We start from the raw sequence: 111,814 nt of genomic DNA, 5'->3' as shown, positions 1-111,814 counted from the left end.
TTCGCGGGGCCGCCGTCGTCGAGCAGGTCTCGGGCTGCAGCCACGATCTCGTCGAGGGTGGTCCGTTCCGGCGTCGGCATCGATCATCTCCTCATAGCTACGGATATAAGCTATCATGGCTACATCCAATAGCCATCCACGATCGGATCCACTCATGCGACTCGGACCGCACCTCTCACGCGTCGGCAACGACATCGTGGCCGTGCACCTCATCGACACCCCCGACGGCATCACCCTCATCGACGCCGGCCTCCCCGGGCACTGGTCGGACCTTCGCGCCGAGCTGCGCGCGATGGGTCGCGACATCCGCGACATCCGCGGCGTCGTCCTCACCCACGGTGACAGCGACCACATCGGATTCGCCGAACGACTGCGCCTTGAGACCGGCGCTCCCGTGTTCGTGCACGCCGCGGACGCCGACCGCGCGCGCGGCGGCGACAAGCCGAAGCTCTCGATGGGCCCCGCCCGCCTCGGGCCCACGCTCGGCTTCTTCGCCTACGGCCTCCGCAAGGGCGGCCTGCGCACGACCTACCTGACCGAGGTCGTCGAGGTGGCCGACGGCGACGTGCTCGACCTGCCCGGAGCTCCCCGGATCGTGAGCCTTCCGGGCCACTCGCCGGGCAGCATCGCGGTGCACTCGGCGCTCGCGAAGGCCGTCTTCGTGGGCGACGCGCTCACGACGCGTCACGTGCTCACGGGGCGCGAGGGCCCGCAGCCCGCACCGTTCACCGACGAGCCCGAGCAGGCCCTGTCATCGCTCGACCGCCTCGCAGCCCTCGACGCGACGTGGGTCATCCCGGGGCACGGCGCCCCGTTCCGGGGTTCACCGGCGGATGCCGCGTCTGCCGTCCGCGCCGCCGCCGCGTAGCCCGCGCGACACGATCGGGCCGGTGACACGGTCCGGCGACCGGCGGGGCCGGGCCAGCCCGGACGCTGACCACCCTGGGTTTGGGGCAAACCTCACGACGGAGGAGGAACCACCCGCCGGGACGGCCGCGCGAGCACGTCGCGCACGGCCGACGCGAGCGACTCGACGACATGCTCCGAGTCGATGCGCCGCCCGGCGCAGACCGCCTCGCGCGCGAGCTGCGCGTGCAGCTCGGGATCGCTCAGCAAACGCACGATCGCGTCGGCGAGGGCCTCTTCGTCGGCATCCGGCACGAGCAGTCCCCCGCCCTCGGCGAGCAGCTCGCGCGGGCCGTACCGCACGTCGTACGACACGACCGGGCACCCCTCGACGAGCGCCTCGGCGAGTGCGAGGCCCTGTCCCTCGTACGCCGACGTCGACACGAAGACGAGCGCCTCGCGCAGCACGCGGGCGGGGTCATCCGTCCGCCCTCGCAGCGCGATGTGGGCGCCCATCCCGAGCTCGTCGATGAGGTCCTGCAGCCTCTCGCCCTCGGGCCCGTCGCCGTAGATGTCGAGCGTCGCGCCGGGCACGCGCTCGACGACCTCGCGGAACGCGCGGATGGCGTGGTCGACGCGCTTGCCGGGCGCGAGCCTGTTGAGCATGACCGTGCGGCCGGGCACACGATCCGATGACGGGACGACGGATGCCGCGGCGTGCACACCGTGCGGCACGACGACGTGCACGCCCGACGCCCCGAAGCGCTCCTCGACGTCGGCGCGCTGCGCCGCGGTCGGCCACAGCACGGCGTCGAATCGCTCCGCGAGCGAGAACCACCGCGACCACAGCGTGTTCATCGGGCCGGACGGCTCGTACGGCGGCTCGAGGTGGATCGTGTGGATCGCATGGAGGAGGCGCACGTCCGGGTCGTCCCACCCCGCGAGCAGCTCGCCGAGCTGACGCGACTCGCAGATGACGACGACCGGCCGGTCGGGCCGCTCGCCGCGCACTTCGCGCACGACGTGGTCGAGCCACACGCGGTAGAGCTCGCCGAATCCGTCGAGCACGCCGGCGACACCGCCGTCGGGGCCGTGTACGACGACCGGGGCGGCGCTGACGTGCCAGTCCGGGTCGCCCGCGATGATGGGCACAGACACGGCCGGCTTCTCGGCGGGCACGGGCCGGTACTCCAGTGCGGCATCCGGCGAGCCGGGGTGGGCTGCGTCGAGCAGCCATTGCGCGGCTCCGCCGTGCGGCCCGGATGCCTCGTCGAACAGGTTCCGCATGCGCGATGGATCGAGCACGAGGTCGCGCCCCGCGAACGTCGCGCGATGGCGAGCGTGCTCGGCGGGCGTGCCGGGATCGACCGTCAGCAGCAGCGGTCCGCGGCCGCCGTGGACGCCGGCGACCGCCATCTGGCGCGCTCGTGCGAGCGTCGCGAGGGTGTACCCGCCGTCCATGTCGGGGATGAGGCGGCTCGAGAGCACGAGGTACTCGGCGTCGGGGAACTCCGTCACATTCCCATCAAACACCGCGGGGCGCCGCCCGCGCAGGCGGGTCAGTCCTGCGTCACTCCCACTCGATGGTCCCCGGGGGCTTCGACGTGACGTCGAGCACGACCCGGTTGATCTCGCGGACCTCGTTCGTGATGCGGTTCGAGATGCGCGCGAGCACGTCGTACGGCAGGCGCGTCCAGTCGGCGGTCATCGCGTCTTCGCTCGAGACGGGACGAAGGACGATCGGATGCCCGTACGTGCGCCCGTCGCCCTGGACGCCCACCGACCGCACGTCGGCCAGCAGCACCACCGGGCACTGCCAGATCTCGCCGTCGAGGCCCGCGCGCGTGAGCTCCTCGCGCGCGATGGCGTCGGCGTCGCGCAGGATCTCGAGGCGATCGGCCGTGACCTCGCCGACGATGCGGATGCCGAGCCCCGGGCCCGGGAACGGCTGGCGCGACACGATGACCTCGGGAAGACCGAGCTCGCGGCCGATCGCTCGCACCTCGTCCTTGAACAGCGTCCGCAGCGGCTCGACGAGCTCGAACTGCAGGTCCTCAGGGAGGCCGCCCACGTTGTGGTGAGACTTGATGTTCGCGGTGCCGGAGCCCCCGCCCGACTCGACGACGTCGGGGTACAGCGTGCCCTGCACGAGGAAGCGGATCGGCTCACCCTCTTCGGCCGCCTCGGCGACGAGCTCGCGCTCGGCCTGCTCGAACGTGCGGATGAACTCGCGCCCGATGATCTTGCGCTTCTGCTCGGGGTCGCTCACCCCCGCAAGAGCCGAAAGGAAGCGCTCGCGCGCGTCGACCGTGACGAGCCGCACCCCGGTCGCGGCGACGTAGTCCTTCTCGACCTGCTCGCGCTCGCCCTTGCGCAGAAGGCCGTGGTCGACGAACACGCACACGAGCTGGTCGCCGACGGCCTTGTGGACGAGGGCCGCCGCTACGGCGGAGTCGACGCCGCCCGACAGCGCGCACAGCACGCGGCCGGAGCCGACCTGCTCGCGGATCCGCTCGACCTGCTCGGCGATGACGTTGCCGCTGTTCCAGTCCGATGGGAGACCCGCCGCGCGGTGCAGGAAGTTCTCGATGACGCGCTGTCCGTAGTCGGTGTGCTTGACCTCGGGGTGCCACTGCACGCCGTACAGCTTGCGCTCGTCGTCGCCGAATGCTGCCACGGGCGTCGCCGTGGTCGACGCGAGCACCTGGAACCCCTCGGGGGCGCGGGCGACCTGGTCGCCGTGGCTCATCCACACGTTCTGCTCGGCCGGCTGCTCGGCCAGCAGCACGCCGCCGTCGCCCGTCAGCGAGGCATCCGTCGCCCCGTATTCGCGCAGGCCGGTATTGGCGACCTCGCCGCCGAGCGCCTGCGCCATGACCTGGAATCCGTAGCAGATGCCGAGCGTCGGCACGCCGAGCTCGAAGACGCCCGCGTCGAGCGACGGCGCACCCGGTTCGTACACCGACGAGGGACCGCCGGACAGGATGATGCCGACCGGGTCCTTCGCGGCGATCGCGGCGGCGGATGCCGTGTGCGGCACGATCTCGCTGTAGACGCCCGCCTCGCGCACGCGGCGCGCGATGAGCTGCGCGTACTGTGCGCCGAAGTCGACGACGAGGACGGGGCGCTGGGAGGTCTCGGTCTGCTCGGTCACTGGCCGCCTTCGGTGGGGATCTTCGCCGTGAGCGTGGAGTGCCCGGCGAGGTGGTGGGTCTGGTCGGCTCCGGATGCCGCGGCCGCCTCGCGCTCCGCGAGGTAGGCCCTCACGTCACGCGCGACGCGCACCTCGAGGAAGAACGACAGGAGCGGCACGATGCCGCCCGACGCGAGGAGCAGGAAGCGCCAGAACGGCCAGCGCATGAGGCTCCACACGCGGAAGCACGAGAAGAGGTACACGACGTAGAACCAGCCGTGCGCGACGAGGATGCCGAGGGACAGGTTGAAGCCGTCGCCCGTCGACTCGAGGCCGTTGGGGCCCTCGACGACGGGGGCGAACCACAGGAACCCGCCCGACCCGCCGAGGAACAGCTCGTACCCGAGCGCGGGCACGTACTTGAGGATCATCTCGGCGACCAGGAGCAGCAGCATCGTGCCGGTGATGACCGAGCAGATCTGGTAGAACTTCAGGGCTCCGCGGATCGCCGGGAAGGAGGCGAGCTTGGGGGCGGCGGGCATGATCCCAGTCTAGTCGCGGGTCGACTGGGCATCCGCCGGGCCGCATCCCCCTCAGCTGAGGCCGCTGTAGACGTGCAGCCCCTTGAAGAACATGTTCACGATCGTGAAGTTGAAGATCACGGCGACGAAGCCGATGATCGACAGCCATGCCGACCGCGCGCCGCGCCAGCCGCGTGTCGCGCGAGCGTGGATGTAGCCCGCGTAGAGGACCCAGATCACGAAGGTCCACACTTCCTTCGTGTCGAAGCCCCAGTAGCGGCCCCACGCGTCGTTCGCCCAGATGGACCCCGCGATGAGGGTGAACGTCCAGAAGATGAAGCCGATGATCGCGAAGCGGTACGCGAGCGACTCGAGTGCGTCGGCGCTCGGCAGCGTGCGCAGGAACCCGGGGCCGCTGCCCTTGACGACGGCGCCGGACGACTCGGATGCCGCGGCCTTCGCCTCGCGGCGGGCCTGCATGAGCTGCAGCACCGAGAGGCCGAACGCGAGCGCGAACAGCGCCGTCGCGAGCGACGCGACGAAGACGTGGATGACGAGCCACACGCTCTTGAGCGGATCGGCGAGCGGGACGATCTCGACGTAGAACGCGAGCGTCGCACCGCCGAGGAGCAGCACCGTGAGCCCCGTGATGAGCACGCCGAGGAAGCGCAGGTCGTACTTGAACAGCGTCACGAGGTAGACCGCGACGATGAGGAGCGTGCCGGTGAGGGCGAACTCGTACATGTTCGACCAGGGCACGCGACCCGCGGCGATGCCCCGCGTGACGTCGCCCGCGAGGTGGAAGAGGAAGGCGAGCACCGTCAGCGACGTGCCGATGCGCGCCCACATCATGCGCGGGCGCTGGGAGGGAGACGCTTCGAGCGCGGCCTTGGCGGCCGCCTCCTGCGCCCGCACGGCGCCGATCTTCTCACGAGCGGACGACGAGACGGATGCCCCGGCCGCCGTGGCTCCGACGCCGACGAGCTCGCGCTCGCGCGTCGCGGCGTCCTTCGCCTCGACCGCGAGAGCCGAGCGCCGGGCGAGGTCGATCGCGTAGGCGGCGAACGCCAGCACGTAGATCGCGATCGCGGTCCAGACCAGGAGCACCGACACGGAGTCGAGCGACAGCGTTTCGGTTGCGGGCATGGGTGCCATTCTACGTCGCCCCTTCCGGCGGGCTTGTGGCGGATGCGGGCTCGCGGAGCGCCGCCTCGAGGGCGTCGCCGTGCCGCTGGGCGACCTGGTCGACGGCATCCGCGAGTGTCGGGTCCTCGCCGCGCGCGAGACCCGCGTATTCGACGCGCAGCGTGTGGCCGTCGGGCGTCACCTTCACCCACATGCGGCGGCGCGCGACGAACAGGGCCGCGAGGAGGCCGAGGACCGCGAGCGTCGCGAACGCGAGCACCCACGGCGCGCCGACGTCGCGGTGGATCGACAGCGAGACGAAGCGCTTGACGGACTCGCCGAGGTCGCTCGAGCCCGCCGGAGACTCGTTCTCGAACGTGATCGTGCCGAGGCCGTTCGGCAGGTCGGCCGTCTGGCCTGGCATGAGCACGATCGAGTCGACGCCCACGGCTCGGCCGGTGAGCTGCTCCATCCCCGTGGGGTCGAGCGTGTAGACCGATCGCGGCGTGCCGTCGTCGATGCCGAGGTCGCCCGCGTACACGTCGAGCGTGAGCGTCGGGTACACGAGGTCGGGGTAGGTCGAGGTGAACGCGCCCGTCGTGAGCTCCTGCGCGGTCGGGTAGAAGAAGCCGACGAGTCCGAGCTGCTCGGGCATGCCGTCCGGCACCTTGATGACGCCGAGCGACGTCATGTTCGCGTCCTGCGGGAGGAACGGCACCGGCTCGGAGTACACGACCTCGCCGTCCGCGTCGCGGATCGTGATCGTCGGGGCGTAGCCGTTGCCCATGAGGTAGACGCGGTCGCCCTCGATGTCGAGCGGGTGGTTGACGCGCACCTCGCCCTCACGCGCCTCTCGGCCGGCGATCTGGGTCGTGAGGTGGGCGACGAAGTCACCCGCCTGACCCGAGCCCTGCAGGCCCGGCGCGACGTACTCGACCGAGAACTCGTCGAGCGTGAGCGCGTACGGCACGAGGCGCTCCTCGTCAACGAACCGGCCAGGATTGAACGACGAGTAGTCGAGCATCGTGTTGACGAACGTGCGCCCCTCGATGATGACGCTCTGCCCCGTGTAGGTAAAGCCGCCGCCGACCGCCACCGAGATGAGCACGCCCACGAGTGCCGCGTGGAACACGAGGTTGCCCGTCTCTCGCGCGTAGCCGCGCTCGGCCGACACCGAGTACGAGCCTCGGCCGTCGTACCGCTCGACGCGGTAGCCGGCCTTGCGGAGCTGCTCACCGGCGAGGGCGACGGCGGTCTCGCCGGATGCCGCGGAGTCGGCGCCCGGTGCGAGCTCGACGATCGTCGAGCGGTGGTCGTCGAGGCGCTCGAGGCGCGCGGGCGTGCGCGGCGGCCGCGCGCGCAGCGCCTTCCAGTGGTGCCTCGTGCGCGGGATGACGCAGCCGATGAGCGAGACGAACAGCAGGATGTAGATCGCCGAGAACCACGGCGACGTGTACACATCGAACAGGCTCAGGTTGTCGAGGACCGGGGCGAGGTCGGGGTTGTCGGCGTAGTACTGGGTGACGCCGTTCGGGTCGGCGCTGCGTTGCGGCACGATCGACCCGGGGATCGCGGCGATCGCGAGCAGGAGCAGCAGCACGAGCGCCGTGCGCATCGACGTGAGCTGCCGCCAGCCCCAGCGGAGCCACCCGACGAAGCCGAGCGCGGGCTGCGTGACGTCGGCCGCGGCATCCGCGTGATCGGACGGACGCAGCGGGTCCGCGTCCACGCGACCAGTCGTGGCGCCGGTCGAGGCCTCGTCGTCAGAGCGGGAGCGGGACACTCAGGAACACCCCCTGCAGAGACGCCATGAGCATCGTCCAGACGCCCGTGAGCATGAGCACGCCGAGCAGCACCAGCAGCGCGCCCCCGATCAGGTTGACAGCGCGGATGTGCCGTCGCAGGAACGCGACCGAGCGCGTCGCCCACCCGAACCCGAGCGCGAGGAGCACGAACGGGATGCCGAGCCCGAGCGAGTAGGCGAGGCCGAGGAGCGCGGCGCGCCACGGGTCGCCGAGGTTCCACGACACGGAGAAGATCGCGGTGAGTGTCGGGCCGATGCATGGGGTCCACCCGACGCCGAGTGCGACGCCGAGGAGTGGTGCGCCGACGAGGCCGAGGTTGCCGCGCAGCTGCGGGCGCATCGTGCGCTGGGCGAGCCCGAACACGCCGATGAAGACGAGGCCCATCACGACTACGACGGCGCCCATGACGCGCGTGATGATGTCGGCGTACTCGATGAAGAAGCGCCCGGCGGCGCCGCCCAGGACGTTGACCGCCATGAAGACGAGCGTGAACCCGGCGATGAAGAGGACGACGCCCAGCAACAGGCGGCCGCGGGTCGGGGCATCCGTCATCGTCGTCGTCTGCGCTTCGTCTCGCGGCGCGCGCTCAGCGACCGACTTCGACCGCGACGTGGCGGGGGTCACCGCTCCCCCGATGAAGCCGAGGTAGCCCGGAACGAGCGGCAGCACGCACGGCGAGAGGAACGACACGAGTCCGGCGAGCATCGCGACCGGCAGGGCGAGCCACAGCACGCCGTCCGAGACGAGGGCTCCGACGCTCACGACTCCTCCAGCGCGGTGCGCACGAGCGCGGTGAGGATCGAGTCGTCGGGAAGCTGCCCGATCACGCGAGCGGCGACGCGACCCTCCTTGTCGAGCACGAGGGTCGTCGGCGTCGCCTGGATCGGCGTCTTGTCGGCGAACGCGAGCTTGACGGCGCCATCGTCCGCCGCGATCACGCTCGGGTAGGTGACGCCCCACGTCTCGGCGAAGGCCGCCGCCGCTTCGGGCGAGTCGCTCGTGTTGATGCCGAGGAACGCCACGTCGTCGCCCTCGAACGCATTGTGCGCCTTCTCGAGGTCGCCCGCCTCGGCGCGGCACGGCCCGCACGCGGCGTACCAGAAGTTCACGACGAGCACCTTGCCCGCGAAGTCGTCGCTCGACACGCGGTCGCCGGTCTCGAGCGTGCCCTCGAACTCGACCGGCTCGGTGCGCTGGTCGGCGGGGATCTCCTGCACGCGGAAGTCACCCGCGATGTAGCCCTTGTTGTCTCCCGCGCGGTACTGCTCGGCGAGCGGGTCGTTCGCGCACGCGGCGAGGCCTCCCACGAGCGCAAGGGAGAGAACAGCGGTGGCCACGACCCGCAAGCGACGGCCCATCACACGGCCCCCACATCCACCGCACCGGCGGTCGCCGCCGGCTCGGCGTACGCGACCTCGGTCCACTTGTTGTCGACCATCTCGAAGCTCGTGACGCTCGACAGCGCGCAGCGCCGTCGCCGCGGGTCGTGCTGCGTCGGCAGCCCCGCCACGGCGAGGTGCGTGATCCAGATCGGAAGCTGGTGCGACACCATGACGACATCGCCGGAGTCGGCGGACTCCCACGCCTCGGTCATCGCGGCGTTCATGCGCGCGACGACGTCGGCGTACGGCTCGCCCCAGCTCGGGAGCGCGGGCTTGCGCAAGTGGCGCCAGTTCCACGGATTGAGGAGGGCGCGCACCATGCGGCGGCCTTCGAAGACGTTGGTGGGCTCGATGATGCGGTCGTCGATGCGCGGCTCGAGGCCGAAGATCTCGGTGAACGGCTCGGCCGACTCGCGCGTGCGCTGCAGCGGCGACGACCACAGCGCGGCGACCGGGCGGTCCATGCTCTGCACCCACTCGGCGGCCTGACGCGCCATGCGGCGGCCCGCTTCGCTCAGCCCGTACCCCGGGAGTCGTCCGTAGAGCACACGGCGAGGGTTGTGAACCTCCCCGTGGCGCACGAGATGGAGGCGGTCGGCGGGCACCCGTCAAGTCTACGTGGGCGCGTTCTGTGGACGCGCTGAGCGCCGGTCACTCCCGATCACCCTGTGGGAACGCCCGCCGCAGCGATGAACGCTCCGACGAACCACGACCCGATGACGAACGGCACCGCGACGAGCGGGACCCAGAACGCGTGACGCCGCCTGACCAGCAGCACGATCGCGAGGACGACCGCCGCGAGCAGGACCGCCCACGGCAGGGCCACCGCCGTCAGCATGCCGAGGCCGATGAGCTCGGTGCTGCAGTCGCGAACGCCGCACGGGTCGCTCGCCATCGCGAGGAAGAACCCGAAGAACGACACGATGAGCGCCAGGACGCCCAGCCCCACGAGGAGCACCACCGTGAGCACGACGTCCCACACGCGCGCGGGCGGCTTCGCGGCCGGCGCGGGCTGGTACGGCGCGATGGGCGAGGCGGGCGGGCCGTACGGCGGCGGCTGCGTCATGGCCGCATCGTAGCGGGCGACCTCCGTCGGAGCGCGCGATCCACCCACGTAGACTTGTCGCTCGTGACTGAACGCGTCCTCGTCAACCAGCTGCAGGCCCGCGCAGACGGCCCGGTGTCCGTCTCGGGATGGGTCGAGACCGTCCGCGACCAGAAGAAGGTGCAGTTCGTCATCCTTCGCGACGAGACCGGCGCGGTGCAGCTCGTCAATCCGGCCACCCGTGAGCTGGAAGAGGGGGCGGATGCCGCGGCCCAGGCCGCGCACGCGCTCACGACGACCATCTCCGAACTGACCCACGGCACGTTCCTCACGGTGCACGGCGAGCTCAAGCACGACGAGCGCGTCAAGCTCGGAGGCGTCGAGATCAAGATCGGCACCCTCGACATCGCGGCGGCAGCCCTCCCCGAGACGCCGATCGCCGCCGACAGCGGCCTCGACAAGCGCATGGACTGGCGCTTCCTCGACCTCCGCCAGCGCCGCAACAACCTCCTCTTCCGCGTGCAGACGACTCTCGAGCACGCGATGCGCACGTTTTGGATCGAGCGCGACTACATCGAGGTGCACTCGCCGAAGCTCATGGCCTCGGCATCCGAGTCCAACGCCGAGCTGTTCTCGCTCGAGTACTTCGGCGACCAGACCGCGTACCTCGCGCAGAGCCCGCAGTTCTACAAGCAGATGGCGCAGGCCGCCGGCTTCGGCAAGATCTTCGAGATCGCCCCGGCGTTCCGCGCCGACCCCTCCTTCACGAGCCGCCACGCGACAGAGTTCACGTCGATCGACGCCGAGATCAGCTGGATCGACTCGCACGAGGACGTCGCACGCATGCAGGAAGAGCTGCTGCAGGTCGCGTTCCAGGCGGTCAAGGACAAGCACGGCGACGAGATCGAGGAGCTCTTCGGCATCGAGGTGCAGGTTCCGCAGATCCCATTCCCGCGCATCCCGCTCGCCGAGGCGCGGCGCATCGTCGCCGAGCGCGGCTACGAGATCCCGCGCACCGACGGCGACCTCGACCCCGAGGGCGAGCGCCAGATCTCGGCGCACGTCGAAGAGACGTACGGACACCAGTTCGTCTTCATCACCGACTACCACCCCGAGATCCGCGCGTTCTACCACATGCGCGACCCCGAGACGGGGCTCACGAAGTCGTACGACCTGCTCTTCAAGGGCGTCGAGATCACGACGGGCGCGCAGCGCGAGCACCGGGTCGACGTCCTCGTCGAGCAGGCGAAGGAGAAGGGCCTCGACCTCGAGCACCTCGAGTTCTACTTCGACTTCTTCCGCTACGGCGCCCCGCCGCACGGCGGCTTCGGCATGGGCCTCGCGCGCGTGCTCATGCTGCTGCTCGGCGAGTCGTCGATCCGCGAGGTCACGTACCTCTTCAGAGGCCCCACGCGCCTCGCCCCGTAGCCCCGGCCGGGAGACCCCTCGCCCCTAGACTGGCGCGGTGCGCATCGAGGGATTCGTCAACTTCCGCGACACCGGAGGGATCCCGCTGACCGCGGGCGAAGCGACCCGCCCCGGCGTCCTGTTCCGCTCCGACGCGCCATCCGCACTCACCGCGCAGGGCTTGAGCGAGCTCGCGGCGACGCCGATCGGCGTCGTCGTCGACTTCCGCACCGAGCTCGAGCGGCGGAGCGCACCGGACGTCCTCCCGGCCACGAGGCCCGTGCGGCTCGTGCAGCTCGAGGTGCTCGAGGGGGCGCTGCCCGGGCTGGCATCCGTGTCTCGCGACGCCGTGCCGGACGCCCGGCAGCTCGCCCGGATCTTCGCGGCCCTGCCGACGCTCGGCGATCTCTACGTCGCGATGCTCGTACACGGCGCCGGAGCATTCGCCGAAGTCGCGCGGCTCGTCGCCGGCTACGTGCCCGACGAGCCGTCCGCCGTGCTCGTGCACTGCACCGCGGGGAAGGATCGCACGGGTGTCGCGGTCGCGCTCCTGCTCGACGCGGTCGGCGCGCGCCGTGACGCGATCGTGGCGGACTACGCTTCCAGCGCCGACAACCTCGCGGGCCCGTGGACCGAGCGCGTGCAGCAGGGCATTGCGGCTCTCGGCGTGCCGCTCACGCCGGCTGTCGTGGAGCTCACGACCGGGACGCCGCCCGAGGCGATCGAACGCGCGCTCGCGTGGGTCGATGCCAAGCACGGCGGGTCCGCGCAGTACCTGCGCAGCGGCGGCCTCACCGAGGCAGACCTCGAGGGCCTTCGCCGGGCGCTCGTCGGCTGACGAGGCATCCGTCTCTACCCCTGGAGGGCGGAACGCCGATAGGTTTCGATCGACGGCGCCGTCACACAGCGGCGTCGCAGCCGACGATCGAAGGGGATCAACGATGGCGGGCAAGTTCGAGCTGTGGACCGACAAGGGCGGTCAGTACCGGTTCAACCTCAAGGCGTCGAACGGGCAGGTGATCGCGACGAGTGAGGGGTACTCGTCGAAGGCGAGCGCGCTCAACGGCATCGAGTCGGTCAGGAAGAACGCACCCGACGCGCCCGTGGTCGAGAGAGAGGACTAGGCTCAGCGACCGGCGAGCGCAGCGCGCAGCCGGTCGGGCGACACGCGCCAGTGCGCGTGCAGCTCACCGTCGACGAGCACGACGGGGATCTTCTCCCACCACAGCTCGTAGAGCGCGGGGTCGTCGAGGATAGACCGCTCCTCGACGAGGACCGAGTCATCCGGAAGGTCGGCGACCACGGTCTCGACGACCTCGCGTGCGACGTCGCACAGGTGGCAGTCGGGCTTGCCGATGAGCGTGAGCGTCGTCACGTCGTTCAGCGCTCGACGGGGAAGCCCAGGGCGATCCACTCGCCCGTGCCGCCGTCGACGTTCGTCGCGTCGTGGCCGCGCGCCTCGAGTGCCTGGACGACACGAGCCGAACGGCCGCCCGCCTGGCAGATGACGTCGAACGCGGCATCCGGCAGTTCATGCAGCCGTTCGCCGAGCGTCGACATCGGCAGATTCACGGCTCCGGGCACGTGGCCGAGGGCGTACTCGTCGGGCTCGCGCACGTCGATGAGCGGAACGCCCTGGCGCTCGCGCAGTTGCTGGACGGTGATCGACTTCACGCTGGAACCTCCCGCGGCGTACACGAAGCGCCCGTCCGGCCGGACAGGCGCTTGTGTCTGTGCCGCTTACTTCTTGTTGCGGCGCTGGTGGCGAGTCTTGCGAAGCAGCTTGCGGTGCTTCTTCTTCGCCATGCGCTTGCGGCGCTTCTTGATGACAGAACCCACGGAGAACCTCACAATTCGGGGTCTGGACGCGATCGGACCGCGCCCGGGAATGGGCAGATGCGAAAAATGCCTCGGAACAGTTTAGCCGACGTCGGACACCGGCCGTTGCAGAGCTTCGCTCACCGCCGACTCCGGCACGCGATAGCTGCGCCCGAACCGCACCGCCGGCAGCTCGCCCGAATGCACGAGTCGGTAGACGGTCATCTTCGACACGCGCATGATCTCGGCCACCTCAGCGACCGTCAGGAATCGCACATCCGGCAACTCCGCCATCTCAGTTCCCCTCAGAAAGCCCCAGTCTTCTGCCGACCACTCTAAGGGGCCGGCGAGACTCCTGTAAACCGGTGTGACGACTGTGAAATCTGTGACGGCTCCCCGTCACTCCGCCCTGCGTGCGGCCGTCGCCGCACGTTCGCGCGCCTCGCGTGCGACCTGGCGCTCCACGCGCCGCGCGGCGCGCAGCGCCTTCTCGGCTTCGCGCACCGCCTTGCGCGCCTCACGGTAGCGCTTGTCGGGCGCGATGTCGGCGTCGTCGAGCCCCATCCACGGCACGCGCTCGGGCCGGCGTCCGTCGGCGACGCGGTCCATGTACGCCTGCACGCCGTCGAGGCTGCGCTCGAGCCCGAACATGAACGGATCCGACTCGTCGAGGAACACTCCGGCGTCGATCGCCGCCCGAAGGTGCGGATACGCGTCCTCCGTGACGAGCGCCCGGTACAGCGCGTCCTCGTGCAGGGTGATGTCGTCGGGCGCCTCGCCGCTCGACCTCTGGCGCCGCGCATAACCGGCGAGGACGAGCCCCGTCCAACGCGACGCGCCCGTCACGAGAAGCAGCACCGAGAGCCGTTCGTCGTGGGTCAGCGCAGTCCCGTCGAGGGCCGCGAGCCCCGCGTCCATCCAGGCGGCGCTGTTGGGCGTCACGGGTGAGCCGCTGATGGGCACCTCGAGCACCCACGGATGCTGCAGATACAGCGTCACCTGCTCGCGGTATAGGGCGGTGAGCGTCTCCCGCCAGTCCCCCGCGGTGCGCGCCTCTTCGGAGGGAAGCCCCGTGGCCTCCTCCTGCATGAGCAGGATGAGGTCGTCCTTGGCCGTGACATAGCGGTAGAGCGACATCGGCGTATACCCGAGCCGGGAGGCGACGGCCGCCATCGAGACGGCGCCGAGCCCCTCGGCATCCGCGATCTGGACCGCCGCCTCGACGATCTGCTCGACGCTCATCTCACGCTTCGGCCCGCGCTGCGGGTTCGCCGCGACGCCCCACGCGAGCGCGATGCCCCGCGGCAGCTCCAGGTCTTCGCGTTCGGCCATGGTCCAACCCTAGTCTTGTGTATCTCGTAAACAGTCTGTTAGCGTCATACACAGTTTCTGCCATACACAGAAAGGTTCCTCATGCCGAACACGACGGCAGCGATCGAAGTGCGCGGGCTCCGCAAGTCCTTCGGCCGCCAGACGGTGCTCGACGGCATCGACCTCGCCGTGGCGACGGGCGAGGTCTTCGCCCTCCTCGGACCGAACGGCGCGGGCAAGACCACCGCGATCACGATCCTCACCACACTCGCTCGTCCAGACGCCGGAACCGCCCTCGTCGCCGGCCGCGACGTCACGGCCGATCCGCTCGGCGTCAAGCAGCGCATCGCCCTCACCGGCCAGAGCGCGGCGGTCGACGACATGCTCTCCGGCTACGAGAACCTCGTGATGCTGGGCCGCCTGTCGGGGCTCGGCGGGCGGGGCGCGCGTCGCCGTGCGACCGAGCTTCTCGAACGCTTCGATCTGACGGATGCCGCGGCGAAGCGCGTCAGCGCGTACTCGGGCGGCATGCGACGGCGCCTCGACCTCGCGCTGAGCTTCGTCGTGACGCCCGAGATCCTGTTCCTCGACGAGCCGACGACAGGCCTCGACACGCGCAGCCGCCGCGAGCTGTGGGACGTCATCCGGTCGCTCGCCGACGCCGGCACGACGGTGTTCCTCACCACGCAGTACCTCGAAGAGGCCGACCAGCTCGCCGACCGGATCGCGGTACTCGACGGCGGACGCATCGTCGCGGTCGGCACGCCCGCCGAGCTGAAGGCGCGCATCGGCGGCGACACCGTCGAGCTGCACGACGAGCACGGTGCGCTTCTCGCCGAGCTGCCGACCGACGGCACGGTCGCCGGCCTGCGCCGCGCGCTCGACGAGCTCGACGAGTCGGGCGCCGAAGGCGTCGTGACCCTCCGTCGTCCCACGATGGACGACGTCTTCCTCTCCCTCACGTCCTCGGGCCGGTCCGCCCGCGCCGCCGACGACGACGACACGACGATCAAGGAGTACGCATGACCGCCATCGCACCCTCCGCCCCTTCGCTGCGCCCCCGCATCTCCGGCCTCACCGCCGAGACGACGTTCGTCGGCCGCAGCCTCCGGCACTCGCTGCGCGACGGCGAGTCGCTGCTCATGGCGATCCTGCTGCCGGTCATGCTCATGCTGCTGTTCACGTTCGTGTTCGGCGGAGCCATCGATCCGTCGGGGGGCTACGTCGATTACGTCGTGCCGGGCATCATCCTGCTGTGCGCCGGGTTCGGCGCCTCATCCACCGCGGTGTACGTCGCGGGCGACATGAAGACGGGCATCATCGACCGGTTCCGCACGATGCCGCTGCGCGCGAGCGCCGTGCTGACGGGCCATGTCGTCGCGAGCCTGCTGCGCAACCTGCTCGCGACCGCCGTCGTGATCGTCGTCGCGGTGGCGGTCGGCTTCCGCCCGACGGCCGGCCCCCTGGAGTGGATCGGCGCGATCGCGATGGTGGCGCTCTACATCCTCGCGATCACGTATCTGTTCGCCGCGATCGGCCTCGCCGCCTCGAGCCCGGAGGGTGCGAACGGCTACGGGTTCATCATCCTGTTCGTCCCCTACCTGTCCAGCGCGTTCGTGCCCGTCGACTCCATGCCGACGTGGCTGCAGTGGATCGCCGAGAACCAGCCCGTCACCCCCATCATCGAGACGATCCGCGGGCTCCTCATGGGCACGCCCGTCGGCGCCGAGCCGTGGTGGGCGATCGGATGGTGCGCCCTGATCCTCGTGGTCGCGTTCGTGTGGGGCTCGTGGCTCTTCCGCCGCAAGGCAGGGCGGCGGTAGGCAGGTCGCCGTCGGGCCCCGTCTACGACGAAGCGGCTTCCCGGTCGCTCAGCGGCCGGGAAGCTTCTTCAGCGCGTTCTCGAGGACGTGCTTGGCGGATGCCGCGGCACGGCCCACGACCTCGGCGGCGTGCGCCGCGGAGTCGGGCAGCGCCGCGGTCGCGGGGTCCGAGGCATCCGGCTGTCCTGTGTCGAGGAACGGCACGAGCCAGTCGTCGACCTCGTCGAGCGGCGCGGGCGACAGACTGTAATACCGGTGCTGGCCCACTTCGCGCACCGACACGAGGCGCGCTTCGCGCAGCACCTTGAGGTGCTTGGAGACGGTCGGCTGGCTGACCCCGAGCGTGTGCACGATGTGCGACACGCTCGTCCCGTTCTCCCCGGCGAACGATCGGTCCAGCAGCAGCTTCAGAATGTCTCGTCGCGTCCCGTCCGCGATGACGTCGAAGATGTCCGCCATGTCCTCAGACTAGCCGCGCGCTGGGCGGAGTACCATGACATACCGTCCAAGCGAGGGCGGTGCCCTGAGGGAGCCGAGCGAGTCGAAAGGGGCATCGACGATGGCGACAGGCCCGGTGGCTCCGCGGGTCGGTCGGATCCTCGTCAAAGGCGCCGTCACGATCCGCGATGAGCTCCGATCGCTGACGACGTCTTCACCCGCCCGCTTCGCGGTGCTCGTCTTCGTCACCCTCATCGGACTGTTCACGGTCCTGTACTCGCTGCCGATCGCCGCAGCCGACGGCCGGCGCACCCCGTTCGCGGACGCACTCTTCACCGCGGTGTCGACGATCTGCGTCACGGGCCTGGCGACGGTCGACATGAACGCGCACTGGTCTGCGTTCGGCCACGTCGTCACGTATGTCGGCGTCAACGTCGGCGCGCTCGGCGTGCTGACCCTCGCGTCGATCCTGGGCCTGGTCATCTCGAAGCGCCTGGGCCTGCGAGCGAAGCTCATCGCCGCGGGTGAGAGCAACCCGCTCCGCATCCACGGCGGACCGGTCAACGAGGGCCAGACCGTGCGACTCGGCGAGGTCGGCCAGCTGCTCGCGACCGTCGCGCTGTCGACCCTCATCATCGAGGCGGGGCTCACCATCCTGCTGTACCCGTCGCTCATCTGGGCGGGGGTCGATCCGCTCGTCGCGCTGTGGGAGGCCCCCTACTACGCGGCGATGTCGTTCACGAACACCGGATTCGTCCCCAATGACGGTGGGCTCGTCCCGTTCGCGGACGATTACTTCCTGCTCTCGGTGCTCATGGCGGGCGTGTTCCTCGGGTCGATCGGCTTCCCGGTCATCTTCACGCTGTGGCGCCAGCGCTGGCACGTGAAGCAGTGGTCGCTGCACGCGAAGCTCACGATCATCACGACCGTCATCCTCTTCTTCGCGGGCGCCGGCGTCTTCGTCCTCCTCGAGTTCAACAACCCCGCCACGTTCGGGAGCATGGACGCGTGGGACACGACGTTCCAGTCGTTCTTCGTGTCGGCGAACACCCGTTCGGGCGGCTTCGCCGTCGTCGACATGGGCGACTTCCATGGCTCGTCCCTCGTCGTGGGCTCGATGCTCATGTTCGTCGGCGGCGGCTCGGCCTCGACCGCGGGCGGCATCAAGGTGACGACGCTCGCCGTGCTCGCCCTCGCGGTGTGGTCGGAGGCGAAGGGCAAGGGCTCGGTCGAGGCTTTCGGGCGCCGGATCCCGAGCGACGTGCAGCGCGTCGCCCTCTCGGTCGTCGCGTGGGGCGCCACGATCGTCGCGATCTCGACGATCCTCATCGCCCAGATCTCGCAGGCGCCCGTCGAGGACGTGCTGTTCGACGTGATCTCGGGCTTCGCGACCGTCGGGCTCTCGACGGGCATCACTGCCGAGCTGCCCGACCCCGCCATCTACGTGCTGGCGGCGACCATGTTCATGGGTCGCGTTGGTACAGTGACTCTCGCCGCGGCGGTGGCCGCGACATCACGTTCGCAGCTGTACTCGCTGCCGGTGGAAAGGCCGATCGTTGGTTGAGCAGATCCGCGGCGACGCACCCGTCCTCGTGATCGGACTCGGGCGGTTCGGAGCGGCATGCGCGGGCGAGCTCGATCGCCTGGACCGCGAGGTGCTCGCGATCGACGAGAGCCTCGAGCTCGTGCAGAAGTGGTCGGAGCGCGTGACGCACACCGTGCAGGCCGACGCCCGCAACATCGACGCGCTCAAGCAGATCGGCGCGCAGGACTTCCAAGTCGCCGTCGTCGCCGTCGGCTCCATCATCGAGGCATCCGTGCTCATCACCGCCAACCTCGTCGACCTCAAGGTCCCGCAGATCTGGGCGAAGGCGGTGTCGCAGTCGCACGGCAAGATCCTCGCGCGCGTCGGCGCGAACCACGTCATCTACCCCGAGCGCGAGGCCGGCGAGCGCGTGGCCCACCTCGTGAGCGGGCGGATGCTGGACTTCATCCGCTTCGACGACGACTTCGTGCTCGCCAAGATGTACCCGCCGAAGTTCATCCGCGGCGTCGGCCTCAACGAGTCGGGAGTGCGCACGAAGTACAACGTCACGGTCGTCGGCGTGAAGAGCCCCGGAAAGCCGTTCCGCTACGCCGAGGCGAACACGGTCGTCACGAACCACGACCTGATCATCGTGTCTGGCACCAACGTCGACGTGGAGCGCTTCGCCGCCCTCGACCGGTGACAGCGTCCGAGGCCGGGAGCAGACTGGCCGGATGGACGACAGAGAGAAGACGGATGCCGCGGCCCGCGCCTGGGTCGAGAAGTACGTCACCGCGTGGCGCACGAACGACCCGGCCGACATCGGGGCGCTGTTCACGCCCGACGTCGAGTACCGCTTCGAGCCGTGGGAGGAGCCGATCCGCGGATCCGAGGCGATCACCGCGGAATGGATCAAACGCGCCGACGACCCCGGCACATACGAGTTCACGTGGGACGTCGCCGGCGTCGACGGCTCGCGCGCGTTCATCGAGGCCGAGACGCGCTACGACGACGGCAACCACTATCGCAACATGTGGGTCGTCGACCTCGCAGACGACGGGCGCGCCCGGCGGTTCACGGAGTGGTGGATGAAGCAGCGCGAGTGACGCCTACGCGCCGCCCGCGGCGAGCTCCCTCGCGCGTGCGAGCGCGGCATCCGTCGCCTCGGCGAAGACCTCGTCGAGGCGAGCCGCCTGCAGGACCGCGATCGCGCGTTCGGTCGTGCCCTTGGGGCTCGTCACCTGACGGCGCAGTTCGGCCGGGTCTTCACCGGATGCCTCGAGCAGTGCCGCCGCGCCGATGAAGGTCTGCTCGGCGAGCAGTCGCGCCTCCGCGTCGGCGAAGCCCTTGCCGCGCGCGGCCTTCGTGAACTCCTCGATGAGGAGGAACACGTAGGCGGGCCCCGACCCCGAGATCGTCGAGAGGGCGTCGATCTGCGACTCCGGCACCTCGACCACAGCGCCGCACGTCTCGAAGAGCCGCCGCACGACGGCGACGACCTCCGGCCCCGCCGTCGATCCGGCGGCGATGCCCGTCACGGCCTTGCCGACGACCGCCGGCGTGTTCGGCATCGACCGGATGACGGCGACGTCCGGACCGAGGATCTGCTCGAAGGTCTCGATCGTCACGCCGGCGGCGAGGCTCACAACGATCGTGCCCGCTCGCAACACGGGCGCGATCTCGCGCAGCAGATCGGGGACCATCGCGGGCTTCACGCCGACGAGCACGATGTCGGCACTGGCCGCCGCGGCGGTGTTGCCGTCGTGCCGCGCCTCGAGCGCGATGCTCTCGACCCCCGACAGCTCGCCGAGCGCCGATGCCTTCGCGGCGGTGCGGTTGGTGACCGTCACTCCCCCGCCGGCGAGCCCCGATCGCACGAGACCCCGCAGGATCGCGCCTCCCATGGAGCCGGCTCCGAGGATCGCGACGGGCGGAAGCGCTTCGGACTCACGTGCCATCCCGCCATCCTACGGAGGCGGGTGGCGAGCCTGCCCTCACGCGGGCAAGTCGTCGAGGAACGTCGGGGCCGACCGCTGCCGCACCTCCTCCGCGAGGGCGAACGCGTCGTCCCACTCGCGCAGGAACCGGTCGAGGCTGTAGTGCTCGAGGGCGTGCGCCCGCGCGCGGGCGCCCTTCTCCTGAGCGAGGATCGGGTCCTCGACGAGCGCGCGGATCGCGGTCGCGAGCACGTCGAGGTCGGTCGAGACCGCGCCGCCGTCAGGGGGGACGGCTCGCGCGGCATCCGTCGCCCCGATCGCCACGACCGGCATGCCCACGAGCATCGCCTCGATGAGCGACCTGCCCAGCGACGTCCAACGGCCCGTGTGGAGGTAGAGGCGGCGGCGCGCGATCTCCGTGCGCAGTTCGGCGGCCGCGAGCTCTCCGCCGTGGTGGATGCCCGTCGGCGGGAGGGTGCGTCGCAGCGCCTCGCCGCCCGGGCCGTACACGTCGATCGGAGCCGTCTTCGCGAACTGCGGGAGCAGATCGGTGCCCGCGAGGCGCCAGCGACGCATCGGCTCGGTGATGACGGCGGCCGCACGCGGAAGCTCGCCGGTGTACTGCGCCCCCGGATCGGGGACGCCGTGCTCGATGACCGCCGTCGGGGCCCGGCCGTTGTCCCAGAAGAGCCGGTTGAAGTGCGTCAGGTGGACGAGGAGGATGTCGTCGCGGTCCGCGATCGGGTGCTCGCTCGTCGTGGGTCCCTCGCGCGGCGGGTCGTGCTCGACATAGGCGGCGGCCACCTCCTGTCCGGGGCGCCGCCCCGTGAACCGGTGGACGACGTCGACCTCATCGGGACGCTGGAGCACGACGACGTCCAGTTCCTCGTCCATGAGCTCGTCGGCGGTGACCTCCCGGACTCGCGGCCAGTCACGGCCCGCCTTCCCGAGGCCCCAGTCGCTGCGCGTCTCGTCGACCGGCAGCAGGTACTCGTGCTCACCGCGGACGAGGGCATCCGTGTAGCCCCCGTGCAGATGCCACATGAGGATCTTCATGGCGCCTCCTCGCCGACCGCGCCGGTCGGCCTACCCGCCGGTCGCGGACTGCGGGGCGCCCGCCCACGCGATGACGAGGATGACGATCAGCAGCACGAGCGCCGAGGCGGCCAACGCGATCGTCAGCCACGCGAACGTGAAGCTGCGGTAGCGGCCGGGGCCGACGACCCCCGCCGTCACGCACATAGCGACGAACAGGCCCACCTGCAGGGCGATGCCGATCCAGGCGACTGCCGGCGCGATGGGGATCGCAAGGGCGAACAGCACGACAGCGACGACGCCCATGATGCCCGAGGGGATGAGCCACCGCGCCGCGCCGGCGTTCGCGCCGAGCGCGGGCTGGTTGCGCACGCGCGTCGGGTCCTGATTCGGGTCGTCCGGATCCTGCGTCACTCGTCGTCACCGACCAATCTGCTCGAGCCGGACGACCCCGGATCGACCCCCGGTTCATAGTCCTGCACCGCCAGGTCGTCGGCGGTCGCGGCATCCGTCACCCGCTTGTCGTCCGCGACCCCGCGGGTCGGCCCGTCCTGCCGATCGACGCCATCGGGCTGTCGGTCGGCCTCGGTGTCGTCGAGGTCGGTCTCCATCGACCCGTCGGCCGCGCGCGTCCCGACGCCCGAGATGTCGTTCTGACTCGAGATGTTCTGGATGTCCGCGCGATCAGCGGGATCGATCGAGGCGCTGTCGACCGCCCCGGTGTCGGCGCCGGCGCCTCCCGCGGGCACGTGGGGCTTTTCGTCGCTCATGCTCACTCCGAGATCTCTGCCACCGTCTCACCCGTCTCCTGCGACGATAGTGCGAGGGCGACGTCGGCCTGGCTGATGATGCCGACGAGATCGTGGCCGTCGATGACGGGGAGGCGGCGGACCTGGTGGGTCCTCATCATCTCGAGCGCCTCGCGCACGTCGTCGTCCGCGCCGACCGTGACCAGCTTGCCCTCGCCGAGGGATCCGGCGGTCGTCGACGCGGGGTCGCCTCCCTGCGCGATGACCTTCACGACGATGTCGCGGTCGGTCACCATGCCCTTCAGGCGCTGGTCCTCGCCGCAGATCGGCAGCGCGCCCACGTCGAGCGAGGCCATGAGGCGAGCGGCCTCGACCAGGGTCTCGTTCTCTCCGACGCACCGCGGGTTGGGGGTCATGATTTCTCTTGCGACGGTCATGGTCCGCTCCTTTGTGAGTGTGCCTGTCACTTCGCGACGCTACGTAGGGGTGCGCGGACGGCGAGAGGGCCTTGACAGACGGGACTCGGAGTGTCAACCCCCTCGGTCATCGAGCACCTGGGTGGACATGCTCGGTCGAGGAGGTTGAGAGCGCATGAAAAGCCCGATCAAGCCGATGTCGACGCACGTCACCGAGCACCCCGTGACTGAGCCCCGTCCGGCAGCGCCGGGGCTGGGGACGGATGCGGGGGCCCACCCCCTGCCCCGCACGCGACCCGTGCGCGTGTGGGAGCTGCGGAACGGTCCCGCACCGGCCGCGCGGCACGAATAGCGTGCGCGCCGTCACGTGGCAGGGGCGGCGCGACATCGCCGTCCTCGATGTGCCCGATCCGCGGATCCTCGAGCCCACAGACGCGATCGTCCGGATCACGTCGACCGCGATCTGCGGCTCGGACCTGCACCTCTACGAGCTCTTCGGCCCGTTCATGGACCCGGGCGACATCCTCGGGCACGAGTCGATGGGGATCGTCGAGGAGGTCGGTTCGGCCGTGAAGCGGCTGCGGCCCGGGCAGCGGGTCGTCGTTCCGTTCAACATCGCGTGCGGCGAGTGCTTCATGTGCGTCCGCGGCCTTCAGTCGCAATGCGAGAGCACGCAGAACGACGAGTACGGGACGGGCGCGACGCTCTTCGGCTACACCAAGCTGTACGGCCACGTGCCGGGCGGGCAGGCCGAGCTCCTACGCGTGCCGATCGCGGACTACAACACGATCCCCGTGGGCGACGAGCTGCCCGACGAGCGCTACCTCTTCCTCAGCGACATCCTTCCGACCGCGTGGCAGGCGGTCCAGTACGCGGGGCTTTCCGAGCCCGGCACGGTGGTCGTGCTGGGCCTCGGGCCGGTGGGCCAGTTGGCGTCGCGCATCGCGCATCGGCGCGGCCATCGCGTGATCGGGATCGACCCCGTTCCCGAGCGGCGCGAGATGGCCTCACGGCACGGCATCGAGGCGTGGGAGCCCGATGACGACGCGGATCGGATCGTCGCGACGACGTACGGACGAGGAGCGGATGCCGTCATCGACGCCGTGGGGCTCGAGGCGCACGGCAGCCCGTTCGCGCACGCGGCGCACCGCGTGGCATCCGTCATGCCCGACGCGCTCGCGCGACCGATCATGGAGCACGGCGGAGTCGACCGGCTCGCGGCGCTCTACGCGGCGGTCGACATGGTCCGCCGCGGCGGGACGATCTCGATCAGCGGCGTCTACGCCGGCGACGCCGACTTGCTGCCCCTCAAGACGATGTTCGACAAGCAGCTCACGCTGCGGATGGGGCAGTGCAACGTCAAGCGGTGGATCGACGACCTCATGCCGCTCGTCGAGGACCCGAGCGACCCCCTCGCGATCGGCGACCTCGTGACCCACCACGGCGGGCTCGACGATGCGCCGGCCCTCTACGAGAAGTTCCAGACGAAGCGCGACGGATGCGTCAAGGTCGTGCTGCACCCCGATCGGCCGGCGGCGACCTCCGCGTGACGCGCGCGGGTCAGTCCTCGGGACCCTTGCCCGCCTCGAACCGCTCTTCGTAGCGCGCGGCCGCTTCGTCGAGCAGCCGTTCGTCGAGCCGCGCGATCGGCACGACTCCGCGCAGCAGAGGCTCGCAGTCGGGCCCGCGTCCGACTTCGATCCCCCGCAGCACCCACGCGAAGCGGTCGGGGTTCTTCTCCTGAAGCTCCTGGTACTGGCAGACCTGGCGCGCGAGCCAGTCCTCGATCGGACGCGTCCACCACTCCTCGGGGTGCAGGGGGTTGACCGACAGCCCGGGGAGGGTGAGCCCGCTCTCGGTGTCGACGCTCTCCTCGACGTCGCGCTCCGGCCCTTCGCTGTACCGGACGTACGCCCTGCCGAGCTCCTGCACGCGCGCCGCGAGCTCCTCGAGGCTGCCGAGCGACTCGTCGAGGGAGGTCGTGCACATGAGGGGTTCTCTCGTCATTCCTTCTCCAGGCTCCCGCCGGTCGTGGCTCCGGTCGAGAAGCTAAGCGGCCTGCCGGTGCGCGACGAGGGGGTTGAATCCGGATGCGCCGACCGCTAACCATGTGAGTGAGGGTCGGAGCGGCCGTGTCAACCCCCCTGCGGATGCTCGACGGTTGGCCCACGCTCTAAACGAGCCTTTCCCCGCCGGCGACGTCCGGCGCGACCCCTCGGAGGAGATGAGGATGTCCCTCGGTGAGTCAGAAGGCGCGCGAAGCGCCGGTGGCCTCGAACTGAAGTGGATCGGCGACGGCGCGTGGTGCGCGGTCGACGGCTCGTTCCCCGAAGGCGACGCACGGCGCCTCATCGCCTACGTCGAGTGCCGCCGTGCAGACGTCGAGGTCGTGTGGGTCCACCGCGCCGCCCGGCCCGGGCGGTTCGCGACGCTGCGCGAGGCGTGGCACGCCCTCGAGGACGACGTCGCCCGGCGGCGATCCGTCGAGCCCGACATCGCGCCGCCCGAGCTCGCGCCGACCGACCTGCGGGATGCGGAGCCCGCGGTGGCATGAGCGGGGCTGGCATAATTAAGCGTTGACTTAATTAAGTCCGGATGCAAATATGGACTCATGCACGCCCTCGATGTCCTCGGCGATCCGGTCCGCCGGCGCCTGCTCGAGCTCCTCGCCGACGGCGAGCGCCCGTCCGGCGAGCTCGCCGAGGTCGTGACGCGCGAGTTCGGCATCTCGCATCCCGCGGTGTCGCAGCACCTCCGCGTGCTGCGACAGGCGGGATTCGCGGTCGTGCGCCCCGAGGGCACGCGCCGGCTCTACGCGATCGACCCCGGCCCGCTCGAAGCGGCGGCCGCGTGGTTCGACCCCTTCCGCCGGTTCTGGCAGCCCAAGCTCGACGCGCTCGGAACCGAGCTCGCCCGCGGGCGGCGGCAGCGCCGTCTGGCCGAGGAGCGGGCTTCGCACGGCGAGCCGGAGGACGAGGCATCCGATGATCCGACCCCCTGAGGAAGACGAGGAGAACTGACATGGTGGACGTGAACGCACAGGTCGCCGCGGTGGACCGCGGCGTGCGAGACGACGAGCTCGACGGTGCGCCGACGCGCGTGCAGTCGCTCGCGCAGACCTACCCTTCGCCGATCGACGACGTGTGGGACGCGGTGACGTCGGGCGAGCGCATCCCGCGCTGGTTCCTCCCCGTGTCAGGCGACCTGCGGCTCGGCGGCCGATACCAGCTCGAGGGCAACGCCGGCGGCGAGGTGCTCGAATGCCGGCCCCCGGCCGACGGGACCGCCGGCTATCGCGTGACGTGGGAGTACGGCGGCGGCGTCTCGTGGCTCGACGTGGTACTGCAGAGCGTCGACGACGGCTCGACGCGCGTCGAGCTCATCCACACCGCGCGCACCGCCGACGTGCCGCCCGGCTTCTGGGAGACGTACGGCCCCGGCGCCACCGGCGTCGGCTGGGACGGCGGGCTCCTCGGCCTCGCGCTGCACCTCGCCGGGAGCACCGACGTCACGCCCGAGACGGCCGAGGCGTGGGCGTTCACCGACGAAGGAAAGGCGTTCTACCGCGCGGCCGCGACGGCCTGGGGCGAAGCCCACATCCGCGGCGGGGGCGATCCCGAGGCGGCGCACTCCGCGGCCGATGCGACCTATCGCTTCTACACCGGCGAGCCCGAGCCGGCCGAGCGCTGACCGCGTGAGACGACGGTTCGGCGGATGCCGCGGGCGTGGCATCCGCCGAACCTGAAAGGTGATTCACATCCGCCGCAGGCCCGGTCTATAGTCATGATATGGGGGCGACGGCGCCTCCCCGTTTCAGCGAAGGACCCGGCCATGACCCTGTTCGACGGCATCACTCAAAGACTGGTCGAGACGCCCCGACTCACCGTCGGGATCCTCGAGCGCGCGGGCGACGACCCCGCGACGCCGCCCGAGCGCACGGTGGTGCTGATCCACGGCAACGGCTCGTCGTCGCTGTTCTGGCAGGAGACGATGCTCCACCTGCCGTCCGACCTCCGGGTGATCGCGATCGACCTGCGCGGCTACGGGTTCACCGAGCACGCGCCGATCGACGCGACCCGCGGCGTGCGCGACTTCAGCGACGACGTCAAGGCGACGCTCGACGTGCTCGAGATCCGGACGGCGCACCTCGTTGGCTGGTCGATGGGCGCCGGCGTCGTCATGCAGTACGCGCTCGACCACCCCACGCTCAGCCTCACCCTCGAATCGCCGGTCTCCCCGTACGGCTTCGGCGGCACGCGTCGAGACGGCACGCGGCTGACGGACGACGACGCCGGATGCGGCGGCGGCGCCGGCAATCCCGACTTCGTCGCCCGGCTCGAGGCCCACGACACGAGCGACGAGGCGCCGACCTCGCCGCGCAGCGTCTTCCGCGCGCACTACGTCGCGTCCGATTACACGACCGAGCACGAGGACGTGTGGGTCGAGTCCATCCTGTCGACGTCGACCGCGACCGGGAACTACCCCGGCGACTCGGTGCCGTCCGAGAACTGGCCCGGGTTCGCCGCGGGCACCGTCGGGGTGCTCAACACGATGGCGCCGAAGTACTTCAACGTGTCGGGCATCGTCGACCTGCCGCAGAAGCCCCCCGTGCTGTGGGTGCACGGCACAGCGGACGCCATCGTGTCGGATGCCTCGTTCTACGACCTCAACCACCTCGGCGCGCTCGGCATCGTGCCGGGCTGGCCCGGCCAGGAGGCGGCCCCGGCGCAGGAGATGGTGTCGCAGATGCGCGATGTGCTCGGCCTGTACGCGGAGCGCGGGGGCACCGTGCGGGAGCTGAGCCTCGAGGGCGTCGGGCACTCGCCGCACCTCGAGCGCCCGATCCAGTTCCGGCAGGCGCTGCTCGAGGTGATCGGCTACGTCGGTCGCCCCGCCGACCCCTCTCCCCCGACCGAGCAGATCGTGATCCGCTCGTCCGACTGACGGCGCGGCGCGTCAGGTCGGCGAACATGAGCCGCGCGGCCGATCCGTAGACTCGGAGCCATGAGTGCATCCGGCGGCGGCAAGGCCATCATCGCGGCGTTCCTGGCGAACATGGGCATCGCGATCGCGAAGTTCATCGCCTGGTTCCTCTCGGGATCCGCCTCGATGCTCGCCGAGGCCATCCACTCCGTCGCCGACTCCGGCAACCAGCTGCTGCTCCTGCTCGGCGGGCGCCAGGCGAAGAAGCGCGCCGACCGCGAGCATCCGTTCGGCTACGGCCGCGAGCGCTACGTGTACGCGTTCGTCGTGTCGATCATCCTGTTCTCGGTCGGTGGCCTGTTCGCGATCTACGAGGGCGTCGACAAGCTCACGCATCCGCACGCGCTCGACGAGCAGTGGTGGTGGCTGCCGATCGTCGTCCTGCTCGTCGCGATCGGCCTGGAGTCGTTCTCGCTGCGCACTGCGATCGTCGAGAGCAATCTGGTGCGAGCGAAGGGTCAGTCGTGGGTGTCGTTCGTGCGCCACGCGAAGGCGCCCGAGCTGCCGGTCGTGCTGCTCGAAGACATCGGGGCCCTCACGGGTCTCGTGTTCGCGCTCTTCGGCGTGGGGCTCACCGTCATCACGGGCAACCCGGTGTTCGACGCGATCGGCACCCTGATGATCGGAACGCTGCTCATCCTCATCGCGATCGTGCTGGGCATCGAGACGAAGAGCCTGCTCGTCGGCGAGGGGGCAACCGAATCCGATCACCGGCTCATCGTCGACGCGATCAGTGAAGGCGGCGAGATCGAGCGACTCATCCACATCAAGACGCTCTACCTCGGCCCCGACGAGCTGCTCGTCGCCGCGAAGCTCGGGTTCGCCACCGACCGCGCGCTGGCAGACATCGCACACGACATCGACGCCATCGAGAAGCGCGTGCGCAAGACCGTCCCCGCGGCGCGCGTCATCTACCTCGAGCCCGACGTCTTCCGCGGCGACCACCCGCACCCGGCGACCGATCAGATCGTACTGAAGTCGACCGACTGATTCCACGCACCGGATGCGTGTGCGATCCGGTGTGCACGCGCTGAAAGACTGACTCCATGGAGTACTGCGTCTTCACCGAACCCCAGCTCGGCGCGACCTACGGCGATCAGCTCGCGTTCGCACAGTCCGCCGAACGCCACGGCTTCACGGGCTTCTTCCGCTCGGACCACTACCTCTCGATGGGGTTGCGTGATGGGCTGCCCGGCCCCACCGACGCCTGGACGACGCTCGCCGCGCTCGCGCGCGAGACGCGCAGCATCCGCCTCGGCACGCTCGTCTCGCCGATCACGTTCCGCCACCCGGGCATCCTCGCGATCCAGGTCGCGCAGGTCGACGAGATGTCGGGAGGCCGCGTCGAGCTCGGCCTCGGCGCGGGGTGGATGGCGCGCGAGCACGAGGCGTACGGCATCCCCTTCCCCGCGAAGCGCTTCGGTCCGTTCGAGGAGCAGCTCGAGATCGTGACGGGCCTGTGGTCGACGCCCCTCGGTGAGACATACTCGTTCTCGGGGCGCCACTACACGCTCGTCGACGCCCCGGCGCTGCCGAAGCCCGTGCAGCAGCCGATCCCGCTCATCGCCGGCGGCGGCGGCACGCGGCGCACGCCCGACCTCGTCGCCCGCTTCGCGACCGAGTACAACCTCGGGTTCCCGAAGGACGAAGGGATCCAAGAGCGCCTCGACCACGTACGCGCCGCGTGCGAGCGCATCGGCCGCGATCCCGGATCGCTCAAAGTCTCGATCGCGATGTCGACGTTCGCGGGTGCGTCGGATGCCGAGATCGCGCGTCGCGCGGAGCGCATCAACCGCACGCTCGAAGAGGTGCGCGACGGCACGAACATCGTCGGCGGCCCGGACGAGATCGCCGAGCGGGTCGACCGCTACCGCTCGTTCGGGATCGACCGCGTGTACTTCCAGCTCCTCGACCTGCAGGACGTCGACCACGTCGAGTACCTGGGCGGCGAGGTGCTGCCTCACCTGCCGTAGCGCCGCCCCGGCCGCGCGGGGAGAGTCAGCGCCGGGACTCGAAGAACTCCCGCAGCAGCGCGGTCGCGGCATCCGCTTCGACCCCCGCGACGACCTCGGCGCGATACGGCAGGCGACGGTCGCGCACGACGTCGTACACAGAGCCGGCCGCGCCGGCCTTCTCGTCCCACGCGCCGAACACGAGCCGCGACACGCGGGCCTGCAGCACGGCCCCCGCGCACATGACGCACGGCTCGAGCGTCACGACGAGCGTGCAGCCCTCGAGGTTCCATGAACCGACGGATGCCGCGGCCTCCCGCAGCGCGACGACCTCGGCGTGCGCCGTGGGGTCGTTCGTGACCTCGCGGAGGTTCAGGCCTTCGCCGATGATCGTGCCCGAGGCATCCGTCACCACTGCGCCGACCGGAACGTCGCCGCGTGATCCCGCCTCGGCCGCGAGAGCGAGCGCGCGCCGCATCGCGGTCAGGTCGGTCGGCGAGTCCACATCCCAGAGCGTACGCGGATGCCGCATCCGCTGCCCCTGCGGCCTCTCGTCGACGCGCCGCGCCCGATAACCTGAGTGCATGCGCCTGCACGTCGCCGACCACCCGCTCATCACGCACAAGCTCACCGTGCTGCGCGACGAGCGCACGCCCTCGCCGGTGTTCCGCCAGCTCACCGAGGAACTCGTGACGCTTCTCGCATACGAGGCCACGCGCAACGTGCGCGTCGCGCCGATCGAGATCAAGACACCTGTCTCGAAGACGAACGGGGTGAAGATCGACGAGCCTCGACCGATCGTCGTGCCGATCCTGCGCGCGGGACTCGGGATGCTCGACGGCATGGTCAAGCTGCTGCCGACCGCCGAGGTCGGATTCCTCGGGATGGTGCGCAACGAGGAGACCCTCGAGCCCACGACGTACGCCGAGCGCCTTCCGCTCGATCTCAGCGACCGTCAGTGTTTCGTGCTCGACCCGATGCTCGCGACGGGCGGCTCGCTCGGCATGGCGATCGACTTCCTGTTCCGCCGCGGCGCACAGGACGTCACGGCGATCTGCCTCCTCGGCGCACCCGAGGGCGTCGCCGCGATCGAGCGCCAGGTCGGCGATCGCGACGTCACCCTCGTGCTCGGCGCGCTCGACGAGCGCCTGAACGACAAGGGCTACATCGTGCCCGGGCTCGGCGACGCCGGCGACCGTCTCTACGGCACGGTCTGACGGTCGCGCGCGGCGCGGACTCCGCGTGCGCCGCCGGTGCTGTGCGACTTCGCGACAGCCGCGTAGAACAGGACGTCGGCCGCGAGCTTGCCTGCGAGCAGACCCCAGGTCGGATCGGGCGCCATCCACACGCCGAGCATGAGCGCGGCCGGACGGATGAGCAGCGTGTCGACGAACTCGACCGGCCCGAACTCCGCCAGGAGCAGCGCGAAGGTCCCGCGGCGAGACCGGCCGTGTGCAGCGATCGAATGCTCCGAGTAGATCGTGACCGCGAGCACCCCGTAGAAGCCGATCACCGCGCCGACCAGCCCCGCGAGTGCGATGGCGATGGGCGCGTCGGTCCAGACCGTGACGCCGAGACCCGCGAGCACCAGCGCCGCGGTCCCGGCGATCTCACCGGGCAGGTAGCGGCACACCCAGAACATCGGACCGCGTCGTACGACCCGTGCGTCGGCGATCTCGATCGTGGTCATCGCGCGCTCCTCTCGCGCAGGAAGGAGTGCGCGCGGAAGCGGATGATACACCAGTTGCGGCACCCACCCCTCGCCGAGCGGATGCCGCAACCTGCGCGTAAGCGCTCCGCAAGGCTACGGGGGCCGCCGATGAGCCCCCAACAGGGTTGACATCACGGCTCGGGCGTCCTAGGCAGAACGGCTCCCCAGGTCGGTGACAGCCGGCCGTCGGCGCGTGAGGGTCGCGAGTCACTCCTCCATGAGCGGTGCATTCGGCGGCGGACGCCGCCCCGTTTCCTGCTCCCAGAACTCGAGCTGCTGCGTGAGCGCCTTCGCGAGCTCGAAGACCTGCTCGGGAGGAATCCGGATGCGGCTCACCACGCGCGCCGGAACGACCGTGCGCCGGTCGCCCGTCTCGGGGTCGACCTCTTCGCGCGGCGGCTGCGCGAGGGTGACGAAGTCCATGACGAACACCGTCTGCGTGTGCCAGACGTTCGCGAAGTCGGCGTACGAGCCGCCGATGAGGTCGGGCGGCAGATCGATCTCGAACTGACGGGGGATGTCGGCCATGGATGCCTCCTGCGTCGGTTCGCCGAGTCTACGCGGGTGCCGTGACGGCGACTCCCGGGTTCCCCGGCGCGAACACCTCGCCCTTCAGCGGGTCGGCCACGCCGACCAGTCGCGCGAACCCGCTGAGCCGCGAGACCCCGTCGGGCGTGCGTGGCAGGTCGTCGAGCAGCCCGGGCGAGTACACGAGGTACGCGGTGTGCATGGCCCTCGAGATCGCGACGTTGAGGCGGTTGCGCAGCAGCAGGAACTCGAGGCCGCGCGGCGCATCGCGCCCCGACGAGGCGGCGAGCGACACGATCGCGACGGCCGCCTCCTGCCCCTGGAAGCGGTCGACAGTGCCCACCGGAATCTCGCCGAAGCCGGCCGCCGAGAGTGCCTCCTCGACCGCGACCTGCTGCGCGTTGTAGGGCGTCACCACGATGAGGTCGCTCTGGGCGAGCGGCCGCTCGTCGCACCGGAGCGTCTCGCCGTTCTCGCCGAACCGCACGTCGCGCCACGGACGGCCGATGAGGTCCCGCACGATCGACACGACCACCGCGGCCTCCTCGGGCGATTGCGTCGCGTTGGCCTTGTGCCGAACGGGCACCGGATGCAGCCCGGGCTCGACGCCCGCGAGTTCGCGCAGCGCCGTCGACGGATGGGAGGCCAGTTCGCCGCGATACGACAGCCGCGACACGGGCGCCGCGACCGCGGGGTGCATGCGCCACGTGCGCGCGAGGAAGTAGCCGTACTCGGGCGGGATCACATCCGCCCCGTCCATCACCCAGCCGAGCGCGGACGTGTCGACGGGCTCGGGGTGCGTGCCCTGGCTCACCTGGGGCAGCTGCTGCGGGTCGCCCAGCAGCAGGAGCCGCGAGGACGCGAGCGATACGGCGATCGTCGACGCGAGCGAGAACTGCCCCGCCTCATCGATCACGAGAAGGTCGAGGCTGCCGCGCGGGATGCGGCCCTCGTGGCTGAAGTCCCACGCGGTGCCGCCGATGACGTAGCCACCGGTCTGCTCGGCGGTGAAGGCCGCGACGCCGTTCTTCGGGATCGCGGTGTACAGAGGCTCCGACGCGGCATCCTTCGGCGCCTTGGCGACCTGCTCTCCCGGCACCCCCACCGCGACGACCCGGTCGAGCATGTTCTCGACGACCTTGTGCGACTGGGCGACGACACCCACCCTGTAGCCGTGGTCGCGCACGAGTCGCGCGATGACCTGCGAGCCGACGTAGGTCTTGCCCGTGCCAGGAGGCCCCTGCACGGCGAGGTAGCTGTGATCGAGGTCGATGATCGCGCGCGAGATCGCCGCGACGTCATCGGCTCCGGCCGGAGGGAGCGCACCCGACAACGTGCGCGGCGGACGACGCAGCAGGATGTCGGTCGCCGGGTCCTGCGGCAGCGCGGGCGACTGCGCGATCACGGCATCCGCCCACGCGTCGATCGCGAGCTGCTGATTGCCGGCCCTCGGCGGCGCCTCGGGCGTCAGCGCGACGGGCAGCTCCGCCCAGGTGACGTCGCCCACCGCATACTCCTCGACGATCGCCCCGTCGTCGAGCGCGTCGATCACCGTCACGCGATGATCGGCATGGATCCACCGCGGACTCGCGTCGAACGGGAAGTCCACCGGCAGCTCGTACAGCGCGAACGGGCTTCCGCCCTCGCTGAGGCGCGTGCCGGGCGCGAGCTCGCCGCGCAGCTCGAGGAGGCGCCGTTCGGAGCGTGCGCCCTCCGGGCGGTGCCAGTCCTCGACGACGCGGCAGCGCACCCGATCGAGCGCGACGACATCGCGTGTCTCCTCCCACACCGACACGGGTTCGCGGAGCCGCAGGAAGTGCGTCGCCCAGAACGACTTCGACTCGCGCGGGTAGTAGTCGATCGCCGCCGCACCGAGACGCAGCGCCACCGCTTCGGGCGAGTCCTCGACGTGCGCCTTCGCGAGCTCGCCGAGCGCGATCGCGCGCGCCGACGGCTCGTACACGCGCTCGTCGGGTTCGGGCTCCGGCGACGGGCGAAGCCCCGCCTCGCGTGCGCGGTCGACGAGCCAGTCCCGCAGACGACGCGTCGACACGCAGTCGTAGCGGTTGTAGTCGGCCAGGTCGTCGAAGATCGTCGTCGCCGCGACGACGTCGCCGTCCTCGCGCAGCGCGCGCGCTTGGACGTACCGGACGATCGAGTCGTCGCCCTTCTGCACATCGCTCGTGCGCACCTCGTCGCCCATGTAGAGGGGCTCGAGCTTCTTGATCGAGTACGACCGCGAGCCGACGCGCAGGGCGCGCCGGACGATCGGGTACAGATCGACGAACACCCCGTCGCGCAGCAGCCGATCGACGTCGGCCTCGCGCACGCCGTGTCGCGCCGCCATGGCCAGCAGGTGCGTCGGCTCGTACGGCGCGTAGTGATAGATGTTCATGCCCGGGTACTGCTTGCGTCGCAGGGCCACGATGTCGAGGAACGTCTCGAGCGCGCGGCGCTCCTCGGCGAACGAGTGCGCCCACAGCGCCGTGTACTGCTCGCGGTCGTCGACCCACCCGAAGAGGTAGTCGATCCCCCACTCGACAGCCTCGCCTTCGGTGTAGAGCGGGTCGCCCTCGAAGTCGAAGAAGAGATCCCCGTGGTCGGGTCGCGGCAGCGCGCCGAGCGCCTTCGGCGCGACGACCTCGTAGGTCGGCACGGCGGGTTCCAGGGCCGCCGCGGGAGCGGCCTCCTCTGCCTCGATCGGCGGTGCGACCTTCGTCACGACTCCCGCAGGGCTCGCGAGCTGCAGCCGGGCCTGTGTGCGCAGCGATGCGAACGTGTCGGGGCTCATGCGGGCAGGCGGGGCGGATGCCTCGGCCAGCCGATCGATCGTGTCGATGCCGGCCGCCCGCAGCCGCTCGCGCTGCACGGGTCGCATGCCGGCCACGAGGAGCAGATCGCGCGATGCCTCGACCTCGAGCTCGCACGTCGCGCACCGTCCGCACGCCATGACGGCGAGCTCGCCGCGCGGGTCGCCCCACGGGATCGCGGGGCCGGCGGCCCCGAGGTCGAGTCGGCGGTCGTCGACGAGCGCGCGCAAGCGGTCGCGCCGCAGCGCGAACACCGGAAGCAGATCGTCGACTTCGTGGACGCTCACAGTGCCGTCGCCGAGCAGCAGCTCGACGCGGGGCGACCGCGGAGCCCCGAGACGGTCGAGCTGCGCGACGTATGCCGCCAGCTGCATCAGCGCGGTGACTCGCGCGTGGCGGGCGAGCTTGGTGTCTTGCACGACCCACGGACCCGTACCGCGCGAGCCCTCGGGGACATCGCGCACGAGGAAGTCGGCGAACCCCACGAAGTCATCCGTCGCGAACGTCGCCTGGTAGATGACGTCGGCATCCGACGCGAGGGCCTTCTCGGTCTCGGCGACGGCAGCATTCAGCGCGTCGGCATCGTAGGTCTTCGCCTCGGGGATCTCGACGACCCCCGCGCCGTACCGCTCGCGATAGGCGGCGAGCACGCGCCGCTCGTGCTCGTGACCGAGGTGCCCCGCGCGCTCGAGCGTCAGATCCTCGGGCTCCTCGACCTCGGGCACGCGTCCGAGCTTCGCGTCGATCGCGCGCAGCCACGCGAACTCGCACTCGGCGGCAGCCTTGAGATCGCTTGCGCTCCAGACGAACCGGCCTTCGCTCTCGATGTAACGCATGCTCCCCTTCCCTCCTTCGACGATAGCCGCGGCATCCGACACGACGTCGTTCGCACCTGCAAGACTGGGGGCGTGATCACCGCCCTGCCGTTCGAGAGCGCATACCGTCACGGCTACGCGCGCGTCGCCGCGTGCACGATCCCCGTATCGCTCGCCGACCCGGTCGCGAATGCACGGGCGGTTCTCGAGACCGCGCGCGAGTGCCACGACGAGGCCGTCGCCGTCGCGATCTTCCCCGAGCTGTGCCTGTCGGGTTACTCGATCGAGGACCTCGTGATGCAGGACGCCCTGCTCGACGGCGTAGTCGCTGCGATCGAGCAGCTGGTCGAGGCATCCGTCGATCTCCTGCCGATGCTCATCGTGGGCGCGCCGCTGCGCCACCGGAACCGCATCTACAACTGCGCCCTCGTCATCCACCGCGGCGAGCTGCTCGGCGTCGCGCCCAAGTCGTACCTGCCGACGTATCGCGAGTTCTACGAGCGGCGCTGGTTCGCGCCGGGCGACGACCAGGTCGGCGAAGACATCCGAGTGGGTGAGCTCGAGGCGCCGTTCGGGCCCGACCTGCTCTTCGAGGCCCTCGACGTGCCGGGTCTGGTCGTCCACGCCGAGGTGTGCGAAGACGTGTGGGTGCCGATCCCGCCGTCGTCGCGCGCGTCGCTCGCGGGCGCGACGGTGCTCGCGAACCTCTCGGGCAGCCCCATCACGATCGCGCGGGCCGACGACCGCAAGACGCTGTGCCAGTCGCAGTCGTTCCGCTGCCTGGCCGCGTACGCGTATTCCGCCGCGGGCATGGGCGAGTCCACGAACGACGTGTCGTGGGATGGCCAGACGATGATCTACGAGTCGGGCAACCTGCTGGCCGAGACCGAGCGGTTCCCCGACGGGCCTCGACGCAGCGTCGCCGACGTCGACCTCGACCGGCTGCGTCAGGACCGGATCCGACAGGGCACCTTCGACGACAACAGACGGACGGATGCCACGCTCTTCCGCACCGTCCATTTCGAGCTCGACCCGCCCGCCCACGACATCGGGCTGAAGCGCACGCTCGACCGGTACCCGTTCGTGCCCGACGACCCCGAGCGACTCGCGCAGGACTGCTACGAGGCCTTCAACATCCAGGTGTCGGGGCTCGTGCGCCGCATGGAGGCGATCGGGGCGCCGAAGCCCGTCATCGGGGTGAGCGGCGGCCTCGACTCGACGCACGCGCTGCTCGTCGTCGCGCGCGCGATGGACCGCATGGGCCGGCCGCGCAGCGACATCCTCGCCTACACGATGCCCGGCTTCGCGACGAGCGACCACACGAAGTCCAATGCGATCGCACTCGCGGAGGCGGTCGGCGCGTCGATCGAGACGATCGACATCCGCCCGCTCGCGACCGAGATGCTCGAGCGCATCGGCCACCCGTTCGCGGAGGGTGAGGCGGTGCACGACATCACATTCGAGAACGTGCAGGCCGGCATCCGCACCGACTACCTCTTCCGCCTCGCGAACCATCACGGGGGAATGGTCATCGGCACGTCCGACCTGTCCGAGCTCGCGCTCGGCTGGGCGACGTACGGCGTCGGCGACCACATGAGCCACTACGCGGTGAACGCGGGGGTGCCGAAGACCCTCATCCAGCACCTCATCCGCTGGGTCATCTCGCACGGCGAGGGCGTCGACGGCTCGACGAAGCTCACGCCCGAAGCGGCGCGCGTGCTGCAGTCCGTCCTCGACACCGAGATCAGCCCCGAGCTCGTGCCGATGACGCAGGACGGCGAGATGCAGTCCACCGAGGACCGCATCGGGCCTTACGCGCTGCACGACTTCGCGCTGTTCCACGTGCTGCGATACGGGTTCCGCCCGTCGAAGATCGCGTTCCTCGCGTCGCACGCGTGGGGAGATGCGGATGCCGGGGCCTGGCCTCCCGGATTCCCCGACGACGACCGCTACGCGTACGACCTCGCGACCGTGGTGAAGTGGCTGCGCGTGTTCCTGCAGCGGTACTTCGCCTTCGCCCAGTTCAAGCGCTCGGCGATTCCCAACGGACCGAAGGTGTCGCCCGCCGGGGCGCTCTCGCCGCGCGGCGACTGGCGCGCGCCGTCCGACGGAACGGCCACCACCTGGCTCGCCGAGCTCGATGCGGCGCTTCCGGACGAGTTGCGCGCGTAGGTGCTCAGTCGTCCCGCTTCGCCCACGCGAGCGTGATGATCCACCCGTCGCGCGACAGGTCCACGAGCTCGTACTGGGTCTTCCGGTCGGGCACCCAGCCCTTCGTGCGCGTCGAGTTGAGCCGCACGTTGTCGCCGCGGATGAGGTTCTTGCGCCCGTCGGCCTCGCGGATCGCGACGACCCGCGTCCAGTGCTCGAGGAGGGACGGCACGTCGTTCTCGTCGAACAGGTGCGAGTGGCGGCGCATCTCGCGGAGCGTCGGCTCGTCGGGATGCGCGTCGCGCAGGTCGAGACCGAACGCGATGTCGGGGTCCGCGACCGCCACAACGGTCGCGGCGCGGAAGCTCGTGTTGCGGATCACCAGCGGCACCTGTTCACCGTCGACCTCGCAGTAGAGCTCCGTGCGGTGGCCGAAACGGGTCGGCTGTTCGCGGATCACCGCGACGTCGTCCGCCTCGATGCGGAGGCGTGCCGAGATGAGCTCCTTCGCGAGCACGCGCTTGCGATCGTGCTCCGTCATCTTCGGATCCCAACCCAGACGCGCAGTGATGCCGGCCGGAGTATCGAGCTGTACCGATTCCATCGCCGCCCCTTTCCGATCCCGATGCCACGTGCCTTCATCATGGCCAAGCCGCGGCACGTGCGGAATGACCCCCGCCGCGCGCCGCGAACCCGACCCCCTCGACTCGTGCGACGCGGGCGGCGCGGTGCGAAGATGTCGTTACGGCCCGAGGTGGGCGCCGGCGGGCCGCGTGAGTCATGGACGGGTTCGCAGCAGTCGACTTCGAGTTCGCGCGGCAGGTGCTGCAGCGCGGCACCGCCGCGCTGTTCCTGGTCGCGTTCATCTCGTCGCTCAACCAGTTCCGTCCGCTCCTCGGCGAGTGCGGACTGCAGCCCGCGACGCGCCTGCTGCAATGGGCCGCCTCCGCGAAGTCCCGCGGCCGCCTCCTGCGCCCGACGCTCTTCCGATACGTCGCCTACACCGACCGGCGGCTCGTCATCCTGTGCTGGACGGGGATCGCGATCGCCGCGGTGCTCGTGGCGGGCCTCCCCCAGCTCGGACCGCCGTGGGTGCCCATGCTGTGCTTCCTCGCGCTGTGGCTCGGCTACATGTCGATCACGAGCATCGGCCAGACCTTCTACTCCTTCGGCTGGGAGATGCTGCTGCTGGAGATGGGCTTCCTCGCGGCGTTTCTGGGTTCGGACGACCAGCCTCCGGCCACCGGGATCATCGTTCTCTTCTGGTGGCTGCTGTTCCGGCTCGAGTTCGGCGCCGGCATGATCAAGATCCGCGGCGGACGCGAGTGGCGCGACCTCACCGCGCTCACGTACCACCACGAGACGCAGCCCATGCCCGGTCCGCTCAGCCGGCAGGCGCACCTGCTGCCGCGGTGGTTCCACAAGTTCGAGGTGCTGGGCAACCACTTCGCGCAGCTCGTGGCGCCGTGGTTCCTCTTCGCGCCGATCCTCGGGCTCTGGGTCCCGGGCCCCGTTCCCGCGATGATCGGCGCAATCGCCGCCGTGGTCGTGATCGGCACGCAGGCGTGGCTCGTCATCACAGGCAACTTCGCGTGGTTGAACTGGGCGACGATCGTGCTCGGGTTCTCGGCGGTCGGGCTGCCCGGCATCCGCTCTGAATCGGCTCCGCCACCAAGCGACCCGCCGTGGCTGGTCGACGGCCTGCCCCTCTGGTGGGTGATCGTGACCTCGGCGATCACGCTGCTGTTCATCGTGCTGAGCTGGTGGCCGGCGCAGAACCTCATGGCGCGCAGGCAGCTCATGAACGCGAGCTTCAACCGCTGGCAGCTCGCGAACGCGTACGGCGCGTTCGGGACGGTCACGAAGGAGCGGATCGAATACATCGTCGAGGGGACGATGGATGATGACCCGGATGCCGCGACCTGGCACGCGTACGAGTTCAAGGGCAAGCCCGGTGACGTGTTCCGCATGCCCCGGCAGTTCGCGCCGTACCATCTCCGCCTCGACTGGCTCATGTGGTTCCTGCCGCTCGGGCGGCCGATCGAGGAGTGGTTCACGACCTTCCTCGTCCGCCTCCTCGAGGCGGATCGCCCGACGCTGCGGCTGCTCGCGCACGATCCGTTCGACGGCGAACGGCCGAACTGGGTGCGGGTCGTGACCTACCGGTACCGCTTCGCGACGCGTGAGGAGTACGGGCGCACGCGGCACCGGTGGATGCGCGACCGCCGGCGGCTCCTCGTGCGGCCTGTCGGCGGCGGGCGGTGAGGCCGCGGCGCGATAGCCTTGATCGCTTGCGCCTTCGCAGCGTCCCTCACACCAAGGAACAGCATGTCCACACCCACCGAACCGGCTCTCGACCAGCCGACCCAGCCGTACCCGCCCGAACAGCAGACGGCGGCCTATCCCTCCCCGAACGATCAGGCGACCGCCGTCTACGGAGCGGCTCCGATCACACCCGCTGCGGATGCCCGCCCGAAGGTCCTCGGCATCGTGGCGCTCGCCGTCGCCGTGGCCGGGATCGTCCTCGTGGCCCTCGGGTTCCTACCGCTGGTCGGGGTCTCATTCCTGTTCGCGCTGCTCGGCGGTCTGGTCCTGCTCGCTTCGCTCGTTCTCGGCATCGTCGTGCTCGCCAACAAGCGTCAGGGCGGCAAGGGCCTGGGCATCGCCGCACTCGTGATCTCGGTCCTCGGCGGCTTCGCCGCTGTCGCGGCGCTCATCTTCTCGGTCGTGCTCGTGGGCGTGAGCGCGGCCGCCACCGCTGTCGAGGAATCCGTCACCTCATCGGATGTCACGACCGACGACCAGGCTGCCGACGAGGGCACGACGACCGGCGAAGAGGTCGTCGACGACGAGGCGCCCGCAGCCGGCACCTACGACCAGGCGGCATACCTCGCGATCGTCCGTCCCGAGATCCTGGCGATCGTGCAGGACGCGGTGCCCGGGATCACCGAAGAGGAAGTCGCCGGCGTCTACAGCGACGAGACCCTGGTGATGCTCGGCACGCCGTTCGTCGGTCTCGACGACGCCGAGATCGCCGCGAACCGCGGGCCTTTCGTCTCGTCGATGGTCGGCATGTCCGACGGCATCTTCACCGAGGAGCACGCCAACCGGCTCTACGACGCGATCGTGAACGCGGCGCGCCAGCACCTCGCGGAGTAGTTCTCGAACGCGAAACGCCCGCCGGGCGCCGATCGCGTATGCGGTTCGGCGCCCGGCGGGCGTTTGATCACTCGGAGTCTTCGTCGACGACGGCGGCGGCGGCGGCCGATCCGGTCGAACCTGTTGATCCTGATGCCCCGCCCTGCGCGTCGTCGTCGGCGGCTTCGACCTCTGCCGGCTCGTCGTCAGTCGGCTCGACAGATTCCTCGGCGTCCGGCTCTTCGGCCACTTCCTCGATGAGGATCGTCTCGCTGTCGGCGACGCCGGATGCGTCGTCAATCGCCTCTGCGGCGACGACGGCCCGATGCTGCCATTCCTGCGCCTCGTCCGTGCGACCGAGCTCCTCGAGCACGGCGGCCCGAGCCGAGAACAGCGCGGGGCTCCACTCGAACGCGCGGTCCGGGTCGAGCTCCGGGATGTCGAGTTCGAGCAGCGCCCGCTCGGTCTGGCCGAGGTCCAGGCGCGCACCCGACATCGCAATCGCCAGCTCGACGCGAACCGCGGGCGCAAGCGCGGAGCGGTCCACGCTGCGCCCGAGCTCGAGCGCGCGGTCGGGACGACCGACACCGCGCTCGGAGTCGACCATCAGCGCGATCTGATCGTCGCGGCCCGAGATCCGGCGGAAGGTGCGCAGCTCCCGCAGCGCCAATGCGTAGTCGCCGATCGCGTACGCGGTGATCGCCGCCGTCTCGCGCACGACGGCGATGCGCCCCGCGCTGCGGACGGCGGCCAGCGCGTGCTCGTGGGCGAGCGAGGGGTCGTCGTCGATTAGGGCTGCCGCCATCGCGAGGTGGCGGGCGACGTTCTCGGCGTTCTCCTTGCTGAGGGTCTTGAGCTCGTTGCGCGCGGCCGGGTTGAGGTCTCGCGGCGTCACATCCTCCGGAATCGGAGGGGCCGGATGCCGCGGCACCCGCTCCTCCGTGTCGCGAACGTGCTCGCGCGAGCGGTCGTCGCGGGAACCCGCGCGGGGCGGACGACCCGTGGGCCCGCCGTAGCGGTCGTCGCGGCGCTGGCCAGAGCGGGGCGTGCCGGGTCGGCTGTCGCGGCTCGCACCCGACTCGCGGCGGTCGCCATACGGTCGGTCACCGCGGTACTCGCCCTTGCGCGCCCCGCCCGCGTCCCGCTTGGCGCCATGCGGCGGTCGACCGGCTTCGCGCTTGTCGCCGTAGGGCGGTCGGCCCGATGCGCGCTTGTCCCCATAGGGTCGGTCGCCGGCGCGCTTCTCCCCGTACGGCTTGTCGGATGCCGCGCGCCGGTCGTCGCTCGGACGATCGTCGAAGCGCTTGCCGCCGTAGGGCTTCTTCGCCCCGTACGGCTTCTGGCCGTACGGCTTCTGCCCGTCCGGGCGGCCGGCGCCGGTGTGCTTGTCGCCGGTGCGCTGGTCGCCGTAGCGCTTGTCGCCATACGGCTTGTCGCCAGTGCGCTTATCGCCGTAGCGCTTGTCGCCGTACGACTTGTCGCCGTACGACTTGCCTCCGGCTGGCCGGCCCGAGGACGTGCGGTCAGCGCCGCGCGCACCGCCGCCGGATGGCCGACGGTCTGTGCCGCCGCCGTCGCCACCGGAACGCTCACGGCGGGACGAGTCGGTTCGATCAGCACTGTGCTCGCGGCCGGAGTTCTCACGGCCGCGGCCGGAAGGACGATCGGAGCGCTGTCGGTTTCCGTCGTCTGCCGCGGCGTACCGCGGACGCGGTCGCTTCTCACGGGACTCTCTTTCGTCCGACATGCTTCTCCTTATCGCCTTGCGGGCTGCGCTGTTCGTTTGTGTTGTTAACGCCGAATGGCCACCGGTGTGGTGGCCATTCGGGGTGGTGGGTGTCCGGCGGTGTCCTACTCTCCCACAGGGTCTCCCCTGCAGTACCATCGGCGCTGAAAGGCTTAGCTTCCGGGTTCGGAATGGGACCGGGCGTTTCCCTTTCGCTATGGCCGCCGGAACAACTGTCGATGTGTGTTGTTCGGTGTCACAACTTGTTGGGTTGTGGTGGGTTCCGTCCGTACATCGGGAACCACTCAGTGGACGCGAGTCATCTTCCCCACCCGGTGGGGTGGGGCCGAGAAGAATGTGTTGTCAAGTCGTCGGCTTATTAGTACCAGTCAGCTGCACACGTTGCCGTGCTTCCACATCTGGCCTATCAACCCAGTCGTCTGGCTGGGAGCCTCTCACCCCGTAGGGTATGGAAGTCTCATCTTGAGGCCGGCTTCCCGCTTAGATGCTTTCAGCGGTTATCCATCCCGAACGTAGCTAACCAGCGGTGCTCCTGGCGGAACAACTGGCACACCAGAGGTTCGTCCAACCCGGTCCTCTCGTACTAGGGTCAGATCCTCTCAAACTTCCTACGCGCGCAGCGGATAGGGACCGAACTGTCTCACGACGTTCTAAACCCAGCTCGCGTACCGCTTTAATGGGCGAACAGCCCAACCCTTGGGACCTACTCCAGCCCCAGGATGCGACGAGCCGACATCGAGGTGCCAAACCATGCCGTCGATATGGACTCTTGGGCAAGATCAGCCTGTTATCCCCGAGGTACCTTTTATCCGTTGAGCGACAGCGCTTCCACAAGCCACTGCCGGATCACTAGTCCCGACTTTCGTCCCTGCTCGACCTGTCAGTCTCACAGTCAAGCTCCCTTGTGCACTTACACTCGACACCTGATTGCCAACCAGGTTGAGGGAACCTTTGGGCGCCTCCGTTACTTTTTGGGAGGCAACCGCCCCAGTTAAACTACCCACCAGGCACTGTCCCTGAACCGGATCACGGTTCGAAGTTAGACATCCAGAGTGACCAGAGTGGTATTTCAACAACGACTCCACGAATACTGGCGTATCCGCTTCAAAGTCTCCCACCTATCCTACACAAGCCACACCGAACACCAATACCAAGCTGTAGTAAAGGTCACGGGGTCTTTCCGTCCTGCTGCGCGTAACGAGCATCTTTACTCGTAATGCAATTTCGCCGAGTTCGTGGTTGAGACAGTTGGGAAGTCGTTACGCCATTCGTGCAGGTCGGAACTTACCCGACAAGGAATTTCGCTACCTTAGGATGGTTATAGTTACCACCGCCGTTTACTGGGGCTTAAATTCTGAGCTTCGCCTTGCGGCTGACCCGTCCTCTTAACCTTCCAGCACCGGGCAGGCGTCAGTCCGTATACATCGTCTTGCGACTTGGCACGGACCTGTGTTTTTAGTAAACAGTCGCTACCCACTGGTCTCTGCGGCCACCACACCCTTTCGGAGCAAGTCCTAATAGGTGGATGGCCCCCCTTCTCCCGAAGTTACGGGGGCATTTTGCCGAGTTCCTTAACCACGATTCTCTCGATCTCCTTGGTATTCTCTACCTGACCACCTGAGTCGGTTTGGGGTACGGGCGGCTGGAACCTCGCGTCGATGCTTTTCTTGGCAGCATAGGATCACCCACTTTTCATCCGCATCGTGTCTCGGCCTGGATGAGTCACGGATTTGCCTATGACTCGGCCTACGCACTTGCCCCGGGACAACCATCGCCCGGGTTGGGCTACCTTCCTGCGTCACACCTGTTAATACGCTAACCGCACCAGCATGGGGTCGAGCGTTCACCGGGCACCGCGTCACCCCGAAGGGATCAGCCGCATGCCGGCTAGGACTCTTAGCACCACTGGATTGGTTGGGGCGGTTCTTCGCCGGTACGGGAATATCAACCCGTTGTCCATCGACTACGCCTGTCGGCCTCGCCTTAGGTCCCGACTTACCCAGGGAAGATTAGCTTGACCCTGGAACCCTTGGTCTTCCGGAGGACGTGTTTCTCACACGTCTTTCGCTACTCATGCCTGCATTCTCACTCGTGTGCCGTCCACGGCTGGGTCACCCCGCCGCTTCACCCGGCACACGACGCTCTCCTACCCATCAACACGGCTGGACCACGAAGGCCTACCAATAATGTCAATGCCACAACTTCGGTGGCGTGCTTGAGCCCCGTTACATTGTCGGCGCGGAATCACTTGACCAGTGAGCTATTACGCACTCTTTCAAGGGTGGCTGCTTCTAAGCCAACCTCCTGGTTGTCTAAGCAACTCCACATCCTTTCCCACTTAGCACGCGCTTAGGGACCTTAGATGGTGGTCTGGGTTGTTTCCCTCTCGACTATGAAGCTTATCCCCCACAGTCTCACTGCTGCGCTCTCACTTACCGGCATTCGGAGTTTGGCTGACGTCAGTAACCTGGTGGGGCCCATCGGCCATCCAGTAGCTCTACCTCCGGCAAGAAACACGCAACGCTGCACCTAAATGCATTTCGGAGAGAACCAGCTATCACGAAGTTTGATTGGCCTTTCACCCCTATCCACAGCTCATCCCCTCAGTTTTCAACCTAAGTGGGTTCGGCCCTCCACGACGTCTTACCGTCGCTTCAGCCTGGCCATGGATAGATCACTTCGCTTCGGGTCTAGGACACGCGACTGAATCGCCCTATTCAGACTCGCTTTCGCTACGGCTACCCCACACGGGTTAACCTCGCCACGTATCGCTAACTCGCAGGCTCATTCTTCAAAAGGCACGCTGTCACCCCTGCTAAGGAGGCTCCAACGGTTTGTAAGCAAACGGTTTCAGGTACTATTTCACTCCCCTCCCGGGGTACTTTTCACCTTTCCCTCACGGTACTTGTCCGCTATCGGTCATCTGGGAGTATTTAGGCTTATCAGGTGGTCCTGACAGATTCACACGGGATTTCTCGGGCCCCGTGCTACTTGGGATCCTCTCCACGCTGCGTCCGACATTTCAGTTACGGGGCTCACACCCTCTCCGGCCGGCCTTTCAAGACCGTTCACCTATATCGACGCATCACGTTCGCCACCCGGCAGGATGACACGGAAAGTCCCACAACCCCGAACACGCAACGCCTGCCGGCTATCACACGTGCCCGGTTTAGCCTCATCCGATTTCGCTCGCCACTACTCACGGAATCACTGTTGTTTTCTCTTCCTGTGGGTACTGAGATGTTTCACTTCCCCACGTTCCCTCTACCCGCCCTATATATTCAGGCGGGAGTCACCAGGTCACATCACTGCGCCTGGCGGGGTTTCCCCATTCGGACACCCTCGGATCAAAACTTGCTTATCAGTTCCCCGAGGCTTATCGCAGATTGCTACGTCCTTCTTCGGCTCCAGATGCCAAGGCATCCACCGTTTGCTCTTAAAGACTTGAAATCACATGAGCCAATTCCAAAAGGAATCGTCTATCGTTTCGAACCCACCCCGAAGGGTGAGCTCTTCAAGATGCTCGCGTCCACTGTGTAGTTCTCAAAGTACGGGCGGGATCCTCCCCCAGCCACCACAACCGCAGCGACCAGAAAAGGCCCAGAGGCCCCAAGCCACACACCAACCGGTGTGCGCCCGGTCCCTCAGGACCCAACAGCGTGCACGCCCCCACCCGGGACACCCCAACCCGTTCCCACCACCCGAAAGCAGCGTACTAAAGCCAGAACCCCCCGACAGGAGCCTCGTCAAACGTTCCACCCATGAGCTCCGGCCGGAAACATTCGTCCCGAAACCGGCTCTGACACCCCAAAGGGTGCAGTGCTCCTTAGAAAGGAGGTGATCCAGCCGCACCTTCCGGTACGGCTACCTTGTTACGACTTAGTCCTAATTACCGATCCCACCTTCGACGGCTCCCTCCACAAGGGTTAGGCCACCGGCTTCAGGTGTTACCGACTTTCATGACTTGACGGGCGGTGTGTACAAGACCCGGGAACGTATTCACCGCAGCGTTGCTGATCTGCGATTACTAGCGACTCCGACTTCATGAGGTCGAGTTGCAGACCTCAATCCGAACTGGGACCGGCTTTTTGGGATTCGCTCCACCTCACGGTATTGCAGCCCTTTGTACCGGCCATTGTAGCATGCGTGAAGCCCAAGACATAAGGGGCATGATGATTTGACGTCATCCCCACCTTCCTCCGAGTTGACCCCGGCAGTATCCCATGAGTTCCCACCATAACGTGCTGGCAACATAGAACGAGGGTTGCGCTCGTTGCGGGACTTAACCCAACATCTCACGACACGAGCTGACGACAACCATGCACCACCTGTACACCGACCTTGCGGGGCGACCATCTCTGGCCGTTTCCAGTGTATGTCAAGCCTTGGTAAGGTTCTTCGCGTTGCATCGAATTAATCCGCATGCTCCGCCGCTTGTGCGGGTCCCCGTCAATTCCTTTGAGTTTTAGCCTTGCGGCCGTACTCCCCAGGCGGGGAACTTAATGCGTTAGCTGCGTCACGGAATCCGTGGAAAGGACCCCACAACTAGTTCCCAACGTTTACGGGGTGGACTACCAGGGTATCTAAGCCTGTTTGCTCCCCACCCTTTCGCTCCTCAGCGTCAGTTACGGCCCAGAGATCTGCCTTCGCCATCGGTGTTCCTCCTGATATCTGCGCATTCCACCGCTACACCAGGAATTCCAATCTCCCCTACCGCACTCTAGTCTGCCCGTACCCACTGCAGGCCCGAGGTTGAGCCTCGGGATTTCACAGCAGACGCGACAAACCGCCTACGAGCTCTTTACGCCCAATAATTCCGGATAACGCTTGCACCCTACGTATTACCGCGGCTGCTGGCACGTAGTTAGCCGGTGCTTTTTCTGCAGGTACCGTCACCCGAAGGCTTCTTCCCTGCCAAAAGAGGTTTACAACCCGAAGGCCGTCATCCCTCACGCGGCGTTGCTGCATCAGGCTTGCGCCCATTGTGCAATATTCCCCACTGCTGCCTCCCGTAGGAGTCTGGGCCGTGTCTCAGTCCCAGTGTGGCCGGTCACCCTCTCAGGCCGGCTACCCGTCGACGCCTTGGTGAGCCATTACCTCACCAACAAGCTGATAGGCCGCGAGCCCATCCCAGACCGATAAATCTTTCCAACCCCCACCATGCGGCAGGAGCACATATCCAGTATTAGACGCCGTTTCCAGCGCTTATCCCAGAGTCTGGGGCAGGTTGCTCACGTGTTACTCACCCGTTCGCCACTGATCCCACAGAGCAAGCTCCATGTTCACCGTTCGACTTGCATGTGTTAAGCACGCCGCCAGCGTTCATCCTGAGCCAGGATCAAACTCTCCGTAAAAAACGAAAACCAAACCCAATCAACAGACCAGGCTCGGCGAGTTCAATCATGACCAAAACAGAATGCCATCACTGACAATCCATGAATTGATCCAAAAACCCCCACCAACCAAAAAATGGCCAGCGGAAATAAATTGGCATTTGACAAGTGCACGCTGTTGAGTTCTCAAGGATCGGACGCTCCCACGGTCGGGTCTCGCGACCGTGCCCGAGGGGCGACTTCCTGTTCGTCCGCCCCGTTCCGTCTGTCGAACCGGTCTGCTCGAGATCTTCAGATCTCGTCGGCAGCCGATGACCGCGGTCCACGGAGTGGACTCCTCATCCTAGACCCGGAGGTCACGTCTCACAAGGAGAACTGATCGGATGGGGGGTGGTTCTCCACTTGAGGGGGCGGGGCTCTCAGCCTCAGCGCTCTTCCCTTTGGGGCGAACACGTATTACTGTACGTGGCTCGCGGAGGCGCGGCAAATCGAGGCTGAATCCCGGGCGTGTCGCTCGCGTCCGGGCGCTCGAAGACCGACCACCCCGCCTCGCGGACTCTCCGCCGCGTCAGACCGTCGCCGAGACCGTCTCGTGCCTGACGAGGCTCGGGCCCTGGGCCGTCGCCTCGACGACGAGTTGCGCCGGCAGCTGCTCCTTCATCGCCGCCACATGACTGATGAGCCCGACGGTGCGCCCGCCCTGGCGGAGCTCGTCGAGGGTTCGCATCGCGAGGTCGAGGGTCGCTTCGTCGAGCGAGCCGAATCCCTCATCGATGAAGAGCGTGTCAAGGCGGACCCCTCCCGCACGTGCCGTCACGACTTCGGCGAGGCCGAGCGCGAGGGCGAGCGACGCGAGGAACGTCTCGCCACCAGACAGCGACTGTGCCGGCCGCGCCTGCCCCGTGTGGGCGTCGATGATCTCGAGCCCGAGTCCGGATGCGACGTTCCGCGCGGCCCGTGCGTCGCTGTGCTGAAGGCGGTAGCGCCCGCTCGACATCTCGCCGAGCCGAAGGTTGGCCGCCTCCACGATCTCCTCGAGCTCGGCGGCGAGCACGAACGACTCGAGAGTCATCCGTCGCGTGTTGGGGGGTCGACCGGCCACCGTGTTCGCAAGTCGCGAGACAGCCTCGCACTCGGCCGCGAGCTCCGCGACCCCGTCCTGCGCTTCGACGGCACGATGGACGAGGTCATCGAGGCGCCTGGCCGTCTGCGCGGCGCGGGCGGCGGCCTCGACTGCGGCCCTCTCCTCCGCGAGCGCGCGATCACGCGCCGACCCCGCCCCGTCGAGGTCGGGCGCGGCGTCCGCCTCATCGCCCAGCTCGGCTTCGAGGTCGCGTACGCGCTCCGTCTCGGTCATCAGCGCGATATCGTGCGAGCGCACGCGCTCGGACAGCGCGGTGCGCGTGGCCGAATCGAGGAGCGCCGCCTCGGCCTCGGCCTCGTCGGCGAACTCGCTCGCGGCGACGCGAGTTTCGAGGTCGGAGCGTGCGCGGGCGAGCGCCGCCTCGGCTCCGGCGTGCTCGACGAGGGCGTCCATGAGCGCGAGCGCGAGCCCGCGGCGCTTCGTCGTCGCGGCGATGCGTGCGGCCACGGAGCCGAAGTCGCCACGCGCCCCGGTCACGGCGGCTCGGAGCGTCTTCGCGTCGGCGGTCGCTCCGGCGATCTCCATCCGCAGCTCGGCGAGCGCGGCCGTCGCCTGGTCCATCTCCCGTCCCGCAGCGGCATCGAGTTCCACAAGACTCGCGCGCTCCGCGGTAAGCCTCTCGCAGCGGCTCTGCGCCTCTGTGGCCGCCGCGACCGCGAGCTGCGCGGTCGCCTTCGCCTCGGCGAGCGACGCCGCCGACTCGCCACCCGCCCGTGCCAGCGCGCTGCTGTGGGCGTCGCGCGCGGACTTCGCTGCTTCGGCGGCCGCTGCCTCGTCTTTGGCCGCGCGGTCGCGCCTCGCCTCGACGTCAGCCACCTCGTCGTCGGTGACGGGCGCGTCGGAAGACATGGCGGGCGACGGATGCTCCGTCGAACCGCACACCGCGCAGGGCTCGCCATCGACGAGCGCCATCGCGAGCTCCGCGGCGTGACTGGCGAGGCGCCGGCGCAGCAGCGCGGTCACCGCGGACTGCGCCGACTCGTGGCGGCCGGCTGCCGCGAGATGCTCCTCGTCGGCGGTCCGCAGCTGCTTCTCGAGGCGCTGCGCCTCGTGCGCCGCGGCCAGACGCTCGCCGATCGAGGCGAGTCGCGTGCGCAGGTCGTCCACGCGTCCGGCGTCGGCGAGCGCGTCGCGAAGCTCGTTGTCGATCGCCTTGAGCCGTTCCGGCACGGGTTTGCGGCGTTGCTCGATCTCGGCGACATCGCGCTCCAGAGCGACGACCCGCTCCTGGTCGGACGCGAGTCGCTCCTCGAGGTGCGCGAGCTCACTCTCCTGCTCGGCGACGGCCGCCCACACCGCGAGCTGCCCGGTCAGTTCGTCGACGAGCGTGCGCAGCCGCGCGACATCGTCCTCGGCCCGGCCGCCCGCGCGCTCCCAGGCGTCGTGGTGAGTCGCGAGCGCGTGCTCCGCGCCCTGCGCCGCCGCATCCGCCGCGGCGACGGCCTCGAGCGGCGCTCGAAGCGCCTCGGCGGCGATCGCGCGCGCGGCTCGCGAACGGTCGGCGGCGACACTCGCGGACCGCTGCTCGAGGGCCGCGAGCCGGGCCCGCGACGCGGCGAGCTGCTGCTGCTTCGCGTGGAGCGTCTTGACCGCGGCGAAGGCAGCCTCGGCGTCACGCCCCGCCCCTGCGGCGACCGCCTGCTGGGCGCCGAGCACCTCGGCCCGCGAATGCGCCGCGCGCACCGAGCGCTCCGCGTCGACGAGCCGGTCGGCGAGCGAGGCGGCCGGCCCCGGGTCAGGCGACAGTGCACCCTCCGCCGCGGAGGCGGGGGGCGGGGCATCCGTCGATTCAGCGCCTGCGGCGAGCCTCTCCAGCACCTCGCCCGCGGCTCCGAATCCCTCCCACGTGCCTTCGGCCGCAACGAGTCGCTCGGCCTCACCGAGGAGCAGTTCCACCCCGTCGCCTGCGGCCGCCAGCGCGGCCTCGGCGTCGCGTCGTCGCTGCTCGAGCCCCTCTTGGTACTGCTCGTACGTGCGCGTGCCGAACAGGCGCCGCAGCAGCTTCTGCCGTTCGTCGCTGCGGGCGAGGAGGAACTCGGCGAACCGGTTCTGCGCGAGCAGGATCACCTGCAGGAACTGCTGCTGGCTGAGTCCGAGCACGTCGTCGAGTGCGAGGGCGACATGGCGCGAGCCGGATGCTCGTCCGATCCACGCGCCGCCCACGAGCTCGTCGAGCTGCGCGTCCGCGCTCACCAGCGTGGTGCCCGTGCCGCGCCGCTTCGCCCGTTCGTACTCGGGCGAACGCGTGACCCGCCACCTGCGCCCGCCGGTGCTGAACTCGACGGAGACCTCGGTCGGGTCATCCGGGCCGCAGTAATCGCTGCGCAGCCGCTTCTCGGCACCGTCGTACCTCGGCACTCCGCCGTACAGCGCGAAGCACACGCCGTCGAGCACACTCGACTTGCCTGCGCCCGTGCGACCGGCGATGAGGAAGATGCCGTCGTCGGCGAATGCGTCGAAGTCGACGACCTGCCGATCACGGAACGGCCCGAAGCCCTCGAGCTCGAGTCGATGAAGCCTCACGCCCGGGCCTCCGCGGCGATGCGGTCGCCCACGATCTCGCGGATGAGCTCCCCCTCGCGGGCGCTCGCCCCCTCGCCCTCGCGCACGTGGGCGAGGAAGGCGTCGAACAGCTCGGCATCGCTGCGGGCGGCGCGCACGCGGCCCGCGTAGCTCGATCGGTCGGCGGAGGCGGCCGCGCCGGGCAGGTGCACGACGGCGGCGCAGTGGGCGAAGCGCTCCTGCAGGCGGCGCATCGGGTCGAGCTGCGGGGTCGGGTCTGTGTAGCGCGCGCACACCCACGCGTCGCCGAACTCGTCGAAGCGCTCGTCGGTGAGCAGCTCGTCGAACGAGGCCGTGAGGGTGACGAGGCGGCGCGGCACGGGAAGGGGAAGCCACTCGACCGAGGCGAGTCCGGATGAGTCGAGCTCGACGAGCCAGGACCCGCGGGGCTTGTCGCCCTCGCCGAAGCTGTAGTGCAGCGGCGCACCCGCGTAGCGGACGCGCTCGGACAGCCGCTGACGCCCGTGGATATGACCGAGCGCGACGTAATCGGGCCCGTCGAAGTACGCGAGCGGCACGACGTCGAGCGTCCCCTGCCGGATCTCGCGCTCGACGCCACGCGTCGCCTCGACGCCGGCCGCGAAGCAGTGCGAGATCGCCACCGATCGGCCGCCGCGCGAGGCGAGGTCTTCGCGCACGAGCGACATCGCGTGCGCGATCGTCTCGGCCTGAGTGCGCAGCTCGACGCCGGGCCACAGGTGCCGCACGAGCGCGGGCTCGAGGAACGGGATGCCGTAGAAGTGCACCGGACCCGACTCGTCGTCGATCGTGATGGGCGTGCCGACCGACGTCGGATCGGTGAGCACGTGGACGCCGTCGCGCAGCAGCGCGGACTGGAACCCGAGCCGGGCGGCCGAGTCGTGGTTGCCGCTCGTCACGACGACGTGCGCTCCCGTGTCGCGGAGCGCCCGCAGCGTGTCGCTCAGCAGCGGGAAGCACGCCGCCGACGGCGCGGCGGAGTCGAACACGTCTCCGGCGACCACGACGACGTCGACCGCGTGCTCGCGCACCTGCACCGCGAGCGCCTCGAGCACACCGCGGAGTGCCTCGAGCGTGGAATGCCCGTGGAACGACCGGCCGATGTGCCAGTCCGAGGTGTGCAGGATCCGCATGCCACACACCGTATGTTCCGGCTCCGACATCGTCCGGGAGCCTCGCGGCGCTTCGCTTCGATGCCCGGATGACGTTCAGATGACCGGGTCCGTCGAGCGTTCGTCGCGCCTGCGGGCGGTCATGTCGGCGACGCCCGCGACGAGAGCCAGGCCGAGGAAGATGCCGACGGCGATGAGCCCGATGACGTACGCGTCGTGGAACACGGTCATGCGCGGCGCATCCGACCCGCGCTCGTTGTAGATCGTCGCGTAGAAGAGCGACAGGGCCACCGCCGTGCCGACCGAGGATCCGATGCGCTGGCCGAGCTGCCCGACCGATCCCGCGACGCCGCCGCGCCGCACCGGCACGTCCGCGAGCGTGAGCGTCTGGTTGGGCGAGACCACGAGGCCGCCGGCGAAGCCCGAGAGGAAGAGCACGACCGCCATGATGTACGGCTGCGCAGGCGTCGGAGCGAAGTAGGCCGTCACCGCCATTCCTCCCACGCCGAGGAGCACGCCGACGACTGACTCGCCCCGGCATGTCCGGAGAGTTGTTTGCTGGTGTCAGCCGGCTCTCTCGACCGGTTCGATGCGAGCGTAGTCGAGCTGCTCGACCTCGAGCGGTGTGAGGTCGTCGATCGAGCCGTGGGTGCGTTCGGTGTTGAACCACAGCACCCAGGACGCGGTCGCCGCCTCGACTTGATCGACGTCCCGCCATGGGCCCTCGTGGTGGATGAGCTCGGACTTGTAGAGCCCGATCTGCGACTCCGCGAGCGAGTTGTCGTACGCGTCGCCGACAGACCCGACCGACGCGTCGATGCCTTCATCGATGAGACGGTCGGTGAAGGCGATTGACGTGTAGACGCTGCCCGCGTCGGTGTGGTGCGTGAGCCCGGCGAACCCGGCGACGCCTTCGCGTCGGCGGGTCCACAGCGCCATGTCGAGGCAGTCGAGAACGAGCGGGGTAGTCATCGAGGTGGCGGCGCGCCAGCCGAGGATGCGGCGGGAGTGCGCGTCGAACACGAACGCGACGTACACCCATCCGGACCACGTCCAGACGTAGGTGAAGTCGGCGACCCAGAGCTGGTTCGTGCGGAGCCGGGCGAAGTGCCGATCGACGAGGTCCGCGGGCCTGGTCTCACGCAGTTCGCGATCGACGGGTCGCTTGCGGCGTCCACGAGTAACGCCAGCGATGCCCAGGTCTCGCATGAGCCGCTCGACGGTGCAACGGGCGATGTCATGCCCATCGCGCCGCAACCTCAGCCAGAGCTTGCGGGCGCCGAGCACCTTCCGCTGCTTCTGCCACGTCGCGAGGATGATCGGCTTCCACCGCTCGTCCGACACCTCCCGCGCCGAGGGGCCACGGTCTCTCGCGTCGTAGTAGGTCGATGGGGCGATCTTCACGCCGTGCTGGGTGAGCACGTCGCAGATCGACTCGACACCCCACCGCAGACCACCATCACGGCGGTCCTTGTGCTCCTCGATGAACGCGACTATCGCTTCTGTGGCCGGTCGAGCTCGGCCGCGAAGAAAGCCGAAGCCGCCTTCAAGATCTCGTTCGCGCGACGCAGCTCGGCGTTCTCGCGCTTGAGCCGCTTGATCTCCTCCGCCGCTTCGGTCGTGACACCGGGCCGGTCGCCGGCGTCGATCTGGTTCCGGCGGATCCAGGTGCGGATCGTCTCCGGCGACCCGATGCCGAGCATCTGCGCGACCGCGATCATCGCGGCGTACTCGCTCGGATAGTCGGGCCGCACCTCGGCGACCATACGGACGGCGCGCTCACGAAGCTCGCGCGAATACTTGCTGGGACGTCCCATGAGACAGATCCTTCCAAGGAATCATGTCTCCGGACATGCCGGGGCGAGTCAGACCCCCCACACGACGAGGGGACGGCCGATGCGCCCCACGAGGTTCCCGCCGATCCACGACGCGAACGCGCTGCTCAGCGCGAAGCCGACCGTGACGAGTCCCGCGAACACCGGCGCCAGCCCCAGCCCGAGCTGCAGATACAGCGTCGTGAGCAGGAAAAGGGCGGGCAGCGCAGCGAACTGCGCGGTCGCGAGCAAGGTTCCGTTGCGATACGACGACAGCCGGAACAGGCTGAACGGGATCAGCGGACTCTTGCCGCTGCGGTCGTAGCGACGTTCCCACCACACGAACGCGGCCGCGAGCAGCACGAACACGACGAGCAGCCACCACCGCTGCGGATTGTCGTCCGGCGAACCCGTCGTGAACAGGAACGGCCACAGCAGCGCCAGCACCGAGCCGCCGAAGAGCAGCACGCCGGTCGGGTCGAGCTCGAGCCGGCGCCGCGACCGCTCGCGCGTCGACGGCAGCACCCAGACCGCCAGGCCGATGGCGATGAGGCACAGCGGCACGTTCATCCAGAAGATGCCCCGCCACCCGTCGGTCGGGCCGCCGATCGCGATGAGCAGGCCGCCGAGCGTCGGCCCGAACGCCGTCGCGATCCCCACCGCGGCGCCGAACAGCCCGAACGCGCGGCCGCGCTCCTTGCCGTGGAACAGCTGCTGGATCATGCCGAGCACCTGCGGCATCTGTATCCCCGCGCCGATGCCCTGCGCGAGACGCCCGATCATCAGCACGGTGGTCGTGGGGGCGAGGGCGCACACGAGGCTCGTGACGGTGAACACCGAGAGTCCGGTGATGAACAGCGCGCGGCGCGAGCGCTGGTCGCCGATGCGACCGGCCGGCACGAGCGCGAGCCCGAACGTGAGCACATAGCCCGAGACGATGAGCTGCAGCTCGGTCGAGCTCGATCCGAGCGCCGCCTCGATCGACGGCAGGGCGACGTTGACCTTGCTCAGGTCGAGGATCGTGATCGCCGCGACGGCGACGCACACCCAGTACGCCCGCCAGCGCTGGCTCGGACTGAGCGGTATGTCGCGCGTCGGCGGATGCGCGTCGGGGGTCGCCACCCTCGACAGGCTATCGGCGCCGAGGTTGTGGAGGGGAGACGCATTCGGATGCCGCCACCGAAGCGCCGAAAACTGCCAACCCGCGCGGGGGGCGAAATGTCGGAACCCCTCCCTAGGTTCGTGCCATCGGAACCCTTGGAGGAATCATGCTCTCGACGATCTACGCGAGCGAAGTGCTGTTCCGACACGACACTGAGCTCCGCGCGCAGGAGGCTCGCATCGACGAGCTTCGACAGGAGCGCCTGGCCGCGCTCGCCGCCGAGGCGGCGCAGCGCTCGCCGCAGCCGCCGCGCAACGCCTGGCCCCGGCCGATCGGCGTCGCGCACGGTGACGCGCTGGCCGCGTGCGCGTGAACGCGCTGCGGTCGCGCGCTGAGGTGAGGTGACAGAGAAGATCCGCCGTGCCCGACGTGGGAGGGAAGAGGGCGCGGCGGATCTCACCTTCCCGAGCGCATCAGGTCGTGCCGGTCGCGATCTGCTTGGCCAACTCCCGCACCTCCGAGTCGGGAAGCTCGATCGAGGAGTCGTTCAGCCGCTGGTGCAGCACGTGGGCGATCTCGTCGATCGACTTGTCTCCGACATCTGAGCGCGTCTGCACCACGATGCCCGCGACCTTGTCGACCTCGGATGCCTCGTTCTGAGCGAGCAGCGGAACCTCCTGCGCCTGTTCCGGCTCGAGCGGACTGTCGTTGCCCGGCATCTCCGCGGCTCGGTCGTCGACGTTCTCGTGCTCCATGTCGGCTCCTCTCGACGCTCCCAGCATCACCGTGCGGTCGGGGAAAGGGCGAGGGGTTGACGAGATCGGCGGATGGGGTTAGTCCCCGGAACGTCAGAGGGCGCGGCTTCGGAGGATGCCGTTGCGCTCGGGGTGTGCGGCGAACCAGTCGGCGACGTACCAGCAGACCGGGATGACCTCGCGGTCGCCCTGCGCCTCGAGCTCGGCGACGGCCCGATCGACCAGCTCGCCCGCGTAACCGTGGCCGCGGAAGGTGGGCACGGTGTACGCCCGCGTCATCGCGACGGTGCGGCCGTCGTCTCGATAGTCGAGCACGCTGACGAGGTCGTCGCCGCGGTGCAGCGTGTAGCGCGACGCGTCGGCTTCGTGGGTGAACCGGAACTCCTTCACCCCGACAGGCTACGTCTCCCCCGCGACGTCCGGGTCGCGCCGCGCGTGCTCTCGGCGAACGCTCGGGTCATTCCGGATGCTTCTCCCATTCATAACGTGACGTGATTTGACGCATAAGGACACCTTCGGTCATAATCGCCGTCATGACTCACAACGCACGCTCTCTGTCCGCCTGGGAGGCGAACGGGACTGCCGGCACGATGGCCGGCCGCGTTGTGATGTGCTGTCGAATGTGCATGTGATCCGGTGACCCCGCCGGACTCGACCGGTTCCGCTCCTTCTGCGAGCACCGCGCCTCGAGTCCCCGAGCACCCAGACGGCGACTGAGGTCGCTTGTCGCGCGCTCCGCACCCGGCCCGCCATCGGCCGGCCCGACAACACACTCGAACCCGTCGAGGCGAACCGCCCGGGTTCCCATCGCAAGGACTCCACTCCCATGTCGAACACCGCTCTTCTCGATCGCCCCACGACCACCACCCGTCACCTGCGCGCCGTCACCGCTCCGGTTCCCACCATCCGCCGCGCGACCGTCCCCGCGCAGCCCGCCAGCCCCGCATCGGTGCCGACCGCCGCCCTTCCGGTGAGCACCGCCCCCCGAGGCTTCGCCCTGTACGTCGGCATCGACGAGGCGAAGGCCGCCGCATCCGGTGTCTCGCTCGGCGTCCTCGTCGACGCGCTGCGCCGCACCCTCGCCGAGCTCGCTCCCGGCGCTGAGACGTACGCGACCGTCGCCCTCGCGCCCGTCGGCTCGGGCGGGCGCGACGTCGACGTCGTGCGCCTCGCACTGCACGAGCCGTCGGCCGTCGCCCGCGCGAAGCAGCAGGAGCCCGACGAGGACGAGCACACGCCCTCCGGCGTCGTCGTCGACATCTCGCGCAAGCGGGTGCTCATCGACGGCGAGTCGGCCGCGTTCACCTTCAAGGAGTTCGAGCTGCTGCAGTACCTCGTGCTCCGCGAGGGCCGCACGATCGAACGCGCCGAGCTCGTGAGCTCGCTGTGGCAGGGCGCCGGCGAGGAGGACGTCCCCGGCGAGCGCACGATCGATGTGCACGTGCGGCGCCTCCGCGCGAAGCTCGGCCGCTATGAGGACATCGTGCGCACGGTGCGCGGGATCGGTTACCGCTTCGACCGGCACGCCGACGTCGTGATCCGGTACGGCCACGGCTCACCGTCGCCCGACCGCTTCTGAGCGCCCGCGCTCGAGCGCGCGCTGGATCAGCGGATGTCGCGGCGACGACGTATCGTGAGCGCATGAGGTCGTCGGGGGTGTTCCCCGTGCGCGATGCGCGCGGAGCCGCGTCACGCGACCGCCGTACCGCCCGCGACCCGCGCCCCGCGCACGGACGGCCGCTCGAGACGGAGTACCGTCCGCGGCATCCGCTCGATCTCGCCCGCACAGTGCTCATGCACCGGCGCGGTCACGGCGACCCCACGATGTGCGTCGACGGATCCGTCATCTGGCGCGCGAGCCGCACGCCCGAGGGCGTCGCGACGCTCGCGCTGCGGGAGGTGTCGCGGGGAGTCATCCGCGGCGCGGCATGGGGTCCGGGTCGCGAGTGGGCGCTCGCTCAGCTCCCGGCGCTGTGCGGTGCGCAGGACGATCCGGACGAGTTCGAAGGGTCGCGGCATCCGATCATCGCCGAAGCCCACCGCCGCAATCCCGGTCTGCGCCTCAGCCGGACCGACCTGGTGTTCGACGCGCTCGCGGCGTCGATCATCGAGCAGAAGGTCACGAACATGCAGGCGTTCGCCGCGTGGCGGCGCATCGTCACCTGGTACGGCGAGCGTGCACCGGGCCCGACGCCGCGGCCGATGTTCGCGCCGCCCGGGATCGAGTCGTGGCGCCGCGTCCCGTCGTGGGCGTGGCACCGTGCGGGGCTCGAGCCGCTCCAGGCGCGCACGATCGTCGAGACGGCGCGCCGCGGCGACTCGGTCGTGCGTGCCGTGGCGGCGGCGCCCGACGGCGATGCGCGCGACCTCGTGCTCACGAGCCTGCGCGGCGTGGGAGTGTGGACGTCGGCCGAGACCCGCATCCGCGCCCTCGGCGATCCCGACGCCGTGAGCGTGGGCGACTATCACCTCGCACACGAGGTGGGGTACGCGCTCATCGGCGAGCGCGTCGACGATGATCGGATGCTGGAACTCCTCGCGCCGTGGAGCGGTCAGCGTCAGCGCGCGATCCGCCTCATCGGCCTCAGCGACGTGCGAGAGCCGCGCAAGGCTCCCCGTCTGCATCCCGAGGACCATCGCGACCACTGACGCGCCCTGCGTGGTGCCAGAATGTGCGGATGGTCGCGTCGCGAGTGCGTTGGGAGAACGTGCCCGCGCACGTCCGAGACGCGGTCGCCGCTCTCCTCGGCTCACCCGTCGTCCACGCCGTGTCGCAGCCGGGCGGCTTCTCACCCGGGTCCGCCGACATCGTGACGTGCGCCGACGGACGCCGCGTGTTCGTCAAGACCGCGACGTCGGACGTCAATCCTGAGGTCGTGCCGATCCACCGCAGCGAGGCCGTCAAGGCCGCGGTGATCCCGGCGGCCGTCCCCGCCCCGAGATTCATCGGCTCGGCCGACGGCGACGACTGGACGGTGCTCGCGTTCGAGCTCGTCGAGGGGCGCCATCCGGCCGTGCCGTGGCGCAAGGCGGAACTGCACGCCGTGCTCGACACGCTCTCCTCGACGGCACGAGCGCCGCTCGACGCCGAGGCTCGCGCGGTGATCCCGCCGATCCGGACCGGACTGCAGCCGCTCGCCGACTCGTGGAGGCAGCTGCTCGCCGAACCCGAGCCGGCCGTCGTGCCGCTGACCGAGGCCGACGGCGTGACGCTCGCCGACGAGGAGGACGTCGAGTGGGCGGTGCAGCACGCCGCGCGGTGGGCGGACATCGCGGATCGGGGCGTGGAGCTCGCATCCGGCGATGCACTCGTGCACTTCGATGTGCGCGACGACAACGTGCTGCTGACGCCGGCCGGCGACGCGGTGCTCATCGACTGGCCGTGGGCGCTGCGCACCCTGGGTGGACGCCGTCATGCTGCTCGCCCACGTGCGATACGGCGACCCCGGGTTCGATGTGCACGCCGCGATGGCCTCGCACGAGGCGTTCGATGGCGTGGATTCCGAGACGACCGCCGCGATCGTGGCGATCATGGCGGGGTTCCTTCTCGAGAAGGGACGCCGGCCGGATCCGCCGGGGCTCCCGACGCTCCGGCGCTTCCAGCGACTGCAGGGCGCGGCCGCGTCACGGCTTCTGCGCGAGCTCGTCGGCTGAGCCGAAGCGCCTCGGCGATGTCGGAGGCCCGCGTCACACTGGAGTCCTCCGCGGCGCGGCCGGGCGCGGCATCCGTCATCCCCCACTCATCATCAGGAGCGAACATGCCCAGCCTCAATCCGTACCTCTCGTTCCAGCGGGAGGCCCGGTCGGCCATGCAGTTCTACAAAGGCGTCTTCGGCGGCGACCTCGACATCTCGACGTTCGGCGAGTACGAGGGCATGGTGCAGGACCCGAGCGAAACCGACCTCGTCATGCACGCGCAGCTCACGACTCCCGACGGGTTCGTGCTCATGGCGTCCGACACCCCCACGGGCGTCGAGTACCGCAAGCCCGCGGGCATCTCGGTGTCGGTCAGCGGCGACGACGAGCCCAAGCTCGAGCGGTTCTGGTCGGCCCTCGCCGAGGGCGGCGCGGTCACCATGCCGTTCGACGTCCCGCCGTGGGGCGGGCGCTTCGGCATGCTGACCGACCGCTTCGGCATCGACTGGATGGTCGCCTACACGCCTCCACAGCAGTGACGACGCGGATGCGCCCGCCCGCGCCCGCGTAGGCTGAGCACATGAGCGAGCGACGCACAGGCTGGCCGAAGGGGCGCATCGGATGGGTCATCGGCACCGTCGTGCTGCTGGCGCTCGGCGCGCTCGTCGGAGCTGTGCTGGGCAATCTGGTGCTGGGCCTTGCGATCGGCGTCGTGATCTCGATCGGGTGGCTCATCGCCTACGAGTCGTGGCGGGGAAAGACGCCCGGGCTCAACGACCCGTGGGATGACGGCGCGCAGCTGTAGACCTTGCTGAAGGGGGCTGGCCTCTCCTTCGCGCGCATCGTATGGTGAGGCCAGGAGGTGAGCGACATGCAGGCGAAGGTCGGTGACCGCGTCATCATCCACGGGCGCACCGTCGGCTCTCCGGACCACTCCGGTGAGGTGGTCGAGGTCCGCGGACACGACGACGACCCGCTGCTGGTGGTGCGGTACGACGACGGGCACGAGGCGATCCTCTCCCCCGGATGCGACTGCGAGATCCGGCACGCGGGCTGATCGAACGGGGGGCCTGCCATGGCCGTCATCACGAGTCGCGAGTTCCACGAGGCATCTGGAGTAACTGACTGGCGCGCCACCCGCGCAGGCGCCGCCGCATACTTCGACACGCGCGATTTCAACGCGGGTGCGGCGTTCGTCGCCGAGATCGCGAAGCTCGCGGATGCCGCGAACCACCACCCCGACGTCGACCTGCGCTACCGCGGGGTCACCGTCCGCGTCGTGACGCACTCGGCGGGCGGACTCACGCACAAGGACGTCGAGCTCGCGCGGCAGATCTCCGAGGCGGCGAACCGGCTCGGCATCAGCGCCGACCCCTCCCGGCTCCCTCCGCCGACGGATCCGACGCACGGAGGAAGCCCGGACTGAACGGCGTCAGCCGACGGGCACGGTGACAGGGTCACGTCACATCTGCGGCGTGCGCGTTGTCTCACTGACAGGCGCGCCGAGCGCCGACCGCAGAGAGAGGAATGGCACATGAAGCTGGCCGTCGCAGGCGGAACAGGGGTGGTCGGCACCCACGTGGTGGATGCGGCGACGAGGCGCGGTCACGACGTCGTCGTGCTGTCGCGCCGCACGGGCATCGACGTGCGAACTGGCGCGGGCCTCGCCGAGGCCATTGCGGAGGCGGATGCCGTCATCGACGTCCTGAGCACGCAGACGCTCTCGGCCGACGTCGCCACGGAGTTCTTCACCGAGACCACGCGAGTCCTTCTGGACGCGGAGAAGCGGATCGGCGTTCCCCACCACGTCGCCCTTTCGATCGTGGGCATCGACCGCGCGCCGTACGGGTACTACGCCGGCAAGCTCGCCCAGGAACGGCTCGTCGAGACCGGCAGCGTCCCGTGGACGATCCTGCGGGCGACGCAGTTCCACGAGTTCGCCGGGCAGACCTATGAGCGCGCCACGCTCGGCCCTCTCCACCTCGCGGTGCGCATGCGCACGCAGCCGATCGCCGCGCGCGAGGTCGCCGAGCGACTCGTCGCGCTCGCCGAGGCGGCCCCGTCCGGCCGGGCGCGCGATCTCGGCGGCCCTCGCGAGGAGAACCTCGCCGACATGATTCGCGCGTACGCGCGGGCGAGAGGTTCGCGCGCGTGGATCCCCGCCATCTCGTTGCCGGGTGAGGGTGGCCGACGCCAGCGCGACGGATCGCTGCTCCCCGGCCCCGACGCGCAGCTCGGGACTCAGACGTTCGACAAGTGGCTCGCGGCCCAGCACCTCTGAGCCGGTCGACGAGACGACGGATGCCGCGACCCCCGCTCGCGAGGCGGGAGGTCGCGGCATCCGCTGTGTCAGCCGTCAGCCGAGGTTCGCAGGCCGGGCCCACTCCTCGCCGAGCACGTGCTGCGCGAGGAACGCGAACACCGTCTCGTACCAGACGACAGCGTGCTGCGGCTTCAGCACCCAGTGATTCTCGTCGGGGAAGTACAGGAAGCGGTGCTCGGTCGAGCCGTCCTCGGCGGCGAAGTGACGGTTCAGCTCGGACCACAGGCGCAGGCCCTCCCCGACCGGCACGCGATAGTCGCGATCGCCATGGACGACCAGCAGCGGGGTGCGGATGTCCTCGACGAACCGGTGCGGCGAGTTCTCCATCATCGCCTCGGGCGTGAAGATCGACTCCCAGTACGGCGAGAAGTCCGTCGTCGGGCCGAACTGGTCGAGCGCCCACAGGCTCGCGTGCGTCACGATCGCGCGGAAGCGATCGGTGTGACCGGCGACCCAGTTCGCCATGTAGCCGCCGAACGAGCCGCCCATCGCAGCCGTGCGCGTCTCGTCGACGTCGTCGCGAGCGACGGTCGCATCGGTGATCGCCATGAGGTCGGTGTAGGGCGCCTTGCCCCACGCGTTCCACCCGCGGGCGATGAAGTCGAGTCCGTAGCCAGTCGACAGCGCCGGGTCGGGCAGCAGCACGGCGTATCCGCGCGCGACGGCGAGCTGCGGGTTCCAGCGCCAGCTCCACGCGTTCCAGCTGTTGAGCGGTCCGCCGTGGATCCACAGCAGCAGCGGCGCGGGCTTGCCGGCCGACGCATCCGGAGGAAGCAGCAGCCAGCCGCGCACGCGGGCGCCGTCTTCGGCGGTCGTCTCCACCTCGGCCATCGTCGCGGGAACGTCGGGCAGCTCGAACGGCGCCGCGAGCGGGGTCACGGCGCGGTCGCGCGTGATGCGCACGGGGTGGGACGGCGCCATCCACGACGAGCGAAGTGCGACGAGGTCGCCCGTCATGCGGTCGACGTGGACGTCGGTGTACGTGAAGTCGTCATGCGTGAGCTGCTCGGGTGCGCCGCCGTCGAGCGGAGCGAGGAACACGGGGCCGCGGCCGTCCTGGTCGGCCGTCACCACGAGCGACGCGTCGTCCGCGGCGAAGGTGAGGCTCGACGGCCACCGGTCCCACTCGTTCGCGATGCGGCGAGCATCCGAGCCGTCGATGGCTGACACCCACAGCTCGTACTGCGTCGGGCCGTCGGGGGTCGCCTTGTCGGTGCGGACGAAGGCGAGCCGCGATCCGTCGTGGCTGATCGCCGGGAACTCGAAGTCGACGCGCGACTCATCGAACAGCGTCGTGTGCTCGCCAGTCTCGATGTCGATCGCGACAAGCCTGTAGCGCGCGTCCTGACCCTCGGGCACGCGCAGCGCCGCGACGACCGTCGAGCCATCCGGTGAGACCGCCACACCGGCGGCATCGGCCGAACGGCCGGGCTTCGGCGTCAGGTCGCGCGGGCGCGGGAGGGATGCCGGGTAGGGCGTGGGTGCGTCCTTCTCGTCCTTCTCATCGGATGCCGCATCCGACTCTGCCGACTCGTCGCGCACCGCGCCGACCGTGTCACGCAGGTCGGCGAGGTCGAGTGCGAGCAGGTGGGGCTCGGCGGGGCCGAGGTCGTGGTCCCAGAAGCGGATCGGGTAGGACTCGTGCAGGATCGCCGAGATCTTCTTCTTCTTGCGCTCCGCGCGCAGCTTCGCCTCCGCCTCGATCGAGTCCGCGCTCGGCAGCAGCTCCGCCGAGGCGACGACACGACCTGCGGCCTCTGCGACAGCGGCGATCGACGACACACCGCCGGCGAGTCTCGTCACCGCTCGAGCCTCGCCGCCGCCCGCGGGCAGCAGCCACAGCTGGCCGGACTCGTCGTCCTCGTCGGCGTCGGAGTCGGGCCGCGCCGACACGAACAGCACGTCGCCCGTCGAGGTGAAGGCGGGAGCCGCCTCGCCCTTCGCCGACCGCGTGAGGCGGCGGGGCGGGGCATCCGTGGCGTCAGCGGGAATCTCCCACAGCGACCGGTCGAAGCCGGTCCCGTCCGTCTTGACGGTCGCGACCGTCAAGACGGCGCGTCGGCCGTCGGGTGAGAGCGCGAGCCCCTCGATGCGAGGAAGGGCGATGTACGAATCGAGCGAGTCGAAAGGCGTTGGCATCCGACAACGCTAACCCGGGCAGCCGGCCCACTGCGCAGGTCGCTCACATCTCTTCGTGGGTGTTCGGGTCGCCGTTCCACAGCCGGCCCCCCTCGAGTGCCGAGATCGCGGCCACCTCGTCGTCGGTCAGCTCGAAGCCGAACACGTCGGCGTTCTCGCGCTGCCGGTCGTGGTCGCCCGACTTGGGGATCGGCGTGCTGCCCAGCTGCACATGCCAGCGCAGCACGATCTGCGTGGGCGTCACGCCGTGGATGTGCGCGAGTTCGACGAGCACCTGCTCGGTGAGCAGCTCGGTGCGGCGTGCGAGCGGGCTCCAGCTCTCGGTGCGGATTCCGAGTTCGGCATGGACGGCACGCAGCTCGGCCTGCGGGAAATACGGATGCAGCTCGATCTGGTTCACCGACGGCACGACGCCCGTCTCGTCGATGACCCGCCGGAGCATCTGCTCGGTGAAGTTCGAGACCCCGATCGAGCGGATCTTGCCCGCCGCACGCAGATCGATCATCGAGCGCCACGTCTCGAGATACAGATCGCGGCTCGGATTCGGCCAGTGGATGAGCGAGAGGTCGAGGTAGTCCACCCCGAGGGTCGCGAGCGAGCCGTTCGTGCTCTCGATCGCGAGGTCGTACCCCTGGTGGCGGCCCGGGATCTTCGTCGTGACGAGCAGCGCCTCGCGCGGCAGGCCGCTCCGGCGCATCGCCTCGCCGACCTCGCGCTCGTTCTCGTAGTTGACGGCGGTGTCGAGCAGCCGGTACCCCATCTCGATGGCGGCGACCATGGATGCCACGCCCTCCGCTCCCCGCAGGTTGTAGGTGCCGAGACCGAGCTCGGGGAAGGGCGTGCCGTCGTTGAGAGTCACCGTGGGGATCTGCATGCGTCCATCTTGGCGACCGGGGCGACGCGGTGGGAAGTGTCGATGCCGTTGGGCGCATCCGTCGGACGGCATTCCACTCAGGCGCCTCTCGAGCCCCCGATATCCTCGGTCCATGCCGCCGCTTCTCTGGATCGCTCTGGGGCTGGCGGCGCTCGTCCTCGGAGCGGAGCTCGTCGTGCGGTACGGCGCGCGCCTCGCACGGCAGCTCGGGCTGCCGCCGATCCTCATCGGTCTGACGGTCGTCTCGATCGGGACGAGCCTTCCCGAGCTCGCGGTCGGAATCGATGCGGCCAACAACGACGCCGGCTCACTCGCGGTCGGGAACATCGCGGGGACCAACATGGTCAACCTGCTGCTCATCCTCGGCCTGTCGGCGGCGATCCGCTCGGTTCCTCTCACGCTCCAGACGGTTCGCCTCGACCTTCCGATGATGGGCGGTGCGGCGTACCTGCTGCTGATCTTCTCGGTCGACGGAGCCCTCGAGGTGTGGGAGGGAATCCCCCTCGTCGCGTTCGCGCTCATCTACACTGCGCTGCTCGTGCGGTGGACGCGTCGCGAGAGCGCGCTCGTGCTCGCCGAGTTCGCGGCGGAGTACCCCGCTCCTCCGCGGCGCGAGCACAAGATCGGGGCGATCGCCATCCAGGCGCTGCTGCTGATCGTCGGGCTCGCGGTGATCGTGTTCGGCGCGGACTGGCTTGTCGACGGCGCCGTCGAGCTCGCGCAGACGCTCGGCGTCTCGGACGCGCTCATCGGCTTGACGATCGTCGCGATCGGCACAAGCGCACCCGAGCTCGCGACGACGATCGTGTCGACGATCCGCGGCGATCGCGACATCGCGATCGGCAACCTCATCGGGTCGAGCATCTTCAACCTGACGATGATCCTCGGCGTGACGCTCCTGTTCTCGCCGGGCGCGATCCTCATCGGCCCGGAGCTCGTCTACATCGACCTGCCGCTCATGGTCGCGGTGTCGTTCATCTGCGGACCGCTCATGACTTCCGGGCGCATGCTGTCCCGCCGCGAGGGCACGGGATTCGTCATCGCGTACATCGCGTACCTCACGTACCTCATCGTGACCCGCACCTGACGTGGTCGCTCACTCGTCGGAGAAGTCCGTCCACGCCGCGATGTCGACCCCGTGGTTGTCGGGCGACGCGAGCGTCCACCACTCCGGCGCGTGCGAATCGTCGGCCATCCGCCCGCCCGCCGCGAGCGCCGCCTCGATGCGGGCGCGCGCCACATCGGGCGGCACCGCGATGTCGATGTGCATGCGGCCTCGCCCGGACTTCGCCGGCTCCAACGGCTGGAACCACAGATGGGGTCCGCGACGGTTCGCGTCGATCGCGTCCTCCATGCCGAGCTCTTCGTAGCCGAACACCGCCGCGAAGAACGGTCGCACGTCGACCTCGGGGTCGTGTGCGACGGCGAGGCCGACCTGCTGCAGGTTCGTCGGGTCGGATTCCATCCCGAGCTCGCTCGCCATCGCCGAGACGCGCTGCGCGAGCTCGATGTCGCTCCCCGTGAGCCCGCCGTTGCGTCGCGAGAAAGTGCGCACCGTGACGCCCTCGCGACGCAGGTCGATGTCGGGATAGTGCTCGAGCTCGTCGGCGATCCGCCCGACCTCGACCGCGAGGCGCACGCCCTGGTCGTACGACTGAGAACGATAGAAGGCGTACGCGCCGAAGTAGAGCACGCGCCATTCGTCGACACCGGATGCCTCGTGAAACTCCTTCGCCGACACGGCCGTGCGAACCCGCCCGCTTCCGATCGGCGGCTGGGCGAGGATCGCCTCCGTGAGCTCGTCGGGCCGGGTCAGCATCGGCCAGTGCCCCGTCGGGATGTCGACGTACGTCACATCCTTGATGCGCGTGAACTCCTGCACGGGCGGCGCGCCCTCCGCGATCCACGACAGGAGGTCTTCAGACGAGAACTCGGTTGCGATGACCGTCACGGGCACATCGTGTCGCCGCTCGTCGCCCGCGTAGTGCGCCGGATCGCCCACGACCCGCGCCGGCGTCGGCACGGCGTACGCCCCGAGGGCCTCCTGGCCCGCCTCACCGAGGTCGCGGAGGTCGGCCTCGTCGAACTCCGGCCACTGGGGCAGCGGGATGAGCCCGTCCTGCACGTCGTAACCCTCGACGAGCGGCCGCCCCTCGACCGCGGGGAACCCCGCGACGTAGATCGCGCGCGCCACCCTGTCGGCACATGCCGCGACGGCGAGCGACGCGATGCCGCATCCGGCCGAATGCCCGACCACGACCACCGGCCCCTCGCACGCGTCGATCTCGGCGATGACGGCGTCGACCGCGTCCTGCATCGTCACGCTCGACCGGTCGTCGTCGTCGCGGCCCATGCCCGGCAGCGTCACCGCGCGCGGACGATGACCGGATGCCTCGAGCTTCGGCGCGACGGCGTACCACGCCCACCCGCCGAGCCACATTCCGGGTACGAGGATGATGTCCATTCACCGGCCTCCTCAGGCGTCGCCGTGCTCGTTCGCACGCGCTCCGGCGAGTATCGCGTGACCCACCGACATCGGTCCGGAGAAGCGCTCACGCACGGCGAAGGGGCAGGCATCGGATGTCCCGACCGCCCGCCCCTCGCCGTCATCGCGTCAGCGCTTGGTGATCGCCCAGGTGCCGTCCGCGAGATCCTTCGCGGGGTGCTGCACGTTGAGGAACAGCGTCTTGGGGTCCTTGCCGAAGTAGATGCCCGAGATCTCCGCGCCGGTGTCGCGGATCGACGCGAACTGCTCGACCGCGTCGGCGGCGCCGTCCTGGTTGTTGTCGACGCCCGCGACCCACACGTCGGAGAGGTAGTTGTCCTCGACGATCCAGAGGAGGCCGTCGGGGCCCTGCGCGAGGTTGTCGGGGTTGTTGAACCCGGTCACGCCCGCACCCGAGTTCTCGACCGGCACGTTGAGGCCCCGCTCCACGAACGAGGTCAGCTCCCGCTTCGCGAGGTCGATCGCGACGACGCGGTCCTCCGACGTGTTGGCCACGTAGAGCGTGTTGCCGATGACCTCGACGTCCTCGGGGCGGCCGAACTCCGTCGCGGCGACGGCGTTCGCCGCAGCATCCGCGTCGACGACGACCTGGTCCATGTCGAGCGCCACCCACTCGAACGCGCCGACTTTCTGCTTGTAGGTGTCCGAGTTCCACCGCTGCTCGGCGTCGGTGAGGCCGGTGAGCTTCAGTGCGTACAGCTGGCCGTCGGAAAGGTCGCCGCGCCTGGCGGGCTCGAACTTGAAGATCGAACCACCGTCGAGCTCGTCGATGACGAACACGGTGCCGTCGGCGCGTGCCTCGATGCCCTCGTGGCGGAGGATGCCGACCTCGCGACGCTCCTCGACGCGGGCGACGACCGTGGGATCCTTCGGGTCGAGGAACGCCTCGAAGAGACGACCGCCCGAGGTCTCCTCGGCAAAGAGAACCGTGCCCCACGGGGTCCACCGGATGCCGTCGAGGCGACGCCAGCCGACATCCTGCGCGATGACCTTCGCCTCGCGCGTCTTCAGGTCGACGACCGAGACCGCGCCATTCGAGCCCACCTCGTGCGTGCGGTAGAGGTAGCGACCGGCCTGCCGGCCGGTCTCGTTGACGGTGTTCATGTCTGTGAGGTCGTCAGCACCTGCGTAGATGTCGAGGACCGTCTCGTCGGCCACCAGCCGCTGCGTGAACCCGCTCGGGATGACGAAAGGCTCGGTCCAGGCGTCCGTGGCCGTGGCGTACGGCGTACCGTCGATCGGCTCGAAGCCCATCGGGCCGTTTGCCGCGGTGGCCGCCCCGGCGGGGATCAGGGCGATGGCGGTCGCGCAGAGTGCGGCGCCGGCGATTGTGCGAATGCGCATGCTGGGTGCTTTCTGTTCTGTTGGGGGTGAACGCGCTCAGGCTAGGGAGCCGCGGGTGCCCGGATTGCGCCGGCGGGTGAGCGGCTGCTGAAGACTCGGTGAACAGGACGTGATGCGCCGCGGTGACGGGCGCGCGGCGACGCTGGCCTTCACGGTTCTTGCAGGAAAGGCAACGGATTCGTCCAGACCGGTCACGCAGACTCGGTGACTTGTGTCCGACCCGAGGACACGCCCGCCGCCCGCGCCGGCGACGGGGAAGCCACCCGAAAGACGCGTTCCCGCATGCTCTCTCAGCCCACGTCCGCCCTGCCCGCCGCTCCCGCCGCACCCGAACCCGCCGCCACCCCGAAGCGTCGTCGTGCGACGGCGCTGACCGCCGGCGCGGTGCTCGGCACCACGATGGGCCTGGTCGCCCTGACCGGATTCACCGCCGCTTCGATGCCGCTCGCCTCGGGCGCCTCGGCCGCGGTCGCGGGCCCCGTGCAGGTGGCCGGAACGGCCCTCGCGGCGCTCACCGACACGAGCGAGCCGGCGCTGTTCGAGAAGATCGGGGACGACGCCGACGCGGCGCTCCGCGCGACGGACGCGGCGGTGGCGCGCGCGAAGCAGGTCGAGGCGGATGCCGTGGCATCCGGTCTCGATCTCGGTGAGGGTCCCACCACTGTCGACACGACCGACCTCCGCAAGGCCGCCCACCGCGTCGAGACGTTCGTCGGGCTGCCGCCGATGCTCCCCTCGCTCACCAGCACCGTGATCGAGCACCTCGAGGACGTCGTCACCGAGACCAACGCGCTCAAGGCGCGGCACGACGCCGCCGTGCAGCGCAAGGCCGAGGCGGATGCCGCGGCCGCGGCCGCCGCCGAGGCGCAGCGCCAGGCCGAGGCAGCGGCGGCGGCGCTCGCCGCCGCGAACACCGTCGAGGGCGCGCAGGCGTTCGCCCGCGACGTCGCCGCGTCGCAGTACGGCTGGGGCGGCGACCAGTTCTCGTGCCTCGTCAACCTCTGGAATCGCGAGTCGGGCTGGAACTACCAGGCCTACAACGCCGGAAGCGGCGCGACCGGCATTCCGCAGGCGCTGCCCGGCAGCAAGATGGCGAGCGCCGGTGCCGACTGGCAGACGAGCGCGCGCACGCAGATCGTATGGGGCCTGGACTACATCGCTCGCGCGTACGGCTCGCCGTGCGGTGCGTGGGGCCACTCGAACGCGTTCAACTGGTACTGAGCCGCCCGGCCGAGCCGGCGACCGCGCGCGCGTAGCGCTCCGAGATCTCCTCGAGCAGCGGCACGAGCTCGCGCGGCGACTCCACGGTGAAGTCCATCATCAGCATGCCGATGTACGCCGCGACGGTGTCGAGGCTGTCGGCGCCCGTCACGAGAACGCACGTGCTCTCGTCGATCGGCTCGACGACCCCGACCGTCGGGTTGATGCGGGCGAGCACCCGCTCGGCGGATGCCGCGATGCGCAGTTGCGCGTGCACGTTCCAGCCCTCGATCGCGATCGAGCGCAGGGCGAACGCCGTATAGTCCCCTCCGGGGAGCGGCTGCGGCTCGAAGCGGCGGCGGGTCGGCATCCGCAAGCTCATGCGGTCGACGCGGAAGGTCGTCCACGTGCCCGTCTGCGGGTCGCGACCGACGAGGTGCCAGCGGCGCTTCCAGCTCAGCAGGCGGTACGGCTCGACGAGGCGCGGCTCGTCGTCGTAGTCGAAGCGCAGCCACTCGACGTCCTGGATCGCCGAGGCGATCGCACGCAGCACTTTCGCGTCGACCTCGGGGTCGGGGGCGTCCGTGTCGACGTTCTCGGGTGCGCGCTCGATCGAGCGCAGCGCTTCGACGGTGGGTCGCAGGTGGGTCGGCAGCACCTGCTCGAGTTTGTCGAGCGCACGGCTGCCCGCCTCCTCCACTCCGCTGATGCCCGCGGCGACGCGCAGCCCGACGGTCACCGCCACGGCTTCCTCGTCGTCGAGGAGCAGCGGAGGGAGCGTGCCACCCGCGCCGAGCCGGTAGCCCCCCACCGGTCCGCGGGTCGCATCGACCGGGTAGCCCAGGCTTCGCAGCCGGTCGATGTCGTGGCGGACCGTGCGGGTCGAGACGCCGAGCCGCTCGGCGAGCTCGCGTCCGGTGCGCTCACGCGCGGACTGGAGCAGGGCGAGGAGGCTCAGCAGGCGCGCGGTCGGATCTGCCATTCGAGGACTTCTCGATTCGCCGGATTATTAGGAACGGATAGAACCTAATAGCACCGTACCGTCGGAGACATGAACACCACCACCGCCCCTCTCTCCCTCCAGCCCTTCACCGTCTCGGTCTCCGACGCCGAGCTCGCCGACCTGCACGATCGCCTCGCCCGCACGCGCTTCCCGCAGCCGGCGCCGACCGACGACTGGGACGCCGGCACCCCGAACTCGTACCTGCGCGAGGCCGTCGACGCGTGGAAGGCGTTCGACTGGCGCGCCGCCGAAGCGCGGATCAACTCCTACCCGCACTTCATCGCCGAGATCGACGGCCAGCCGATCCACTTCATCCACGTGCGCTCCGAGCACCCCGGTGCGACGCCGCTGCTGCTCGCGCACACCTACCCCGGGTCATCCGTCGACTACCTCGACCTCATCGACCAGCTCGTCGACCCCGTCGCGCACGGCGGCAAGGCCGAGGACGCGTTCGACGTCGTGATCCCGGATGCCCCGGGCTTCGGCTTCTCGCAGCCGCTCGCAGCCACGGGATGGACGACCGCCCGCGTCGCCGCCGCATACGACACCCTCATGCGCGGACTCGGGTACGAGCGGTACGGGATCCACGGCTCCGACAACGGTGCCATGGTCGCCCGCGAGCTCGGACTCACCAACCCCGAGGGCTTCCTCGGGCTGCACGTGCTGCAGCTCTTCTCGTTCCCGTCGGGCGACCCCGCCGAGTTCGAGCACCTGACTCCGCAGGACTACGCCGGCCTCCAGCACATGCAGTGGTTCCAGTCCGTCGGCGGCTACAACACAATGAACGCGTCGCGGCCGCAGACGATCGCCGCGGGGCTGAGCGACTCGCCGGTCGGGCTTCTCGCCTACAGCGAGCTGTTCAACAGCTTCGGCAACGGCACCTCGCTCGTGCCGCTCGAGAAGATCCTGCTCGAGGTGAGCGTCAACTGGTTCGCGAACGCGGCTTCGGGAATGAGCCGCGTCTACCTCGAGGACGCCCGTCGTCAGGCCGAGCCGCAGGTCAACGATGCTCCCACCGGTGTCGCCGTCTTCGCGGACGACTTCCAGACGATCCGGGTCTTCGCCGAGCGCGACAACTCGAACATCGTGCACTGGAGCCGCTTCGAAGAGGGCGGTCACTTCGCGTCGCTGGAGCGTCCCGAGCTCGTCGCGGGCGACATCCGGGCCTTCTTCGCGGGCCTGCGCTGAAGCGTGATCGGTGTCAACGGGCACGGATCCCGAGGCTTCGCAGGTGCGCGTTGCTGAACACCGCACCGGGATCGAGGCGATCGAAGAGCGTCTGCGCTTCCGGCAGCCGGGGGAACACCTCGCGAAGGGTGTCGCGACCGAGGTTGTGAAGCTTTCCCCAGTGCGGCCGGACGGAGAACTCGGACAGGGCGGCTTCGACCTCCCTGATGACGGGCATGACGGCCGGAGTGCTGCCAGGTGAAGTGGATCGAGAGCGCACTCCTCTCGTACGCCCCGCTGAGCCAGAGCCGGTCCGGGGCGACGGTGCGCAACTCGCTGACCAGCAGCACGGGCGCGATCCGATCGCTGAGGTGGCGGATCGCGCGCAGCGCCGCTGGGGCATCCGCCTGATCCACGAAGTACTCCGATTGAAGCTCGTCGCCGTGCGACGGTGTCGCGTCGAGGCGGAAGTGCGGCAGCCGTTCGTGCCACGGTCCGGGGATGCCGCCCTGCACGGTCAGGTTGCTGGACGGATCGGCGGGGCCGACCGCCCGAGGGGCGCCGAGCAGTCGATCCGGGACGGGTTCGTCGTCATCGGTGAGCCGCGTCTTCACCCACACGGCCCCAACGTCTGTCCCGGTCCAGGTCGTGAAGATGCTGACGCTGTACCCCGCCCCTGTGATCGACGGGAGATGCTCGAGCGCCATCTCCCACGTCGGTCCCGGATACACGTCTTGGCGCACTCGGTATGCGGGCTCGACCGCCAGCGTCACGCGAACGACGATCCCGTACGCTCCCAGTCCGACGACCATGCCGTCGAAATCCGGATCGGCATCCGACGTGCGGCGGAGCTGTCCTGCCGCATCCACGTAGTCGATCCGACGCACGGCGGTGGCGAGATTCCCGTTGCCGTCGCCAGAGCCGTGCGTGCCGGTCGCGATGGCGCCGGCGACGGAGATGTGCGGCAGCGACCCGAGGTTGTGGAGCGCCCATCCCCGCGGATGCAGCCATGCCGCGAGATCCCCGTACCGCATCCCCGCCGGCATGTCGACGGTGCCCTCGTCCTCGTCCATGACCGGATTGCCCGGGATGCCGGTCACGGTCACCAGCGTGCCGGTGGTATCGGGGAGGTCGTTGAACGAGTGGCGGGTTCCGAGCGCACGTACCCGCCCGCCCGCGCGGACCAGGTCCTGCACGTCGCCGACGGACCGGGCCTCGACGATCGGTGCGCGGTACGTGTGGTTCCCCGCCCAGTTCCGGTTCGTGCTCAATCCCGGTCGCGTGCGGGGCGGGTCGACTGACCGACCACCAATTCCGTGGGCAGCGTGATCTTCCGCACCGCGTGCGGGTCGCGGATGAGTTCCAGGACGAGGTCGACGGCGGCGGCACCCATGCCTTCCTGGTCCTGCCTGATGTGGGTGAAGCGGTATTGGGCGCTGTCGTAGAACGCGTCGGGGTGATCGAAGCAGACGACCGACAGGTCGTGCGGGATGCCGCGGCCAAGGCGCGCAGCCGCGTCGCGGAGCAGGGCGGCGATGTTGTACTCGGTCGCCACGACGGCCGTGAGCTCGGGGTGCGCACGAAGGTAGGCCGTGAGGTGGTCGACGTCCTCGGCGGGGGTCGCCGTGCTTCCCGGTGTCGTCGAGTGGACCAGGTCGAACACCTTGGCCTCGTCGTGCGGGATGTGGTGCATTGCGTGGGCCTTGATGTAGCCGTCGCGGCGATCGCGCAAGGTCGACACGGTGCTGTCGGAACTCACGAGACCGATCTGCTCGTGACCGAGCGAAAAGAGGTACTCGGTCGCCTGCTGCCCCGCCGCGACATTGTCGGAGCAGACGGTGGAGATGGGCACGGCGTCGAAGACGCGGTCGAGGATGACCACGGGAAAGTCCTTGGGCAGCAGCTCCAGCACAGCCGGCGGCACATAGATCGAGGAGCTGGGTTGCAGGATGAGTGCGCGTACGCCGCCTTCGACCAGAGACCGGATCAGCTTGTCCTCGGCGGATGCGTCGCCCAGGCTGCGCTTGACCAGGAGGTTGGCGCTGGCGTTCGCGCGATCCAGGAGCCCGCCGAGAATCCGGGTGCCGAACGTGTCATCGAAGTTCGTCACGACCAAGCCCACCAGCGGGTGGGTGAGGGTGTGCGGCGCTGCCGTCGCGACATCGCTGATCACCGTCGTCCCCACCCGTGGCCGGCGGGTGATGAAGCCGTCGTTTCGGAGGAGGTCGAGCGCCTTCTTCACGGTGATCGTGCTCACCCCGTGGATCTCGGTGAGCTCGGCGTCGGAGGGGAGCCGGTGATCGACCGGATAGTCTCCGCGTTCGATGGCAGCGCGAATCTCGTCGTAGACCCGCTGGTACAGCGCCACCATTCCCGTCGTGCCCCCTTCTGCAATGAACATATTTAATCTAGCACGGGGTCGTATCCGGCCGAGGTGAATGCGAGGGCGGCGGCTTCGACGAGCGGTGCGTCGCCAGGACGGGTTGCGGGCTTCACCGCGGTCCGGTGACCCACCGGGCGCGTGAGCCCGGGATGATGCCGCCCCCTCGAGTGACGATCGCGGACTCCGCCTTGGTGCCGCCGATCTCGAGGGCCAACGCCACAGGAGGCGACGGCGGGGTCATCGGCGCTCGCGGCGGGCGCGCAGCTCGAGCGCCATGATCGCGCTGAGCTGGGTGGAGAAGTCCACCTTCACCGGGGCCGGCTGCGACCAATCGTCTCCGGCGAGCAGCCAATCCCCGACGCGGGAATGCGCCCACAGGGCGTCGGTGCTCGCTCGGACGAACTGCTCGAGCGTGACGGCCGCCTCGGCTGCGGGGTCGAGCTCGTCGAGCAGAGTGCCGATGTAGCGGTAGTAGATGCCCTTGAAGAGTCCCTCGTCGCCGCCCGCGCCTTCTTCGCGGAAGAGCTCGCCGTCGGACAGTTCTCGCAGCGCCGTCAGTGCGGTGCGGGTGGCGTCGGCAACGTAGCGGCGATCGCCGGTGGCCTGGGCGAGAGCGACCCCTGCGCCGACATACAGGCCCTGGTTGTAGGTGAATCGCCAGTGCAGGTCCACTTCGCCGTTCTGCTCCCGGTTGATGCCGTCCTCGACGAAGCCGTCGGGCCCGACGAGCGTGTCTGTCAGCCACCGGTAGGCGGAGACACCGTAGTCCAAGTAGCGGCTGTCGGCGTCACCGGTGGAGAGCCTCGCGGAGAGGATCACGAACGGGCCGTTTGCGGGGGTGTTCTTGTAGTAGGGCTGCTGCTTGCGCCAGGCCACGCTGGCGCCGCCCTGATCGTTCCAGCCGTAGTCGACGACGTGGGTCCAGATGCTCTTGGCGTCGGAGAGGTAGCGTGCCTCGCCGGTCGCGTCGTGCAGCCGCAGGATGGCGAGGGCGTACCAGAGCATGTCGTCGAAGTAGTCGTTGAACAGCGACCCCTGGTTGCGCTCCAGGATGTTGGCGTAGACCGCCTCCGCCTTGCGCAGCCACGCCGGATCTCCTGTGCGTTCGAAGGCGTCGACCCGCGCGTCGATGAGGTGCGCGAGCCACCAGTAGTTGAACGTGGTGTTGTCGCCGGCGGGGTGGCTGTTGTTGAGCAGCTGCGGTCCCTCCACGCCGAAGAAGTGGTCGAGGCTGAGCTGCGCGATCGTGGCGCGCTCGTCCCACGTGAACTGCTGGACGGTGGTCATACGGGCTCCTGGAAGGATCGGGAGATCGCGGTGCGGCGGGCGGGCTTCACCCACCCGCCGCACCGACGGCATCAGCGGTTGTCGGCGAGGATCTGGTCGCCCAACGATTGCGCCTCGGCGAGAGCCTGCTCGGCGGTGATCTCGCCGGCGAGGAAGCGCTCGAGCTGCGGGATCAGGGCCTTGCCCTCGACGTCGGATGCGCCGGGGATGCGGGAGCGCACCTTCGCGAATTCCAGCGTCTCGATGAACGCGGCGTACTTCGGGTTGTCGGTGAAGTACGGGTCGTTGGCCGCTTCGATATTCGCGGGGATCCAGCCCGAGATCTCGCCGAAGGAGACGCCGTTCTCCGGCTCGGTGGTCCACCACTTGATGAACTCCCACGCCCCGTCGGCGTTCTTCGCTCCCTGCGGGATCACGAGGCCGAACCCGCCCATGCCGGCACCCTTGTCGCCGTTCGGACCCGTCGGCGGCGGCACGATGCCGTATTCGGTGCCGGCCACATCCAGCCCCGAGAGCGCCCACGGACCGTCGAGCTTGAGCGCCACGTTGCCTTCGGCGAACGCGTCGACGCCTTCGCCGAACCCGAGCTCGTAGACGCCGGCGTCGAGCAGGCTCTGCCAGAAGTCGAGGACGGCGAGCCCCTCGGGGCTGTTGAACGCCGTCGTCTGCTCGTCGTCGCCGTACATCTGGCCACCGGCCTGCGTCAGCCACATGTTGAACAGCCCCGGGTCGTTGAGCTGGAACCCGGCGCGGGTGAGCGTGCCGCCCTCGTCCACGGTGGTCGCCTCCGCGACCGCCTTCAGCTCGTCCCACGTCGTGGGCGGCTCGACACCGGCCTCCTCGAGGGCGGCCGTGTTGTAGAAGAGCGACCGGTTGTCGACCAGCAGCGGGATGCCGTACGTGACGTCGTCGATGACGAGCTCGCTGAGGGCCTGCTCGTAGAACTGGCCGAGGTCGACGCCATCCGCCTCGATGTACTCGTCGAGCGGGGCCAGCGCGTTCTTGGGAACGTACACCGGGGTGTTGTAGCGGTCCCAGAGGACCACGTCGGGGACGTCGCCGGAAGCGAGGCCGGTCAGCAGCTGCTCTTCGACGAGCTCCTGCGCGACGTAGGTGACCTCGTACTCGTCCTGCGCCTCGTTGAACGCGTCGGCCTGCGCCTCGAGCTGGGCGACCTGATCGCCCGACCACGAGCCCCAGAAGACGACCTTCTCGGGACCGCCGGAGTCGCCGGTCGGCGTTCCACCGCCCGAGCAGGCGGCGAGTCCGGCCGCGAGGACGGCGACGGCGCCGACCCCGATGATCTGACGGGATGTCCTTCTCATGTGCAGTTCTCCCTTGGTGGTGGGTGTTGGGTGTTGGGGATGCCGGAGCGCCCGGGCGGCGACTCCGAACGCTTCACTTCGTGCCGGAGCTTGCGAAGTTCTGGACGATGTACTTCTGGGCGAGGATGAAGACGATGAGCACCGGGATGCTGGTGACGATGGTCCCCGCCATGAGCGGCCCGTAGTCGGTGTCGTACTCGTTGACGTAGGCGGCCAGTCCCACCTGCACGGTGAGCATCGCGGGATCCTTCAGCACGATGAGCGGCCACAGGAAGCTGTTCCACCCGGCCTGGAAGGTGAGCACACCGAGGACGGCCGCCCCCGCGGTGGAGAGCGGGAAGTAGACGCTGCGGAAGATGCGGAACTCGCTCGCCCCGTCGATGCGGGCGGCGTCACCGAGCTCGTCGGGGAGCGCTTCGAAGACCTGCTTCATGAAGAACACTGCGAACGCCCCAGCCGCGAAAGGGATGAGCACCGCGGCGTAGCTGTTGATGAAGCCGCGCCCGCCTTGGCCGAAGATGTCGTTGCCGCCCGCGAGGGGGAAGTAGCGCAGCACGAGGAAGGTCGGGATCATCGTGACGATCGCCGGGATCATCATCGAGGCGAGGAAGGAGCCGAACACGGCCACGCGTCCCCGGAACTTCAGCTTGGCCAGGGCGTAGCCGCCGAGGCTGCCGAAGAACACGTTCGTGATGGTGCCGCCGACGGCGAGGATGAACGAGTTGGTGAGGTACTGCGCGAACGGCCCGTCGACGAACAGCGCGAGGTAGTTCTCGAGAGTAGGCGTGCGCGGGATGATCTCGAGGTGGCTTGAGAGGATCTCGGCCTCGGGCTTGAGCGACGTCGACAGCGTCCAGATCAGGGGCAGCACCGTCGAGATGCTCACGGCGATGACGGCGATGTACCAGACACCCGTGCCGATGAATCGCCGCCGCTGCGCGGTCCGGCGCGCGGGGCTCGCGAGCGAGGTCGCGGTGAGGGCAGTGGTCGTCATCGTCAGACCGCCTTGCTTCGGGTGATGCGTGCGTTCGCGAGCGAGAACACGAGGATGATCAGGAAGAGGATGAACGAGAGCGCGGAGGCGTACCCCATCTCGAGGCGCCCAAACCCGCGGTCGTAGATGTAGTAGACGAGCGTGAGCGTCGAGTTGCCCGGACCGCCCTTCGTCAGCACGTAGGCCTGGTCGAAGACCTGGAACGCGGCGATCAGCAGGAGCGTCGTGATGAGGAACGTCGTCCGCGAGATCGCGGGGAGCGTCACGTGCCAGAACACGCGCCAGCTGCTCGCGCCATCTAGGCGCGCCGCCTCGACGAGCTCGCGCGGCACGCCCTGCAGGGCCGCCAGGAAGATGATCATGTTCGCGCCGAACCCGGCCCACACGCTCATGAGCACGATCGCGATCATCGCCCACTGCGAGTCGTACAGCCACGCGGGCCCCTTGATGCCGAACCAGCCCAGCACGACATTGAAGAGGCCGTACTGGGGGTTCAGCAGCCAGAACCAGATCGACGCGGTCGCGACCGTCGATGAGATGACCGGGATGTAGAACAGCGTGCGGAAGACACGCACCGCCTTGGCGCTGCGGTTCAGCAGCAGCGCGGTTCCGAGCGCGACGACGAGCCCGAGCGGCACGAACAGCGCCGTGTAGTAGGCCGTGTTGCGCAGCGCGATCCAGAAGATGGGGTCTTCGAACACGCGGATGTAATTGCTGACGCCGACCCATTCGAAGTCGCCGATCACGGCATAGTCGGTGAAACTCGCGACGAGCGCGATCGCGATCGGGATCAGCAGGAAGAGGACGAACAACACGATCGGCACGGCCAGGAACAGCCAGGCGTTGATGGTCTGCTGACGTCGCGTGGCGCTGACGCCGGCGGTGTCGTCCCTCACCGTCCGTCGACCACGACCACGCCACCTGCGCAGGGGCGTCTCCTCTTCCGCGAGCACGGTCTGGTTGACCTCGACGAGCGCGCTCATCGCGTCACCGCCTCCGCCGGGATCCGCCGGTGGGTGCGCAGGCCCGCGACCTCCAGCACGAGCTCGCAGAACATCGCGTTCGCCCACGAGAACCACTCGCGAGTGAAGGCGTCGGGGTCGTCCTTATGGAACGACTCGTGCATGAAGCCGGTCCCGGCATGGGTGCGCATCAGCACGGCGAGGATGTCGCGGCTCTCCTCGTCGTCGCGCGCTGTCAGACCCTGTACGGCCAGCGCGATCGGCCAGATCATGCCGGGCGGGGTGTGCGGGCTTCCGACGCCGGCCGCGGCGGTGCCGGTGAAGTAGAACGGGTTGTCGGGGCTGAGCACGAACCGCCGGGTGTGCAGGTAGGCGGGGTCGTCCACCGCGCACCAGCCGAGCAGCGGCAGCGACAGCAGGCTCGGGGTGTTGGCGTCGTCGGCGAGCAGCACCCCGCCGAGACCGTCGACCTCGTACGCGTAGATCGTGTCGCCGCTGGGTGAGGTGGCGGTGCCGTGTGCGGCGATGGCCCGACCGATCTCGTCACGGAGTGCGCGGGCGCTGCCGGCGAGGCCGTCGTCGTCGAACACCGCCGTGGCGATCTCGGCGATGTGCCCGAGCTCGACGAACGCGAACATGTTCGCCGGCACGTTGTTGTGGAACGCGCACACGTCATCGCTGGGCCGGAAGCCGGACCACGTCAGCCCGGTGACGGCGACCGGTCCGCCCAGGCCCTCGCGTGCCAAGGTGTCGGTCGGTGCGCCATCGAACCGCTGGAACCGGTAAGGCGACCTCTGCTCGTGGTGCTGCTCGGTCGCCCACAGGTCGACGACGAGACGAGCCGCGTCGAGGAAGGAGGTGAGGTGGTCGGTGCGGCCGGTGAGCTTCCACAGATCGTGCGCGAGCTGGATCGGATAGGCGAGCGAATCGATCTCGTACTTGCGCTCCCACACCCACGATGACATCTCGGTCTGGTCGGTGTGGTGGCCGGCCCCACTGGCGGTGGCGTTGAACGCGTTCGCGTACGGGTCGAGCCGGATGAACTCGAGCTGGCGGCGCGACACGGCCAGCGCGGTCTCGGCCAGCTGCGGATCATCGGCTATGAAGTGCAGGTACGGGGTGAGCTGCGCGGTGGAGTCGCGAAGCCACATCGCCGGGATGTCACCGGTGACCACGAAAACGGACCCGTCCGGGAGCATCCGGATCGTCCTGTCCAGAGTGTCCAGGTAGCACCGCCGGAAGACGGCGGCGACCTCATCTCCAAGGCGTTCGCCGATCTGGGCGAAGAGGCGCTCAGCGACGGCCGGTGAGTAGAGATCCACGGGACTCCTTGCTGCTGTGAGAACGGGGTTCAGGGAGAGACGGTGACGTTGACGGGCTGGCTGAGCGTCGTGCCGGCCGCGTTCGTGAACTCCACCGTGTAGGTGTGCTGACCCGGAGTGGATCCGGTCACCTCGTGGCTCACAGCCTGCGCTGCCGGCGTCGAGGCCGCGAGAGTGCCCTCGGCGAGCACGGTGCTTCCCTCGAGGAACCGATAGGAGGTGGCGTTGGTGCCCCACCACAGGTTCGCGGTCAAGGCGTAGGTGCCGTCGCCATCCCAGTTGTCGTGGCTGAGCGCGGGCGTGCCGGGCTTCGCGTCTCGGACCGTGACGGTCACCGGCTGCGCCCAGGTCGTGCCCTTCGAGTTCACCAGTTCCGCGGTGTAGACGTACTCGCCGTCCGTCCGTCCGGCGATCGCTTCGACGACCTGCTGGGCGTCGGGCGACGCGGGGGTCAGTGCCCGCTCGGCGATGAGCTGCCCGTTCTCGTACAGCCGATACGTGCGGGCGTTGCTGCCCCACCACAGGTTCATGGTGATGTTGTAGGCGCCGTCGTGCAGGCCGGTGTCCCAGCCGTTGTCGGAGCTGAGCACGCCCTGCCCTGGCGCCTCGGTCGCACCATCCGAGGGTTCACCGCACGTGCCGGGCGGAAGCGCGGGGGGCGAGGGGACCTCCACGGGTGCCGGCGCGTCGTGAACGTATCGGAGGGTGAGGTGGTCGAGGTTCAGCCAGTTGCGGCTGCCGTTGCCTGGCTCGAAGATCACCGAGATGGTGTTCTCGCCCGCCTCCAGCGGCACGTTCGGGACGGTGACCGTCCGCCACGCGTCCCACGAAGCGGTTCCGGGGAACGCCTGGTCGGCGACGACTCCCACCCCGTTCACAAAGAGGTAGCGGGATGCGTCACCCGCGCCCGCGGAGTACCGGAACGCGACGTCGTACCGGCCGGCCTTCTCGACAGAGGTGGTCAGGTCGACCCACTGCCCGGCGCCGTTCCATCCGGCGATGTAGCCGTCTCCGGTGTGGCCGTTCGGGTTGGACTCGACGCCGACGTCGTGGAGGGTCCCGTTCTCGGCCTCCAACTGGCGCGACACGATGAGCCGATCGAGGTTCAGGTACTGGCTGCTGCCCGAAGCGCTGGCGTACTCGATGCGGATGGTGTTGTGCCCGGCGAGAAGGTCCACGTTGTCGAGGTCGGTCTCGGCCCACGTCGACCACGAACCCGTTCCGGGGAACCGGTGGTTGCCGCCCACCTCGACGCCGTTGACCACGATGCGGCGCGTCGCCTCACCTGCGGCAGCGGCGTACCTCAGGCGCAGTTCGTGCGCACCGGCGGCGGCGGTGTTGACGTGGAACGTCACGGCCTGCCCATCGCTGTTCCATCCGGCCAGGTAGCCGCGGCCCAGGAAGCCCTCGCTCGAGCTCTCGGCACCGAGCTGAGTAGTGACGGCGTTCTCGGCGTCGTGGATGCCGGTGCCCGGCTGCGGCCCGCTGTACCCGTTGAAGGGTACGACCTGCAGCGCGCTGGCTGCCGCAGCGGCCGTCAGGCTCTGGATGCGACCCTCCGGGGTGGGCGCCGACCAGTTCGCGCCGACCAATTCGTCGCTGGCCCGCCGGTGGTCCCACGCCTGTGTCACATTGGCCTGCAGCAGCGGCAGATACTGCGTCTGGCCGTGGACGGTCGCGAGGTTCGTCAGGTGACGAATGAGGATCGTCTTGAAGCCGGCGCCGTCGTCGATGCCTTCGTTGTTCCAGGTGCCGCCGTTGGTGAGGTGGGTCGTCGTCCAATCCGCGGCGGCGATCGCCTTGTCCATGTACGTGCTGTCGCCGGTCGCCTCGTACAGGGCGACGGCGGCTCCGATGTAGTTGCCGGAGTTGTAGGTGAAGTCCCACTTCACGAGTGTTCCATCGCCGGGACCTTCGAGGTGGTCGTAGACGTGCCCGCCCGCCTGCAGATGGGTGTCGACCCACGCGAAGAGCTCCTCGGCCCTGTCGAGGTAGCTCTCGTCTCCGGTGGCCTGGTAAAGGCGGGTCGCGGTGATGGAGGCGGGAGCGTTGGTGGCGACGTTCTTCTGGTCTCGGGGATCCTTGCGCCACCAGATCCCGCCTCCGTAGGTGGCATCCCGTTCCGCCCAGATGCCGTCGAAGAGCTCCTGCGAGCGCTCGAGGTACCGGCAGTCACCGGTGAGGCCGTAGGCGCGGATCGCTGCCTGCGCCCACCAGCCGATGTCGTCGTTGAAGTCGTTCTCGAAGTCGGGGTGGTAGGCGACGAAGCCGTCGTAGACGTCGTCGATCATCTGCCGCTGGTCCGGGTCACCGGTGCGCTGGTACGCGTCCATCACGGTCTCCCACAGCTGCGCCTCCCACCAGAAGTCGGTGTAGAGCCCGTCTTCGGGGCCGTAGGCGTGGGCGGGGTCGATGACGTGGTCGCTGTTGGTGAAGAAGTACTTCTTCGTCGGGTCCCAGAACGCATCCACGAACGCGTCGAACGCCACGTCCGCGTCCTCGGTGGTCGACGCTGCCGCGGGCACCGCGATGCCCACCGACAGACACAGTCCGGCCGCGATCATCACAGCAAGCTGTCCACGCTTCGTCATCCGTATCTCCGTTGATGGTGAGCCCGAGCCTCCGGCTACGACGCCGGGACGAGCCAAACGATAACTGATTATATTGAATGACGTCAAGATCCAACAGATATACATATTGACGGCACGACGCAGAATCACAGAAAGATAACGGGAAACGCTTGCCGTCGTTACCTTGCCGTTATAGAGTGCAAGCACGGTAGTTGTTTTGCTGTGGCAGCTGCCGGCATGTGATTGCAGGACACTCTTGGTGCAAGGGACAAGGGCCGGTCGGTAGCCTCTCCGACCGGCCCTTACTCTTGCCCGGGTGTGCGGCGCGATCCCGACCCATCGACCTGAAACGGATGCCCCGCCCGGCCCTCAGCACTCGATGACGTTCACCGCGAGCCCGCCCTCGCTCGTCTCCTTGTACTTGTGCGACATGTCGATGCCGGTCTGGCGCATCGTCTCGACGACCGCGTCGAGTGACACGTAGTGCGAGCCGTCGCCGCGCAGCGCGAGGCGCGCCGCCGTGACCGCCGTCGACGCGGCGATCGCGTTGCGCTCGATGCACGGGATCTGCACGAGCCCGCCCACCGGATCGCACGTGAGGCCGAGGTGGTGCTCCATCGCGATCTCGGCCGCGTTCTCGATCTGCCGGTTGGTGCCGCCCATGACGGCGGTGAGCCCGCCGGCGGCCATCGCGCACGCCGATCCGACCTCGGCCTGGCAGCCGCCCTCGGCACCCGAGATCGACGCGTTCGCTTTGAAGAGCGAGCCCAGCGCGGTCGCCGTGAGCAGGAATCGACGGATGCCCCGCCGCCGGTTCGCCTCGACGTAGAGGTCCTCGGCGTGGTCGTCCGCTGGCTCATCTCCGGACGGCTGCGAGCCTCCGAACCCGAAGAGGGCGCTGCCCGCGAGCGGGCCGTGCGGCGTGACCGCGTTGTCGGCGCCGATGCCGGAGTCGGCGAGGAACCGCCACCAGTACATCGCCACCGCGGGGAGGATGCCCGCTGCGCCGTTCGTCGGGGCGGTCACGACCCGCCCGCCCGAGGCGTTCTCCTCGTTGACCGCGAGCGCGAAGGCGCCGAGCCACTCCCCCGGGAGCTCCCGGTGGCCGGAGGCCTCCGCCTCTTCGAGCTGCGCGCGGATCGCGGCCGCGCGACGCTTTACCCGCATGACCCCGGGGAGCTCGCCCTCGGCGTGGAGGCCGGCGTCGATGCATCCGGCCATCGCGTCCCAGATGGCGTCGAGACCCGCGGCGACCTCCTCTTCGGAGCGCAGCGCCTGCTCGTTGACGCGCGCGGCCTCGGCGATCGTCAGTCCGCGCTCGTCGCACAGCGCGAGGAGCTCCTCGGCGCTGTCGAACGCGAGCGGGAAGGGTCGCGCCGACACGCGGGACGGCTCGCCGTCACGGCGGATGAAGCCGCCGCCGATCGAGTAGTACGTCTCCTCCGCGAGGGTGCCGCCAGTGACGTCGAGCGCGACGAGGGTCATGGCGTTCGGATGCCCCGGCAGCCGCATCCGGGGCGCGAACTCGATGTCGTGCTTCTCGAACGGCACGGCCCGCGCGCCTGCGAGCGTGAGCACGCCGCCGTCGGGCCAGTCGCTCCACGCGCGGCGGACGGCGTCCGGATCCACTGTCGCGGGATCGTCGCCTCGCAGCCCGGCGACGACCGCGTCGGGCGTCCCATGGCCGATGCCGGTGGCGCCGAGCGAGCCGTAGAGCGTGCAGCGGATTCGGGCCGTGCGGTCGACGGCGCCCGATTCGCGCAGGCGCACGGCGAAGTCACGGGCCGCCCGCATCGGACCGACCGTGTGGGAGCTCGAGGGTCCTACGCCGACGGAGAACAGCTCGAACGCCGAAACGTACGCGCTCACCCCTCCAGGCTAAGCGAGGCCGGCGGTATCAGACCCCGCCGCCACCTCCGCCACCGCCGCCACCGCCGGCCGAGCCGCCGCCGCCCGAGCCGCCCGACGTCGACGACGACGCCGATGCACTCGCCGAGAGGCTCCCGATGCCGGCCGAGAACGCGGCGGCGTTGAAGCCGCTCGTCCCCGAGTACCAGCCGGGGTTCCCCTCCGATCCGTACAGCACCGCGAGGTGCTCCGCCCACTGGCGCTCCTGCCCGAAGACGACCGCATACGGCAGCAGCGTCTCGTACAGCTTGAGCATCTCGCGCGGGTCGTTCGGGTCGATCCGCACGCGCTCCGCGCCTTGGGGCGACTGGAGCATGCGGATGCGGTCGGCCTCCGCCCACTCGATGAACTCCTTGAGCCCCTTCAGGTGGTCGCGCACCTCGGCGCCCTCGGCGGTGAGCGGCTTGTGCGACACGAGCCCGATCGTCGCGACGACCGCGAGACCGGCCGCGATGATGACGAGGATCGGCCCCCAGGCGGCGACGAACGAGTCGAGGGCTGCGAAGCCGAACAGCGCCACGAGGCCAGCCGCCACGAGGACGACGACCACCGGCAGCGCGCGCGCCGTCCACGGCACGCGGCGCCGGAGTCCGCGGCGGTCGAGCTCGCTGTTCGCAGCCTTGATGATCGCCTGCGCGGCCTTCGAGAAGCGAGTGTCGGTGCGCCCGAACTCGAACTCCTCGCCGGGCACTCCCATTGGGAAGAGGCCGTCCAGGAGCATCCGCCCATCGCCGTCTGCCCGGGACGGATCCACGAGCACGGCCCGCAGCTTCGCCTTGCCCGTCCACGAGCGCTTGCCCTCGACGATTCGGATGCTGCCGACCACCGCTTGCTCGAGCACCTCCGCCGGGATCGCCTTCGACGATCGACCGAGCAGCACCGCGCTCTCGAGGGCGTCGACGGGCCGCGGAGGGGTGTACTCCGCGATGATCGTCGGCCGACCGGGCGCGTCGCGCAGCTTGCGCGACCTCGTCACTGCGGCGAAGACGACCCCGCCCCCCGCGAAGAGCGCCGCGATGCCCTGCGCCCAGCCCCACGGCGACGCGAGGTACGTGGAGTCGAACGTCGTGAAGGTCCCCTGCTCGAAGCCGACCGCGATCGTCATCGTCTGGAACGCGGCGAGCTGGTCGGCGGAGGCCACGACCGTCGCGCCGCCGTCGGCGGACGGCGCCGCCGTGACCGCACACTGCTGCGACGAGCCCTGGTACCCCTGGTAGCACGCCTGCTGCCCGGTGAGCGCTTCGGACAGCTCGGGCGGGACGATGAGCGTCGCCGAGACACGGCCGAACGGCTGCCTCCAATCGACGCCGTTGACGTCCCAGTAGAACTCGTCCGCGCCGACATCGTCGAAGTATCGAGTGACGTTCTCGAGCGTGTACGTGAACACGAACGTCTGCCGGCCGCGGAGATAGTCGTTCGCACGGGACGTCATCATGTAGACGCCGTCCTCGGAGTCGACCTCGGACGGCCGCTCCTGACCGTTCTCGTCGGTGATCGAGATGAGACGCGGATGCAGCGGCGCGCCCTGGTACGAGTCGGGGATCGCCCTCCGCATGCCCCGGTTCTGGTCGAAGTCGGGGAAGACCGCGACGAAGGTCTCCACCACCTCGAGCGTGCTCGTGCCGTCCTCGGCTCGCCCGAGCGTGTACACGACGTCCAGGCTCTCGAACGTGAACGCCTCGACGTCGGTGCTCGCGCTCGCGGCGGTCGGCGCATCCGTCGCTGTCGCGACCGCGGCGGATGCGCCGCCCAGGACGCCCGCGAACGAGACCGCCGCAGCGATCGCACCCACCACGACCCTCTGCCAGACAGACATGTCCCTCAGCCTAGAGGCGGGTTCCGCGCGGGCTCTCTCCCGGCGTCGCACTCGGGCCCTACTCTGGTGTGCATGACCGACCGTCGCCTCGCGATCGACGCCTGGGAGAGCCTGTTCCGTGCGCAGCACGAGATCTTCGAGCTCATCAGCCGCGACTTCGACGAAGGAGTGCTCAGCCAGGGAGAGTACGACGTGCTCCTCACCGTCACGCGCGGCGACGACCAGACCGCCCGCTTGCGCGACGTGACCGCCAACATGCTCATCAGCCAGCCGAGCGTCTCGCGGCTCGTCGACCGCATGGCCGCGCGAGGCCTCATCACGAAGTGCCCCGACCCCGACGACGGGCGCGGGGCACTGGTGAAGGCGACGCCCGAGGGTGCGGCGCTGTTCCGCAAGATCGCGCACGTGCACGGCCGCCAGATCGCGGAGCGGATGTCGGTGCTCTCCGACGACGAGCTGGCGCAGCTGCGCGATCTGACGTCGAAGCTGCGAGACCGGCATCCGTGATCACGGCGTCCGCCTCCGCAGTGTCAGCGAGGCGAGCACGATCGCGCCGACGACGAACGCGACGACGATCAGGAGCGGTCCGTAGATCTCCCACTCCTCATCACCGGCGGTGACGGCGTTCACGGCGTCGACCGCGTGACTGAGCGGGAGCCAGTCCGAGATCGCGTAGAGCACATCGGGCATCTGGTCGCGCGGCATGATGATCCCGCCGAGCAGGATCTGCGGGAACACGATGATCGGCATGAACTGCACGGCCTGGAATTCGGTGCGCGCGAACGCGCTCGCGAGCAGGCCGAGCGCCGACCCGAGCACCGCGTCGACGACCGCGACGAGGCCGAGCTGCCACAGCGGTCCGTCGACCTCGAGCCCGCACACGTACACGGCGAACGCGACGGTGATGAGAGCCTGCACGACGGCCGCCGCGGCGAAGGCGAGCGCGTAGCCGGCGATGAAGTCGCCCTTGCCGAGGGGGGTCGTCATGAGGCGTTCGAGCGTTCCCGACCGGCGCTCCCGCAGCGTCGTGATCGAGGTGATGAGGAACATCACGACGAACGGGAAGAGTGCGAGGATCGCCGGCCCGACCAGCTGGAACACCTGCTCCTGGTCGACGAACAGCCACGCGAACAGCCCCACGAGCAGACTCGGCGCGATGAGCATGAGCGCGACCGAACGGTGGTCGTGGCTGAGCTGCCGAAGCACTCGCCCCGCCGTCGCGAAGGTGCGTGAGAACCTCATCACCGCACCGCCGTCCCGGTGTCGTCGCCGTGGCGGTGCTCGGACCGCGGATGCGCGGCCGCGGCCCGCTCGACGAGGGCGAGGAACGCGTTGTCGGGGTCCTCCTCCCCCGTCGCCTCGAGGAACGCGCGCGGCGTCGTGTCGGCGATCACGCGACCGGAGCGCATCAGCAGCAGGCGGTCGCAGCGCAGCGCCTCGTCCATGACGTGGCTCGACACGATGAGCGTGGCGCCCTCCTCGGCGAGCGTGCGGAAGACCGCCCACAGCTCGGCACGAAGCAGTGGATCGAGGCCGACGGTCGGCTCGTCGAGGACGAGCAGCTCGGGCGACCCGAGCATCGCGACCGCGAGCGAGACGCGACTCTCCTGTCCGCCGCTGAGGGAGTCGACCGTCTGCTTCGCCTGGTCCGCGAGGCCCACGCTCTCGATGACGCGGTCGACGTGCTCGCGCGGAGCGTCGATGAGCCGCGCGAAGTAGCGCAGGTTCTGCTCGATCGTGAGGTCGCCGTAGACCGAGGCGGCCTGCGTGTCGTACGCGACCCGGTGGCGGAGCGTCGGCGAGCCGGCGGGGTGCCCGAGCACCGTCACCGTGCCTGAGGCGACCTTCTGGACACCGACGATCGCGCGCATGAGCGTCGTCTTGCCGCACCCCGACGGGCCGAGCATGCCCGTGATGCGGCCGCGCGGAATCTCCACGTCGAGTCCCTCGAACACCCGCGTCTTGCCCCGCCGCACGTGCAGGTCGCGCACGGAGACGGCGGGCGAGGCATCCGGCACCGTGGATTTATTCATCACGCGGTGAATTATGCTCCCGCGGAATCCACCGGTCAAGCGATCTGCGGAGCGGCGTTGAGGAGCTCCCACTGGCCCTCGGAGATCACGTCCACCGCGCCGTCGACGACACGGATCGCGGTCTGCTCGTCGATGGCATACGCGGGGCCGGAGAGGTTCGCAGCCCACCGCCGGGCGCTCTCGGTCGAGTTCTCCGTCCAGCCCGGGTAGTCGAGGTGCGGGAAGATCGAGAAGTCGACGACCCCGAGCGTCTCGTCGGTGCCGTCGGGCTGCCAGTCGACGAACTCGCGGCCGATGCGCGGCGTCATGACCATGCTCCCCGCACTCACCCCGACCCACACCGTGTCGTGCAACTCGGGCAGCAGGTCGGCGAGGCCCGACTTGCGCATCCAGGTGGCGAGGAAGACCGCCTCGCCGCCGTCGACGAGCAGCGCGTCGGCGGCGCGCACCCACGGCTCCCACCGCTCGCGCCCGACGCTCGGCAGCGCGGTGAGCTCGAGCAGGCCGACGGACTTCCATCCGAGCTCGACCATGCTCTGGACGCCGTTCCTCCACCGGCCCGCCGTCGAGTTCCACACGGACTGGGGCGAGCACATCGGCTGTCCCCACTGCGCGGTCGGCACGAAGAGGGCGCTCGCCTCCTCGATGGGCTTGCCGAGGAGGTCGACGAGGGCCGAGCGGATGCTGTCGTTCGTGACTCCGCCCGACGTGAGCAGCAGCTTCATCGAGTGCCTTCCTGGGTGAGAGCGGGCGTTGGGGCATCCGCGAAGCGATAGATCGTCTGGCCGAACGGCTCGCCCTTGGCGTGCCCGCGCGCCTTCGTGGGCGTGACCTCGTAGACCACGATGTCGACGTCGGGCGCACCGAGCGACTCGAGCCCGCCGTCGGCCGACTCGAGGATCCAGCGGCCGTCCCACCGCGTGCGGAACTCGTCGGCGACGGGGCGGAGCGCCACGGGGTCGGTGAGAGGCCTCGCGATGCCCTCGAACATCACGTCGAGCCCGTGGTCCCACTCGCTGTCGCCCACGAGCACGAGGATGTTCGGGTTCGCCCGCAGATTGGCGTGCTTCACCTCGTGGCGACCGGTGTGGAAGTACATCTTGCCGTCGTAGAAGACCGGGACGGCGGGCGTCGAATGCGGGCGCCCGTCGGGGCGCACGGTCACGATCCAGGCGAGCTCGGCTCGCGCGAGGCGCTCGGTCGCCGCGGACCACGGCGTGGCCGTCGCCACGGGGTCGCTGAACCGCTTCTCGATCCTCTCTGTCGGCGTCGGCATCGTCTCTCCCAAACTGATTGCAAAGTGGAACCGGTGTGCGACAACCTAGCAGTACCGATTGCAAACTACAATCAGATTCATGACGGATGCTCGGGGGACAGGCCACCGCTCGGGATGCCCCATCAACCTCTCGGTCGAGGTGCTCGGCGATCGCTGGTCGCTCGTCGTGCTGCGCGACGTCATGTTCGGCAACCGCCACTACTTCCGCGAGCTGCTCACGGGGTCGCAGGAGGGCATCGCGTCGAACATCCTCGCCGACCGCCTGCACCGGCTCGTCGCACAGGGGCTGCTGTGGCGCTCCGACGACGAGTCGCATCGCCAGAAGATCCGCTACAGCCTGACCGAGGCCGGCGTGCAGCTCGTGCCGGTCATGGCCGCCCTCGGGTCGTGGGGGCGACGGCACCTGCCCGCGAGCCACGAGCTGTCCGTCCGCGCCGAGCTGCTCGAGCGCGGCGGGCCCGAGTTGTGGGACCGGTTCATGGACGAGCTGCGCGAGCAGCACCTCGGCGTCCCGCGTCCGCCCGGCACGCCCTCGGTCTTCGCAGAGCTGCAGGCCGCGTACGAGGCGGCGGTCGCCCGATCCGCTCCCGCGGTCACTCCGTGAGATACCGCTGGACGGTCGGACCCATCCACTCGACGAGCTCATCGACGGATGCCCCGGCCAGCGGCTTCAGCTTGAGCACGTAGCGCCCGAGCAGGAGCCCCGCGATCTGCGTCGCGACGAGCGACGCGCGCAGCTCGGCATCCGGAGCGTCGAGCCCCTCGGCGATGCGGCCGATCAGCTCCCGCGAGAGGAACCCCGCGAGCAGCGGTGTCGTGAGGCGATTGCCGAGGGTCGCGCGCAGGAGCGCGACCCCGCGCTTCTGCACGTCGGGGCGCTCCCACATCTCGAGCACGTACCGCACGATGCGCTCGCCGATGTCGTCGCGCGGCCCGTCGAGAAGGCGGGGCACGTCGACATCCGGCCGGACCGGCGCGTCGACGATCTCGGTGAGCAGGTCCGCCTTCGTGCCGAAGTAGTGGTGCACGAGCGCGGCGTCGACGCCCGCGCGCGCCGCGATCCCGCGCATCGTCGCACCGTCGTAGCCGAGGTCGCCGAACTCCTCCGCCGCGGCGGCGAGGATGCGGTCGCGCGCGTCGGACGACCCTCCGCGCGGTCGCCCGCGACGGCGCTTCGCGGTCGGCACGACATACTCCGGCATGGCGTCAGCATAGGCCGGGACCGTCACCAGCGGTTGTGCACGTCCTCCGCCCAGCCTGCGATTCCGTCGAAGTGGACGACCTCTCCCCCGTCGACGCGGAACATGCCCGACCAGTGCCCGAAGCACTGGTCGGTGCGCGCCGAGATCACGCCGAGGTTCGTCCTCGACTGCTTGTTGTAGAACGGCGTGAACGTCGCGTCGAGGCCGCCGCCGGTGATGCGCCACGGGCGGTGCCAGTCGCCGAGGTCGTACTCCCACGCGAGCTCGTGGTGGATCTTGTGCAGGCGCCCGTCGACAAGCATCGAGTTCTCCGTCGACCCCGTGCCGTCGGTCCACCTCCCACCGACCTGCACGCCGATCACGCGCCCGTTCGAGACGCCCGAACCGGCGCCCCAGTTCCACCTCACGTCGTAGGGCCAGCGGCCGCGGCCGTGGTCGAGCACTGCCCAGGACTGCCCCGCCGGCACCTCGCGCGTCACGCCGTCGAGCGTGAGCGTCCCGCGCGCCGGGCGCGCGACGTCCTTCACCGTGTACTGGAACCGCGTCGCGCTCCACGGCACGACGACCGCGAGCCGCTCGTGCCCGTCCGGCTGCTCCGCGACGACGTCGAACTCCGCCCCCGGGATGCGAGCGCGTAGGCGCGTGCCGCCGTCCACTTCGTCGATGTCGATCTCGAGATCCTTGGCGCGTGCCCTGGCCGGCCCCGCCTCGAGGCGCGGCGCGAGATCGACGCCCCGCGCGGGCAGCAGCGTCGCGTTGCGGGACCATGTGCGCTCGCGCACCCTGTCGAGCACCCACACCTCGTGCACCGCGGCGTAGTCGATCGACGAGACGGTGAGGGCGAGGATGTGCGTCGGGGTGATGACGTTCCAGTACTCCCAGCGCTTGTTCCGGCCGAGTCCGCGGCCGATCCCGGAGGTGTCGACCAGCGGATGCCGCGCCCACCCGATCGCGTCGGTGTTGAGCCGCCCGTTGGGGCGCGTGAGCGACACCGGCGCGGTGAGCTCTCGCTCACGACGGGAGGCCGCGGTCGTGGGCGAGGTGCGCGCGGGCGCGGTGGAATCGGCGGTCATCGGCTTCCTTGCTGACGTTCCGGTTCGGGCTCCGTCGATCCTAGGCGACCCCGCTCCGCCAGGCACAAGCGCGCCGGTGGTGAAAGCGCCGGGCTGAATCGGCCTCCGCGACGTCTCCCAGACGCCCGATCCCCGTTTCCGCCCGGCGCTTTCACGCTTCGCCCGGGTACGCGCGCCCGAACACACGAAACGCCCCGGGCGGGGCCCGGGGCGTGTGGTGATGCGAGGCTACTGCTCGATCGGCTGTGGGGTCTCGCTGCTCTCGTGAGCTTCGATCGTGTGCGGGGCATCTTCGGTCGAGACCGGGATCTTGCGCGGCTTCGCCTGCTCGCTCACCGGAATCGTGACGCTCAGCACGCCGTTGCTGTAGCCGGCCGAGATGCGATCGGTGTCGATGCCCTGGCCGAGGTTGAGCTGGCGCACGAAGCTCGCCGCCTCACGCTCGCGCGTGATCCACTTGACGCCCTCGCCGGAGGGGAGTGTGCGCTCGGCGCGGATCGTCAGCAGCTGACCGTCGACGTCGATGTCGACCGAACCGGGGTCGATCCCCGGCAGATCGGCGGTCAGCACATAGTGATCCCCGTCGCGGTAGAGGTCCATGGGCATGCGCCTCGGCCCGCGTGCGGTCTCGAAGAGGCTCGACGCCAGCCGGTCGAGGTCGCGGAACGGATCGTATGTCGCCATCGGGGTCTCCTTCTCTTCTCTGAGGGTCCGAGTTGAGTCGACTCGACTCAACTGACACCAGGTTAGCACTCGGCCCCAGAGAGTGCTAACGAGATGATCGTTCGCCCACAGCGAACAAGCGGGATGGGGCCGCCGCTCAGCGTCGCTGGAAGGCGACGAGCCCCACGAGGTTCCCCTCGGAATCGCGCACGAACGCCTGCCACTCCTCGTGCCCCGCCGGGCCGAGCGTGTCGTCCTCGTGCGTGAAGATGACGTGCGGCTTCTCGACGACCTCGGCCAGCCCGTCGAGGCGCTCGATCGCCTCGTGCACGTTCTCGACGTGCAGGTAGATGAGCGACGACGGCGCGCTTCGGTCGAGCAGCAGCCGCACGCCGTCGAGGTCGAAGAAGAGGAGTCCGGGCGGGTCGAACCTCGCCGTCGGAGTGCGGTCGAGCAGCACGGTGTAGAACTCGGCCGCCCGATCGAGGTCGTCGGCGTGCTGGGCGATCTGAACGAGTCTCACGAGGTCAGTGTGACACGGGCCCCGCCTGTCAGAGGCGTGCCCGAGCGCGATCGCCACTCCTCACGGGTTGAGCTCACGATGAGCACGGGGGATGCGGCCCTGAACGATCGGTAGCGTTGACGCCATCTGCAACGGAGGAGGCACATGAGAATCGACGGCACGACTGCCCTCGTCACCGGCGGCGCCTCGGGCCTCGGAGCCGCGACCGCCGCGAGCCTGGCCGAGCGCGGGGCATCCGTCATCGCCCTCGACCTGCCGCAGGGCGTCGAGAAGGCCGAGCCGCACGACGGCGTGCGGCTGGTGGCAGGCGACGTCACGAGCGAAGACGACGTCCAGGCGGCGCTCGACGGGATCGATCCGGATGCCGCGCTGACGCGCGATGCGGGTGGTCGGCTGGCACGAGCGTAGGAGATGATGCGGAGGTAGGACGGATGCCGCGTCGGCCGTCCTCCCTCGGGCGCGTTTCCTACCCCGATGCACCCACGTCGCGACCCCGCCGTAGGGTGGCGCCATGCACACTCGCACCGATCCCAGGCTGCAGGTCGTGACCGGTCCGATGTTCGCCGGCAAGTCCGAGGAGCTGCTGCGGAGGGTCCGACGGGCGCAGATCGCGGGACTCGCGGTCGAGGTCATCAGCCACGCCCTCGACGATCGCCGAGGCGCCGGCCAGGTCAGCTCGCACTCGGGCCTCAGCGTGCCGTCGCGCGCGGTGTCGACTGTGGAAGAACTGTCTTCGTATGCGCGCGAGGGCGACCTCGACCTGGTGGCGATCGACGAGGCGCAGTTCTTCGGCGCCGACCTCGTGCCCGCGGTCGACGCGCTCGTCGCCGACGGGCTCACGGTGGTCGTCGCCGGCCTGTGCGTGACGTTCGACGGACGCCCGTTCGAGCCGCTGCCGTCGCTCATGGCGATCGCCGAGGACGTCGTCAAGCTCACCGCGGTGTGCACGGTGTGCGGGGCGGATGCCGCGTTCCACCAGCGCCTCGCTCCGGACGACGCCGGCGACCCGAACGTCCCCACTCGTGAGCAGGTCGGCGGCATCGAGTCGTACCAGGCGCGCTGCCGGCGCCACTTCACCGGGCGCAGGGCCCGGGGCTGACGCGAACGGTCAGCTCGCGCGGACACCGCCGTCCCGCAGCGCGGCGCCGACCTCCACGAGGTGCGGGATCGCCGCCTCGACCATGCCCATCGTGCCCGTGAGCGAGATGCGGAAGTGGCGCGGCTGGTCGAAGAGGGTCCCGGGCATGATGTAGACGCCGCGGGCGGCGAGCGCATCGCAGTACGCGACCGCGTCACCGCCGGGTGCCCGGCCCCACAGATAGAAGGTGCCCTCGGGCCGTGTGACCTCGAACGAGGCATCCGTCAATGCCGCGTAGAGGCGGTCGCGCTTGCGCGTGTACTCGGCGAGGTCGATCGAGACGGTCTCGAGCGCGGGCACGGAGTACTGCATGATCGCGTCGGGGAAGCCCCACCCGATCGCGAGCCCGATGGGCATGAGCGCTTCGCGCAGCTCGTCGCGCTCAGCGGCCGGGATGAGTGGCGACAGGGCGAGGTATCCGAGCCGCTGGCCCGGGGCGAGGAGGACTTTGCCGTAGCTGTAGTCGATGACGGTCCACGGGTACGAGCCGGCGGGGCTCGCGAAGTCGATGCCGTCGAACCGGATGCGCCGGTAGGGCTCGTCCGACATGAGCCAGATACGGCGGCCGTGCTTCGCGGAAGCTTCTTCGAGCACGGCCGCGAGCGCGTCCCATGACGACTTCGGATAGACGCGCCCTGTCGGGTTGGCGGGCGAGTTCACGATGACGACCCGCGTGCGCGGCGTGATCGCGCGGGCGATCGCTTCGACGTCGAGGTCGAACGTCTCGGGGTCGAGCGGCGCCCGCACAGGAGTGAGGTCGCCCACGCGCAGCATCGGCTCGTAGCAGAACCACCCGGGCAACGGGATGATCACCTCGTCGCCGGCGTCGGCGAGCAACGCGAGCGCGAGCGACATCGCCCCGAACGCACCCTGCGTCATCGCGATGTCGGCCGGTTCGAAGTCGAGTCCGAGTTCAGCGGAGAGACCGGATGCCACGACCTCCTGCGCTTCGGGCTCGCTCGTCTTGTACGCGAACCAGTCGTCGGACTGCGGCTCGACCTGCTCGCGCATGGCGGAGACGAGCCCCGGCAGCGCGAGCTCGTGCGGATTGCCGAACGTCAGGTCGATGGCATCCGCATCGTCGATCGCCTCGATGCGGCCGAAGAAGGCCGTCACCACGTCGACCGCGAACTTCGCTTCACTCGCGCGTGCGGAGATCGTCACGAGAACCACCTCGTTCCCCAGTGCCGGATGTGCTGGTTCAGCATTGCGTCGCACGGGGTGCGCGTCAATGACCCGATCGGTCAGGGAAGCAGCGCGTCGAGTCCGAAGTACACGAGGTACACAGGCCACACCATGGCCTGCAGCAGCCCGAGGATCACGCCCCAGAACGAGCCGTCCGAGTTCGAGATGAAGTAGATGGCGGCGCCTATATAAGCCAGCAGGAAGAAGACGACCCACGGGCCGCTCGACTCCACGACCCTGACGCTGCGACTGTCTGCGGCCATGACCCCTCCTGAGGCTCGATCTCCCTCATCGTGCGGCGCGGCGAGGTGCGAGGAGGGGCCGAACGTCCCGTGGTCGGTTCTCTGTGAATCGACCTGCCGCCGGCTCGGGCGAGAATGGGATGGCTGTCGACGGTGTGGTGTCGGCGGGCCCGTGGGCGTGGGGTGAGAGTGCGAGTCCGACAGATCCTGGTGTCGTTCGTCGTGGCCGTTTCGACGGCCGTGGCGCTGTCGGCGTGTGTGCCGCAGGCGCACGTCGATGCCGGCGGGCCCTCGAAGGACTCGGATGCCACACAGTCCGCCACCTTCGTCGCGGTGGTCGACGGCGACACGATCGAGACGAGTGCGGGAACCGCTCGGCTCATCGGGATCGATACACCGGAGCGCGGTGAGTGCGGGCACGACCAGGCATCCGCTGCCATCTCGGGCGTGCTCGCACCCGGCGATCTCGTGACGCTCGAACTGCCGGTCGGGCAGAACGACCAGGACAAGCACGGGCGCCTCATCCGCTACGTCACCACTCCGGGCGGGGTCGACCTCGGACTGCTCCAGCTGGAGGCGGGCAACGCAGTGGCGCGCTACGACTCCCGCGACGGGTACCCGGCGCACCCACGGGAGCCGGACTACCACTCGTCGCAACTGGCGACGGCCGGTCCGGACGGCTCGGTCATCACGGCCGGATGCCAGGCGGCAGCGATTGCACCGCCGGCGGTCGCGGATCGCTGGTGGGAGCAGTACTCGTCGTGCACGAAGCTCAAGCGGAACGACGTGGGCGATCCGATCGGCCCGTTCGACCGGAACGACCCCGCGCAGGCGGAGATCTACGACTGGTTCGCGCACCGCACCGGGAACGGAGGCGACGGGGACGGTGACGGACTCGCGTGCGAGTGACCTTCGCGTTCGGGCGGCGGGGTGCCGAGCATCCGTCGCCGTCAATAGGCCAGGATGAGGCCCGTGCCCTTCCTCGATCCGAACAAGCCCGTGCCGGAAGGCTTCCGCACCGCCGACTTCGTCCTGCGCCCGATTCTCGCCTCGGACGTTGAGCGAGACCATGCCGCGGTCATGGAGACGCGCGACGAGCTGCGCCTGTGGGAGCAGACGTCGTGGCCTGAGGATGACTTCACCGTCGACGCGAACCGCGCTGATCTCGAAGACCTGGAGCGGCGCCACCTCGAGCGACGCGCGTTCACCTACACGGTCCTCGACCCCGAGGGAGATGAGTCGCTGGGATGCGTGTACATCTTCCCGATCGACGCGACGTTCCTGACGAAGGCGGAGGTTGCTCGGGTCGGCGACGACCGTTGGGAGGATCTCGACGCGGTGGTGTACTTCTGGGTGCGCACGTCGAGGTCGGCGTCGGGGATGGACGCCGACCTCGTCGCGGCACTTCGAGGTTGGCTCGCCCGTGAGTGGGGTTTCGAACGCACCGGATACGTCACGAACGAGCAGTACGTCCGGCAGGTCGAGCTGCTCGAGAGCGCCGGGCTGACGGTGCAGTTCGAGCTTCGTGAGCCGGGCAAGGCCGGCGCCTACATGGTCTTCGCCTGACCGCGACGTTCGGCGAACCGTGATGACGCGGCAGCGGTGAACGTCGGACTTCGTCGATCGTTCAGATCGCGAGTGCCATCTCGCCGTAGCCCATCGCGATGAGGAACGACAGCACCGCGAGCACGATCGACACGGGAACCATCGTGTACCGCTCGGGCTTGCTGCGAGAGATCGCGTTCATGACGATGCCGAGCGCGAAGTAGGCGAAGATCACCCACATCGCGACCTGCGAGAAGGCCGTAGGGAACACGTCAATGGCTCCCACGCGATCCCAGGCGATCACCGCGATCACCGCGTAGATGAGGATCGAGACCGCGCTGCCGACGCGAAGACGCGCGGGAAGAACCCGATGCTGGCCACCCCACGCGAGACGTCCGAGCGGCGCTCCGAACACGAGCAGGAGCTGGAATATGGCGAGCAGGGCGAGGACGACCGTCAGTGCGAACGCGAAGGGCACGGGAAGACCGTAGCGCGAGACGCGGACACGCCTCCGCGTCAGCGCGTGAACGTCAGCTCGTCGGCACCGGGCGGCTCGAACACCGCGATCCACTCCCTGAGCTTCGGTTCGGGAATATGAAACGCACCGGCGGGCCGGGCAGCGTTCCGGGCGCGGGTTCGTTCGAGGAGCTGCTCGGGCGAGGCATCCGCGAAATGAACCCGGAGGCCGACGCCGAGGTCGCGAGCGCGCGCTCGGAAGTCGTCGCGCTCGCCACGAGTCCAGAACCCGAAGTCGAGGATCGCATCCATCCCGAGTGCGAGCGCTCGGGCGGCCGTCTCCCACAGCAGCGCCTCGATCGCGTCGTGGCGATCGTTGTGAACTGCCCAGTCCGCGTCATCGCTGTCGTCGTGGACGTCGTTGCCGAACAGCCGGATGTGCCATTCGTCGGGGGTGAGGCGCAGAGCGGCGTGCGCGATCTCGAGCTCCCTCGCGAGGGTGGTCTTGCCGCTGCCCGGGAGCCCGACCATGAGGTGAAGCGTTGCCATGAGTGCGACGACTCTATCCGGATGCTGTCACCCCAGGTCCGCGAAGAAGCCCTGCAGGTCGGCCGCGAGCACCTCGGGCAGTTCCATCGCCGGGAAGTGACCGCCCTCGGCGTACTCGGTCCAGCGCGTGTCGTCTGAGGGGCGCATGACCTTGCGCACGGTCTCGTCCGCTCCGAACACGGCGACCGCCTGCGGCACGGTGACCTGGCCACCCCACTCGTGCGAGTGCGCTTGGTCGTAGAGGACGTGGGCCTCGGATGCCCCGGCCCGCCCGAACCACGCCGCGCTCACGATCCCGAGAACGACGTCCCGGTCGACGTCGGCCGCGGTCCAGTCCTGGATCTTCTCCACGATCCACGCGAGCTGGAACACCGGCGCGTCGACGAGTCCGTAGCCGATGGTCTGCGGGCGCGTGTTCTGGATCGCGAGGTAGCCCGAGCCGTCCGACTGGAACTGCTCCATCCGCTCGAGGATCAGTCGATCGACAGGGTCGTCGCGGTCGAGGGCGTCCGCCATGCCCGGGATGAAGGTGGCCGTGCTCGCCGCGGTCTGCGGATCCGTCGCGACGTGCAGTCCGGTCACATGCTCGGCGTCGATGCTCGCGACGAAGCCCGAGACGCCCGCGCCGATGTCGCCGGCGTGGAGACCGTAGCGCTCGTACCCGAGCCGGCGCATGAGCTCGACCCACGCGCGCGCGATGCGCGCCATCGTCCAGCCGGCGCCCGCGAGCGGGGTCGAGAACCCGTAGCCCGGAAGCGACGGCGCCACGACGTGGAACGCGGGACCCGACTCGGACTCGGTCAGCAGCTCGATCAGCCGCACGAACTCGACGTTCGCACTCGGGTAGCCGTGAGTGAGCAGCAGCACCTGCGCGTCCGGCCGCGACGAGCGCGCGTGGAAGAAGTGGATGCGCTGCCCATCGATCTCGGTCTCGAACTGCGGGATGCGGCTGAGCGCAGCATCCGCAGCCTTCCAGTCGTAGTCAGTTCCCCAGTACTCGGCGAGCTCGCGGAGCTCGCTCGCACGGATGCCGCGCTCGCGTCCCTCTGCAGGTGACTCGTCCGCCCATCGCGTGCGCTGCAGACGGTCGCGCAGGTCCTGCCACTCGGCGTCGCCTACCCGGTTGCGGAAGGGTCGAATCTACTCGTTCATCGGTCTCTCCTCAGGTCTGGATCGATGGGGTTGCCCCGAGATTAGACTTTGATGCGGAATGTTCCTTTCCGCATTCTGCGAAATGGTAGGCGGATGCTCGAAACCTCAGCGCGACTGCTGCGCCTGCTCTCCCTGCTCCAGATCCGGCGGGACTGGACCGGGCCGATCCTCGCCGAACGCGTCGGCGTGACCACGCGCACCGTCCGCAACGACATCGACCGGCTGCGACGGCTCGGATACCCCGTCGAGGCGCAACCGGGGTTCGCCGGTGGCTACCGGCTCGGCGAGTCCGCCACAATGCCGCCGATGCTGCTCGACGACGAGGAGGCCGTCGCGGTGGCGGTGGCGCTGGGCGGGGCATCCGCTTCACCCGTCGAAGGCGTGGCGGAGGCGTCGGTCAGTGCGCTCACGAAGATCCAGCGGCTGCTGCCGTCGCGCCTGCGCGAGCGCGTCGAGTCGCTGCGTTCGGCCTCCCTGCCTCTGCCCGCGCAAGGGAACCCGGTCGACCTCGACACGCTGGTGACGATCGCGGCCGCATGCCGCAACACCGAGCAGCTGCGCTTCGACTACGAGCACGACGGCGGCTCGGTGACCCGCCGCCGCGTCGAGCCCTATCGGCTCGTCGGAGGCGGCGGCCGGTGGTACCTGTTCTCGTGGGACGTCGATCGCGACGACTGGCGCACGTTCCGCGTCGATCGAATGGCTCTGCGGATGCCGGTGGGCCCGCGCTTCGCTCCGAAGCCGCTGCCGCCCGACGACGCGATCACCGCGCACGTGTCGCGCGGGATCGCGACGGCGATGTGGCGGTTCCGTGCGCGGGTGATCGCGCATGCGCCGGCGGAGCACATCCGCGCGCGCATCCCGGTCGAGTTGCGGATCGTGGAACTCGGGCGGGACCGGTGCGAGTTCACGGTCGGGTCCGACGATCCGCGGATGCTGGCGCTCTACCTCGGGATGCTCGACGTGGAGTTCGAGGTGGTGGATTCGCCGGAGTTGGCGGGGGCGCTGCGGGAAGTGGCGGAGAGGTTCGTGCGGGCCGCGGGTCGCGCCTGAGCGCCGAAACAGAAAAAGCCCCGAACGGGGCTTCTTCCGGCTACTGTCTCAACACAGTGCGCGCCCGAAGGGACTCGAACCCCTAACCTTCTGATCCGTAGTCAGATGCTCTATCCATTGAGCTACGGGCGCTCGTGCGCTCGCGCGCACAGTCGTCAAGCCTACCGCACGCCCGGCGGCTGACGAAATCGAGCCGGACGGCTGGTGTCAGGCGCCCTCGACCCCGTCGGCCAGTTCCTCCGCCAACTCCGAGACGTGCTCGCGCCGACGCCGCTGGTGCGCGGCGAGCTTCGCGAGGTCGACGAGCCTGAGGGCCTGCATCCGTGCCTCGCGCATCGTCTCGTAGTCGGGATCGAGCTCGGGATGCGCACCCTCCACCCGCAGACGACGCTGCAGGTTCGCCTCGACGTCGCCCCACGCGGCGTCGCGCGCCTTCTCGATGAGCTCGTCGATGACTTCGGGGTCGTCGGCCATCCGTCGCAGCTCCTTCGCGACACCCGCGTACTGCCTCTCGCGCCGGCGCAGATTCCGCGTGTCGCGGTCTCGGTAGTCGTGCGTGCCGTACGACTCGCTGAACTTGCCCCACGCACGCTTGCGCCACCGGTGCGTGCGCTCGGCGGCGTCCTGCTGCTCCGCGGCGAGCGACAGCACCGTCTCGCGCGCGAACTTCCGCTCGCGCTCGGGGTCGTACGGCTCGTCGTTGCCAATCGTCTCGACGAGGATGTGGTTGCGGATCGCCAGGCGCGCGGCGGCGTTCGCGATCGCGACGCCCTCGGCGATCGCCTCGGCGTGCCGTCCCATCCCGACCTCCCTCCGACGAGGGTAGCGCCCGCTTCCGGCTGCCGAACGCGAGGCGACCGCTCCCCGCCCGTCGAGATTGCGCGAGTCTCGACCTCACCCGTCGGAGGCCCGTGATTCGCGCAATCTCGGCGACATTCGAACGGCAGAGAACCGGATGCCGCGGCCTCAGCCCTCCAGCCGCTCCAGCACTCGCGGAATCACGTGCACGTCGAACAGGTCGACCGATGCGAGCGCGTCCTCGACGTGGAGCGAGCCCCAGCTGAACGCGCCCGCGAGGTAATTGACCCCCGTCGCCTCGACGACGCTCACCACCTGCTCCACGATGGAGTCCACCGAGCCGACGAAGAACAGGTGGTCGGCGACGAGCCGGCGCAGGTCGGGCAGCGGCGGCTGGTCCACGCCGTGCTGACGCCACAGCCACGTGAAGTTGTCGTAGTGGTCGACGAACGCCGCCTCGGCCTTCTGCCACGCCTCGCCCTCGTCCTCGGCGACGAACACGTGCCGCAGCACGCCGAATCGCGGATGCCTCTCGGCCGAGTCCACCGTCGCCCGGGCCTCGAAGTAGATGTCGCGCCGCTCGCGGATCACGTCCAGCCCCGGCGAGCGGAACGCGAAGCCGAAGATCGTGTTCTCTCCGCCTGCCGCCGCCCGCTGGATCGACTCGGGGTTCGACGTCGGGTACCACGTGGTGAACGAGGGCTGCAGCGGGCGGACCGAGAGCGGGAACTCCTCCCCCTCGTCATTGCGGTAGACCCCGGTCTCGAGCGCCTCGAGCACGCGCGGCAGGAACGCGTCGTACCGCGCCTGCATCTCCTCGGACGTGTGACCGAACATGCGCGCCTCGATCGGCGACGAGCCCTTGCCGATGCCGAGCTCGAGCCGGCCGTGCGAGAGGTTGTCGATCATCGCGATCTCCTCCGCGAGACGCAGCGGCTCGTAGAGCGGCACGATGTACGTCATCGGTGCGAGGCGGATCCGCTCGGTCTCGCGCGCGATCGCGGCAGCGAAGAGCCCGGGCGATGCAGCCAGGCCCAGCGTCGCCCCGTGGTGCTCGGCGATGTGGTACCGCTCGAACCGCCCCCGATCGGCCCGCTTCGCCACGGCGATGCGCTCGTCGTACGTCTGCGCGGTGCTGTGGCCACGCGCCACGTCGACCCAGTCGAACACCCCGAACTCGAGATCTGCCACGCCCTGCTCCCTGTCTCGTCGAAGGCCGTCCGCGATCGGCGACAGGAGGCGACCGTCGCCGCTGACAGCCGCTCCCATCCTGCCGCCCGCGTATCGTCTATGGCGGACCCGATTCCCATTCCTGGAAGGACCCCATGGCACAGACCTTCCGCGAGCGCAGGGACGCGCTCGCCACCCTCGGCCAAGACCTCGTGCCCGAGATGATCGCGGGGACCGTGCAGCTCGCGGCACTCGATGTCGACCTCGCGATCTTCGACGGCGTCGAGATCGTGGACGACCTCCCCTACGGGCCGCACGAGCGCCACCTCCTGGACGTGTACCGCTCGGCAGCGGGCGAGGGCACTCCGCGACCGGTCCTCATCTACGTGCACGGCGGTGGGTTCGTGCGGGGGGCGAAGGACTCCGACACGACGCCGTACTTCGCGAACCTCGGCTCGTGGGCCGTGCAGCAGGGGTGGGTCGCGGTCGTCATCAACTACCGCCTCGCGCCGCAGCACCCCTACCCGAGCGGTGCGCAAGATGTCGCGGATGCCGTCACCTGGGTCGTCGACAACATCGGCGACCACGGGGGTGACCCCTCGTGCGTCTTCCTCGCCGGGCAGTCCGCCGGTGCGATGCACGTCGCCGACTACGTCGTCGGCCACGGCGGCTACGGCACGCACGGACGCGCGCTCGCGGGCGCGATCCTCGTGTCGTGCCTCTACGACGTCGGCCGCGCGTCGCACCGCGACTTCCACCGCGCGTACTGGGGCGAGGACACGTCCCGCTGGGGCGAGTACGCGACGCTCCAGGGGCTCATCGACACGGACCTGCCGCTGCTGCTCTCGGTGAGCGAGTTCGACGAACCCGAGTTCCAGGAGCACGCCGCGCGACTGGTCGCCGAGTGGTTCGCGCAGCGCGGCACCTATCCCCCGATGCACTACCTCTACGGGCAGAACCACCTCACGCCGGTGTACGGCATCGGCTCGCCCTGGGACGAGCTCGGACCCAGGATCGCCCAGTTCATCGGGGTGAACGGGGTCGTCGAATGACGCGGATGCCCCGCCTCGAGATCAGCGGCGGCACGACGGTCGTCACCGGAGGCGCGAGCGGAATGGGCGCCGAGACCGCACGCCTCCTCGCCGCGAAGGGCGCCCGCGTCGCGCTGCTCGACCGCAACGCGGAAGGCCTCGCGGCCGTGGCCGAGTCGCTCGCGGGCGACGGGCACACAACGCACATCGTCGACCTCACCGCCGACGACGCGGTCTTCGCGGCCGTGCGCGAAGTGGAGGCGGCGCATCCGGTCATACACTCCCTCATCGCGTGCGCCGGATCGTCGATGCTCGGCGACATCGACCAGCTCACGATGGAGGAGATGCGCTGGCTCATGGACGTCAACCTGTGGGGCACGGTCAACGTCACCAAGGCGCTCCTGCCTGCGCTGCGGCGTGCGCCCGCCGCGCACATCACTCACCTCGTGTCGATCTACGGGCTCGCCGCGCCCGCGGGGCGCATCCCGTACGCGATGAGCAAGTTCGCGGTGCGCGGCTTCACCGAGGCGCTGCGGCACGAGCTCGAGCGCTCGTCGGTGTCGGTCGGGGCGGTGTATCCGGCGGGCGTGAAGACGGGCATCATCCTGCATGGGCGCTACGCGGCGGCGATCGACCCCGCAGTCGCGGAGCGTGCGGCCCAGGCGCAGGCGGCGATGTATCACACCGAGCCGGCCGCCGCCGCGGCGCGCATCGTCGACGCCACGATCAGGCGCAGGGCCCGGACGATGGTGGGGCGCGAAGCGCGTCTCGTCGACGTCCTCTCGCGGCTGACGCCTGCGCAGTACTGGGCCTTCATGCGGCGTCCGCTGCGCGACGCGATCGACACCCGCACGCCGGTCGCCTGAGGGCGACGGGGAGGGGCGGATGCGGCATCCGCAACGCCTACCAAAACAGGCGCCCGGGCACAACCCCCTGACCGCGAGAACCCACCCGCCGTAGCTTCGTACTTGCGAGAGCACAGGCCGAGATTTCCCCAGACTCTCGGCGAGCGCCGCCTCTCGAATCGGGTGCGGGCAGGCGGTCAACGAGAGGCGGTGGGCCTCGTGGAGAGCACTCCGAGGCCCACCGCCCTTCTCGCGCCTGCGGGCGATTCCCGCCGCTGACGGCGGGTCGTTCAGCCGACCGCCGAGAGTCTCCAGGACGCCTCGACCGTCTCGTCGGGGCCGATCACGATGAGCCCCGCGTCGAAGGCGTACCGGTCGGCGTTGAACGCGTCGGGCGCGCACGTCATGGGCTCGACCGCGAGGCCGGTGCGGTCGGATGCCTGGCCCGGCCGGTCGGACGTGTGCACCTGCACCCACGGGCACGCCGGGCCCCACGTCATCGCGACACCGCGGCCCGCGGCATCCGTGAGCCGGACCGTCGCATCGCCGTTCTCGTCGCGCGCGAGAGCCGTGTACGCGTGGTCGATCCTCGCCGTGCCGATCTGCCGGGGCGTGGTGTAGTCGAAGCGCTGCGGGTCGTCGGCGTCGACCGCGCGCAGCTCGGTCGGGATGAGCCGGTCGTCGGTCACCGCGAGCACCTGCGCGGCGGGGAGCTCGAGGGTCCAGTCGTCGACGCGGCCGTCGCCGGCGACGAGATACGGATGCGGCGCCGTCCCCCACGGAGCACCGGAGTCACTCCAGTTGGTGGCCTGCACAGTCTGCGTGAGACCGTCGCCGTCGAGGGCGAACTTCGTGCGCACGAGGATGCGCCACGGGTATCCGATCTGCGGCGAGATGATCGTCGCGAGCGTCACGTGGCTCGGGCCCTTGTCGACAGCCTCGTACTCGAGCCACGTCGCCAGTCCGTGCAACGCGTGGCCGCGCGCCGGCTCGGTGAGCGGCAGCTGGTGGTCTTCGCCGGCGAACGAGTAGGTGCCGTCGACGACGCGGTTCGGCCAGGGTGCGAGCGTCTCGCCGCGGTGCGACGGACGCACCTCGTCGGCGTCGAACGGCACGACGAGGTCGCGCTCCCGGTACGTGAGTGTGCGCAGCGATGCGCCGACGCTCGCGATGACGGCTTGGTAGTCGCCGGCGCGCAGTGCGTGCTGGGTGCCGGACGTGGGAATGCGTGCCATGGCGGTGTTCCTGAAGGGAGTGAGGCGGCCGACGGCCGGAAGACGGAGTTCCAGTATCGCGCGCCGCGCGCTCGTTCACGAAGGATGCGGTCTGCAGGACGGTACGACGGGGGGCGCGCAGCGCCACGACCATGGCAGGGTTTAAGAATGCGCATCGCACTCACGGGCTCGAGCGGCAAGCTCGGCACGGTCGTCCTCCGCGAGCTGCGGGCGGCGGGCCACGACGTCGTCGGCTTCGATATGGTCGGCGCGCCGGCGCCGGGGTTCGTCCGCCTCGACCTCACCGACTACGGGCAGGTCGTCGACGCGCTCGGCGGCGTGAACCGCACGGAATCGTTCGAGGCGGTCGTGCACCTCGGCGCGATCCCCGCGCCCGGCTGGCGCACCGACGTCGAGACGTTCCACAACAACATGCCCGCGACGTTCAACGTCTTCTGGGCGGCGGTGCGTCTCGGCATCCGCCGGATCGTCTACGCGTCGAGCGAGACCGTGCTCGGACTCCCGTTCGATGTGCCTCCGCCCTACCTCCCGGTCGACGAGGAATACCCGCCGCGACCCGAGTCGGTGTACTCGCTCGTCAAGACCCTCGAGGAGCGCATGGCGACCGAGCTCGTGCGGTGGCACCCGGATCTCTCGATCACCGCGTTCCGCTTCTCGAACGTCATGGTGCCCGACGACTACGCCGGCTTCCCCGGCTACGACGCCGACCCCGCGCTGCGCAAGTGGAACCTGTGGGGCTACATCGACGCGCGCGATGCGGCCCAGGCCGTCGAGCGTGCGCTCGAGGTCGCCGAGCCCGGGTTCGAGCCCTACATCATCGCCGCCGCAGACACCGTCATGTCGCGGCCGAACGCCGAGCTCGTCGCGGCGATGTTCCCCGACGTCCCGTTCACGCGCGAGGTGGGCGAGCACGAGACGCTGCTCTCGATCGACAAGGCGCGTCGCGTGCTCGGCTACGAGCCGCGCCACTCGTGGCGGGACCACGTGCGCTGAGGAACCCCCATGCCGGAAGACCCCCGTCTGAGAGCCGCCCGCTATCGCCTCGAGCGAGACGCCCGCGCCGCCGGTGAGGAGCCCGAAGACGAACAGGCGACGGATGCCCCATCCGCCGCTCCCCGCACGCCGAACGCACTCGACCGGGCCGCGTACGTCGAGACTGCGATCCAGCAGGCCATCCGGCGCGGCGAGTTCGACGATCTCCCCGGCTACGGCAAGCCGCTCGAGGGGCTCGGCGACCATCACGACCCGGACTGGTGGATCCGCCGCAAGATCGAGAGCGAGAAGCTCACCGGCCTCGGGCCGCCGGCCCTGACGCTGCGCGTCGAGCACGCCGAGCTGGAGGAGCGCCTCGACGAGCTCACCCGCGAGCAGGATGTGCGCGAGTACCTCGAGGACTTCAACCGGCGGGTCATCGAGGCGCGCCGCCAGTTGCTCGGCGGTCCCCCGGTCGTGACCCCGACCCGTGAAATCGAGGACGAGGTCGCCGCGTGGCGCGAGCGTCGCGAGGCGCGGGCAGCGGCATCCGACGACTCGCGAGAGGCCGACGACGACGCTCGCCGACGTCGTCGGTGGTGGCGCCGGGACGGCTGACTCGCGGTCCCCGAGCGCCTTTGTTTCGCGCTTGTTACGAGACGGCGAGAAAAGACTCATGTCCGGTCACCCCTGTCACGGGGCCGCTACCGTTTCGACTCGAACACACTTGTTGCGGTTCGCAACAAATGGCGCGGTGCCGACACTCGTCGGCGCCGCGTTCGCTGAACAGGGAGTCCACGTGAGAGTCAGAAGTACGATCCGCACCGTGCTGGCCGGAGTGGCGGTCTCGGCAGTCGCCGTGGGGGGCTTCCCCGTCGTCGCGACCGCGGCCGATCCAGAGACGACGAGCGCCGAGCAGCCGTTCGCGGCACACGCGCCGGATGCGCCGCAGCCGGTGACGCTCATCACGGGCGACCGTGTCACCCTCATCGACGGTCCCGACGGTGAGCCGCTCGTGTCGTTCGAAGCCGCGCCACGGGACGACGGTCGCCCCGTCTCGTACTCCACGTTCGGTCGCGACGACCACATCTTCGTCGTGCCGTCCGACATCGCCGGGCTCGTCCCCGAGAAGCTCGACCTCAACCTCTTCGACATCACTGCGCTGCAGCAGCTCTCGGCGGGCGGCGCCGACAGTCTGCCGGTGATCGTCCGAACAGGCTCTTCGGATGCCGCGCGCACCCCCTCCCCCGATTGGAGCGCGCTGGGCGTCGAGGCCGACACGGCACTCGAGTCCATCTCGGCCGTGGCGGGTGACGTGCCGGCAGAGGGCGCACCCCGGCTCGTCGAAGCGGTCGAGGGCTCTCACGCCGTCGAGAAGGTGTGGCTGGATGCCCCGATCGCCGTCTCGGACGCTGAATCCATGCCGCAGATCGGCGCTCCGGCGGCGTGGTCGGCGGGGCTCGACGGCTCCGGTGTCACGGTCGCCGTCCTCGACACGGGGATCGACACGACCCATCCCGACCTCGACGGGGGCGTCGTCGTGCTCGAGCGCGACTTCACCGGCAGCGGCACACCGGTCGACCAGGCCGGCCACGGCACGCACGTCGCCTCGATCATCGCGGGGTCGGGTGAGGCATCCGGCGGCGTTTATCGCGGTGTCGCACCCGGCGCTCACCTGCTCAACGGCCGTGTGCTGAACGCGCAGGGTCAGGGCGAGACGTCGTGGGTGATCGACGCGATGGAGTGGGCCGCGTCCAACGGCGCCGACATCATCAACATGAGCCTCGGCGTGCGCGGCGAGTACACCGACGGCACCGATCCGGGTGCGATGGCAGTGAACTCGATCTCGGAGCGATACGGCACCCTCGTGGTGATCGCGGCAGGCAATGAGGGCTCGTACATGCCCGGCACCGTGACGACACCCGGCACCGCCGATCGCGCTCTGACCGTCGGCGCGGTGGACGACAACGACGCGATCGCATCGTTCTCGTCGATCGGCCCGCGCTTCGGCGACGGTGCGGTCAAGCCTGACGTCGTCGCTCCCGGCACCGACATCATCGCCGCACGCGCCGCCGGCACGAACCCGCCGTTCCCCGTGGACGACTACTACACGTTCGACTCGGGCACCTCGATGGCCGCCCCGCATGTCGCGGGCGCGGCGGCGATCGTGAAGTCGGCCCGCCCGACGCTCTCGGGCGACGCGCTCAAGCAGGTGCTGATGTCGTCGGCGCAGCCCGCCGGCAACCCCGTCTTCTCGGAGGGAGCGGGCCGCATCTGGATCCCCGGCGCAATCGCGCAGAGCGTCTACGCGAGCTCGGGCTCGCTGTCGTTCGGCGTCTTCCTCTCACCGCGCGACACACAGGCTCCGCGCACGAAGACGGTGACCTACACGAACACGACCGGCACCGACACGACGCTCGAGCTCGACCTGACCGCGGAGCAGTCGGACGGCTCGCCCGCCCCCGACGGGATGGTGACCGCGGCCGTGGAGGCCGTGACAGTGCCCGCCTTCGGCAGCGCGTCCGTCGAGGTCACGATCGACCCGCAGGCCGGAGATCCCGGCGTCTACACCGGCGTGCTGACGGCCGCCGGAGCAGGCACTCCGCCCGTGCGCACCGTCTTGGGATACACCGTCGAGCAGAACATGTCGGTGCTGCGCATCGAGGCGTTCCAGCACGGCGGCGAGCCCGCGGGGCTCAGCAGCCAGGGAATGATCCACGGCGTCGACGACCCCGAGTTCAACCAGTTCTTCAGCTTCACCGACGGCGTGGCGGAGGTGCGCGTGCCGCGCGGCCGCTATGCGGTGCTGGGCCAGCTGCTGGACTCGGCCGGGCCGACGGCGCTGTTCATCGAGGGCTTCACGAGCTTCAGCTACGACGTCGACCTGAACACCGACCAGAAGGTCGTGCTCGAGGCTGACGAGGCGCTTCCCGTCGAGATCAAGACCGAGGAGAAGAGCCGCCCGTGGAGCCTCGACGAGACGATCATGCGCGACCTGCCCGGGCGCGGCTACCAGGTGTCGACGTCGATCTCGACGGGCATCAGCATCGTCGACGGAGGGCTCGACCTCGATCTCGCCGTGCTCACGAACCACGACCCCGACTTCGGCGCGCAGACCGTCCACACGCGGTACATCATGAACCAGCCGCTGCTCGACGCCACCGTGAGCGCCAAGGGGAAGAAGATCGACGTCGCGCGCGAGCTGAACTACGGGATCCTCTCGCCCAAGCACATCGGCGACCTCTCGGCGCCGCTCGTGCACGCGGGGACGGGCACGCCCGCCGAGCTCACGGCGGCCGGCGTGCGCGGCGCCGTCGCGCTCGTCGAGGATCGTCGCGAGCCCGACCTCAACGCGCAGGCACAGGACGCGTTCGACGCCGGGGCGGTCGCCGTGATCGTCTACGGCTCGACACCGGGAGCGTTCTTCGAGTCGGTGGACTTCCGCCACCTGAACACCATGAGCGAAAAAGTGCTGCCAACGCTGACGCTGTCGCGGGACGCCGGGCTCGAGCTCGTCGAGCTCACCAAGACCGGCAAGGCCACGCTCACGGGCACGGGCCGCGAGGACCCGGGGTACCAGTACGCCCTCGGCTACATCGAGGATGGCGATCCCGAGAGCCTCAGCTACCGCGCGGACGCCCGGAACACCGCACAGGTCGAGCTCGACGTGCGCGGCTTCCTGGACGGCGCGCGCACGATCGAGTACGCCACGATGATCGGAGGCGGCATCTACACCGGGTTCCCGTACCTCTTCACGGGGCCGCTCCCCGATCGCACCGTGTACTACTCGACGGAGCCCGACATCACCTTCCATCGCACGGTCAAGCCGGCGGAGTACCTGGGCGTTTCCCCGGCGGAGTTCGCGGGCGCGCCGCGGACCTACGAGCCGGGTCAGCGCACGACCGAGACGATGCTCGCGCAGGTGCACCACGGAGGGTTCCGGTCGTCGCCCGCGACGCCGCCGGAGGCATCCGTGTTCCGTGACGGCGACGACCTCTTCGTCGACCTGCCCTACAGGGTCGATGACGACGGGCACGCGCAGACGTGGGGTCCGGATCAGGACACGACGTCGCGGTTCCGCGTCTGGGCGGGCGATGCCCTCCTGCTCGACAGCGAGTACGCGAACGGCTCGGGACTCGTTCCGGCCGAGCAGACCGTGTACCGGATGCTCCTCGAGACGTCGCGCGACGTCGAGTGGTGGCCCCAGTCCACGGCCGTGTCGAGCGAGTGGGTCTTCTCGTCGTCGACCACTTCCGACGCCACCGTCCTGCCGCTGCTGCAGGTCGACTACGGCGTCGAGGGCCTCGACGACCTGAACTCCGACGACCGGAGGAGCGAGCTGAAGCTCTCGGTCTCGCACTAGGACGGCTCGACCGGCAGTGCGATCGAGGGCCTCGAGCTGTGGTCCTCGTTCGACGAGGGCGCTACGTGGGTGCCTGCGCGCGTGAAGAAGGGCAAGGGCGGCGGCACGTTCTCGGCCACGATCTCGTCTCCGAAGGACGTCTCGTCGGTGTCGCTGCGCCTCAAGACGTGGGACAGCGAGGGGGCGTCGTTCACCGAGACCGTGATCGACGCGATCGCCGTGAAAGACCGCCGCCCCGGCGGGCCCGGGCACGGAGGACCCGGTCACGCCGGCTGAGCCCGCATGGGACGGCGCTCACGACACCCGTCGCGCGCAAGCGCGCTCGGGAGTATCGTGAGCGCCGTTCCCGCTCATCTCGCCCGTGAGCACCCGATGAGACCCGACGAGAACGACATCGCTGTCGACGAATCGGGGAATCGAGATGGCCGAGAAGGACCGCATCGGGGACATCGCTCGCGATCGGGCGACGCGCATCGTCCGGACAGACCTGGCGGTGCGCTTCCACGCGGGATGGCGCTTCCTGCCCGATGAGGAACGGCTGACGCTGCCGCCCTGGCTCGGCGCACCCCGCCAGCCCGACATCTCCGTCGATGTCGTGC

At 69.5% G+C, this 111,814-nt stretch carries 112 protein-coding genes, 1 tRNA gene, 3 rRNA genes and 2 pseudogenes (2 of these 118 only partly in view); 46 read left to right on the top strand and 72 right to left on the bottom strand.

What is annotated here, in order from left to right:
* Positions 1-80 carry the beginning of a TetR/AcrR family transcriptional regulator gene (locus BJ991_RS05905; RefSeq protein ID WP_179488306.1) on the bottom strand. It extends 460 nt beyond the left edge of the window, so only the first 80 of its 540 coding nucleotides appear in the window; the start codon lies at positions 78-80; its stop codon lies off the left edge, out of view.
* A 74-nt stretch (positions 81-154) separates the two neighbouring features.
* Here BJ991_RS05905 and BJ991_RS05900 point away from each other — a divergent pair, with 74 nt between their 5' ends.
* A complete protein-coding gene (locus BJ991_RS05900; protein WP_179488304.1) occupies positions 155-868 on the top strand; it encodes an MBL fold metallo-hydrolase in 714 nt (237 codons plus the stop codon).
* A 92-nt stretch (positions 869-960) separates the two neighbouring features.
* Here the strand turns inward: BJ991_RS05900 and BJ991_RS05895 are convergent, their stop codons facing one another.
* Genes BJ991_RS05895 through BJ991_RS05855 form a run of 9 tightly spaced genes read right to left on the bottom strand, consistent with a single transcriptional unit; the run spans position 961 to position 9,926 of the window.
* Positions 961-2,364, bottom strand: coding sequence for a glycosyltransferase (locus tag BJ991_RS05895; RefSeq protein WP_179488302.1), 1,404 nt, complete (start codon positions 2,362-2,364; stop codon positions 961-963).
* 52 nt (positions 2,365-2,416) lie between these two features.
* Complete coding sequence (guaA, locus tag BJ991_RS05890) at positions 2,417-4,000, bottom strand: glutamine-hydrolyzing GMP synthase (RefSeq protein ID WP_179488300.1); 1,584 nt, start codon at positions 3,998-4,000, stop codon at positions 2,417-2,419.
* Positions 3,997-4,521 (bottom strand): DUF3817 domain-containing protein, encoded by a 525-nt coding sequence (locus BJ991_RS05885; protein ID WP_179488298.1) that lies wholly within the window; start codon positions 4,519-4,521, stop codon positions 3,997-3,999. The genes guaA and BJ991_RS05885 overlap by 4 nt, the downstream gene beginning before the upstream one ends.
* Positions 4,522-4,572: 51 nt before the next feature.
* Positions 4,573-5,646 (bottom strand): c-type cytochrome biogenesis protein CcsB, encoded by a 1,074-nt coding sequence (gene ccsB / locus BJ991_RS05880; protein ID WP_179488296.1) that lies wholly within the window; start codon positions 5,644-5,646, stop codon positions 4,573-4,575.
* Between the two features lie 10 nt (positions 5,647-5,656).
* A complete protein-coding gene (resB, locus tag BJ991_RS05875) occupies positions 5,657-7,354 on the bottom strand; it encodes a cytochrome c biogenesis protein ResB (RefSeq protein WP_343048663.1) in 1,698 nt (565 codons plus the stop codon).
* A 34-nt stretch (positions 7,355-7,388) separates the two neighbouring features.
* The gene (locus BJ991_RS05870) at positions 7,389-8,192 is read right to left on the bottom strand and encodes a cytochrome c biogenesis protein CcdA (protein ID WP_179488294.1); all 804 of its coding nucleotides are present in this window, start codon (positions 8,190-8,192) and stop codon (positions 7,389-7,391) included.
* Complete coding sequence (locus tag BJ991_RS05865; RefSeq protein ID WP_179488293.1) at positions 8,189-8,788, bottom strand: TlpA family protein disulfide reductase; 600 nt, start codon at positions 8,786-8,788, stop codon at positions 8,189-8,191. The genes BJ991_RS05870 and BJ991_RS05865 overlap by 4 nt, the downstream gene beginning before the upstream one ends.
* On the bottom strand, positions 8,788-9,417 hold the full coding sequence (locus BJ991_RS05860; RefSeq protein ID WP_179488292.1) for a histidine phosphatase family protein: 630 nt from the start codon (positions 9,415-9,417) through the stop codon (positions 8,788-8,790). The genes BJ991_RS05865 and BJ991_RS05860 overlap by 1 nt, the downstream gene beginning before the upstream one ends.
* Before the next feature lie 56 nt (positions 9,418-9,473).
* Entirely contained in the window at positions 9,474-9,926 is a 453-nt protein-coding gene (locus tag BJ991_RS05855) for a DUF6264 family protein (protein ID WP_343048661.1), read from the bottom strand.
* A gap of 15 nt (positions 9,927-9,941) precedes the next feature.
* Here BJ991_RS05855 and aspS point away from each other — a divergent pair, with 15 nt between their 5' ends.
* The 3 genes from aspS to BJ991_RS05840 all read left to right on the top strand — a co-directional run bounded on the left by aspS (position 9,942) and on the right by BJ991_RS05840 (position 12,388).
* Positions 9,942-11,285, top strand: coding sequence for an aspartate--tRNA(Asn) ligase (aspS, locus tag BJ991_RS05850; RefSeq protein WP_179488290.1), 1,344 nt, complete (start codon positions 9,942-9,944; stop codon positions 11,283-11,285).
* Between the two features lie 37 nt (positions 11,286-11,322).
* Entirely contained in the window at positions 11,323-12,102 is a 780-nt protein-coding gene (locus BJ991_RS05845) for a tyrosine-protein phosphatase (RefSeq protein ID WP_179488289.1), read from the top strand.
* Positions 12,103-12,205: 103 nt separating this feature from the next.
* On the top strand, positions 12,206-12,388 hold the full coding sequence (locus BJ991_RS05840; protein ID WP_179488288.1) for a YegP family protein: 183 nt from the start codon (positions 12,206-12,208) through the stop codon (positions 12,386-12,388).
* A gap of 2 nt (positions 12,389-12,390) precedes the next feature.
* Here the strand turns inward: BJ991_RS05840 and BJ991_RS05835 are convergent, their stop codons facing one another.
* The 5 genes from BJ991_RS05835 to BJ991_RS05815 form a co-directional block, all read right to left on the bottom strand.
* Positions 12,391-12,639, bottom strand: a complete 249-nt coding sequence (locus BJ991_RS05835) for a glutaredoxin family protein (protein WP_179488286.1) — start codon at positions 12,637-12,639, stop codon at positions 12,391-12,393.
* Positions 12,640-12,644: 5 nt separating this feature from the next.
* Positions 12,645-12,938, bottom strand: a complete 294-nt coding sequence (locus BJ991_RS05830) for a rhodanese-like domain-containing protein (RefSeq protein WP_179488285.1) — start codon at positions 12,936-12,938, stop codon at positions 12,645-12,647.
* Between the two features lie 66 nt (positions 12,939-13,004).
* The gene (locus BJ991_RS18365; protein ID WP_003792170.1) at positions 13,005-13,103 is read right to left on the bottom strand and encodes a 30S ribosomal protein bS22; all 99 of its coding nucleotides are present in this window, start codon (positions 13,101-13,103) and stop codon (positions 13,005-13,007) included.
* Between the two features lie 81 nt (positions 13,104-13,184).
* Complete coding sequence (locus BJ991_RS05820; RefSeq protein ID WP_179488284.1) at positions 13,185-13,376, bottom strand: helix-turn-helix domain-containing protein; 192 nt, start codon at positions 13,374-13,376, stop codon at positions 13,185-13,187.
* A gap of 105 nt (positions 13,377-13,481) precedes the next feature.
* A complete protein-coding gene (locus BJ991_RS05815) occupies positions 13,482-14,414 on the bottom strand; it encodes a TetR/AcrR family transcriptional regulator (RefSeq protein ID WP_179488283.1) in 933 nt (310 codons plus the stop codon).
* An 81-nt stretch (positions 14,415-14,495) separates the two neighbouring features.
* Here BJ991_RS05815 and BJ991_RS05810 point away from each other — a divergent pair, with 81 nt between their 5' ends.
* Entirely contained in the window at positions 14,496-15,419 is a 924-nt protein-coding gene (locus BJ991_RS05810; RefSeq protein WP_179488282.1) for an ATP-binding cassette domain-containing protein, read from the top strand.
* Positions 15,416-16,216, top strand: a complete 801-nt coding sequence (locus BJ991_RS05805; protein WP_179488281.1) for an ABC transporter permease — start codon at positions 15,416-15,418, stop codon at positions 16,214-16,216. Before BJ991_RS05810 ends, BJ991_RS05805 begins: the two co-directional genes overlap by 4 nt.
* A gap of 48 nt (positions 16,217-16,264) precedes the next feature.
* Here the strand turns inward: BJ991_RS05805 and BJ991_RS05800 are convergent, their stop codons facing one another.
* The gene (locus BJ991_RS05800; protein ID WP_179488280.1) at positions 16,265-16,675 is read right to left on the bottom strand and encodes an ArsR/SmtB family transcription factor; all 411 of its coding nucleotides are present in this window, start codon (positions 16,673-16,675) and stop codon (positions 16,265-16,267) included.
* A gap of 100 nt (positions 16,676-16,775) precedes the next feature.
* Here BJ991_RS05800 and BJ991_RS05795 point away from each other — a divergent pair, with 100 nt between their 5' ends.
* Genes BJ991_RS05795 through BJ991_RS05785 form a run of 3 tightly spaced genes read left to right on the top strand, consistent with a single transcriptional unit; the run spans position 16,776 to position 19,285 of the window.
* Positions 16,776-18,218 (top strand): TrkH family potassium uptake protein, encoded by a 1,443-nt coding sequence (locus BJ991_RS05795; protein WP_179488279.1) that lies wholly within the window; start codon positions 16,776-16,778, stop codon positions 18,216-18,218.
* Positions 18,211-18,882: a potassium channel family protein gene (locus BJ991_RS05790; RefSeq protein WP_179488277.1), complete on the top strand. Its 672-nt coding sequence runs from the start codon at positions 18,211-18,213 to the stop codon at positions 18,880-18,882. The genes BJ991_RS05795 and BJ991_RS05790 overlap by 8 nt, the downstream gene beginning before the upstream one ends.
* Positions 18,883-18,913: 31 nt before the next feature.
* On the top strand, positions 18,914-19,285 hold the full coding sequence (locus BJ991_RS05785; protein WP_179488275.1) for a nuclear transport factor 2 family protein: 372 nt from the start codon (positions 18,914-18,916) through the stop codon (positions 19,283-19,285).
* A gap of 3 nt (positions 19,286-19,288) precedes the next feature.
* On the opposite strand, the gene proC is transcribed toward BJ991_RS05785, so the two are convergent.
* Genes proC through BJ991_RS05760 form a run of 5 tightly spaced genes read right to left on the bottom strand, consistent with a single transcriptional unit; the run spans position 19,289 to position 22,337 of the window.
* Positions 19,289-20,137 (bottom strand): pyrroline-5-carboxylate reductase, encoded by an 849-nt coding sequence (gene proC / locus BJ991_RS05780; protein WP_179488273.1) that lies wholly within the window; start codon positions 20,135-20,137, stop codon positions 19,289-19,291.
* A gap of 36 nt (positions 20,138-20,173) precedes the next feature.
* Positions 20,174-21,172 (bottom strand): glycosyltransferase, encoded by a 999-nt coding sequence (locus BJ991_RS05775; RefSeq protein ID WP_179488271.1) that lies wholly within the window; start codon positions 21,170-21,172, stop codon positions 20,174-20,176.
* Positions 21,173-21,202: 30 nt separating this feature from the next.
* The gene (locus BJ991_RS05770; RefSeq protein ID WP_179488269.1) at positions 21,203-21,565 is read right to left on the bottom strand and encodes a hypothetical protein; all 363 of its coding nucleotides are present in this window, start codon (positions 21,563-21,565) and stop codon (positions 21,203-21,205) included.
* Positions 21,562-21,921 carry a hypothetical protein gene (locus tag BJ991_RS05765; protein ID WP_179488267.1) on the bottom strand — a complete coding sequence of 120 codons (360 nt, stop codon included), beginning with the start codon at positions 21,919-21,921 and terminating at the stop codon, positions 21,562-21,564. Before BJ991_RS05765 ends, BJ991_RS05770 begins: the two co-directional genes overlap by 4 nt.
* A 2-nt stretch (positions 21,922-21,923) precedes the next feature.
* Positions 21,924-22,337 (bottom strand): CBS domain-containing protein, encoded by a 414-nt coding sequence (locus BJ991_RS05760; protein ID WP_179488265.1) that lies wholly within the window; start codon positions 22,335-22,337, stop codon positions 21,924-21,926.
* 154 nt (positions 22,338-22,491) lie between these two features.
* Here BJ991_RS05760 and BJ991_RS18360 point away from each other — a divergent pair, with 154 nt between their 5' ends.
* The gene (locus BJ991_RS18360; RefSeq protein ID WP_179488263.1) at positions 22,492-22,668 is read left to right on the top strand and encodes a hypothetical protein; all 177 of its coding nucleotides are present in this window, start codon (positions 22,492-22,494) and stop codon (positions 22,666-22,668) included.
* 1 nt (position 22,669) lies between these two features.
* Positions 22,670-23,866 (top strand): alcohol dehydrogenase catalytic domain-containing protein, encoded by a 1,197-nt coding sequence (locus tag BJ991_RS05750; protein ID WP_179488261.1) that lies wholly within the window; start codon positions 22,670-22,672, stop codon positions 23,864-23,866.
* Between the two features lie 10 nt (positions 23,867-23,876).
* Here the strand turns inward: BJ991_RS05750 and BJ991_RS05745 are convergent, their stop codons facing one another.
* Positions 23,877-24,323 carry a DUF6098 family protein gene (locus tag BJ991_RS05745; protein ID WP_179488259.1) on the bottom strand — a complete coding sequence of 149 codons (447 nt, stop codon included), beginning with the start codon at positions 24,321-24,323 and terminating at the stop codon, positions 23,877-23,879.
* Between the two features lie 223 nt (positions 24,324-24,546).
* On the opposite strand from BJ991_RS05745, the gene BJ991_RS05740 reads away from it, so the two are divergent.
* The 6 genes from BJ991_RS05740 to BJ991_RS05715 all read left to right on the top strand — a co-directional run bounded on the left by BJ991_RS05740 (position 24,547) and on the right by BJ991_RS05715 (position 29,272).
* Positions 24,547-24,870: a hypothetical protein gene (locus BJ991_RS05740; protein WP_179488257.1), complete on the top strand. Its 324-nt coding sequence runs from the start codon at positions 24,547-24,549 to the stop codon at positions 24,868-24,870.
* A gap of 57 nt (positions 24,871-24,927) precedes the next feature.
* Positions 24,928-25,317, top strand: a complete 390-nt coding sequence (locus BJ991_RS05735; protein ID WP_179488255.1) for an ArsR/SmtB family transcription factor — start codon at positions 24,928-24,930, stop codon at positions 25,315-25,317.
* A 20-nt stretch (positions 25,318-25,337) separates the two neighbouring features.
* Positions 25,338-26,006 (top strand): SRPBCC domain-containing protein, encoded by a 669-nt coding sequence (locus tag BJ991_RS05730; RefSeq protein WP_179488253.1) that lies wholly within the window; start codon positions 25,338-25,340, stop codon positions 26,004-26,006.
* Between the two features lie 141 nt (positions 26,007-26,147).
* Entirely contained in the window at positions 26,148-27,260 is a 1,113-nt protein-coding gene (locus BJ991_RS05725; protein ID WP_179488251.1) for an alpha/beta fold hydrolase, read from the top strand.
* 60 nt (positions 27,261-27,320) lie between these two features.
* Positions 27,321-28,289 (top strand): cation diffusion facilitator family transporter, encoded by a 969-nt coding sequence (locus tag BJ991_RS05720; RefSeq protein ID WP_179488249.1) that lies wholly within the window; start codon positions 27,321-27,323, stop codon positions 28,287-28,289.
* A gap of 56 nt (positions 28,290-28,345) precedes the next feature.
* On the top strand, positions 28,346-29,272 hold the full coding sequence (locus BJ991_RS05715) for an LLM class F420-dependent oxidoreductase (protein WP_179488247.1): 927 nt from the start codon (positions 28,346-28,348) through the stop codon (positions 29,270-29,272).
* A 25-nt stretch (positions 29,273-29,297) separates the two neighbouring features.
* Here the strand turns inward: BJ991_RS05715 and tadA are convergent, their stop codons facing one another.
* On the bottom strand, positions 29,298-29,729 hold the full coding sequence (gene tadA / locus BJ991_RS05710) for a tRNA adenosine(34) deaminase TadA (RefSeq protein ID WP_179492540.1): 432 nt from the start codon (positions 29,727-29,729) through the stop codon (positions 29,298-29,300).
* A gap of 106 nt (positions 29,730-29,835) precedes the next feature.
* Between tadA and upp the strand changes: the two genes are divergently transcribed.
* Positions 29,836-30,468 carry a uracil phosphoribosyltransferase gene (upp, locus tag BJ991_RS05705; protein ID WP_179488245.1) on the top strand — a complete coding sequence of 211 codons (633 nt, stop codon included), beginning with the start codon at positions 29,836-29,838 and terminating at the stop codon, positions 30,466-30,468.
* On the opposite strand, the gene BJ991_RS05700 is transcribed toward upp, so the two are convergent.
* From BJ991_RS05700 to BJ991_RS05690, 3 genes are all read right to left on the bottom strand, one after another.
* Complete coding sequence (locus tag BJ991_RS05700; RefSeq protein ID WP_179488243.1) at positions 30,453-30,941, bottom strand: hypothetical protein; 489 nt, start codon at positions 30,939-30,941, stop codon at positions 30,453-30,455. The two genes, upp and BJ991_RS05700, sit on opposite strands and share 16 nt — an antisense overlap.
* Before the next feature lie 228 nt (positions 30,942-31,169).
* Entirely contained in the window at positions 31,170-31,490 is a 321-nt protein-coding gene (locus BJ991_RS05695) for a DUF3467 domain-containing protein (protein ID WP_179488241.1), read from the bottom strand.
* 28 nt (positions 31,491-31,518) lie between these two features.
* A complete protein-coding gene (locus tag BJ991_RS05690) occupies positions 31,519-35,136 on the bottom strand; it encodes a TM0106 family RecB-like putative nuclease (protein WP_179488239.1) in 3,618 nt (1,205 codons plus the stop codon).
* Between the two features lie 72 nt (positions 35,137-35,208).
* On the opposite strand from BJ991_RS05690, the gene BJ991_RS05685 reads away from it, so the two are divergent.
* Positions 35,209-37,287: an NAD(+) synthase gene (locus BJ991_RS05685; protein WP_179488237.1), complete on the top strand. Its 2,079-nt coding sequence runs from the start codon at positions 35,209-35,211 to the stop codon at positions 37,285-37,287.
* A gap of 4 nt (positions 37,288-37,291) precedes the next feature.
* Here BJ991_RS05685 and BJ991_RS05680 read toward each other — a convergent pair whose 3' ends face one another.
* The gene (locus BJ991_RS05680; protein ID WP_246301039.1) at positions 37,292-37,807 is read right to left on the bottom strand and encodes a hypothetical protein; all 516 of its coding nucleotides are present in this window, start codon (positions 37,805-37,807) and stop codon (positions 37,292-37,294) included.
* A gap of 239 nt (positions 37,808-38,046) precedes the next feature.
* Here BJ991_RS05680 and BJ991_RS05675 point away from each other — a divergent pair, with 239 nt between their 5' ends.
* Both BJ991_RS05675 and BJ991_RS05670 read left to right on the top strand, forming a co-directional pair.
* Complete coding sequence (locus BJ991_RS05675; RefSeq protein WP_179488234.1) at positions 38,047-39,531, top strand: lipase maturation factor family protein; 1,485 nt, start codon at positions 38,047-38,049, stop codon at positions 39,529-39,531.
* A 63-nt stretch (positions 39,532-39,594) separates the two neighbouring features.
* Positions 39,595-40,425, top strand: coding sequence for a hypothetical protein (locus BJ991_RS05670; RefSeq protein ID WP_179488232.1), 831 nt, complete (start codon positions 39,595-39,597; stop codon positions 40,423-40,425).
* 67 nt (positions 40,426-40,492) lie between these two features.
* Here the strand turns inward: BJ991_RS05670 and BJ991_RS18355 are convergent, their stop codons facing one another.
* The 9 genes from BJ991_RS18355 to BJ991_RS05625 all read right to left on the bottom strand — a co-directional run bounded on the left by BJ991_RS18355 (position 40,493) and on the right by BJ991_RS05625 (position 55,217).
* Positions 40,493-42,151, bottom strand: coding sequence for a primosomal protein (locus BJ991_RS18355; protein ID WP_246301038.1), 1,659 nt, complete (start codon positions 42,149-42,151; stop codon positions 40,493-40,495).
* A gap of 91 nt (positions 42,152-42,242) precedes the next feature.
* Positions 42,243-42,359: ribosomal RNA gene (gene rrf, locus BJ991_RS05660) — 5S ribosomal RNA — on the bottom strand.
* Between the two features lie 130 nt (positions 42,360-42,489).
* A 23S ribosomal RNA gene (locus BJ991_RS05655) occupies positions 42,490-45,601 on the bottom strand.
* A 380-nt stretch (positions 45,602-45,981) separates the two neighbouring features.
* Positions 45,982-47,505, bottom strand: a 16S ribosomal RNA gene (locus BJ991_RS05650).
* The 16S, 23S and 5S rRNA genes sit together here, the layout of an rRNA operon.
* A gap of 547 nt (positions 47,506-48,052) precedes the next feature.
* Positions 48,053-51,151, bottom strand: a complete 3,099-nt coding sequence (locus BJ991_RS18780; RefSeq protein ID WP_179488230.1) for an AAA family ATPase — start codon at positions 51,149-51,151, stop codon at positions 48,053-48,055.
* Positions 51,148-52,302 carry an exonuclease SbcCD subunit D gene (locus BJ991_RS05640; protein WP_179488228.1) on the bottom strand — a complete coding sequence of 385 codons (1,155 nt, stop codon included), beginning with the start codon at positions 52,300-52,302 and terminating at the stop codon, positions 51,148-51,150. Before BJ991_RS05640 ends, BJ991_RS18780 begins: the two co-directional genes overlap by 4 nt.
* Before the next feature lie 75 nt (positions 52,303-52,377).
* Positions 52,378-52,770, bottom strand: a complete 393-nt coding sequence (locus tag BJ991_RS05635; protein ID WP_179488226.1) for an MFS transporter — start codon at positions 52,768-52,770, stop codon at positions 52,378-52,380.
* Between the two features lie 75 nt (positions 52,771-52,845).
* A protein-coding gene (locus tag BJ991_RS05630; protein WP_179488225.1) for an IS3 family transposase occupies positions 52,846-54,098 on the bottom strand; the annotation gives its coding sequence in 2 pieces (ribosomal slippage) (positions 52,846-53,816 and positions 53,816-54,098; 1,254 coding nt in all).
* Between the two features lie 48 nt (positions 54,099-54,146).
* Complete coding sequence (locus tag BJ991_RS05625; protein WP_179488224.1) at positions 54,147-55,217, bottom strand: MFS transporter; 1,071 nt, start codon at positions 55,215-55,217, stop codon at positions 54,147-54,149.
* A 146-nt stretch (positions 55,218-55,363) separates the two neighbouring features.
* On the opposite strand from BJ991_RS05625, the gene BJ991_RS05620 reads away from it, so the two are divergent.
* Positions 55,364-55,570 carry a hypothetical protein gene (locus tag BJ991_RS05620; RefSeq protein WP_179488223.1) on the top strand — a complete coding sequence of 69 codons (207 nt, stop codon included), beginning with the start codon at positions 55,364-55,366 and terminating at the stop codon, positions 55,568-55,570.
* Between the two features lie 100 nt (positions 55,571-55,670).
* On the opposite strand, the gene BJ991_RS05615 is transcribed toward BJ991_RS05620, so the two are convergent.
* Together BJ991_RS05615 and BJ991_RS05610 are read right to left on the bottom strand one after the other, a co-directional pair.
* Entirely contained in the window at positions 55,671-55,952 is a 282-nt protein-coding gene (locus BJ991_RS05615) for a hypothetical protein (protein WP_179488222.1), read from the bottom strand.
* Positions 55,953-56,045: 93 nt separating this feature from the next.
* The gene (locus tag BJ991_RS05610) at positions 56,046-56,342 is read right to left on the bottom strand and encodes a GNAT family N-acetyltransferase (protein WP_179488221.1); all 297 of its coding nucleotides are present in this window, start codon (positions 56,340-56,342) and stop codon (positions 56,046-56,048) included.
* 436 nt (positions 56,343-56,778) lie between these two features.
* Here BJ991_RS05610 and BJ991_RS05605 point away from each other — a divergent pair, with 436 nt between their 5' ends.
* The 7 genes from BJ991_RS05605 (at position 56,779) to BJ991_RS05575 (ending at position 61,869) form a co-directional block, all read left to right on the top strand.
* Positions 56,779-57,531 (top strand): winged helix-turn-helix domain-containing protein, encoded by a 753-nt coding sequence (locus BJ991_RS05605; RefSeq protein WP_179488220.1) that lies wholly within the window; start codon positions 56,779-56,781, stop codon positions 57,529-57,531.
* Positions 57,532-57,593: 62 nt separating this feature from the next.
* Positions 57,594-58,601 (top strand): DNA-3-methyladenine glycosylase family protein, encoded by a 1,008-nt coding sequence (locus BJ991_RS05600; RefSeq protein ID WP_218852879.1) that lies wholly within the window; start codon positions 57,594-57,596, stop codon positions 58,599-58,601.
* Positions 58,602-58,630: 29 nt separating this feature from the next.
* Positions 58,631-60,127 carry a VOC family protein gene (locus tag BJ991_RS18775; RefSeq protein ID WP_179488218.1) on the top strand — a complete coding sequence of 499 codons (1,497 nt, stop codon included), beginning with the start codon at positions 58,631-58,633 and terminating at the stop codon, positions 60,125-60,127.
* Between the two features lie 41 nt (positions 60,128-60,168).
* Entirely contained in the window at positions 60,169-60,393 is a 225-nt protein-coding gene (locus BJ991_RS05590; RefSeq protein WP_179488216.1) for a hypothetical protein, read from the top strand.
* A gap of 66 nt (positions 60,394-60,459) precedes the next feature.
* Positions 60,460-60,645, top strand: a complete 186-nt coding sequence (locus tag BJ991_RS05585) for a DUF1918 domain-containing protein (RefSeq protein ID WP_179492537.1) — start codon at positions 60,460-60,462, stop codon at positions 60,643-60,645.
* A gap of 18 nt (positions 60,646-60,663) precedes the next feature.
* Complete coding sequence (locus BJ991_RS05580) at positions 60,664-61,014, top strand: 4a-hydroxytetrahydrobiopterin dehydratase (protein ID WP_179488214.1); 351 nt, start codon at positions 60,664-60,666, stop codon at positions 61,012-61,014.
* 108 nt (positions 61,015-61,122) lie between these two features.
* Positions 61,123-61,869 carry an SDR family oxidoreductase gene (locus tag BJ991_RS05575; protein WP_179488212.1) on the top strand — a complete coding sequence of 249 codons (747 nt, stop codon included), beginning with the start codon at positions 61,123-61,125 and terminating at the stop codon, positions 61,867-61,869.
* Positions 61,870-61,944: 75 nt separating this feature from the next.
* Here the strand turns inward: BJ991_RS05575 and BJ991_RS05570 are convergent, their stop codons facing one another.
* Both BJ991_RS05570 and BJ991_RS05565 read right to left on the bottom strand, forming a co-directional pair.
* Positions 61,945-64,050, bottom strand: a complete 2,106-nt coding sequence (locus BJ991_RS05570; protein WP_179488210.1) for a S9 family peptidase — start codon at positions 64,048-64,050, stop codon at positions 61,945-61,947.
* A 43-nt stretch (positions 64,051-64,093) separates the two neighbouring features.
* Positions 64,094-64,924 (bottom strand): aldo/keto reductase, encoded by an 831-nt coding sequence (locus BJ991_RS05565; RefSeq protein ID WP_179488208.1) that lies wholly within the window; start codon positions 64,922-64,924, stop codon positions 64,094-64,096.
* Positions 64,925-65,036: 112 nt separating this feature from the next.
* Between BJ991_RS05565 and BJ991_RS05560 the strand changes: the two genes are divergently transcribed.
* Positions 65,037-66,011: a calcium/sodium antiporter gene (locus tag BJ991_RS05560; RefSeq protein WP_179488205.1), complete on the top strand. Its 975-nt coding sequence runs from the start codon at positions 65,037-65,039 to the stop codon at positions 66,009-66,011.
* 9 nt (positions 66,012-66,020) lie between these two features.
* Here BJ991_RS05560 and BJ991_RS05555 read toward each other — a convergent pair whose 3' ends face one another.
* Both BJ991_RS05555 and BJ991_RS05550 read right to left on the bottom strand, forming a co-directional pair.
* On the bottom strand, positions 66,021-67,388 hold the full coding sequence (locus BJ991_RS05555) for an alpha/beta fold hydrolase (protein ID WP_179488203.1): 1,368 nt from the start codon (positions 67,386-67,388) through the stop codon (positions 66,021-66,023).
* 150 nt (positions 67,389-67,538) lie between these two features.
* Complete coding sequence (locus tag BJ991_RS05550) at positions 67,539-68,774, bottom strand: alkaline phosphatase PhoX (protein ID WP_179488201.1); 1,236 nt, start codon at positions 68,772-68,774, stop codon at positions 67,539-67,541.
* A gap of 282 nt (positions 68,775-69,056) precedes the next feature.
* Here BJ991_RS05550 and BJ991_RS05545 point away from each other — a divergent pair, with 282 nt between their 5' ends.
* Positions 69,057-69,995, top strand: a complete 939-nt coding sequence (locus BJ991_RS05545; RefSeq protein WP_179488199.1) for an aggregation-promoting factor C-terminal-like domain-containing protein — start codon at positions 69,057-69,059, stop codon at positions 69,993-69,995.
* Here the strand turns inward: BJ991_RS05545 and BJ991_RS05540 are convergent.
* Positions 69,982-70,956: a helix-turn-helix transcriptional regulator gene (locus BJ991_RS05540; protein ID WP_179488197.1), complete on the bottom strand. Its 975-nt coding sequence runs from the start codon at positions 70,954-70,956 to the stop codon at positions 69,982-69,984. The genes BJ991_RS05545 and BJ991_RS05540 overlap by 14 nt on opposite strands.
* Positions 70,957-71,025: 69 nt before the next feature.
* Between BJ991_RS05540 and BJ991_RS05535 the strand changes: the two genes are divergently transcribed.
* On the top strand, positions 71,026-72,165 hold the full coding sequence (locus BJ991_RS05535; RefSeq protein ID WP_179488195.1) for an epoxide hydrolase family protein: 1,140 nt from the start codon (positions 71,026-71,028) through the stop codon (positions 72,163-72,165).
* Positions 72,166-72,178: 13 nt separating this feature from the next.
* Here BJ991_RS05535 and BJ991_RS18330 read toward each other — a convergent pair whose 3' ends face one another.
* The 11 genes and pseudogenes from BJ991_RS18330 to BJ991_RS05485 all read right to left on the bottom strand — a co-directional run bounded on the left by BJ991_RS18330 (position 72,179) and on the right by BJ991_RS05485 (position 86,711).
* A complete protein-coding gene (locus BJ991_RS18330; RefSeq protein ID WP_246301269.1) occupies positions 72,179-72,382 on the bottom strand; it encodes a D-arabinono-1,4-lactone oxidase in 204 nt (67 codons plus the stop codon).
* Between the two features lie 658 nt (positions 72,383-73,040).
* Positions 73,041-73,340 (bottom strand): annotated as a pseudogene (locus BJ991_RS18325) (FAD-binding protein); the annotation flags it as partial.
* Between the two features lie 71 nt (positions 73,341-73,411).
* Positions 73,412-74,515, bottom strand: coding sequence for a GntR family transcriptional regulator (locus tag BJ991_RS05525; RefSeq protein WP_179488193.1), 1,104 nt, complete (start codon positions 74,513-74,515; stop codon positions 73,412-73,414).
* A gap of 249 nt (positions 74,516-74,764) precedes the next feature.
* Entirely contained in the window at positions 74,765-75,814 is a 1,050-nt protein-coding gene (locus tag BJ991_RS05520) for a glycoside hydrolase family 76 protein (RefSeq protein ID WP_179488191.1), read from the bottom strand.
* Positions 75,815-75,885: 71 nt separating this feature from the next.
* On the bottom strand, positions 75,886-77,139 hold the full coding sequence (locus tag BJ991_RS05515) for an ABC transporter substrate-binding protein (RefSeq protein ID WP_179488189.1): 1,254 nt from the start codon (positions 77,137-77,139) through the stop codon (positions 75,886-75,888).
* Between the two features lie 73 nt (positions 77,140-77,212).
* Positions 77,213-78,133 carry a carbohydrate ABC transporter permease gene (locus BJ991_RS05510; protein ID WP_179488187.1) on the bottom strand — a complete coding sequence of 307 codons (921 nt, stop codon included), beginning with the start codon at positions 78,131-78,133 and terminating at the stop codon, positions 77,213-77,215.
* Positions 78,134-78,135: 2 nt separating this feature from the next.
* On the bottom strand, positions 78,136-79,116 hold the full coding sequence (locus BJ991_RS05505; RefSeq protein WP_179488185.1) for a carbohydrate ABC transporter permease: 981 nt from the start codon (positions 79,114-79,116) through the stop codon (positions 78,136-78,138).
* Complete coding sequence (locus tag BJ991_RS05500; protein ID WP_179488183.1) at positions 79,113-80,417, bottom strand: glycoside hydrolase family 125 protein; 1,305 nt, start codon at positions 80,415-80,417, stop codon at positions 79,113-79,115. The genes BJ991_RS05505 and BJ991_RS05500 overlap by 4 nt, the downstream gene beginning before the upstream one ends.
* Positions 80,418-80,446: 29 nt before the next feature.
* A complete protein-coding gene (locus BJ991_RS05495) occupies positions 80,447-83,008 on the bottom strand; it encodes a glycoside hydrolase family 76 protein (RefSeq protein WP_179488182.1) in 2,562 nt (853 codons plus the stop codon).
* A gap of 348 nt (positions 83,009-83,356) precedes the next feature.
* Complete coding sequence (locus BJ991_RS05490; RefSeq protein ID WP_179488181.1) at positions 83,357-84,856, bottom strand: L-serine ammonia-lyase, iron-sulfur-dependent, subunit alpha; 1,500 nt, start codon at positions 84,854-84,856, stop codon at positions 83,357-83,359.
* Positions 84,857-84,884: 28 nt separating this feature from the next.
* Positions 84,885-86,711, bottom strand: coding sequence for a DUF2207 domain-containing protein (locus BJ991_RS05485; protein ID WP_179488180.1), 1,827 nt, complete (start codon positions 86,709-86,711; stop codon positions 84,885-84,887).
* 72 nt (positions 86,712-86,783) lie between these two features.
* On the opposite strand from BJ991_RS05485, the gene BJ991_RS05480 reads away from it, so the two are divergent.
* Positions 86,784-87,218, top strand: coding sequence for a MarR family winged helix-turn-helix transcriptional regulator (locus tag BJ991_RS05480; protein WP_179488179.1), 435 nt, complete (start codon positions 86,784-86,786; stop codon positions 87,216-87,218).
* Here the strand turns inward: BJ991_RS05480 and BJ991_RS05475 are convergent, their stop codons facing one another.
* Genes BJ991_RS05475 through BJ991_RS05460 form a run of 4 tightly spaced genes read right to left on the bottom strand, consistent with a single transcriptional unit; the run spans position 87,219 to position 90,020 of the window.
* A complete protein-coding gene (locus BJ991_RS05475; protein WP_179488178.1) occupies positions 87,219-87,953 on the bottom strand; it encodes an ABC transporter permease in 735 nt (244 codons plus the stop codon). It lies immediately after the preceding gene.
* Entirely contained in the window at positions 87,953-88,744 is a 792-nt protein-coding gene (locus BJ991_RS05470; protein ID WP_179488176.1) for an ABC transporter ATP-binding protein, read from the bottom strand. The genes BJ991_RS05475 and BJ991_RS05470 overlap by 1 nt, the downstream gene beginning before the upstream one ends.
* A gap of 35 nt (positions 88,745-88,779) precedes the next feature.
* A complete protein-coding gene (locus BJ991_RS05465; RefSeq protein ID WP_179488175.1) occupies positions 88,780-89,469 on the bottom strand; it encodes a Type 1 glutamine amidotransferase-like domain-containing protein in 690 nt (229 codons plus the stop codon).
* Positions 89,466-90,020 carry a pyridoxamine 5'-phosphate oxidase family protein gene (locus tag BJ991_RS05460; protein WP_179488173.1) on the bottom strand — a complete coding sequence of 185 codons (555 nt, stop codon included), beginning with the start codon at positions 90,018-90,020 and terminating at the stop codon, positions 89,466-89,468. The genes BJ991_RS05465 and BJ991_RS05460 overlap by 4 nt, the downstream gene beginning before the upstream one ends.
* A gap of 79 nt (positions 90,021-90,099) precedes the next feature.
* On the opposite strand from BJ991_RS05460, the gene BJ991_RS05455 reads away from it, so the two are divergent.
* Positions 90,100-90,624: a winged helix-turn-helix transcriptional regulator gene (locus tag BJ991_RS05455; protein WP_179488171.1), complete on the top strand. Its 525-nt coding sequence runs from the start codon at positions 90,100-90,102 to the stop codon at positions 90,622-90,624.
* Here BJ991_RS05455 and BJ991_RS05450 read toward each other — a convergent pair.
* From BJ991_RS05450 to BJ991_RS05435, 4 genes are all read right to left on the bottom strand, one after another.
* Positions 90,614-91,222: a TetR/AcrR family transcriptional regulator gene (locus BJ991_RS05450; RefSeq protein ID WP_179488169.1), complete on the bottom strand. Its 609-nt coding sequence runs from the start codon at positions 91,220-91,222 to the stop codon at positions 90,614-90,616. The genes BJ991_RS05455 and BJ991_RS05450 overlap by 11 nt on opposite strands.
* A gap of 23 nt (positions 91,223-91,245) precedes the next feature.
* On the bottom strand, positions 91,246-92,295 hold the full coding sequence (locus BJ991_RS05445; protein ID WP_179488167.1) for a DUF2804 domain-containing protein: 1,050 nt from the start codon (positions 92,293-92,295) through the stop codon (positions 91,246-91,248).
* Positions 92,296-92,523: 228 nt separating this feature from the next.
* Positions 92,524-92,979: an Hsp20/alpha crystallin family protein gene (locus BJ991_RS05440; protein WP_179488165.1), complete on the bottom strand. Its 456-nt coding sequence runs from the start codon at positions 92,977-92,979 to the stop codon at positions 92,524-92,526.
* A gap of 136 nt (positions 92,980-93,115) precedes the next feature.
* Positions 93,116-93,481 carry a methylmalonyl-CoA epimerase gene (locus tag BJ991_RS05435; protein ID WP_179488163.1) on the bottom strand — a complete coding sequence of 122 codons (366 nt, stop codon included), beginning with the start codon at positions 93,479-93,481 and terminating at the stop codon, positions 93,116-93,118.
* Positions 93,482-93,625: 144 nt separating this feature from the next.
* Between BJ991_RS05435 and BJ991_RS05430 the strand changes: the two genes are divergently transcribed.
* Both BJ991_RS05430 and BJ991_RS05425 read left to right on the top strand, forming a co-directional pair.
* Entirely contained in the window at positions 93,626-93,889 is a 264-nt protein-coding gene (locus BJ991_RS05430; RefSeq protein ID WP_179488161.1) for an SDR family NAD(P)-dependent oxidoreductase, read from the top strand.
* Between the two features lie 103 nt (positions 93,890-93,992).
* Positions 93,993-94,580, top strand: coding sequence for a thymidine kinase (locus BJ991_RS05425; protein WP_179488158.1), 588 nt, complete (start codon positions 93,993-93,995; stop codon positions 94,578-94,580).
* 9 nt (positions 94,581-94,589) lie between these two features.
* On the opposite strand, the gene BJ991_RS05420 is transcribed toward BJ991_RS05425, so the two are convergent.
* Both BJ991_RS05420 and BJ991_RS05415 read right to left on the bottom strand, forming a co-directional pair.
* Positions 94,590-95,783, bottom strand: coding sequence for an aminotransferase class I/II-fold pyridoxal phosphate-dependent enzyme (locus tag BJ991_RS05420; protein ID WP_179488156.1), 1,194 nt, complete (start codon positions 95,781-95,783; stop codon positions 94,590-94,592).
* Between the two features lie 80 nt (positions 95,784-95,863).
* Entirely contained in the window at positions 95,864-96,067 is a 204-nt protein-coding gene (locus BJ991_RS05415; protein WP_179488154.1) for a hypothetical protein, read from the bottom strand.
* Between the two features lie 168 nt (positions 96,068-96,235).
* On the opposite strand from BJ991_RS05415, the gene BJ991_RS05410 reads away from it, so the two are divergent.
* Positions 96,236-96,955 carry a thermonuclease family protein gene (locus tag BJ991_RS05410; RefSeq protein ID WP_179488152.1) on the top strand — a complete coding sequence of 240 codons (720 nt, stop codon included), beginning with the start codon at positions 96,236-96,238 and terminating at the stop codon, positions 96,953-96,955.
* Between the two features lie 63 nt (positions 96,956-97,018).
* On the top strand, positions 97,019-97,612 hold the full coding sequence (locus BJ991_RS05405) for a GNAT family N-acetyltransferase (protein WP_343048659.1): 594 nt from the start codon (positions 97,019-97,021) through the stop codon (positions 97,610-97,612).
* 61 nt (positions 97,613-97,673) lie between these two features.
* Here BJ991_RS05405 and BJ991_RS05400 read toward each other — a convergent pair whose 3' ends face one another.
* The 4 genes and pseudogenes from BJ991_RS05400 to BJ991_RS18900 form a co-directional block, all read right to left on the bottom strand.
* A complete protein-coding gene (locus BJ991_RS05400; RefSeq protein WP_179488148.1) occupies positions 97,674-98,069 on the bottom strand; it encodes a hypothetical protein in 396 nt (131 codons plus the stop codon).
* Between the two features lie 38 nt (positions 98,070-98,107).
* Complete coding sequence (locus tag BJ991_RS05395; protein ID WP_179488146.1) at positions 98,108-98,596, bottom strand: P-loop nucleotide/nucleoside kinase family protein; 489 nt, start codon at positions 98,594-98,596, stop codon at positions 98,108-98,110.
* A gap of 27 nt (positions 98,597-98,623) precedes the next feature.
* Positions 98,624-99,463, bottom strand: coding sequence for an alpha/beta fold hydrolase (locus BJ991_RS05390; protein ID WP_218852878.1), 840 nt, complete (start codon positions 99,461-99,463; stop codon positions 98,624-98,626).
* Positions 99,464-99,478: 15 nt separating this feature from the next.
* Positions 99,479-99,679, bottom strand: a pseudogene (locus BJ991_RS18900) (epoxide hydrolase N-terminal domain-containing protein); the annotation flags it as partial.
* 162 nt (positions 99,680-99,841) lie between these two features.
* On the opposite strand from BJ991_RS18900, the gene BJ991_RS05385 reads away from it, so the two are divergent.
* Positions 99,842-100,801, top strand: coding sequence for a helix-turn-helix transcriptional regulator (locus BJ991_RS05385; RefSeq protein WP_179488144.1), 960 nt, complete (start codon positions 99,842-99,844; stop codon positions 100,799-100,801).
* 59 nt (positions 100,802-100,860) lie between these two features.
* Here BJ991_RS05385 and BJ991_RS05380 read toward each other — a convergent pair.
* The 3 genes from BJ991_RS05380 to BJ991_RS05370 all read right to left on the bottom strand — a co-directional run bounded on the left by BJ991_RS05380 (position 100,861) and on the right by BJ991_RS05370 (position 102,790).
* Positions 100,861-100,933 (bottom strand) — tRNA-Arg (locus BJ991_RS05380).
* Positions 100,934-101,008: 75 nt separating this feature from the next.
* Positions 101,009-101,602 carry an asparagine synthase gene (locus tag BJ991_RS05375; RefSeq protein ID WP_179488142.1) on the bottom strand — a complete coding sequence of 198 codons (594 nt, stop codon included), beginning with the start codon at positions 101,600-101,602 and terminating at the stop codon, positions 101,009-101,011.
* Positions 101,603-101,767: 165 nt separating this feature from the next.
* Complete coding sequence (locus BJ991_RS05370) at positions 101,768-102,790, bottom strand: LLM class flavin-dependent oxidoreductase (RefSeq protein ID WP_179488140.1); 1,023 nt, start codon at positions 102,788-102,790, stop codon at positions 101,768-101,770.
* Positions 102,791-102,924: 134 nt separating this feature from the next.
* On the opposite strand from BJ991_RS05370, the gene BJ991_RS05365 reads away from it, so the two are divergent.
* Both BJ991_RS05365 and BJ991_RS05360 read left to right on the top strand, forming a co-directional pair.
* Positions 102,925-103,821 carry an alpha/beta hydrolase gene (locus BJ991_RS05365; RefSeq protein WP_179488138.1) on the top strand — a complete coding sequence of 299 codons (897 nt, stop codon included), beginning with the start codon at positions 102,925-102,927 and terminating at the stop codon, positions 103,819-103,821.
* 5 nt (positions 103,822-103,826) lie between these two features.
* Complete coding sequence (locus tag BJ991_RS05360) at positions 103,827-104,666, top strand: SDR family NAD(P)-dependent oxidoreductase (protein ID WP_179488136.1); 840 nt, start codon at positions 103,827-103,829, stop codon at positions 104,664-104,666.
* A gap of 269 nt (positions 104,667-104,935) precedes the next feature.
* On the opposite strand, the gene BJ991_RS05355 is transcribed toward BJ991_RS05360, so the two are convergent.
* The gene (locus tag BJ991_RS05355; protein ID WP_179488134.1) at positions 104,936-105,880 is read right to left on the bottom strand and encodes an aldose 1-epimerase family protein; all 945 of its coding nucleotides are present in this window, start codon (positions 105,878-105,880) and stop codon (positions 104,936-104,938) included.
* A gap of 147 nt (positions 105,881-106,027) precedes the next feature.
* Here BJ991_RS05355 and BJ991_RS05350 point away from each other — a divergent pair, with 147 nt between their 5' ends.
* The 5 genes from BJ991_RS05350 to BJ991_RS05330 form a co-directional block, all read left to right on the top strand.
* The gene (locus BJ991_RS05350; protein WP_179488132.1) at positions 106,028-106,873 is read left to right on the top strand and encodes an NAD-dependent epimerase/dehydratase family protein; all 846 of its coding nucleotides are present in this window, start codon (positions 106,028-106,030) and stop codon (positions 106,871-106,873) included.
* Between the two features lie 9 nt (positions 106,874-106,882).
* Positions 106,883-107,470 (top strand): DnaJ family domain-containing protein, encoded by a 588-nt coding sequence (locus BJ991_RS05345; RefSeq protein WP_179488130.1) that lies wholly within the window; start codon positions 106,883-106,885, stop codon positions 107,468-107,470.
* Positions 107,471-107,651: 181 nt separating this feature from the next.
* Complete coding sequence (locus BJ991_RS05340) at positions 107,652-111,215, top strand: S8 family serine peptidase (RefSeq protein WP_179488128.1); 3,564 nt, start codon at positions 107,652-107,654, stop codon at positions 111,213-111,215.
* A 69-nt stretch (positions 111,216-111,284) separates the two neighbouring features.
* Positions 111,285-111,491, top strand: coding sequence for a hypothetical protein (locus BJ991_RS05335; RefSeq protein WP_218852876.1), 207 nt, complete (start codon positions 111,285-111,287; stop codon positions 111,489-111,491).
* A 145-nt stretch (positions 111,492-111,636) separates the two neighbouring features.
* Positions 111,637-111,814: the start of a hypothetical protein gene (locus BJ991_RS05330; protein ID WP_179488124.1), read on the top strand. The gene runs 3,728 nt beyond the window's last position; 178 of the gene's 3,906 nt are visible here — the first part of the coding sequence; its start codon is at positions 111,637-111,639; its stop codon lies beyond the right edge, outside the window.

It is taken from the genome of Microbacterium immunditiarum (assembly GCF_013409785.1).
GTDB lineage: Bacteria > Actinomycetota > Actinomycetes > Actinomycetales > Microbacteriaceae > Microbacterium > Microbacterium immunditiarum.
Note: the sequence above shows the minus strand (reverse complement) of the source record. Positions and strands in the feature narration are given on the sequence as shown.

Excerpts from the sequence above, each read along its gene's own strand:
- BJ991_RS05375 (WP_179488142.1), bottom strand. The coding sequence starts at position 101,602 with ATGGGACGGCACGCCGAGGCGATCGCCGAGGGCGTCGCGATCGCGAAC.
- BJ991_RS05810 (WP_179488282.1), top strand. The coding sequence starts at position 14,496 with ATGCCGAACACGACGGCAGCGATCGAAGTGCGCGGGCTCCGCAAGTCC.
- ccsB (WP_179488296.1), bottom strand. The coding sequence starts at position 5,646 with ATGCCCGCAACCGAAACGCTGTCGCTCGACTCCGTGTCGGTGCTCCTG.
- proC (WP_179488273.1), bottom strand. The coding sequence starts at position 20,137 with ATGGCACGTGAGTCCGAAGCGCTTCCGCCCGTCGCGATCCTCGGAGCC.
- BJ991_RS05775 (WP_179488271.1), bottom strand. The coding sequence starts at position 21,172 with ATGAAGATCCTCATGTGGCATCTGCACGGGGGCTACACGGATGCCCTC.
- BJ991_RS05795 (WP_179488279.1), top strand. The coding sequence starts at position 16,776 with ATGGCGACAGGCCCGGTGGCTCCGCGGGTCGGTCGGATCCTCGTCAAA.
- BJ991_RS05680 (WP_246301039.1), bottom strand. The coding sequence starts at position 37,807 with ATGACGGAGCACGATCGCAAGCGCGTGCTCGCGAAGGAGCTCATCTCG.
- BJ991_RS05785 (WP_179488275.1), top strand. The coding sequence starts at position 18,914 with ATGGACGACAGAGAGAAGACGGATGCCGCGGCCCGCGCCTGGGTCGAG.
- BJ991_RS05360 (WP_179488136.1), top strand. The coding sequence starts at position 103,827 with ATGCCCCGCCTCGAGATCAGCGGCGGCACGACGGTCGTCACCGGAGGC.
- BJ991_RS05575 (WP_179488212.1), top strand. The coding sequence starts at position 61,123 with ATGAAGCTGGCCGTCGCAGGCGGAACAGGGGTGGTCGGCACCCACGTG.
- BJ991_RS05465 (WP_179488175.1), bottom strand. The coding sequence starts at position 89,469 with ATGAAGCTGCTGCTCACGTCGGGCGGAGTCACGAACGACAGCATCCGC.
- BJ991_RS05570 (WP_179488210.1), bottom strand. The coding sequence starts at position 64,050 with ATGCCAACGCCTTTCGACTCGCTCGATTCGTACATCGCCCTTCCTCGC.
- BJ991_RS05675 (WP_179488234.1), top strand. The coding sequence starts at position 38,047 with ATGGACGGGTTCGCAGCAGTCGACTTCGAGTTCGCGCGGCAGGTGCTG.
- BJ991_RS05620 (WP_179488223.1), top strand. The coding sequence starts at position 55,364 with ATGCTCTCGACGATCTACGCGAGCGAAGTGCTGTTCCGACACGACACT.
- upp (WP_179488245.1), top strand. The coding sequence starts at position 29,836 with ATGCGCCTGCACGTCGCCGACCACCCGCTCATCACGCACAAGCTCACC.
- BJ991_RS05485 (WP_179488180.1), bottom strand. The coding sequence starts at position 86,711 with ATGTCTGTCTGGCAGAGGGTCGTGGTGGGTGCGATCGCTGCGGCGGTC.
- BJ991_RS05900 (WP_179488304.1), top strand. The coding sequence starts at position 155 with ATGCGACTCGGACCGCACCTCTCACGCGTCGGCAACGACATCGTGGCC.
- BJ991_RS05600 (WP_218852879.1), top strand. The coding sequence starts at position 57,594 with ATGAGGTCGTCGGGGGTGTTCCCCGTGCGCGATGCGCGCGGAGCCGCG.
- BJ991_RS05815 (WP_179488283.1), bottom strand. The coding sequence starts at position 14,414 with ATGGCCGAACGCGAAGACCTGGAGCTGCCGCGGGGCATCGCGCTCGCG.
- BJ991_RS05430 (WP_179488161.1), top strand. The coding sequence starts at position 93,626 with ATGAGAATCGACGGCACGACTGCCCTCGTCACCGGCGGCGCCTCGGGC.
- BJ991_RS05355 (WP_179488134.1), bottom strand. The coding sequence starts at position 105,880 with ATGGCACGCATTCCCACGTCCGGCACCCAGCACGCACTGCGCGCCGGC.
- BJ991_RS05690 (WP_179488239.1), bottom strand. The coding sequence starts at position 35,136 with ATGCGTTACATCGAGAGCGAAGGCCGGTTCGTCTGGAGCGCAAGCGAT.
- BJ991_RS05715 (WP_179488247.1), top strand. The coding sequence starts at position 28,346 with ATGGAGTACTGCGTCTTCACCGAACCCCAGCTCGGCGCGACCTACGGC.
- BJ991_RS05455 (WP_179488171.1), top strand. The coding sequence starts at position 90,100 with ATGACGGATGCTCGGGGGACAGGCCACCGCTCGGGATGCCCCATCAAC.
- BJ991_RS05445 (WP_179488167.1), bottom strand. The coding sequence starts at position 92,295 with ATGACCGCCGATTCCACCGCGCCCGCGCGCACCTCGCCCACGACCGCG.
- BJ991_RS05745 (WP_179488259.1), bottom strand. The coding sequence starts at position 24,323 with ATGACGAGAGAACCCCTCATGTGCACGACCTCCCTCGACGAGTCGCTC.
- BJ991_RS05740 (WP_179488257.1), top strand. The coding sequence starts at position 24,547 with ATGTCCCTCGGTGAGTCAGAAGGCGCGCGAAGCGCCGGTGGCCTCGAA.
- BJ991_RS05450 (WP_179488169.1), bottom strand. The coding sequence starts at position 91,222 with ATGCCGGAGTATGTCGTGCCGACCGCGAAGCGCCGTCGCGGGCGACCG.
- BJ991_RS05395 (WP_179488146.1), bottom strand. The coding sequence starts at position 98,596 with ATGGCAACGCTTCACCTCATGGTCGGGCTCCCGGGCAGCGGCAAGACC.
- BJ991_RS05460 (WP_179488173.1), bottom strand. The coding sequence starts at position 90,020 with ATGCCGACGCCGACAGAGAGGATCGAGAAGCGGTTCAGCGACCCCGTG.
- BJ991_RS05735 (WP_179488255.1), top strand. The coding sequence starts at position 24,928 with ATGCACGCCCTCGATGTCCTCGGCGATCCGGTCCGCCGGCGCCTGCTC.
- BJ991_RS18775 (WP_179488218.1), top strand. The coding sequence starts at position 58,631 with ATGGTCGCGTCGCGAGTGCGTTGGGAGAACGTGCCCGCGCACGTCCGA.
- BJ991_RS05605 (WP_179488220.1), top strand. The coding sequence starts at position 56,779 with ATGTCGAACACCGCTCTTCTCGATCGCCCCACGACCACCACCCGTCAC.
- BJ991_RS05765 (WP_179488267.1), bottom strand. The coding sequence starts at position 21,921 with ATGAGCGACGAAAAGCCCCACGTGCCCGCGGGAGGCGCCGGCGCCGAC.
- BJ991_RS05470 (WP_179488176.1), bottom strand. The coding sequence starts at position 88,744 with ATGAATAAATCCACGGTGCCGGATGCCTCGCCCGCCGTCTCCGTGCGC.
- BJ991_RS18360 (WP_179488263.1), top strand. The coding sequence starts at position 22,492 with ATGAAAAGCCCGATCAAGCCGATGTCGACGCACGTCACCGAGCACCCC.
- BJ991_RS05540 (WP_179488197.1), bottom strand. The coding sequence starts at position 70,956 with ATGGCAGATCCGACCGCGCGCCTGCTGAGCCTCCTCGCCCTGCTCCAG.
- BJ991_RS05365 (WP_179488138.1), top strand. The coding sequence starts at position 102,925 with ATGGCACAGACCTTCCGCGAGCGCAGGGACGCGCTCGCCACCCTCGGC.
- BJ991_RS05700 (WP_179488243.1), bottom strand. The coding sequence starts at position 30,941 with ATGACCACGATCGAGATCGCCGACGCACGGGTCGTACGACGCGGTCCG.
- BJ991_RS05520 (WP_179488191.1), bottom strand. The coding sequence starts at position 75,814 with ATGACCACCGTCCAGCAGTTCACGTGGGACGAGCGCGCCACGATCGCG.
- BJ991_RS05590 (WP_179488216.1), top strand. The coding sequence starts at position 60,169 with ATGAGCGAGCGACGCACAGGCTGGCCGAAGGGGCGCATCGGATGGGTC.
- BJ991_RS05820 (WP_179488284.1), bottom strand. The coding sequence starts at position 13,376 with ATGGCGGAGTTGCCGGATGTGCGATTCCTGACGGTCGCTGAGGTGGCC.
- BJ991_RS05730 (WP_179488253.1), top strand. The coding sequence starts at position 25,338 with ATGGTGGACGTGAACGCACAGGTCGCCGCGGTGGACCGCGGCGTGCGA.
- BJ991_RS05800 (WP_179488280.1), bottom strand. The coding sequence starts at position 16,675 with ATGGCGGACATCTTCGACGTCATCGCGGACGGGACGCGACGAGACATT.
- BJ991_RS05345 (WP_179488130.1), top strand. The coding sequence starts at position 106,883 with ATGCCGGAAGACCCCCGTCTGAGAGCCGCCCGCTATCGCCTCGAGCGA.
- BJ991_RS05840 (WP_179488288.1), top strand. The coding sequence starts at position 12,206 with ATGGCGGGCAAGTTCGAGCTGTGGACCGACAAGGGCGGTCAGTACCGG.
- BJ991_RS05865 (WP_179488293.1), bottom strand. The coding sequence starts at position 8,788 with ATGGGCCGTCGCTTGCGGGTCGTGGCCACCGCTGTTCTCTCCCTTGCG.
- BJ991_RS05440 (WP_179488165.1), bottom strand. The coding sequence starts at position 92,979 with ATGGCGACATACGATCCGTTCCGCGACCTCGACCGGCTGGCGTCGAGC.
- BJ991_RS05615 (WP_179488222.1), bottom strand. The coding sequence starts at position 55,952 with ATGGAGCACGAGAACGTCGACGACCGAGCCGCGGAGATGCCGGGCAAC.
- BJ991_RS05350 (WP_179488132.1), top strand. The coding sequence starts at position 106,028 with ATGCGCATCGCACTCACGGGCTCGAGCGGCAAGCTCGGCACGGTCGTC.
- BJ991_RS05885 (WP_179488298.1), bottom strand. The coding sequence starts at position 4,521 with ATGCCCGCCGCCCCCAAGCTCGCCTCCTTCCCGGCGATCCGCGGAGCC.
- BJ991_RS05550 (WP_179488201.1), bottom strand. The coding sequence starts at position 68,774 with ATGCGCATTCGCACAATCGCCGGCGCCGCACTCTGCGCGACCGCCATC.
- BJ991_RS05425 (WP_179488158.1), top strand. The coding sequence starts at position 93,993 with ATGCACACTCGCACCGATCCCAGGCTGCAGGTCGTGACCGGTCCGATG.
- BJ991_RS05585 (WP_179492537.1), top strand. The coding sequence starts at position 60,460 with ATGCAGGCGAAGGTCGGTGACCGCGTCATCATCCACGGGCGCACCGTC.
- BJ991_RS05560 (WP_179488205.1), top strand. The coding sequence starts at position 65,037 with ATGCCGCCGCTTCTCTGGATCGCTCTGGGGCTGGCGGCGCTCGTCCTC.
- BJ991_RS05525 (WP_179488193.1), bottom strand. The coding sequence starts at position 74,515 with ATGGTGGCGCTGTACCAGCGGGTCTACGACGAGATTCGCGCTGCCATC.
- BJ991_RS05695 (WP_179488241.1), bottom strand. The coding sequence starts at position 31,490 with ATGGCCGACATCCCCCGTCAGTTCGAGATCGATCTGCCGCCCGACCTC.
- BJ991_RS05725 (WP_179488251.1), top strand. The coding sequence starts at position 26,148 with ATGACCCTGTTCGACGGCATCACTCAAAGACTGGTCGAGACGCCCCGA.
- BJ991_RS05670 (WP_179488232.1), top strand. The coding sequence starts at position 39,595 with ATGTCCACACCCACCGAACCGGCTCTCGACCAGCCGACCCAGCCGTAC.
- BJ991_RS05495 (WP_179488182.1), bottom strand. The coding sequence starts at position 83,008 with ATGACGAAGCGTGGACAGCTTGCTGTGATGATCGCGGCCGGACTGTGT.
- BJ991_RS05415 (WP_179488154.1), bottom strand. The coding sequence starts at position 96,067 with ATGGCCGCAGACAGTCGCAGCGTCAGGGTCGTGGAGTCGAGCGGCCCG.
- BJ991_RS05720 (WP_179488249.1), top strand. The coding sequence starts at position 27,321 with ATGAGTGCATCCGGCGGCGGCAAGGCCATCATCGCGGCGTTCCTGGCG.
- BJ991_RS05480 (WP_179488179.1), top strand. The coding sequence starts at position 86,784 with ATGACCGACCGTCGCCTCGCGATCGACGCCTGGGAGAGCCTGTTCCGT.
- BJ991_RS05760 (WP_179488265.1), bottom strand. The coding sequence starts at position 22,337 with ATGACCGTCGCAAGAGAAATCATGACCCCCAACCCGCGGTGCGTCGGA.
- BJ991_RS05505 (WP_179488185.1), bottom strand. The coding sequence starts at position 79,116 with ATGAGCGCGCTCGTCGAGGTCAACCAGACCGTGCTCGCGGAAGAGGAG.
- BJ991_RS05515 (WP_179488189.1), bottom strand. The coding sequence starts at position 77,139 with ATGAGAAGGACATCCCGTCAGATCATCGGGGTCGGCGCCGTCGCCGTC.
- BJ991_RS05535 (WP_179488195.1), top strand. The coding sequence starts at position 71,026 with ATGAACACCACCACCGCCCCTCTCTCCCTCCAGCCCTTCACCGTCTCG.
- BJ991_RS05565 (WP_179488208.1), bottom strand. The coding sequence starts at position 64,924 with ATGCAGATCCCCACGGTGACTCTCAACGACGGCACGCCCTTCCCCGAG.
- BJ991_RS05545 (WP_179488199.1), top strand. The coding sequence starts at position 69,057 with ATGCTCTCTCAGCCCACGTCCGCCCTGCCCGCCGCTCCCGCCGCACCC.
- BJ991_RS05640 (WP_179488228.1), bottom strand. The coding sequence starts at position 52,302 with ATGCGGATCCTGCACACCTCGGACTGGCACATCGGCCGGTCGTTCCAC.
- BJ991_RS05580 (WP_179488214.1), top strand. The coding sequence starts at position 60,664 with ATGGCCGTCATCACGAGTCGCGAGTTCCACGAGGCATCTGGAGTAACT.
- BJ991_RS18355 (WP_246301038.1), bottom strand. The coding sequence starts at position 42,151 with ATGTCGGACGAAAGAGAGTCCCGTGAGAAGCGACCGCGTCCGCGGTAC.
- BJ991_RS05805 (WP_179488281.1), top strand. The coding sequence starts at position 15,416 with ATGACCGCCATCGCACCCTCCGCCCCTTCGCTGCGCCCCCGCATCTCC.
- BJ991_RS05385 (WP_179488144.1), top strand. The coding sequence starts at position 99,842 with ATGCTCGAAACCTCAGCGCGACTGCTGCGCCTGCTCTCCCTGCTCCAG.
- tadA (WP_179492540.1), bottom strand. The coding sequence starts at position 29,729 with ATGCGGCGCGCGCTCGCTCTCGCGGCCGAGGCGGGATCACGCGGCGAC.
- BJ991_RS05510 (WP_179488187.1), bottom strand. The coding sequence starts at position 78,133 with ATGACGACCACTGCCCTCACCGCGACCTCGCTCGCGAGCCCCGCGCGC.
- BJ991_RS18330 (WP_246301269.1), bottom strand. The coding sequence starts at position 72,382 with ATGCCCGTCATCAGGGAGGTCGAAGCCGCCCTGTCCGAGTTCTCCGTC.
- BJ991_RS05475 (WP_179488178.1), bottom strand. The coding sequence starts at position 87,953 with ATGAGGTTCTCACGCACCTTCGCGACGGCGGGGCGAGTGCTTCGGCAG.
- BJ991_RS05555 (WP_179488203.1), bottom strand. The coding sequence starts at position 67,388 with ATGGACATCATCCTCGTACCCGGAATGTGGCTCGGCGGGTGGGCGTGG.